This window comes from uncultured Tateyamaria sp. (assembly GCF_947496075.1).
Taxonomy (GTDB): Bacteria; Pseudomonadota; Alphaproteobacteria; order Rhodobacterales; family Rhodobacteraceae; genus Tateyamaria.
This window is the reverse complement of sequence record NZ_CANMBJ010000002.1, coordinates 789,474-901,532: the sequence shown is the minus strand read 5'-3', so window position 1 is coordinate 901,532 and position 112,059 is coordinate 789,474. Positions and strand designations below refer to the sequence as shown.

General features: G+C 59.6%; 115 protein-coding genes (2 of these 115 running past the window's edge). 34 read left to right on the top strand and 81 right to left on the bottom strand.

Going from position 1 to position 112,059, the window contains the following annotated elements; genetic code table 11:
• The 3 genes from Q1A51_RS08450 to Q1A51_RS08440 form a co-directional block, all read left to right on the top strand.
• Nucleotides 1-631 carry the 3' portion of a glycosyltransferase family 2 protein gene (locus Q1A51_RS08450; protein ID WP_299597415.1) on the top strand. The gene continues 323 nt to the left of window position 1, outside the view, so the window shows 631 of its 954 coding nt (coding positions 324-954); its start codon lies off the left edge, out of view; it ends in the stop codon at nt 629-631.
• A 3-nt stretch (nt 632-634) separates the two neighbouring features.
• Nucleotides 635-1,567, top strand: coding sequence for a glycosyltransferase family 2 protein (locus tag Q1A51_RS08445; RefSeq protein ID WP_299597418.1), 933 nt, complete (start codon nt 635-637; stop codon nt 1,565-1,567).
• Nucleotides 1,568-1,690: 123 nt separating this feature from the next.
• Entirely contained in the window at nt 1,691-3,133 is a 1,443-nt protein-coding gene (locus Q1A51_RS08440; protein ID WP_299597421.1) for a DEAD/DEAH box helicase, read from the top strand.
• A gap of 52 nt (nt 3,134-3,185) precedes the next feature.
• Here Q1A51_RS08440 and Q1A51_RS08435 read toward each other — a convergent pair whose 3' ends face one another.
• The 32 genes from Q1A51_RS08435 to Q1A51_RS08280 all read right to left on the bottom strand — a co-directional run bounded on the left by Q1A51_RS08435 (nt 3,186) and on the right by Q1A51_RS08280 (nt 28,439).
• A complete protein-coding gene (locus Q1A51_RS08435) occupies nt 3,186-4,856 on the bottom strand; it encodes a ribonuclease J (RefSeq protein WP_299597424.1) in 1,671 nt (556 codons plus the stop codon).
• A gap of 4 nt (nt 4,857-4,860) precedes the next feature.
• Nucleotides 4,861-5,634, bottom strand: a complete 774-nt coding sequence (locus Q1A51_RS08430) for a type III pantothenate kinase (protein WP_299597427.1) — start codon at nt 5,632-5,634, stop codon at nt 4,861-4,863.
• Nucleotides 5,635-5,647: 13 nt separating this feature from the next.
• Nucleotides 5,648-6,397 carry a biotin--[acetyl-CoA-carboxylase] ligase gene (locus Q1A51_RS08425; protein WP_299597430.1) on the bottom strand — a complete coding sequence of 250 codons (750 nt, stop codon included), beginning with the start codon at nt 6,395-6,397 and terminating at the stop codon, nt 5,648-5,650.
• A 54-nt stretch (nt 6,398-6,451) separates the two neighbouring features.
• Complete coding sequence (nuoN, locus tag Q1A51_RS08420) at nt 6,452-7,888, bottom strand: NADH-quinone oxidoreductase subunit NuoN (protein ID WP_299200600.1); 1,437 nt, start codon at nt 7,886-7,888, stop codon at nt 6,452-6,454.
• Between the two features lie 10 nt (nt 7,889-7,898).
• Complete coding sequence (locus tag Q1A51_RS08415) at nt 7,899-9,440, bottom strand: NADH-quinone oxidoreductase subunit M (RefSeq protein ID WP_299597433.1); 1,542 nt, start codon at nt 9,438-9,440, stop codon at nt 7,899-7,901.
• On the bottom strand, nt 9,440-11,563 hold the full coding sequence (gene nuoL / locus Q1A51_RS08410) for an NADH-quinone oxidoreductase subunit L (RefSeq protein ID WP_299597436.1): 2,124 nt from the start codon (nt 11,561-11,563) through the stop codon (nt 9,440-9,442). Before nuoL ends, Q1A51_RS08415 begins: the two co-directional genes overlap by 1 nt.
• A gap of 6 nt (nt 11,564-11,569) precedes the next feature.
• Nucleotides 11,570-11,875 carry an NADH-quinone oxidoreductase subunit NuoK gene (gene nuoK, locus Q1A51_RS08405; protein WP_039686350.1) on the bottom strand — a complete coding sequence of 102 codons (306 nt, stop codon included), beginning with the start codon at nt 11,873-11,875 and terminating at the stop codon, nt 11,570-11,572.
• Between the two features lie 45 nt (nt 11,876-11,920).
• Nucleotides 11,921-12,352 (bottom strand): hypothetical protein, encoded by a 432-nt coding sequence (locus tag Q1A51_RS08400; RefSeq protein WP_299671232.1) that lies wholly within the window; start codon nt 12,350-12,352, stop codon nt 11,921-11,923.
• 42 nt (nt 12,353-12,394) lie between these two features.
• Nucleotides 12,395-12,997 carry an NADH-quinone oxidoreductase subunit J gene (locus Q1A51_RS08395; RefSeq protein WP_189369898.1) on the bottom strand — a complete coding sequence of 201 codons (603 nt, stop codon included), beginning with the start codon at nt 12,995-12,997 and terminating at the stop codon, nt 12,395-12,397.
• Entirely contained in the window at nt 12,994-13,416 is a 423-nt protein-coding gene (locus Q1A51_RS08390; protein WP_299200610.1) for a carboxymuconolactone decarboxylase family protein, read from the bottom strand. Before Q1A51_RS08390 ends, Q1A51_RS08395 begins: the two co-directional genes overlap by 4 nt.
• Nucleotides 13,413-14,105, bottom strand: coding sequence for a DUF4259 domain-containing protein (locus Q1A51_RS08385; RefSeq protein WP_299597452.1), 693 nt, complete (start codon nt 14,103-14,105; stop codon nt 13,413-13,415). Before Q1A51_RS08385 ends, Q1A51_RS08390 begins: the two co-directional genes overlap by 4 nt.
• Complete coding sequence (gene nuoI / locus Q1A51_RS08380; protein ID WP_299200614.1) at nt 14,105-14,599, bottom strand: NADH-quinone oxidoreductase subunit NuoI; 495 nt, start codon at nt 14,597-14,599, stop codon at nt 14,105-14,107. Before nuoI ends, Q1A51_RS08385 begins: the two co-directional genes overlap by 1 nt.
• A gap of 2 nt (nt 14,600-14,601) precedes the next feature.
• Nucleotides 14,602-14,796 carry a hypothetical protein gene (locus Q1A51_RS08375; protein WP_299200616.1) on the bottom strand — a complete coding sequence of 65 codons (195 nt, stop codon included), beginning with the start codon at nt 14,794-14,796 and terminating at the stop codon, nt 14,602-14,604.
• Between the two features lies 1 nt (nt 14,797).
• Entirely contained in the window at nt 14,798-15,835 is a 1,038-nt protein-coding gene (gene nuoH / locus Q1A51_RS08370; protein ID WP_299200618.1) for an NADH-quinone oxidoreductase subunit NuoH, read from the bottom strand.
• Nucleotides 15,836-15,841: 6 nt separating this feature from the next.
• Nucleotides 15,842-16,186 carry a hypothetical protein gene (locus Q1A51_RS08365; RefSeq protein ID WP_299599642.1) on the bottom strand — a complete coding sequence of 115 codons (345 nt, stop codon included), beginning with the start codon at nt 16,184-16,186 and terminating at the stop codon, nt 15,842-15,844.
• A gap of 32 nt (nt 16,187-16,218) precedes the next feature.
• Entirely contained in the window at nt 16,219-18,237 is a 2,019-nt protein-coding gene (nuoG, locus tag Q1A51_RS08360) for an NADH-quinone oxidoreductase subunit NuoG (protein WP_299597457.1), read from the bottom strand.
• Between the two features lie 3 nt (nt 18,238-18,240).
• On the bottom strand, nt 18,241-18,642 hold the full coding sequence (locus Q1A51_RS08355) for a DUF5333 domain-containing protein (protein ID WP_299597460.1): 402 nt from the start codon (nt 18,640-18,642) through the stop codon (nt 18,241-18,243).
• A 120-nt stretch (nt 18,643-18,762) separates the two neighbouring features.
• Nucleotides 18,763-19,137, bottom strand: coding sequence for a hypothetical protein (locus tag Q1A51_RS08350; protein WP_299597462.1), 375 nt, complete (start codon nt 19,135-19,137; stop codon nt 18,763-18,765).
• 28 nt (nt 19,138-19,165) lie between these two features.
• Nucleotides 19,166-19,609, bottom strand: coding sequence for a DUF3291 domain-containing protein (locus Q1A51_RS08345; RefSeq protein ID WP_299597465.1), 444 nt, complete (start codon nt 19,607-19,609; stop codon nt 19,166-19,168).
• Nucleotides 19,610-19,618: 9 nt separating this feature from the next.
• Nucleotides 19,619-19,978, bottom strand: a complete 360-nt coding sequence (locus tag Q1A51_RS08340; RefSeq protein WP_299597468.1) for a hypothetical protein — start codon at nt 19,976-19,978, stop codon at nt 19,619-19,621.
• 35 nt (nt 19,979-20,013) lie between these two features.
• Entirely contained in the window at nt 20,014-21,294 is a 1,281-nt protein-coding gene (gene nuoF / locus Q1A51_RS08335) for an NADH-quinone oxidoreductase subunit NuoF (RefSeq protein ID WP_299597471.1), read from the bottom strand.
• A 40-nt stretch (nt 21,295-21,334) separates the two neighbouring features.
• Complete coding sequence (locus Q1A51_RS08330; protein ID WP_299200630.1) at nt 21,335-21,553, bottom strand: DUF5337 domain-containing protein; 219 nt, start codon at nt 21,551-21,553, stop codon at nt 21,335-21,337.
• A 3-nt stretch (nt 21,554-21,556) separates the two neighbouring features.
• Nucleotides 21,557-22,318: an endonuclease gene (locus Q1A51_RS08325; protein WP_299597474.1), complete on the bottom strand. Its 762-nt coding sequence runs from the start codon at nt 22,316-22,318 to the stop codon at nt 21,557-21,559.
• A gap of 26 nt (nt 22,319-22,344) precedes the next feature.
• Nucleotides 22,345-23,484, bottom strand: coding sequence for an NADH-quinone oxidoreductase subunit NuoE (gene nuoE, locus Q1A51_RS08320; RefSeq protein WP_299597477.1), 1,140 nt, complete (start codon nt 23,482-23,484; stop codon nt 22,345-22,347).
• 74 nt (nt 23,485-23,558) lie between these two features.
• Complete coding sequence (locus Q1A51_RS08315) at nt 23,559-24,773, bottom strand: NADH-quinone oxidoreductase subunit D (RefSeq protein WP_299599644.1); 1,215 nt, start codon at nt 24,771-24,773, stop codon at nt 23,559-23,561.
• Between the two features lie 184 nt (nt 24,774-24,957).
• Entirely contained in the window at nt 24,958-25,125 is a 168-nt protein-coding gene (locus tag Q1A51_RS08310; RefSeq protein WP_299549899.1) for a hypothetical protein, read from the bottom strand.
• A gap of 5 nt (nt 25,126-25,130) precedes the next feature.
• A complete protein-coding gene (locus Q1A51_RS08305; protein WP_299597480.1) occupies nt 25,131-25,739 on the bottom strand; it encodes an NADH-quinone oxidoreductase subunit C in 609 nt (202 codons plus the stop codon).
• Nucleotides 25,740-26,144 (bottom strand): hypothetical protein, encoded by a 405-nt coding sequence (locus tag Q1A51_RS08300; RefSeq protein ID WP_299200638.1) that lies wholly within the window; start codon nt 26,142-26,144, stop codon nt 25,740-25,742.
• Nucleotides 26,144-26,677 (bottom strand): NADH-quinone oxidoreductase subunit B family protein, encoded by a 534-nt coding sequence (locus Q1A51_RS08295; protein ID WP_299200639.1) that lies wholly within the window; start codon nt 26,675-26,677, stop codon nt 26,144-26,146. The genes Q1A51_RS08300 and Q1A51_RS08295 overlap by 1 nt, the downstream gene beginning before the upstream one ends.
• Nucleotides 26,674-27,039 (bottom strand): NADH-quinone oxidoreductase subunit A, encoded by a 366-nt coding sequence (locus Q1A51_RS08290; protein WP_299549776.1) that lies wholly within the window; start codon nt 27,037-27,039, stop codon nt 26,674-26,676. Before Q1A51_RS08290 ends, Q1A51_RS08295 begins: the two co-directional genes overlap by 4 nt.
• A gap of 150 nt (nt 27,040-27,189) precedes the next feature.
• Nucleotides 27,190-27,981 carry a GAF domain-containing protein gene (locus Q1A51_RS08285; RefSeq protein WP_299597485.1) on the bottom strand — a complete coding sequence of 264 codons (792 nt, stop codon included), beginning with the start codon at nt 27,979-27,981 and terminating at the stop codon, nt 27,190-27,192.
• A gap of 176 nt (nt 27,982-28,157) precedes the next feature.
• Nucleotides 28,158-28,439 (bottom strand): DUF1330 domain-containing protein, encoded by a 282-nt coding sequence (locus tag Q1A51_RS08280; protein WP_299597488.1) that lies wholly within the window; start codon nt 28,437-28,439, stop codon nt 28,158-28,160.
• Between the two features lie 93 nt (nt 28,440-28,532).
• On the opposite strand from Q1A51_RS08280, the gene Q1A51_RS08275 reads away from it, so the two are divergent.
• A complete protein-coding gene (locus tag Q1A51_RS08275) occupies nt 28,533-29,444 on the top strand; it encodes a LysR family transcriptional regulator (RefSeq protein ID WP_299597491.1) in 912 nt (303 codons plus the stop codon).
• On the opposite strand, the gene Q1A51_RS08270 is transcribed toward Q1A51_RS08275, so the two are convergent.
• Genes Q1A51_RS08270 through Q1A51_RS08245 form a run of 6 tightly spaced genes read right to left on the bottom strand, consistent with a single transcriptional unit; the run spans nt 29,441 to nt 35,597 of the window.
• Nucleotides 29,441-30,226: a crotonase/enoyl-CoA hydratase family protein gene (locus Q1A51_RS08270; RefSeq protein WP_299597494.1), complete on the bottom strand. Its 786-nt coding sequence runs from the start codon at nt 30,224-30,226 to the stop codon at nt 29,441-29,443. The two genes, Q1A51_RS08275 and Q1A51_RS08270, sit on opposite strands and share 4 nt — an antisense overlap.
• Nucleotides 30,227-30,242: 16 nt before the next feature.
• Nucleotides 30,243-31,097 carry a hydroxymethylglutaryl-CoA lyase gene (locus Q1A51_RS08265; protein WP_299597497.1) on the bottom strand — a complete coding sequence of 285 codons (855 nt, stop codon included), beginning with the start codon at nt 31,095-31,097 and terminating at the stop codon, nt 30,243-30,245.
• Nucleotides 31,098-31,763 (bottom strand): glutathione S-transferase family protein, encoded by a 666-nt coding sequence (locus tag Q1A51_RS08260; RefSeq protein WP_299597500.1) that lies wholly within the window; start codon nt 31,761-31,763, stop codon nt 31,098-31,100.
• Entirely contained in the window at nt 31,760-33,694 is a 1,935-nt protein-coding gene (locus Q1A51_RS08255) for an acetyl/propionyl/methylcrotonyl-CoA carboxylase subunit alpha (protein ID WP_299597503.1), read from the bottom strand. The genes Q1A51_RS08260 and Q1A51_RS08255 overlap by 4 nt, the downstream gene beginning before the upstream one ends.
• Complete coding sequence (locus Q1A51_RS08250) at nt 33,694-33,963, bottom strand: hypothetical protein (protein WP_299597506.1); 270 nt, start codon at nt 33,961-33,963, stop codon at nt 33,694-33,696. The genes Q1A51_RS08255 and Q1A51_RS08250 overlap by 1 nt, the downstream gene beginning before the upstream one ends.
• Before the next feature lie 29 nt (nt 33,964-33,992).
• Nucleotides 33,993-35,597 (bottom strand): carboxyl transferase domain-containing protein, encoded by a 1,605-nt coding sequence (locus tag Q1A51_RS08245; protein WP_299597509.1) that lies wholly within the window; start codon nt 35,595-35,597, stop codon nt 33,993-33,995.
• Between the two features lie 137 nt (nt 35,598-35,734).
• Between Q1A51_RS08245 and Q1A51_RS08240 the strand changes: the two genes are divergently transcribed.
• Nucleotides 35,735-36,340, top strand: a complete 606-nt coding sequence (locus tag Q1A51_RS08240) for an OmpW family outer membrane protein (RefSeq protein WP_299597512.1) — start codon at nt 35,735-35,737, stop codon at nt 36,338-36,340.
• Between the two features lie 14 nt (nt 36,341-36,354).
• On the opposite strand, the gene Q1A51_RS08235 is transcribed toward Q1A51_RS08240, so the two are convergent.
• The 6 genes from Q1A51_RS08235 to Q1A51_RS08210 all read right to left on the bottom strand — a co-directional run bounded on the left by Q1A51_RS08235 (nt 36,355) and on the right by Q1A51_RS08210 (nt 42,159).
• Nucleotides 36,355-37,821, bottom strand: a complete 1,467-nt coding sequence (locus Q1A51_RS08235; RefSeq protein ID WP_299597515.1) for an AMP-binding protein — start codon at nt 37,819-37,821, stop codon at nt 36,355-36,357.
• Nucleotides 37,818-38,093 carry a hypothetical protein gene (locus Q1A51_RS08230; protein ID WP_299597518.1) on the bottom strand — a complete coding sequence of 92 codons (276 nt, stop codon included), beginning with the start codon at nt 38,091-38,093 and terminating at the stop codon, nt 37,818-37,820. Before Q1A51_RS08230 ends, Q1A51_RS08235 begins: the two co-directional genes overlap by 4 nt.
• Nucleotides 38,093-39,256 carry an isovaleryl-CoA dehydrogenase gene (locus Q1A51_RS08225; protein ID WP_299597521.1) on the bottom strand — a complete coding sequence of 388 codons (1,164 nt, stop codon included), beginning with the start codon at nt 39,254-39,256 and terminating at the stop codon, nt 38,093-38,095. Before Q1A51_RS08225 ends, Q1A51_RS08230 begins: the two co-directional genes overlap by 1 nt.
• 79 nt (nt 39,257-39,335) lie before the next feature.
• Nucleotides 39,336-40,058, bottom strand: a complete 723-nt coding sequence (locus tag Q1A51_RS08220; protein WP_299597524.1) for an EF-hand domain-containing protein — start codon at nt 40,056-40,058, stop codon at nt 39,336-39,338.
• A 155-nt stretch (nt 40,059-40,213) separates the two neighbouring features.
• Nucleotides 40,214-41,413, bottom strand: coding sequence for a DegT/DnrJ/EryC1/StrS family aminotransferase (locus Q1A51_RS08215; RefSeq protein WP_299597527.1), 1,200 nt, complete (start codon nt 41,411-41,413; stop codon nt 40,214-40,216).
• Nucleotides 41,414-41,493: 80 nt separating this feature from the next.
• Complete coding sequence (locus Q1A51_RS08210; RefSeq protein WP_299597531.1) at nt 41,494-42,159, bottom strand: HAD-IA family hydrolase; 666 nt, start codon at nt 42,157-42,159, stop codon at nt 41,494-41,496.
• A gap of 127 nt (nt 42,160-42,286) precedes the next feature.
• Here Q1A51_RS08210 and glmU point away from each other — a divergent pair, with 127 nt between their 5' ends.
• From glmU to Q1A51_RS08195, 3 genes are read left to right on the top strand one after another with little or no spacing between them, the layout of a single operon-like run.
• Nucleotides 42,287-43,642, top strand: coding sequence for a bifunctional UDP-N-acetylglucosamine diphosphorylase/glucosamine-1-phosphate N-acetyltransferase GlmU (glmU, locus tag Q1A51_RS08205; RefSeq protein WP_299597534.1), 1,356 nt, complete (start codon nt 42,287-42,289; stop codon nt 43,640-43,642).
• Nucleotides 43,643-45,463: a glutamine--fructose-6-phosphate transaminase (isomerizing) gene (gene glmS / locus Q1A51_RS08200; RefSeq protein WP_299597537.1), complete on the top strand. Its 1,821-nt coding sequence runs from the start codon at nt 43,643-43,645 to the stop codon at nt 45,461-45,463.
• Entirely contained in the window at nt 45,460-46,134 is a 675-nt protein-coding gene (locus tag Q1A51_RS08195) for a DNA alkylation repair protein (protein ID WP_299597539.1), read from the top strand. The genes glmS and Q1A51_RS08195 overlap by 4 nt, the downstream gene beginning before the upstream one ends.
• A 10-nt stretch (nt 46,135-46,144) precedes the next feature.
• Here the strand turns inward: Q1A51_RS08195 and Q1A51_RS08190 are convergent, their stop codons facing one another.
• Nucleotides 46,145-46,594 (bottom strand): hypothetical protein, encoded by a 450-nt coding sequence (locus tag Q1A51_RS08190; RefSeq protein WP_299597541.1) that lies wholly within the window; start codon nt 46,592-46,594, stop codon nt 46,145-46,147.
• Nucleotides 46,595-46,670: 76 nt separating this feature from the next.
• Between Q1A51_RS08190 and moaA the strand changes: the two genes are divergently transcribed.
• The 3 genes from moaA to Q1A51_RS08175 are packed head-to-tail and all read left to right on the top strand — an operon-like array spanning nt 46,671 to nt 50,023.
• Nucleotides 46,671-47,678 (top strand): GTP 3',8-cyclase MoaA, encoded by a 1,008-nt coding sequence (gene moaA / locus Q1A51_RS08185; protein WP_299200677.1) that lies wholly within the window; start codon nt 46,671-46,673, stop codon nt 47,676-47,678.
• Nucleotides 47,679-47,685: 7 nt separating this feature from the next.
• The gene (locus tag Q1A51_RS08180) at nt 47,686-48,981 is read left to right on the top strand and encodes a 3-deoxy-D-manno-octulosonic acid transferase (protein WP_299597545.1); all 1,296 of its coding nucleotides are present in this window, start codon (nt 47,686-47,688) and stop codon (nt 48,979-48,981) included.
• Nucleotides 48,974-50,023 (top strand): glycosyltransferase family 4 protein, encoded by a 1,050-nt coding sequence (locus tag Q1A51_RS08175; protein ID WP_299597548.1) that lies wholly within the window; start codon nt 48,974-48,976, stop codon nt 50,021-50,023. Before Q1A51_RS08180 ends, Q1A51_RS08175 begins: the two co-directional genes overlap by 8 nt.
• A gap of 49 nt (nt 50,024-50,072) precedes the next feature.
• Here the strand turns inward: Q1A51_RS08175 and Q1A51_RS08170 are convergent, their stop codons facing one another.
• From Q1A51_RS08170 to argE, 4 genes are all read right to left on the bottom strand, one after another.
• Nucleotides 50,073-51,239, bottom strand: coding sequence for a M20 aminoacylase family protein (locus Q1A51_RS08170; RefSeq protein ID WP_299597551.1), 1,167 nt, complete (start codon nt 51,237-51,239; stop codon nt 50,073-50,075).
• A 15-nt stretch (nt 51,240-51,254) separates the two neighbouring features.
• The gene (locus Q1A51_RS08165; protein WP_299597554.1) at nt 51,255-52,421 is read right to left on the bottom strand and encodes a M20 aminoacylase family protein; all 1,167 of its coding nucleotides are present in this window, start codon (nt 52,419-52,421) and stop codon (nt 51,255-51,257) included.
• A gap of 12 nt (nt 52,422-52,433) precedes the next feature.
• Nucleotides 52,434-53,780, bottom strand: coding sequence for an FAD-dependent oxidoreductase (locus Q1A51_RS08160; protein ID WP_299597557.1), 1,347 nt, complete (start codon nt 53,778-53,780; stop codon nt 52,434-52,436).
• A 90-nt stretch (nt 53,781-53,870) separates the two neighbouring features.
• Nucleotides 53,871-55,031 carry an acetylornithine deacetylase gene (argE, locus tag Q1A51_RS08155; RefSeq protein ID WP_299597560.1) on the bottom strand — a complete coding sequence of 387 codons (1,161 nt, stop codon included), beginning with the start codon at nt 55,029-55,031 and terminating at the stop codon, nt 53,871-53,873.
• An 83-nt stretch (nt 55,032-55,114) separates the two neighbouring features.
• On the opposite strand from argE, the gene Q1A51_RS08150 reads away from it, so the two are divergent.
• Nucleotides 55,115-55,567, top strand: coding sequence for an HIT family protein (locus tag Q1A51_RS08150; RefSeq protein ID WP_299597563.1), 453 nt, complete (start codon nt 55,115-55,117; stop codon nt 55,565-55,567).
• Here the strand turns inward: Q1A51_RS08150 and Q1A51_RS08145 are convergent.
• Nucleotides 55,561-57,393, bottom strand: coding sequence for an ABC transporter ATP-binding protein (locus Q1A51_RS08145; protein ID WP_299597566.1), 1,833 nt, complete (start codon nt 57,391-57,393; stop codon nt 55,561-55,563). The two genes, Q1A51_RS08150 and Q1A51_RS08145, sit on opposite strands and share 7 nt — an antisense overlap.
• 293 nt (nt 57,394-57,686) lie before the next feature.
• Here Q1A51_RS08145 and Q1A51_RS08140 point away from each other — a divergent pair, with 293 nt between their 5' ends.
• From Q1A51_RS08140 to Q1A51_RS08130, 3 genes are all read left to right on the top strand, one after another.
• Nucleotides 57,687-59,390 carry a peptide ABC transporter substrate-binding protein gene (locus Q1A51_RS08140; RefSeq protein ID WP_299597569.1) on the top strand — a complete coding sequence of 568 codons (1,704 nt, stop codon included), beginning with the start codon at nt 57,687-57,689 and terminating at the stop codon, nt 59,388-59,390.
• Between the two features lie 82 nt (nt 59,391-59,472).
• The gene (locus Q1A51_RS08135; RefSeq protein WP_299200697.1) at nt 59,473-60,480 is read left to right on the top strand and encodes an ABC transporter permease; all 1,008 of its coding nucleotides are present in this window, start codon (nt 59,473-59,475) and stop codon (nt 60,478-60,480) included.
• Nucleotides 60,473-61,444: an ABC transporter permease gene (locus Q1A51_RS08130; RefSeq protein WP_299597573.1), complete on the top strand. Its 972-nt coding sequence runs from the start codon at nt 60,473-60,475 to the stop codon at nt 61,442-61,444. Before Q1A51_RS08135 ends, Q1A51_RS08130 begins: the two co-directional genes overlap by 8 nt.
• Nucleotides 61,445-61,589: 145 nt before the next feature.
• On the opposite strand, the gene Q1A51_RS08125 is transcribed toward Q1A51_RS08130, so the two are convergent.
• From Q1A51_RS08125 to Q1A51_RS08110, 4 genes are all read right to left on the bottom strand, one after another.
• Nucleotides 61,590-62,873 carry a DUF3422 family protein gene (locus tag Q1A51_RS08125; RefSeq protein WP_299200701.1) on the bottom strand — a complete coding sequence of 428 codons (1,284 nt, stop codon included), beginning with the start codon at nt 62,871-62,873 and terminating at the stop codon, nt 61,590-61,592.
• A 192-nt stretch (nt 62,874-63,065) separates the two neighbouring features.
• A complete protein-coding gene (locus tag Q1A51_RS08120) occupies nt 63,066-64,562 on the bottom strand; it encodes an NAD(P)(+) transhydrogenase (Re/Si-specific) subunit beta (RefSeq protein WP_299597578.1) in 1,497 nt (498 codons plus the stop codon).
• 15 nt (nt 64,563-64,577) lie between these two features.
• Nucleotides 64,578-66,152, bottom strand: a complete 1,575-nt coding sequence (locus Q1A51_RS08115) for a Re/Si-specific NAD(P)(+) transhydrogenase subunit alpha (protein WP_299597581.1) — start codon at nt 66,150-66,152, stop codon at nt 64,578-64,580.
• A 146-nt stretch (nt 66,153-66,298) separates the two neighbouring features.
• On the bottom strand, nt 66,299-66,748 hold the full coding sequence (locus Q1A51_RS08110; protein WP_299201122.1) for a methyltransferase: 450 nt from the start codon (nt 66,746-66,748) through the stop codon (nt 66,299-66,301).
• A gap of 171 nt (nt 66,749-66,919) precedes the next feature.
• On the opposite strand from Q1A51_RS08110, the gene Q1A51_RS08105 reads away from it, so the two are divergent.
• Nucleotides 66,920-67,687: an SDR family oxidoreductase gene (locus tag Q1A51_RS08105; RefSeq protein ID WP_299597583.1), complete on the top strand. Its 768-nt coding sequence runs from the start codon at nt 66,920-66,922 to the stop codon at nt 67,685-67,687.
• 96 nt (nt 67,688-67,783) lie between these two features.
• Here Q1A51_RS08105 and Q1A51_RS08100 read toward each other — a convergent pair whose 3' ends face one another.
• From Q1A51_RS08100 to Q1A51_RS08085, 4 genes are all read right to left on the bottom strand, one after another.
• Nucleotides 67,784-68,356 (bottom strand): transposase, encoded by a 573-nt coding sequence (locus Q1A51_RS08100; RefSeq protein ID WP_299597586.1) that lies wholly within the window; start codon nt 68,354-68,356, stop codon nt 67,784-67,786.
• A gap of 35 nt (nt 68,357-68,391) precedes the next feature.
• Nucleotides 68,392-69,171 carry a gamma-glutamyl-gamma-aminobutyrate hydrolase family protein gene (locus Q1A51_RS08095; protein WP_299200709.1) on the bottom strand — a complete coding sequence of 260 codons (780 nt, stop codon included), beginning with the start codon at nt 69,169-69,171 and terminating at the stop codon, nt 68,392-68,394.
• Nucleotides 69,172-69,282: 111 nt separating this feature from the next.
• The gene (locus Q1A51_RS08090) at nt 69,283-69,708 is read right to left on the bottom strand and encodes a heme-binding protein (RefSeq protein WP_299597589.1); all 426 of its coding nucleotides are present in this window, start codon (nt 69,706-69,708) and stop codon (nt 69,283-69,285) included.
• 105 nt (nt 69,709-69,813) lie between these two features.
• Nucleotides 69,814-71,955, bottom strand: coding sequence for a malate synthase G (locus Q1A51_RS08085; protein WP_299597594.1), 2,142 nt, complete (start codon nt 71,953-71,955; stop codon nt 69,814-69,816).
• 379 nt (nt 71,956-72,334) lie between these two features.
• Here Q1A51_RS08085 and Q1A51_RS08080 point away from each other — a divergent pair, with 379 nt between their 5' ends.
• On the top strand, nt 72,335-73,315 hold the full coding sequence (locus tag Q1A51_RS08080; RefSeq protein WP_299597598.1) for an NAD(P)-dependent oxidoreductase: 981 nt from the start codon (nt 72,335-72,337) through the stop codon (nt 73,313-73,315).
• On the top strand, nt 73,312-74,175 hold the full coding sequence (locus Q1A51_RS08075) for a sugar phosphate isomerase/epimerase family protein (protein WP_299597601.1): 864 nt from the start codon (nt 73,312-73,314) through the stop codon (nt 74,173-74,175). Before Q1A51_RS08080 ends, Q1A51_RS08075 begins: the two co-directional genes overlap by 4 nt.
• Before the next feature lie 347 nt (nt 74,176-74,522).
• Here Q1A51_RS08075 and Q1A51_RS08070 read toward each other — a convergent pair whose 3' ends face one another.
• Nucleotides 74,523-74,687, bottom strand: a complete 165-nt coding sequence (locus Q1A51_RS08070; RefSeq protein WP_299597604.1) for a DUF2256 domain-containing protein — start codon at nt 74,685-74,687, stop codon at nt 74,523-74,525.
• Nucleotides 74,687-76,213 carry an FAD-binding domain-containing protein gene (locus tag Q1A51_RS08065; protein WP_299597606.1) on the bottom strand — a complete coding sequence of 509 codons (1,527 nt, stop codon included), beginning with the start codon at nt 76,211-76,213 and terminating at the stop codon, nt 74,687-74,689. The genes Q1A51_RS08070 and Q1A51_RS08065 overlap by 1 nt, the downstream gene beginning before the upstream one ends.
• A 111-nt stretch (nt 76,214-76,324) precedes the next feature.
• Between Q1A51_RS08065 and pepN the strand changes: the two genes are divergently transcribed.
• The 5 genes from pepN to Q1A51_RS08040 all read left to right on the top strand — a co-directional run bounded on the left by pepN (nt 76,325) and on the right by Q1A51_RS08040 (nt 81,551).
• Nucleotides 76,325-78,868: an aminopeptidase N gene (gene pepN, locus Q1A51_RS08060; RefSeq protein WP_299597608.1), complete on the top strand. Its 2,544-nt coding sequence runs from the start codon at nt 76,325-76,327 to the stop codon at nt 78,866-78,868.
• 78 nt (nt 78,869-78,946) lie between these two features.
• A complete protein-coding gene (locus tag Q1A51_RS08055) occupies nt 78,947-79,462 on the top strand; it encodes a DUF1993 family protein (protein ID WP_299597610.1) in 516 nt (171 codons plus the stop codon).
• Between the two features lie 21 nt (nt 79,463-79,483).
• Nucleotides 79,484-80,227, top strand: coding sequence for an SDR family oxidoreductase (locus Q1A51_RS08050; protein WP_299200724.1), 744 nt, complete (start codon nt 79,484-79,486; stop codon nt 80,225-80,227).
• The gene (locus Q1A51_RS08045; protein WP_299200726.1) at nt 80,224-80,655 is read left to right on the top strand and encodes a hypothetical protein; all 432 of its coding nucleotides are present in this window, start codon (nt 80,224-80,226) and stop codon (nt 80,653-80,655) included. Before Q1A51_RS08050 ends, Q1A51_RS08045 begins: the two co-directional genes overlap by 4 nt.
• On the top strand, nt 80,652-81,551 hold the full coding sequence (locus Q1A51_RS08040) for an alpha/beta hydrolase (protein ID WP_299597615.1): 900 nt from the start codon (nt 80,652-80,654) through the stop codon (nt 81,549-81,551). The genes Q1A51_RS08045 and Q1A51_RS08040 overlap by 4 nt, the downstream gene beginning before the upstream one ends.
• A 91-nt stretch (nt 81,552-81,642) precedes the next feature.
• Here Q1A51_RS08040 and Q1A51_RS08035 read toward each other — a convergent pair whose 3' ends face one another.
• A complete protein-coding gene (locus tag Q1A51_RS08035; RefSeq protein WP_299597619.1) occupies nt 81,643-82,266 on the bottom strand; it encodes a transglycosylase SLT domain-containing protein in 624 nt (207 codons plus the stop codon).
• A gap of 279 nt (nt 82,267-82,545) precedes the next feature.
• Between Q1A51_RS08035 and Q1A51_RS08030 the strand changes: the two genes are divergently transcribed.
• On the top strand, nt 82,546-83,853 hold the full coding sequence (locus tag Q1A51_RS08030; RefSeq protein ID WP_299597622.1) for a hypothetical protein: 1,308 nt from the start codon (nt 82,546-82,548) through the stop codon (nt 83,851-83,853).
• Here Q1A51_RS08030 and Q1A51_RS08025 read toward each other — a convergent pair.
• Nucleotides 83,850-84,329: a hypothetical protein gene (locus Q1A51_RS08025; protein WP_299597625.1), complete on the bottom strand. Its 480-nt coding sequence runs from the start codon at nt 84,327-84,329 to the stop codon at nt 83,850-83,852. The two genes, Q1A51_RS08030 and Q1A51_RS08025, sit on opposite strands and share 4 nt — an antisense overlap.
• Nucleotides 84,330-84,448: 119 nt before the next feature.
• On the opposite strand from Q1A51_RS08025, the gene gatB reads away from it, so the two are divergent.
• The gene (gene gatB / locus Q1A51_RS08020; protein WP_299599647.1) at nt 84,449-85,963 is read left to right on the top strand and encodes an Asp-tRNA(Asn)/Glu-tRNA(Gln) amidotransferase subunit GatB; all 1,515 of its coding nucleotides are present in this window, start codon (nt 84,449-84,451) and stop codon (nt 85,961-85,963) included.
• Between the two features lie 37 nt (nt 85,964-86,000).
• Here the strand turns inward: gatB and Q1A51_RS08015 are convergent, their stop codons facing one another.
• Both Q1A51_RS08015 and Q1A51_RS08010 read right to left on the bottom strand, forming a co-directional pair.
• Nucleotides 86,001-87,599, bottom strand: a complete 1,599-nt coding sequence (locus Q1A51_RS08015; RefSeq protein WP_299597628.1) for a C1 family peptidase — start codon at nt 87,597-87,599, stop codon at nt 86,001-86,003.
• Between the two features lie 120 nt (nt 87,600-87,719).
• Entirely contained in the window at nt 87,720-88,907 is a 1,188-nt protein-coding gene (locus tag Q1A51_RS08010) for a class I SAM-dependent methyltransferase (protein ID WP_299597631.1), read from the bottom strand.
• A gap of 85 nt (nt 88,908-88,992) precedes the next feature.
• On the opposite strand from Q1A51_RS08010, the gene Q1A51_RS08005 reads away from it, so the two are divergent.
• Nucleotides 88,993-89,466, top strand: coding sequence for a thioesterase family protein (locus Q1A51_RS08005; protein WP_299597634.1), 474 nt, complete (start codon nt 88,993-88,995; stop codon nt 89,464-89,466).
• Nucleotides 89,467-89,514: 48 nt separating this feature from the next.
• Nucleotides 89,515-90,009 (top strand): DUF4177 domain-containing protein, encoded by a 495-nt coding sequence (locus Q1A51_RS08000; RefSeq protein WP_366869751.1) that lies wholly within the window; start codon nt 89,515-89,517, stop codon nt 90,007-90,009.
• Between the two features lie 6 nt (nt 90,010-90,015).
• On the opposite strand, the gene Q1A51_RS07995 is transcribed toward Q1A51_RS08000, so the two are convergent.
• The gene (locus Q1A51_RS07995) at nt 90,016-90,273 is read right to left on the bottom strand and encodes a BolA family protein (protein WP_299599649.1); all 258 of its coding nucleotides are present in this window, start codon (nt 90,271-90,273) and stop codon (nt 90,016-90,018) included.
• A gap of 88 nt (nt 90,274-90,361) precedes the next feature.
• Between Q1A51_RS07995 and Q1A51_RS07990 the strand changes: the two genes are divergently transcribed.
• A complete protein-coding gene (locus Q1A51_RS07990) occupies nt 90,362-90,988 on the top strand; it encodes a J domain-containing protein (RefSeq protein ID WP_299200746.1) in 627 nt (208 codons plus the stop codon).
• Here Q1A51_RS07990 and Q1A51_RS07985 read toward each other — a convergent pair.
• Entirely contained in the window at nt 90,981-91,454 is a 474-nt protein-coding gene (locus Q1A51_RS07985) for a hypothetical protein (protein ID WP_299597641.1), read from the bottom strand. The genes Q1A51_RS07990 and Q1A51_RS07985 overlap by 8 nt on opposite strands.
• Before the next feature lie 191 nt (nt 91,455-91,645).
• Between Q1A51_RS07985 and cobS the strand changes: the two genes are divergently transcribed.
• From cobS to Q1A51_RS07955, 6 genes are all read left to right on the top strand, one after another.
• Nucleotides 91,646-92,632 carry a cobaltochelatase subunit CobS gene (cobS, locus tag Q1A51_RS07980; protein ID WP_299200750.1) on the top strand — a complete coding sequence of 329 codons (987 nt, stop codon included), beginning with the start codon at nt 91,646-91,648 and terminating at the stop codon, nt 92,630-92,632.
• Nucleotides 92,633-92,636: 4 nt separating this feature from the next.
• Nucleotides 92,637-93,155, top strand: coding sequence for a hypothetical protein (locus tag Q1A51_RS07975; protein ID WP_299597644.1), 519 nt, complete (start codon nt 92,637-92,639; stop codon nt 93,153-93,155).
• 366 nt (nt 93,156-93,521) lie between these two features.
• Nucleotides 93,522-94,223 (top strand): aspartate/glutamate racemase family protein, encoded by a 702-nt coding sequence (locus tag Q1A51_RS07970; RefSeq protein ID WP_299597647.1) that lies wholly within the window; start codon nt 93,522-93,524, stop codon nt 94,221-94,223.
• Entirely contained in the window at nt 94,220-96,097 is a 1,878-nt protein-coding gene (gene cobT / locus Q1A51_RS07965; protein ID WP_299597650.1) for a cobaltochelatase subunit CobT, read from the top strand. Before Q1A51_RS07970 ends, cobT begins: the two co-directional genes overlap by 4 nt.
• Before the next feature lie 48 nt (nt 96,098-96,145).
• Nucleotides 96,146-97,936, top strand: a complete 1,791-nt coding sequence (locus Q1A51_RS07960; RefSeq protein ID WP_299597653.1) for an aminopeptidase P family protein — start codon at nt 96,146-96,148, stop codon at nt 97,934-97,936.
• A gap of 76 nt (nt 97,937-98,012) precedes the next feature.
• Nucleotides 98,013-98,357: a DUF427 domain-containing protein gene (locus Q1A51_RS07955; RefSeq protein WP_299200757.1), complete on the top strand. Its 345-nt coding sequence runs from the start codon at nt 98,013-98,015 to the stop codon at nt 98,355-98,357.
• Here the strand turns inward: Q1A51_RS07955 and Q1A51_RS07950 are convergent, their stop codons facing one another.
• From Q1A51_RS07950 to murC, 15 genes are all read right to left on the bottom strand, one after another.
• Nucleotides 98,358-100,046, bottom strand: a complete 1,689-nt coding sequence (locus tag Q1A51_RS07950) for a chloride channel protein (protein WP_299200759.1) — start codon at nt 100,044-100,046, stop codon at nt 98,358-98,360.
• Between the two features lie 96 nt (nt 100,047-100,142).
• The gene (recN, locus tag Q1A51_RS07945; protein ID WP_299597659.1) at nt 100,143-101,792 is read right to left on the bottom strand and encodes a DNA repair protein RecN; all 1,650 of its coding nucleotides are present in this window, start codon (nt 101,790-101,792) and stop codon (nt 100,143-100,145) included.
• A gap of 40 nt (nt 101,793-101,832) precedes the next feature.
• Nucleotides 101,833-102,702 carry an outer membrane protein assembly factor BamD gene (locus Q1A51_RS07940; protein WP_299597662.1) on the bottom strand — a complete coding sequence of 290 codons (870 nt, stop codon included), beginning with the start codon at nt 102,700-102,702 and terminating at the stop codon, nt 101,833-101,835.
• Between the two features lie 107 nt (nt 102,703-102,809).
• Nucleotides 102,810-103,733 carry a UDP-3-O-acyl-N-acetylglucosamine deacetylase gene (gene lpxC / locus Q1A51_RS07935; protein ID WP_299597665.1) on the bottom strand — a complete coding sequence of 308 codons (924 nt, stop codon included), beginning with the start codon at nt 103,731-103,733 and terminating at the stop codon, nt 102,810-102,812.
• Between the two features lie 198 nt (nt 103,734-103,931).
• Nucleotides 103,932-105,575: a cell division protein FtsZ gene (gene ftsZ, locus Q1A51_RS07930; protein ID WP_299597668.1), complete on the bottom strand. Its 1,644-nt coding sequence runs from the start codon at nt 105,573-105,575 to the stop codon at nt 103,932-103,934.
• Between the two features lie 351 nt (nt 105,576-105,926).
• Nucleotides 105,927-106,352: a hypothetical protein gene (locus Q1A51_RS07925; protein WP_299597671.1), complete on the bottom strand. Its 426-nt coding sequence runs from the start codon at nt 106,350-106,352 to the stop codon at nt 105,927-105,929.
• On the bottom strand, nt 106,331-107,665 hold the full coding sequence (ftsA, locus tag Q1A51_RS07920; RefSeq protein WP_299597674.1) for a cell division protein FtsA: 1,335 nt from the start codon (nt 107,663-107,665) through the stop codon (nt 106,331-106,333). The genes Q1A51_RS07925 and ftsA overlap by 22 nt, the downstream gene beginning before the upstream one ends.
• A gap of 5 nt (nt 107,666-107,670) precedes the next feature.
• Nucleotides 107,671-108,537 (bottom strand): cell division protein FtsQ/DivIB, encoded by an 867-nt coding sequence (locus Q1A51_RS07915; RefSeq protein ID WP_299597727.1) that lies wholly within the window; start codon nt 108,535-108,537, stop codon nt 107,671-107,673.
• Nucleotides 108,525-109,442 (bottom strand): D-alanine--D-alanine ligase, encoded by a 918-nt coding sequence (locus Q1A51_RS07910; protein ID WP_299201131.1) that lies wholly within the window; start codon nt 109,440-109,442, stop codon nt 108,525-108,527. Before Q1A51_RS07910 ends, Q1A51_RS07915 begins: the two co-directional genes overlap by 13 nt.
• An 80-nt stretch (nt 109,443-109,522) precedes the next feature.
• Complete coding sequence (murB, locus tag Q1A51_RS07905; protein ID WP_299597730.1) at nt 109,523-110,446, bottom strand: UDP-N-acetylmuramate dehydrogenase; 924 nt, start codon at nt 110,444-110,446, stop codon at nt 109,523-109,525.
• Between the two features lie 31 nt (nt 110,447-110,477).
• Nucleotides 110,478-110,747 (bottom strand): hypothetical protein, encoded by a 270-nt coding sequence (locus tag Q1A51_RS07900; RefSeq protein ID WP_299597733.1) that lies wholly within the window; start codon nt 110,745-110,747, stop codon nt 110,478-110,480.
• The gene (locus Q1A51_RS07895) at nt 110,744-110,992 is read right to left on the bottom strand and encodes a DUF2484 family protein (RefSeq protein ID WP_299200779.1); all 249 of its coding nucleotides are present in this window, start codon (nt 110,990-110,992) and stop codon (nt 110,744-110,746) included. The genes Q1A51_RS07900 and Q1A51_RS07895 overlap by 4 nt, the downstream gene beginning before the upstream one ends.
• Nucleotides 110,989-111,249 (bottom strand): DUF2484 family protein, encoded by a 261-nt coding sequence (locus Q1A51_RS07890; RefSeq protein WP_299597736.1) that lies wholly within the window; start codon nt 111,247-111,249, stop codon nt 110,989-110,991. The genes Q1A51_RS07895 and Q1A51_RS07890 overlap by 4 nt, the downstream gene beginning before the upstream one ends.
• Nucleotides 111,249-111,479, bottom strand: coding sequence for a hypothetical protein (locus Q1A51_RS07885; RefSeq protein WP_299597739.1), 231 nt, complete (start codon nt 111,477-111,479; stop codon nt 111,249-111,251). Before Q1A51_RS07885 ends, Q1A51_RS07890 begins: the two co-directional genes overlap by 1 nt.
• Nucleotides 111,476-112,059, bottom strand: partial view of a UDP-N-acetylmuramate--L-alanine ligase gene (gene murC, locus Q1A51_RS07880; protein WP_299597742.1) — the 3' portion only. The gene runs 823 nt beyond the window's last position; the window shows 584 of its 1,407 coding nt (coding positions 824-1,407); the start codon falls outside the window, past its right edge — the gene reads right to left on this strand; it ends in the stop codon at nt 111,476-111,478. The genes Q1A51_RS07885 and murC overlap by 4 nt, the downstream gene beginning before the upstream one ends.

Here is a 112,059-nt window from a genome sequence, read left to right as displayed (position 1 = left end):
GGATTGGCTGATACATATCGATGTGGACGAGTTTATTCTGAGCCCGCACCCCCTCGCCGAGCTGTTGGCCGCAGTTGAGCCCGATGCGTCGCATATCGAACTGCAACCTGTTGAAATGATGGAGGGTTCCTTAGACCCGCATCACTTCAAACGCCCGGCCTCAAAGACGATCCGACGTACCATCTACCCGGTGTTCGGAGAGCACATCCCCGGCGGGTTCATCGGCACACGTTCCCCAAAAATTGCGGCACGCACCGGGTTGCCAAATGTCCGCCTGGGCATCCACGCGCTGCACCATGCCGGTCAGCCGGTTCCGGGGGCCGCACTGCTTCCGGGTGTCGAACTCGGGCACGCCCACGCCCCCGATTTCAAGACGTTTGAACGGCATTTGGCCTACCGCTTGTCAAAGGGCAGCTACCATGACCGCAACGGTGAAACGAACCTGCGGGGTCACCTGTTCAGAGCTTTGATGGATGACCCGGAACCAGACGCATTGCGTGCATTCCATACAGAGCTTTGTGTGCCGACAAGTGAGCGGATTGCGCTTTTGAAGGAACATGGTTTGCTTCGCGTAGAAGCGCTGAACCTGGATGCCAAGGTCGAACGTTTCTTCGGAAATCTGGAGGATTGAGGGATGGTCAAGTGGGGTCTCTCAGCAACCATTCTTGCCCCGACCCAAGACATCCTGCGCTTTGCGGCCCATCACATCGAGCTGGGCGCGCATCGGCTCTACATCTATCTGGACGATGACAATCAGGACGCTTTCAACCATCTGAAAAAGCACCCGAAAGTGCGCGTTCAAACATGCGATGCCACCTACTGGAAGCAACAGGGTGGGCGTCCAGTCAAGCATCAGGTGCGCCAGACAAAGAATGCGACACATGCGTACAACCGGCGGCCCGAGGTGGATTGGTTGATCCACATGGATGCTGACGAATTTCTGGTGCCAGACCAGTCAGTTTCAGAGCGTCTGGTGGCTTTGGACACCAAACAACAACACGCCCGCGTCCGCCCGATGGAAGTGCTGGGCGGGTCTGACAACGCGTTCAAGGCATATCTGCCACCGGGTTCGAACAGGGCAAAGATCGTACGCGCGACCTACCCCACATTCGGCGCATATGTGAAAGGTGGCTTCCTCAGCCATGTTGCAGGCAAGCTTTTTGTCCGCACCGGCCTGCCGGACATCCAGGTCCGCATCCACAATGCCTTTCAAAGCGGCCAGATGTTAGCGAACGCTGTCGAACTGCCCGAGATAGAACTCGCGCATTGTCACGCCAAATCCTGGGAGGCTTGGCGGGCCACCTATGCATACCGGCTCGAAAAGGGGTCCTACCGCGCGGACCTCAAGCCTGCCATGACACCCGAGAAAGGTGGGATGACACTACATGAGATGTTCAAGCATCTGGAAGCGACTGAGGGCGAAGATGGGCTGCGTGCGTTTTATGACGAGGTGATCGGCGACAGCCCCGACATGCGTGCCCGATTGCAAGCGCACGGTCTCTTGCGCGAGGTCGATTTGAACCTCGACGCCCTGATGGCCAAGCATTTCCCCAACGGCGCGGTTTGACGCGAAGCAGCGCCTTTGCTATGGACGCGCAGCATGTTGGGGCACGGTGCTCCCTTTGGGCCACTCCGGCTAACATCATCATACGCCGCGGGCCAAGTCAGTGTCCGCAACCAACGGACATACATGACAAAATTTTCTGATCTGAACCTGAATCCCAAGGTGCTGAAAGCCATCGATGAAGCTGGCTATGAAACGCCAACCCCAATTCAGGCGGGTGCGATTCCCGCCGCCTTGGACGGGCGTGATGTTCTGGGGATCGCCCAGACCGGCACCGGCAAGACCGCGAGCTTCACACTACCCCTGATCACCGCGCTGGCCCGTGGCCGCGCCCGCGCCCGGATGCCGCGCAGCCTTGTGCTGTGTCCGACACGCGAACTGGCGGCACAGGTGGCCGAGAACTTCGACACCTATGCCAAGCATGTGAAGCTGACCAAGGCACTGCTGATCGGCGGCGTCAGCTTCAAGGAACAGGACCTGCTGATCGACAAGGGCGTCGACGTATTGATCGCCACCCCCGGTCGTCTGCTTGACCATTTCGAACGCGGTAAGCTGATCCTGAATGACGTGAAGGTCATGGTCGTGGACGAAGCGGACCGGATGCTGGACATGGGTTTCATCCCTGACATCGAACGCATCTTTGGCCTAACGCCTTTTACCCGCCAGACGCTGTTCTTCTCGGCCACCATGGCGCCCGAGATCGAGCGCATCACCAACACCTTCCTGTCAAACCCGGAACGTATCGAAGTGGCCCGTCAGGCCACGGCATCCGAGACGATCGAACAGGGCGTTGTCATGTTCAAAGGCTCGCGCAAAGACCGTGAGGCGTCCGAAAAGCGCAAGGTTCTGCGCGGCCTGATCGATGCCGAAGGCGAAAAGCTGACCAATGCGATCATCTTCTGCAACCGCAAGACGGATGTAGATATCGTCGCCAAGTCTTTGAAAAAATACAAATATGATGCTGCCCCGATCCACGGTGATCTGGATCAGTCACAACGGACCCGCACACTGGATGGCTTCCGCAACGGTGAACTGCGTATCCTTGTGGCGTCGGATGTGGCGGCGCGCGGCCTTGATGTGCCGTCGGTGAGCCACGTGTTCAACTTCGATGTCCCCGGCCACCCCGAGGACTATGTTCACCGCATCGGTCGGACCGGCCGCGCCGGGCGCGCGGGCAAGGCGATTACCATCTGCGTGCCCCGCGATGAAAAGCAGTTCGACGCGGTCGAGAAGCTGATCCAGAAGGAAATCCCGCGCCTCGACAACCCGGTGAAGCCGTCCAAACCTGTGGCGGCTGACAAACCCGAGGCTGAAGAGAAGCCGAAATCGACACGCAGCCGGTCGTCACGGTCAAAGTCGGAACCGAAAACCGAAACACCTGTCGAAGCGATAACCGAAGCCAAGGCAGAAACGCCGCGCGAGGACACCTCTTCGAAATCGCGCAGCCGCTCATCCTCCAGCCGCAGCCGGTCGTCCCGCGATGATCGTGGTGGCAACAAGGTTGTTGGATTGGGTGATCATACGCCCAGTTTCATTGGCCTGAGCTTTGAAGAGCGTATGGCGAGTTGACCATCGCATTCTTATGAAGAAAAAGGCGGGCCTTGGCCCGCCTTTTTTTTGTTCAGTGCATCCGACTGATCACAACCGTCACTTCAGGCTTCTTGCCGATCTCATCCTGCGCCGACTTGCGCACGATGCGCCGCAACGCTTCGGTCAAGCTATCATCGTCACGCAAGGTCTTGGCATCTGCCCGCCCAAGGAACTGGCTCAGGTCTTCTTCCAGCACCTCAACCAGCGCAGCATTGCTGCGCCCGGTCTCGGACAGGCCCATCAGTTCACACCATGGCTCACCCAGCGGTTCATCCTCTTCATCCAGGATCAGCGTGACCAGCACATGCCCGTTCAGCGCCATGCGGATACGGTCACGGACCACACCGTCCAACGCACCGATCTGCACGGACCCATCCAGATACGTCCGCCCGGTTTCGATATACTCCGCAACCTTCGGGGCATTGCCGCTCAGGTCAATCATCATGCCATTCACAGCAAGGACACCTGCGCGCCCCTTACCCTCGGTCAGCTTGACATGTTCCCGCAAATGCCGGTGTTCACCATGCATGGGAACAACGATCTGAGGGTTCACGATGTCCTGCAGGCGTTCAAGATCGGGCCGGTTGGCGTGCCCCGATACGTGGTAGAGCCCCGATGAATCATCGACAACATCAACACCCTTTTCGGAAAGCTGGTTGATGATGCGGATCACACCGCGCTCGTTGCCCGGAATGGTCTTGGATGAAAACAGGAACAGATCGCCCTCTTTCAGCTCCAACCCCATGTACTTGCCATTCGCCAGTTGGGCCGACGCCGCACGCCGTTCGCCTTGACTGCCGGTGACGAGCAGCATCAGGTTTTCACGCGGGATGTTCTTGGCATCCTCCGGGCTGACAACCGATGGAAACTCCGTCAGGACGCCAGTCTCAACGGCGGCCTCAATCATCCGGCGCATGGCGCGCCCCAGCAGGACAATGGACCGCCCTGCCCGCTCACCCGCCTCGGCCAGCGTTTTGACCCGCGCGACGTTCGATGCAAATGTTGTGGCAACCACGATCCCCGAGGTGTGGCCACGCACCAGCTTTTCGATCTCCGGCCCCACCGAAATCTCGGACCGGCCTGCATGCGGTGAAAAGATGTTGGTCGAGTCACAGATCAGCGCCTTGACCCCATCCTTGCTCACATCGGCCCAAAGGTCTGGATCAAAAGGCTCGCCGACAACAGGTGTCGGGTCCAGTTTGAAGTCGCCCGAATGGATCAAACGGCCCTCGGGGCTGTCGATGATCAGCGCAGCACTTTCCGGGATCGAATGGGACATCGGCAGAAAGCCCACCTGGAAAGGGCCCGCATGGACCTGATCCGGCCATCCAGCCACGACCCGAACGGCATCGTCGGGGTGCCCGTGCTCATCCATCTTGCGACGCGCGATATTGGCCGTGAAAGGCCGTGCATAGATCGGTGCGCCAAGCTGGCGATAGGTATGCGCGACGGCCCCGATGTGGTCTTCGTGGGCGTGGGTGACAAAGATACCGTCGATGCGATCCTTCCGCTCAGCCAACCAGGTGATGTCGGGCAGGATCAGGTCCACACCGGGCGTGCTGTCCATGTCTGGAAAGGTCACGCCCAGATCGACCACGATCAGCCGCTCGGCATCTTCGGGGCCATAGCCATAGACATAGGCATTCATGCCAATTTCACCCGCTCCCCCAAGGGGCAGGTAGATCAAACGTTCACTGCTCATAAGTTCAGTTGTTTTCCTTGTTGTAGCGATGGATGACCGTCAGGCCATGCATCGTCAAATCGTCTTGAAAGTCGTCAAACAGCGGCTCGGACTGCTGAAACAGGGGGGCCAGCCCTCCTGTCGAGATCACGCGCATCTCGCGGGCGCGCTCCGCTTTAATCCGGGCACATATCTCACGAACAAGGCCCACGTAACCCCAAAAGACGCCAGACTGCATACAGGCCACGGTGTTCGTGCCCACAACGGCCTGCGGCTTGGTAATATCGACATGTGGCAGTGCTGCCGCTGCACTATGTAGGGCCTCAAGGCTCAAGTTCACACCGGGTGCGATAACCCCACCGACATAGGCACCGTCGGAGGCCACGACGTCAAAGGTGGTCGCGGTCCCAAAATCCACAACGATCAGGTCGCCGCCACACCGGTCATAAGCCCCCGCCGTGTTGACCAGACGGTCTGGACCAATCTGTGTCCCTTCATCCACGCGCGGCGGTGCTGGCAGTAAACAGTCAGACTTGCCCACAACGTAAGGACGGCAGTTAAAATAGCGGTCACACAGGACGCGCAGGTTGAAGACAACGCGGGGAACCGTGGATGAAATGATGACATCCGTGATGTCCACGTCCAGCTTCTGGAACTCCATCAGGGTCGACAGCCAGACATAGTATTGATCCGCAGTGCGCTGCCATTCGGTCGAGGCGCGCCATGTGGCAAGGAACTCTCTTCCATCCCAGATCGAGAAGACTGTGTTCGTGTTGCCGCAATCGATGGTTAGAAGCATCGTATGCCCCTTTTCAGAAATAGACGTCGCCCGCCGGGATGGTGATCCGGCCCTTGGCCGTCTCTAGAACAAGTTGACCATCGCGGTCCACGTCCATGAAAGTACCGACATGTGTGTCGCGCGTCGTGCGGGCCGTGATAACCTCGCCCATTTTGGCCGCGTGCGCGCGCCAAGCGGTGCGGATCGGATCAAACCCATAAGTTCGGAATTGGTCTTCGTAACGCGCGTAGGCAGCCGCTAGCAAGTCCAGGAAGCTTTCCGGCGAGATATCCGCTCCGAGCGTCGGCTTGAGCGCCACGGGCGGCAGCGCCCCTTCTTCTACCTGAGATGCGTCAGGCGCTGCAGCAAGGTTTACGCCCACCCCAATTGCCAAATGAGTGACCCGCGCACCACTGCCAACGCTCTCCAGCAGGATACCGGCCACTTTGCCACCGCGCAGCAGCACATCATTGGGCCACTTCAGAGCGAACACATCCTCTCGACCCGTTGCGGCCACAAACGCATCGCGAAGGGCCAGAGACATGACAAAAGACCGCAAGGCAGCCTGCCCTGGCGCCTCGTCCAACGGCAACACCAACGTGCCAGCAAAGTTGCCGGCCGGCATCGCCCAAGTCCGACCGCGACGCCCACGCGCTGCGGTTTGCTCCAGCGCCAAAAGCCACTCCGGTCCCGCCAGATCGGATGCGATACGCGCCGCCTCGCTCAGGGTTGAATCCACCGACGGCAGTACGCGCCGCCCATATCCTGAGGGCCAAGCGGTCATGACTTCCCTGTTTCCAAAAAATCCTCCCCGAAGGGCCGGTGTGTCAAAGGCGCCCTAGTTCACCAAGGTCAGCGCAGCCGCGGCAGCAGCCCCTTCGACACCGAACATGTTGATGATCCCCAGCACCATGACGGCGGCCGAGCCCATCAGCATCGCCCACAGGATCGGGGATTTACCGCCGTTCAGACGCTCTTCATCCGTGTCGCCAAAGTACATGTAGAAGACAATGCGCAGGTAATAGTAGGCACCGATCACGGATGCGATCACACCCGCGATGGCCAACCATGCCAGTCCGCCCTCATAGGCCGCGCGCAGCACATAGAGTTTGCCAAAGAAGCCCAGCATCGGTGGAACGCCAGCAAGCGAAAACAGCAACACCAGCATTGCCAGCGCCTTGCCCGGTTCGCGCTTGGAATACATTTTGAGCGAGTCGATCTCGACCACCGGCTGCCCGTCCTTCTCCATCATAAGGATGAAGGCAAAGGTACCCACGTTCATGGTCACGTAGATCGCCATGTAGACCAACATCGCCTGTACACCCAGTACGGTGCCTGCCGCCAACCCCATGAGGGCATAGCCCATATGGGCAATGGACGAAAACGCCATCAGCCGCTTGATGTTGGTCTGGCCGATAGCAGCGAAGGCCCCAAGGAACATCGACAGCACAGACAACAGCGCCATCACCTGCTGCCAGTCGGCCACCGCGCCGCCAAAGGCGTCATGCATCACCCGGGCAAACAACGCCATGGCTGCCATCTTGGGGGCCGTTGCAAAGAACGCTGTAACCGGCGTGGGCGATCCCTCATAAACGTCCGGTGTCCACATATGGAAGGGCACAGCCGAAACTTTGAACGCAAAGCCAGCCATCAGGAAGACGAGACCGAAGAGCAGGCCAAGCGACACGCCCTCTTCCGCGACTTGCACAATGCCGGAGAACAGCGTGGTGCCCGCATAGCCATAAACCAGCGACGCACCATAGAGCAGCAAGCCGGAGGACAATGCGCCCAGCACAAAATACTTCAGACCCGCCTCGGTCGACTTCACAGAATCGCGGCGCAAGGACGCCACCACGTACAAAGCCAGCGACTGCAATTCGAGGCCCATATAGAGCGCCATCAGATCACCGGCGGAGACCATGGTCATCATGCCGACCACCGCCAGAACAACCAGCATCGGGTATTCAAAGCGCAGCAGCCCACGCTGCGACATGTAACCTTCGCTCATCAACAGGACTGCGGCGGCGGACACAAGGATCGTGACCTTGGCAAAGCGCGAAAACCCGTCATCAACGAACATGCCGCCAAAGGCGACATTCGTCCCCTCACCCGCAAACCCGATCCAAGCGGCAACGGCCAGGAACACGGCTGATGTCGCCCAAAGCAAAGGTGACGCGAGGCCGTCCTTGGACGTGTAAACCGCCCCGATGAGACCCAGCATGGCAAAGACGCTCAGCAGGATCTCGGGCAGGATGATGGTCAGATCAGCAGACATATCAGCGTCCTTAGTTTTCGGCGAACTGCGTCGCAGCTTCCGCCGCGGCCAGTGCCGTATCGTATTGGGTCACAAGGGCAGCCACCGACGGGCCAATAATGTCGAGGATCAGCGCCGGATACACACCCAGCAGGATCGTCATCACCACCAGCGGGGCAAAGATTGCCCGCTCTCGGCGGCTCATATCGGTGATCGACTTCAGGCTTTCCTTGATCAGGTCACCCATAACCACTCGGCGATAGAGCCATAGTGCATAGGCGGCAGAGAAGATCACACCGGTCGTCGCCACAGCCGCGACCCATGTGTTGACCTGGAACACCGCCATCAGCGTCAGGAATTCGCCGACAAACCCGGACGTGCCCGGCAGGCCTACATTGGCCATGGTGAACAACATGAAGATCAGCGCGTAGGCCGGCATCCGGTTCACCAGACCGCCATAGGCGTCAATGTCCCGCGTGTGCATCCGGTCATAGATCACGCCAACACACAGGAAGAGCGCGCCTGAGATGAACCCGTGGCTAAGCATCTGGAAGATCGCACCATCCAGCCCCTGTTGGTTGGCGGCAAAGATGCCCATCGTCACAAAACCCATGTGGGCCACCGACGAATAGGCAATCAGCTTCTTCATGTCCTCTTGCACAAGCGCCACAAGCGAGGTGTAGACAATCGCAATCGCCGACATCCATAGCACAAGCGGGGCCATCACATCGGATCCAACCGGGAACATGCCGATTGAGAAGCGGATAAAGCCGTAGCCACCAAGCTTCAGAAGGATGGCGGCCAGCACGACCGACCCGGCCGTTGGGGCCTGAACGTGCGCATCTGGCAACCACGTATGCACCGGCCACATCGGCATCTTCACTGCAAAACTGGCGAAGAAGGCGAGGAACAGCAGCGTCTGCATCCCGCCGACAATCTGAATGCCCAGCAAGCTGAACGTCTCTGTCCGGAACTGGTGGTTCAGCAGCGTCTCGATATCGGTGGTGCCGGCATCGGCATACATCCCGACCATCGCCACCAGCATCAGTACCGAGCCGAGGAAGGTGTAGAGGAAGAATTTGAACGACGCATAAATGCGGTTCGCCCCGCCCCAGATGCCGATGATCAGGAACATCGGGATCAGACCGGCCTCGAAGAACAGGTAGAACAGCACCAGGTCCAGCGCCATGAACACACCCAGCATGAGCGTTTCCAGAAGTAGGAAGGCAATCATGTATTCCTTGACCCGGTCCGTCACGGACCAAGACGCGGCAATGACCAACGGCATGATAAACGTCGTCAGCATCACGAACAGAACGCTGATGCCGTCGACCCCCATCTTGTAGGTCAGGCCCATGATCCACGTGCCCTCTTCCACGAACTGGAAGCCGGTGTCGTTAGGATCAAACTCGAACAGGATGAACAGCGACGCGATGAAGGTGATAACTGTCGTGGCCATGGCCACCCACTTGGCATTGCGCTGCGCAGCTTCATCCTCGCCCCGCAGAAACACCGCCAGGATCAACGCTGCCAGCGCGGGCATGAAAGTGGTGATGGAAAGGATATTGTCCATCAGTTCGCTCCTCCGCTGAGCGTCATCCAGGTGACAAGGACCGCGATCCCGATCACCATGGCGAAGGCATAGGTAAAGATGTAGCCGGACTGCGCGCGGCCCGCGAGGCGGGTAAAGAAGGGCACGATGCCCATCGACACGCCGTTGATGGTCCCGTCAATGACGTTGCCATCCCCCTTCTTCCAAAGCTTCTTGCCAATCCAAATGGCAGATTGAACGAAGACGACGTTATAGAGCTCGTCAAAGTACCACTTGTTCTTGAGGAACAGGTAGAGAGGGCGCTGGCTCTCGGCTAGGCGCTTCGGCAGCTCAGGGTTCTTGATGTAGAACCAGTATGCAAACAGGAAGCCGATCAGCATCGCAGCAAAGGGCGAAGTTTTCACCCAGTAGGGCACCTTGTGGGCGTCATCCAGAACGGTGTTGCCCTCGCCGATATAGATGGCGCCCTGCCCCGGCTCCCCGGCGAACATGTAGTGATGCTCGTCCGCCTTGCCATGATCATCCGCTTTGCCCTCGGCATGATCATCGCCATGATCGTCAGCCTTGGCATGGTCATCCCCATGGCTCTCTTCCGCATAAGGAATGCCATAGAACTTGGCGACCTGATCCGTGTGACCAAAGAAAGACCCGTACCAGACCATCCCGGCAAAGATCGCGCCGATGCTCAGAACGCCCAGTGGAACGATCATCGTCATTGGGCTTTCATGGGCGTGGTCATGGGTGTGCTTGTCGCCCCGCGCCTCGCCGTAGAAAGTCAGGAACATCAGACGCCACGAGTAGAAGCTGGTGAACAGCGCGGCAATCACAAGCGCCCAGAAGCTGAACCCGGTGCCAGCTGCATAGGCGCTTTCCACAATCGCGTCCTTGGACTGGAAGCCTGCAAAGCCAATCGGGATTTCTCCCAGCGTGAAGATCCAGACAGGGATGCCAACGCCGGTGATCGCCAATGTGCCGATCATCATCGCCCAGAACGTGTAGGGGATCTTCTTCCGCAGGTTGCCGTAGTTCATCATGTCCTGTTCGTGATGCATCGCATGGATGACCGAACCCGCGCCAAGGAACAGCATCGCCTTGAAGAAGGCGTGTGTCAGCAGGTGGAACATGGCTGCCGAATACATGCCGACACCTGCCGCAACGAACATGTAACCAAGCTGCGAGCAGGTTGAATAAGCGATCACACGCTTGATGTCGGTCTGCACCAGACCCACGGTCGCGGCAAAGAACGCGGTGGCCGCGCCGAGGAAGGTGACAAACGCCATCGCCTCGGGTGCGAACTCCATCAGCGGCGACATCCGGCACACAAGGAACACACCCGCCGTCACCATGGTCGCGGCGTGGATCAGCGCCGACACAGGCGTCGGCCCTTCCATTGCGTCAGGCAACCAGGTGTGCAGGAACAGTTGCGCCGATTTGCCCATGGCCCCGATGAACAACAGGAAGGCGATCAGGTTCGCCGCGTTCCACTCGCTCCATAGGAAGGTCAGCTGCGTTTGCGCCAGCTCGGGTGCAGCCGCAAAGATGTCGTCGAACTTGATTGAGTCGGTAAGGAAAAACAGCGCGAAAATACCCAAGGCAAAACCGAAGTCCCCCACGCGGTTGACCACAAACGCCTTGATAGCGGCCGCATTGGCCGACGGCTTGCGATAGTAGAACCCGATCAACAGGTACGAGGCGACACCCACGCCTTCCCAGCCAAAGAACATCTGAACAAGGTTGTCTGCTGTCACCAGCATCAACATCGCGAAGGTGAAGAACGATAGGTAAGCAAAAAAGCGCGGCTTGTAGCTTTCGCCCTCTTTCCACTGCGGGTCGTGGTCCATGTAGCCAAAGGAATACAGGTGAACGAGCGACGATACCGTGGTGATCACGATCAGCATGATGGCCGTCAGCCGGTCGAGACGAATGGACCAATCAGTGCTGAGGCTCCCGCTTTCGATGAAGCGCAGAATCTGGATCTGCTCGGTCGTGCCGTCAAAGGTCAGGAACACGATCCAGGACAGGATGGCCGACAGGAACAACAGGCCCGTCGCGATCCACATGGCTGCGGTTTCGCCAAAAATGCGCCAGCCGAACCCGCACAGCAGCGCGCCAACGAGGGGGGCAAAGAGGATGATGGTTTCCATTGTGACTTAGCCCTTCATCACGTTGACGTCTTCGACGGCGATGGTGCCGCGGTTGCGGAAAAAACAGACCAGGATGGCCAAACCGATGGCGGCCTCAGCCGCAGCGACGGTCAGCACGAACAGGGTGAACACCTGCCCCACGAGGTCATCCAAGAAAGACGAGAAGGCGACAAGATTGATGTTCACCGCCAGCAGCATCAACTCGATGCTCATCAGCAGGATGATCACGTTCTTGCGGTTCAGGAAAAGCCCGAAGATGCCAATGACGAACAGCGTCGCCGCGACGGTCAGGTAATGCTCAAGTCCTATCATGTCGTCCCTCCGGGGTGTGTCCCCGCTTGTCGTCTGTTGCGGGGCTCAGCCCAGCATGAATTCCGTCTTCTCGCCCCGAGCCTCGGGATAGAGTGCCGCGCAGGCACAAGGCTCTGCGTCCAGCGTGATGATGTCGATGTCTCTCGCAATGCCGTCCAGATCGGCGGCCATGCGGTCAAAACTGGCAAAAGCCCGTGCCCCACTTTCGTGGCGATAAATCACAGCCAGCGCCTTCTCGGTCCGGTCAAAGGGCAAACGATTGCCCATGTTCTCTTCTTGCGTACGGAAGCTCAGAGCTGTGCCGGGCGCGCAATCTACAACCGAAAACGACGTCGCCGTCCCTTCCTGGCTCCACCAGTCACGCCACATCACGCGACCCTCGCCCAGATCGACGTGGTCAGCCTGACCGCCATGCGAGATATGCGTGGTGCGGTCACAATCGGTCAGGGCCAAGGCAACGGCCTCACCACCAAGCATCGCGACAAATGCTGCAAGATATATGCACCGTTGAATCAAGGGTTACAGCCCCTGCCCCGGCTTGACATCCTTCAGCTCCATCGCTGTCGCAGGGTCGCGCATCATCTGGGCGATAACGTCCTGTCGCTTCACGTCTGAACGGTGGCGCAGGGTCAGCACGATTGCACCCACCATGGCGACCAGCAGTATCAGACCCGCAAGCTGGAAGAGCAGGAAATATTGGTCGTAAAGGATCATCCCAAGCGCCTCGGTGTTATGCCGATCCACCGGTGTTACCTGAGCACGCAGCCCTTCGGCGGCAGCATTCGACTCCCATGCGCCGAAAGCCATGACGAACTGCATCAGGATCACCACGGCGATCAGCAGCGCAAGCGGCATGTACTTCGCCATCTCCGCCTTCAGCTCGGCAAAGTCCACGTCCAGCATCATCACAACAAAAAGGAACAGCACCGCGACCGCGCCCACATAGACAATGATCAAAAGCATCGCGACGAACTCAGCGCCCAAGAGCACGAACAAGCCCGCCGCGCTTAGGAAGGACAGGATCAACCATAGGACCGAGTGGACGGGGTTGCGGCTGATCACGGTGAACAGGCCGCCCGCGATCACGCTGATCGCAAAGAGGTAGAAGGCAAATACAGTCATGTCTCGTCCTCGTCGTCACCCATGACCTCTTGGGCCAATGCCATCGCACGGGTCATGGCGGGCACACCGGCAAACATCGCCATCATGCCCAAAGTCTCGGAAATCTGTTGGTCGGTGGCACCCGCCTCGCGTGCGTGTCGCACGGTCTGGCGAATGGCCGTATCAGCCTGGGCACCTTGCATGGTCAGCCCGGCAAGGGTCAGCAGGAGCCGGGTTTTGGCATCCAGCCCATTCTCATTGAGTTTGTTGCCAAACCACGTCTCCATCAAATCCTTGGGCATGGTCGGCCACAGGGCCTCGAACATCTTGGGATCAAACCCTTTCGACGGATCGAACGCCGCCATTTGCGGAAACGCTTTGGTCATCTCCTGCATCTGGGCCAGCATCGCGGCAAAGGGGTTGTTCTTGTCATCTGTCATGAGCGTTGCCCCTCGAGACCTTCGATGCGGGCGGTCAGTGCATCCAGGCTATCCGCAATAAAATAGCGCGTGTTGTTGATGTCGCTGTGGATCAGATGCAGCTTGCGCACCAAATGGCGCAGAACCTCGACTTGAACGTTACCCGCCGCGCCATCGGCGAGACGCTCGATCTCAACCATCATGTCGGCATAGACTTGATCTACGTCACTGCGCAGCGCCTGTTCAGGGTCAGCCTCAGACACGTCGGGTGCGAAATCTGTCGCAAGGTCATGGACTTTCGCCGCGGCCTTCAAACGCGCGGCAAGATCAGCAACGCTTGCACGCCACGTGCTCGCATCTTCGGTCTCGTCCCACAGTTCAGCCAGTTCTGAGCCTGCGGTGGTCACCCGGTCCAAAGCCGCAAGAGCCATCCCGACTGCGTCATCGTAAAACTTGAACGAGGCTTCGAGATCAAACGGCGCTTCGGCCCCGTCCTTCGGCTGACCCAAACACGCCGCAATAACCTCGGCTCCGGCCACCGCTGTCGATGCCAGATCCGCATCAAGATCACCCGCCGATGCCTCAAACACTGCCTCAAAGCTTTCGCAAACAGCTTCGGCCTGCTCGAACGGCTGATCGAGGTCTTTCAACGTTTCCAGCAAGTCGGCTGCTGTATCGTTGTCAAAGCTATGTGGTCCCCAGGCTCCCATCAGCGATACGGTGCATCCAGTTCAAGATTGCGTGCGATCTCGGCTTCCCATCGCTCACCATTCTCCAACAGCTTTTCCTTGTCATAGAAAAGCTCTTCGCGGGTCTCGGTGGCGAATTCGAAGTTCGGACCTTCGACAATGGCATCGACCGGGCACGCTTCCTGACAGAAGCCGCAATAGATGCATTTGGTCATGTCGATGTCATACCGGGTGGTGCGGCGGCTGCCGTCCTCGCGCGGTTCAGCGTCGATGGTAATCGCCTGCGCCGGGCAAATCGCCTCGCACAGCTTGCACGCGATACAGCGTTCTTCCCCATTGGGATAGCGGCGCAGCGCGTGCTCGCCGCGGAAACGTGGGGACAAAGGCCCCTTTTCGTGCGGGTAGTTCAGAGTGGCCTTGGGCGCAAAGAAGTACTTGAGCCCCAGCTTCATACCTTGCCAGAAGTCTTGCAGCAGGAAGTATTTGGCGGCGCGGCCGTAGTCGATCTGCGTCATTGCTAGTCTCCCTGTGTTCCGTCGTTAAGATGCATATACGCCCAGGCCTTGAGGGCCGAGACGACTTCCCCGGGATCCGCGCGGTCAAGCGCCCCGTCTTCATCGGTCGTTCCAATGGCGAACTCGGAACTTAGGAACGACACAAGGTCATCCAGATGGTGTTCCGGCGCTTCATTGATGGCAGTGGCCAATCCCATATCAGCCCCCTACGGCCCAGCGGGCATAGATGCCCCAGAACCAGTCGAACTTGGCGGCAAAGGCCACGAACACGACCCAGACCAGGCTGAACGGCAGGAACACTTTCCAGCCCAAGCGCATCAGCTGGTCATAACGGTAGCGGGGCGTAATCGCCTTCACCATGGCGAAGAGGAAGAAGAAGAAAGCCATCTTCGCAACCATCCACAGCACGCCGTCCGGCAGGCCGGGGATGGGCGACAGCCAGCCGCCAAAGAACAGCAGCGACATCAGCGCGCACATCAGGAAGATGGCGATGTATTCGCCCGCCATGAACAGCAGGAACGGGGTCGAGGAGTATTCGACCTGATAGCCGGCGACCAATTCAGATTCCGCTTCCGGCAGATCGAACGGCGGACGGTTCGTTTCAGCCAAGGCGCTGATGAAGAACAGGAACACCATCGGCAGGTGCGGCAGCCAGTACCAACCGAAGAAGCCGTAGCCTGTATCTTGTGCGTTCACGATCGCGCCGAAGTTCAGCGACCCGGTCGACAGGATCACTCCGATGATGATCAAGCCAATGCTGACTTCGTAGGAAATCATCTGTGCTGCGGACCGCAGCGATCCAAGGAACGGATATTTCGAGTTCGACGCCCAGCCGCCAATAATCACGCCATAAACCTCAAGCGACGAGATGGCGAAAACGTAGAGGATGGCAACATTGATGTCGGACAGCACCCAACCATCGTTGAACGGGATCACCGCCCACGCCACCATCGCAAGTACGAAACTGGTCATCGGAGCTAGCATGAACAGGGTCTTGTCTGCGCCAGCAGGCACGACGACCTCTTTCACCACGTATTTCAGTGCGTCGGCCACGGTTTGCAGCAGGCCGTAGACACCCACCACGTTCGGCCCCCGGCGCATCTGCACGGCGGCCCAGATCTTGCGGTCACCATAGACCAGGAACAAGAGTGAGATCATGACGAACGCCACGACGGCCAGCACTTGGGCCAAAATCAGGACGGCGATGCCGCCAGGAGTGGTAAAGAAATCAGCCATCAGTCCTCACACCGTCGGTATTCCCCTCTCCGCACAGGCAGCGGCCACGACTTCGGCGTCGATGGTCTTGATCCCACGCGGGAGGGCTGGCGAAATCGTGTAAACAGCATCCGCTCTCCACACGCCAGCCTCTTCATTCACATTTGTGCGCAAATGACGCGCAAATCCCCAACCCCGGATCAACGTATATCCAGCGGCGACACATTCGGCGTAGTCCTCAACATCGGCTGCTGTCAGCGCGTTGGTCATCTCAACATCAAACTGCACAAGATCCTCGGCCAAGAGCTTCGTTTCGACCCCACGGTAGTCGGGGATGAACTGTTCAGCTGTCGGCACGGGTTCGCAGGCCATAAGCGGTGTCAGGGATATGAGCCAACTGGCCTTCATTCGGCGGCCATTGCCTCGGTCCGGCGCGCCTTGGCATTGGCGCTCAGTTCGGCCATCAACTGGCTGGCACGGGCAATCGGGTTGGTCAGGTAGAAATCGCTGACGGTCGAAGTCAGAACCCCACCTTCAATCTTGCCAGCTTCCAACGCGTCCCCAGTATTTTCCGCAACAACATCCACATCGCCGAGGTGCGGATGGTCGCCCACCAGTTTCTGACGTAAAGTAGCAAGGCTATCGTAGGGCAACGTTGCGCTCATCTCACCCGACAGCGCACGCAAGATGGCCCAGTTTTCCTTGGCTTCGCCCGGTGCGAAACCAGCGCGTTGCGCCAGCTGTGGTCGCCCTTCGGTGTTGACGAACAGCCCGCCTTCTTCGGTGTAGGCCGCCCCCGGCAGGATCACATCGGCACGATGCGCGCCGCGGTCGCCATGGCTGCCCTGGTAGATGACAAACGCCCCGTCACCGATTTCGATTTCATCGGCGCCAAGGTTGTAGATGACATCCGCTTTCTCAATGGCCGTCATTGCATCAGGATTTGTGGCGCCAATATCCATCGCACCGACGCGGCCCGCTGCCGTGTGCAGGATCATAAGGCCCGACTTGGTGCTTTCCGCCAGCGCCTGCGCCCCGGCAAGGATTGCCGCGCCATCACCCCGGGTCAGGGCACCCATGCCGACAACTATGATCGACGGCTTTTCCTGCACCTCTGAATGATCACGCTTGAGCAGATCATTGATGACGGTTGCATCTGTCCCGATGTGGTTCGCCTCATAGGTCAGGTCCGGCATCTCACCGATCACACCCACATTGGCGCCACGTGCCCAGGCCTTGCGGATACGCGCGTTCAACACGGGCGCCTCCAGACGCGGGTTGGTGCCGATCAGCATGATTGCTTCAGCTGTGTCGATGTCTTCAACAGCAGCCGTCCCGACATATGCGGCCCGGTTGCCCGAGGGCAGCTTCGCGCCATCAGTGCGGCATTCGACGAGACCGCCCTGCCCTTCGATCAGCTCCTTGAGCGCATAGGCGGCTTCAACCGAAGCCAGATCACCGACCAAACCGGCGAGCGAAGACGCGCCCTTGATCGCATCCGACGCTTTGCCCAATGCCTCACCCCAAGAAGCTGGACGCAGCTTGCCATTCTCGCGGATATACGGCCGATCAAGCCGCTGACGACGCAGGCCGTCCCACACGAAGCGGGTCTTGTCGGAAATCCATTCTTCGTTCGTGCCGTCGTGGTTGAGCGGCAGGAAACGCATGACCTCGCGGCCCTTGGTGTCCACGCGGATGGAGGACCCAAGCGCATCCATCACGTCGATGCTCTCGGTCTTGGTCAGTTCCCAAGGACGGGCGGTGAACGCATAGGGTTTCGACACCAGTGCACCCACGGGGCACAGATCAATGATGTTGCCCTGCAGGTTCGAATCCAATGTCTCGCCCAGATAGGACGTGATCTCGCTGTCTTCACCTCGGCCTGTTTGACCCATCTGCGTAATGCCCGCGACCTCGGTCGTGAACCGCACGCAGCGGGTGCAGGAGATACAGCGGGTCATGTGGGTTTCAACAAGCGGACCAAGATCCAGATCATCCACGGCACGCTTTGGCTCGCGGAAGCGGCTGAAATCGACACCGTAAGCCATTGCCTGATCCTGCAGATCACACTCACCGCCCTGGTCGCAGATCGGGCAATCCAGCGGGTGGTTGATCAGCAGGAATTCCATCACGCCCTCGCGGGCCTTCTTGACCATGGGCGAATTGGTTTTCACGACCGGCGGCTGCCCTTCGGGACCGGGGCGCAAGTCACGCACCTGCATCGCGCAGGACGCCGCGGGCTTGGGTGGACCGCCCACAACTTCCACAAGACACATCCGGCAATTGCCAGCGATCGACAGACGCTCGTGATAACAGAAGCGCGGAATTTCGATCCCCGCCTCTTCACAGGCCTGGATCAGGGTCATTGCCCCGTCCACCTCGATCTCGTTGCCGTCGATGATGATCTTGCGGAGGTCGCTCATGCGTCAGTTCATCCTCAGTAGGGCGCCGATCTGGCCGCCTTTTTTGATTTCTGCGCGGCCAAGCGCACAGTAGCTTGCCGGCTGGCTAGCGGTCACGCCGCCTTGTTTCAGATACGCCCTGCGCTTTGCCTTCAGCCGCTCCCGTTCAGCGTCAGAATTGCGGTAGGCATCAATCTCTTCATCCGAGTAGCCCAGGTTCCGGGCACGGGCCTTCAACCCGTTCGCAACGCTAAACGCCCTAAACATCCGGGCCGAAATACTCGGGCAGTTCTTGCGGATCTCGTCCGCGATCCCAATCGCCAGAATGGTACCGTCGATTTCAGGCACATCCCGAAGGTGTGGCTTCGCCGAGGCTATCCCGGCAGTCAGGCTAAGGATCAAGGCCATGGTCATCGCGCGCATCATTTTCTCTCCACGTGCTGCATCACTTTGACGCCATGTGGGAAAGCAGGTCTGTGCTATGCAATAACACGGGCCGACACAACCCGTCAGGACGCAAAATGTCGCCTTGAAAACGGGTTGTTATCACGCCGGCGTGCAGGTGCCTCGCAAGAGCAGCTTATCTCCGGAAATGCGCAGCCTGCCGTCCTCGGCATCCGGCCCTTCGATCCAAGCGATATCAGAAGAACCAAACTGATTGATGCAATAGCGCACGGCTTCATAGCGCCCCGCTTCACGGGCACCCTCAAGGGATGCAGAGACCGGGCTCACGCTTACTTCGAATTGTTCCCGCTGCTTGTCGACTTTGCCTGAACTTGCCCGGAAAAACACGCCATCAAAGGCGACACGCTCGGAACGCCGTTCCTGACAAGCAGACAGCAGCAAAGCCGCGATCAGCAGTGCACCGGTCAAAAGTGCTGGGCGCATATCTGGCAGTGCACGGGTTCTTGTCTTGGTCAATGCGGTCTCCTCCCCCGGGGTTCTGGCCTTACTGCGGCAGGTGATCCCAGCCAAAGGCGTCGTCAGTATTGCCATGGTTTTCAAGATGATGGAAGCGGTCGATTGCCTCGCTGATCGTAGGCTTGTGCCCCTCCGGCACCCACCACATGACAAAGCGCAACCCCTGATCCGGATCATACCATTCGCCCTTGCGGTCATAGAATTGCTTGTGAACCGTGTTGAATGTGAAGTTGTGCAGGCTTTCGACGTCTTTCCAGACCGATAGCGTGCTGGCCGTGCGTGGATTGCCACCCAGCGGGCCATTCGGGTCAAGCTGCGCCGCTTCCATCTCGTCGCCTTCCAGATGCCAGACATAGCCGGGGCTGCGACGCGCGATGTCATAGACACGGTCGAGGTTGTTTAGGAAGTCCGCCACGCGCGGATCTTCCCAGTCGTACTTTAGAGTGCCGATGTTGAATTCAGCGAGGTGCATCGTTTTTTTCTAACCACCGGATCGCGAAGCCACCAAGTAACCAATCAGCAAGGCAACAATCACCCACCAGTAGCTCCCCAAGAAACGGAACAATGACAGAATTGCTTGCGAAAGGCTTCTAGGAATATCCAAAAGCGTTCGGACAGACTTTTCGATGCTAGACAAAATATCGGGTACAAATGCACCCACGATAAGCCCTACGATCCCACCGAGTACGCAACCGATAATCATGAAGAACACCACAACTGGCGGAGTTGTTAAGTGCCCAACCGGCATCATTTCTGGCAAGAATGCGCCAAGCAGACCTCCAAAGACGATGCCAATCTTTAGACCTAAGTGTGAGATGTTATCTTGATCGTCGCTGGGCAAATTTACCTCACTCAGTTCTCATCGCACTGGTAACATCACTCCGCCGCGATCCGCTTGCCTGCGATCCGATCCTCAATCTCATCTCGGAAATTCCGGATCAGCCCCTGGATCGGCCAAGCCGCCGCGTCACCCAGCGCACAGATCGTGTGCCCTTCGACCTGCTTGGTCACGTCGAGCAGCATGTCGATCTCTTCGACCTCCGCCTCGCCGCGCACCAGACGGTCCATCACGCGCATCATCCAGCCCGTGCCTTCGCGGCATGGCGTGCACTGACCGCAGCTTTCGTGCTTGTAGAACTTGGACAGCCGCCAAATCGCCTTGATGATATCGGTCGACTGGTCCATCACGATCACCGCCGCCGTGCCCAAACCCGACTGCAGATCGTTCCGCAGATAGTCGAAGTCCATGATGGCGTCTTTCATCTTCTCTCCGCGCACGCAAGGAACAGACGACCCGCCGGGGATGACGGCCTTGAGGTTATCCCATCCGCCGCGAATGCCGCCACAATGCTTTTCGATCAACTCTTCAAAGCTGATGGACATCGCCTCTTCGACGACACAGGGGTTGTTCACATGGCCAGAGATCGCGAACAGCTTGGTCCCGGCGTTGTTCGGACGACCAAAGCCAGAGAACCACGACGCGCCACGGCGCAGGATCGTCGGAACAACCGCAATGGATTCCACGTTGTTCACGGTGGTCGGGCAACCATAAAGGCCCGCGCCCGCCGGGAATGGCGGCTTCATGCGGGGCATACCCTTCTTGCCTTCGAGCGATTCAAGCAGGGCGGTTTCCTCACCGCAGATATAGGCCCCTGCCCCATGGTGCAGGTAAATTTCGAAATCCCAGCCTGACCCTGCGGCGTTCTTGCCAACCAAGCCAGCGTCGTAGGCTTCATCAATGGCTGCCTGCAGCGCTTCCTTTTCCCGGATGTATTCGCCACGGATGTAGATGTAGCAAGCGTTAGCGTTCATAGCGAAGGACGCAATCAAACACCCTTCGACCAGCGTGTGCGGATCATGGCGCATGATCTCGCGGTCCTTGCACGTGCCCGGCTCTGATTCATCTGCGTTTACAACAAGATAGCTTGGACGCCCGTCACTTTCCTTGGGCATGAAGGACCATTTCAGGCCGGTGGGAAATCCAGCACCGCCACGACCGCGCAGGCCGCTGTCCTTCATCTCTTGCACGATCCAGTCGCGACCCTTCTGGATCAGCTTGTCCGTGCCATCCCAATGCCCACGCGCCTGCGCACCTTTCAGCGTGCGGTCGTGCATACCGTAGATATTGGTAAAGATACGATCCTTGTCAGCCAGCATGGGTGTTATCCTTTGCCTTGAAGCCCTGTGCGCGGGGCCATCAGTTGTCGCGGCTCTTTTGCCAAATCCTGATGGCAACCACCAGAGACCAAATGAACGCAGCCAGTGCAAAAAGCAAAATCAGAATTTCGTAACGCGCAGGTAAACCAAGGCCCTGCACAATCACCGGCGCGAACACAGACAACAAAGCGGCCCCTGCAATGACAAGGGCCGCGATACGACCCTGCCGGGCCAGTTTCGGATCAAGCTGATCAGACATGCGTTAGTAAACGTCGCCCTTGCCAACCTTCTTGGAGAACTCGGTTTCACCGCCCTCGGCAAGAATCTTGGCCTGCGCGACCCAGTCGTCGCGGCTAACACGGCCCTTGAAACCCTGCAGGTTCTGATCAACCCAGGCCACCTCGTCAGCACCCCAGCCCGCAACCTGATCGAAATGATAGAAGCCCATTGAATGCAAAAGCGCCTCAAGCTTTGGCCCGACGCCCTTGATCTCTTTCAAGTTGTCAGGACCGCCCTCGCGTGCGGCTGAAAGCGTCTCGGGCTTGGTGCCCTCGCCTGGCGCAGCGGCTGGCTCGGCGGCTTTTTTCTTGGCCGCGGGTTTCTTGGCAGCTTTCTTCGCCTTTGGCTTTTCGTCGGCCTTCGGCTCAGCCTCGTATTTCCATTCGCCCTTGCGTGCCGCTAGATCAGCTTCGCCCGGCAACGGTGTCGAAGGTTTGATCTCCGGTTCTGCGGTCGTAGCTGCGGAGGCTGCAGCGGCTGGAGCTGTCGATTTTGCAGCAGGGCGCGGAGCCTCTTCCGGTTTCGCCGCGTCAACTGATGCTTCGCCGACCGCCGGTAGCGGTTTGCAAATGATCCAGCTGAGAAGCGCACCGGCGACGACAAATACAACGACGCCCATAAACACGCCCTGCATAAACGTCCAACCGCCCAGCACCATCAGCAGCATCGCTGCCAAAACACCACCCAGCAGCGCGACCAGCCAGCAGCCCACTGCGCAACTGATCATTCCCTCGTTCTTGTTCATAACGATACCTCTCCTGTTTAAGGATGTTATTCTTTATAGATATCGTCTTTTTTCGCGCGTTGGGAAAATTCTGTCTCTTCTCCCCGCGCGAGGGCCTGCGCCTGCGTGACCCAATTGTCACGGCTCACCCGACCTTTGAAGCCCACGAGGTTCTGATCCGCCCAAGCGACTTCGTTATCACTCCAGGCTGCGATCTGGTCATAGTGGAACACGCCGATGCCGTTCAGAACACCCTCCAGCTTGGGTCCGACGCCTTTGATCAGCTTGAGATCGTCCGCCCCGCCATCGCGTGCTTCCGAAAGCAACGTGGGTTTTGTCCCCGCGGGGACAGCGGTACCCTTTTGTTTTTCCTTGGATTTATTCTTCGTTACCGGTGCGTCCGCTTTGGATTTCGCCTTGGCCTTCGCCACCTTCGCGGCAGGCTTTTCATTGGCGTTGCTGGCATCCGCCGATGCGTTCGCCTTCCCCCATGGTGCCAGCAATGGCACCTCGGCCCCGTCGATACGCTTGACCGTGTCGCCAATGTCCGTGGCGAGCTGAACAGAGGCGTTGTATTTCGTATGCCCACTGTCAAATTCCTTGAGGCTGGTCAGACCGCTCAAGGGTTCTGACGCGTAGCGCCCGTTCTGCGGCCCGGGCGTTGGCACTGTGCCAGCGGCCAGTTCGTCGATGATTTCTCCCATCCGCGCAGCGGTCAGATCTTCGTAATAATCCTTGCCGATCTGGGCCATGGGCGCGTTGGCGCAGGAGCCGAGGCATTCGACTTCCTCCCATGAAAACTTGCCATCGACGGACAACTGATGCGCTTTTGGGGCAATCTTGTCCTTGCAGACCGCGACGAGATCTTCAGCCCCGCAGATCATACAGGATGTCGTGCCGCAAACCTGAATATGGGCAACAGAACCAACGGGTTGTAGTTGGAACATGAAGTAGAAAGAGGCCACTTCCAGCGCGCGGATATAGGCGAGGTCCAGCATGTCCGCGACTGCTTCGATCGCCGGACGGGTCAGCCAGCCCTCTTGTTCCTGCGCACGCCACAGCAGCGGAATGATGGCGCTGGCCTGACGGCCCTCGGGGTACTTGGTGATCTGCGCTTCGGCCCATGCCTGGTTGTCCGGGGTGAACGCGAAGCTGTCTGGTTGTTCTGAGTGGAGACGGCGGAGCATTATGGTCTTCCCTTGGTCTGCGTGGAAACTGCGGGAGCTTCCGGCGGAAGTTTATTTGGCAAGATGAAGGTGGATCAGCGGTCAATTTCCCCGAACACCACGTCCATGGTGCCGATGATTGCGGCGACGTCGGCCAGTTGGTGCCCTTTGGAGATGTAGTCCATCGCTTGCAGGTGCAGGAAGCCCGGCGCGCGGATTTTGCAGCGGTAGGGTTTGTTGGATCCGTCGGCCACAAGGTACACGCCAAACTCGCCCTTGGGCGCTTCGACCGCGCAATACACTTCGCCCTCGGGCACGTGGAACCCTTCGGTGTAGAGTTTGAAGTGGTGGATCAGCGCTTCCATCGACGTTTTCATGTCGGTGCGTGACGGCGGAGTGATCTTGCCGCGCGCCAGAATGTCGCCGGGGCAATCCCGCAGCTTGCCGATGGCCTGCTTGATGATCGACACAGATTGGCGCATTTCCTCCATCCGGACGAGGTAGCGGTCATAGCAGTCACCGTTCTTGCCCACAGGGATCTGGAAGTCGAATTCGTCGTAGCATTCATAGGGCTGCGAGCGGCGCAGGTCCCAGGCGAGGCCACTGCCCCGCACCATGACGCCCGAGAAGCCGTATTTCAGGATGTCATCCTCGGTCACGATGCCGATATCGGCGTTACGCTGTTTGAAGATGCGGTTTTCGGTCAGGAGGCCATCGATATCCTCCATGAAACCGGACATGAACTTGTGGGCCCATTCCTCGATATCATCGAGCAGTTCGGGCGGGAGGTCCTGATGGACACCGCCGGGGCGGAAGTACGCCGCGTGCAGGCGTGCGCCGCAGGCCCGTTCGTAGAAGATCATCAACTGCTCACGCTCTTCAAAGCCCCAGAGCGGCGGCGTGAGCGCGCCCACGTCGAGCGCTTGCGTGGTGATGTTCAGCAGGTGGTTGAGGACGCGGCCGATCTCGCAGAAGAGCACGCGGATGAGGCTTGCGCGGCGGGGCACCTCGACGCCTGTCAGCTTTTCGATGGCCAGACACCAGGCGTGTTCCTGGTTCATGGGTGCCACGTAGTCGAGCCGGTCGAAATAGGGCAGGTTTTGCAGGTAGGTCCGGCTTTCCATCAGCTTTTCGGTGCCACGGTGCAGCAGGCCGATATGCGGGTCGCAGCGTTCCACAATCTCGCCATCCAGTTCGAGGACAAGCCGTAGAACCCCGTGCGCCGCAGGGTGTTGCGGGCCGAAGTTGATGTTGAAGTTGCGGATTTTCTGTTCGCCCGTAAGGGCGTCGTCGAATTTGGAGCCGTCCATCATCGCCCCTTTCCTTTACCGAGCGTGTGACCAAGAGGGTGACCACTGGCAAGTTGCGCATTGAAATCATTAGCTTTTCGGGGGATTCCGAGTCCCCTGCGGGCTACCTGTTTTTTAAAATGGGGAGCAGTAGCCAACACCAAGCCAGCTGCCGCAATCGCAGTGTTGATCACATCAAACCACATCACCGCTTCTCCAGCTCTTGCAGCTTCATCGCCATCACCCAGAGCAGTACGATGGTGCCCACAGGCAGGATGCAGAACAGTGCCCAGTACTGGTTGATCCCGAAATGGGGCAGCAGCTTGAACATCGGGATGATGCTTGCCGCAGCGATCAGAAGCCACCAGATCATGTCCACTACTTCGCCTCCGCTTCTTTCTCATCACCCGGAAGGATGTATTCGGCCCCTTCCCAAGGCGACATGAAGTCGAACTGGCGGTATTCTTGGACCAGCGACACGGGTTCGTAGACGACGCGTTTTTCCGCCTCGTCATAGCGGACTTCGGTATAGCCCGTCGTCGGGAAATCCTTGCGCAGCGGATAGCCGCGGAAGCCGTAGTCCGTCAGGATACGCCGCAGGTCCGGGTGGCCCGAGAACAGGATGCCGAACATGTCGAATACTTCGCGTTCGAACCAGTTGGCCGAGGGGTGGATGTCCACCAGTGACGGCACGATCTGGTCCTCGCGGATCGAAACGCGCAGGCGGATGCGGTGGTTCTGGTACATCGACAGGAAGTGGTAGACGACGTCGAACCGTTTGGCCCGGCCGGGGTAGTCGACGCCGGTGATATCTACGAGCGACGAAAACTTGCAGGTGCTGTCAGAGGTGATGAATTCGACAAAGCCAGTCAGGCTGGACGGGGCCACGTCGATGTTCAGCTCGCCATGGGTGACGTCCCACGCCAGCACGCAATCGGGGCGCTTGGCTTCGAGATAGGTGCCAAGTTCGGTCATTGCTTCGGACATTTAGTGCACCCTACTGCCAGTGTCTTCTGTATCGGCGAGTTTCCAAGTCACTCTGCTGCCTCCAAACTCTTTGGCGTAGTGATCCATTCCAAGAACCGCTTCTGCAATTTTGGTGGCCTCAAGTCGCCACACTGCTTCTACGATCAGTTCGATCGAGCTATTTTCGTGGTTGGTGAAAACCAAAGCATGGAGCTTGGCTGCACCTACAAAAGCATTTCCTGCGGAGAACGCGTCTTTGACTGCGGCCCGACACTTCAGCGCATCCTTTTGGTTGTCGAAATTTGAAGTAAATTCCAACAACTCATCGCAAGGGGTTGCACCGGATACCGTCAAAATCTCCGCAAGCCGTTTTGAAGCTGAAAGCTTGGCCACTTCCAAATCAGGCTTGCTGAACTCAATAGACATCACCGTACGATCGTCCCGGTGCGGCGGATTTTGCGTTGCAGCTGCAGGATGCCATAAAGCAGTGCCTCGGCTGTGGGTGGGCAGCCGGGGACATAGACGTCGACCGGCACGATGCGGTCGCAGCCGCGCACCACGGAATAGCTGTAGTGGTAGTAGCCACCGCCATTGGCGCAGGAGCCCATGGAGATCACATAGCGCGGCTCGGGCATCTGGTCGTAGACCTTGCGCAGGGCGGGTGCCATTTTGTTCGTCAGCGTACCTGCCACGATCATCAAGTCGGACTGGCGTGGCGACGCGCGGGGCGCGGTACCGAAGCGTTCGAGGTCGTAGCGCGGCATGGAGGTGTGCATCATCTCGACCGCGCAGCAGGCGAGGCCAAAAGTCATCCAGTGCAGCGAACCGGTGCGCGCCCAGTTGATGATGTCGTCGGTTGACGTGAGCAGGAAGCCTTTATCCTGAAGCTCGGCATTCAGGGCCTGCGCGGCATGGTCCTTGTCTCCACCTGCATAGGCGGGACCGGCGGTGTCTGTCATTGCCATTCCAGCGCCCCCTTCTTCCATTCATAGGCAAAGCCGATGGTCAGAACGCCCAGGAACACCATCATGGACCAGAAACCGACCATGCTCACATCCTTGAAGGCCACGGCCCAGGGGAAGAGGAAGGCGATTTCGAGGTCAAAGATGATGAAAAGGATCGACACGAGGTAGAACCGCACATCAAACTTCATACGCGCATCATCAAATGCGTTGAACCCGCATTCGTAAGCCGACACTTTTTCAGGGTCCGGGTTGCGTACAGCAAGGACCACAGCAGCTAGGATCAGGACAAGTCCGAGGCCAATGGCGACGGCCAGAAATACGAGAATGGGGAGATACTCCCGCAACATCTCTTCCACGTTGGGCTCCTTTTCTTGGCGCGAGCGTGAGTGCGCCAGGTCAAGTGGCATGATTGGCTGACAACGGGTTTACGCGCGCCACCCGGCAGCGTCAATAAAGGCAGGTGCACGAAGACGCGGAAATTACCGGGTGATTTCGACGCAGCGTCTTCAGATAAATGTGATCGACGCGTCGCTCCTGCTCCACTCGGCGAGCGTCAGTCCTTCCTTCGGCGCGTAGAGCTGAACGTGCAGTGCCTGGCTTGGACGACCTGGCGCGCTGACCGATACCGCGCCGGACCTTGCGCCATCACTGGCGAGCCGCTGCGCGACATGCGGCAGTGTCAGCAGTTCCTGATATGTAAGTTCCAAATCCGCCCGAAGTGCGGCATTGGCAAAGACCAGTTCGCCTGCATCATTGTGAACAGTGATGGCTTTGCCGCTTGTCTCGGCGAGTGTAGTCAGGATTGCATCATTCTCAGCAAGCGCATCACTCAGTGCCTTTTGCTCGTATCGCAGCATAAGGCGCTCAATTTTACTGCCGATCAGGTCAGCAATTGTCTCGAGATAAGCAAGCTCTTCATCACTCCAGATGCGCGGCGCACTTGAGAGCACGCACACGGCGCCGATTGGGTTGCCTTCGTTCAACCGAACAGGCACCCCCAGGTAAGCGCCTATGTTCAGGGTTGTCGTAACCGGCGCGTGGCGCCAGCAACTATGGCTTGGAACATCAACCACACGCAGCGGCGCCCGGATTTTCACCGTGTACGTGCAGATCGTGTCCTGCGCGGCAAACAGGCGATCTTCGAGCTGCGTTGACTTGGTCGAATGACCCAAAGCAAGGATCGCGTCGTCTTGCCGTACACTGATCATGCTTGTTTGGCAGTTCAGCTTCGTTTTTATGGCACGCGCAAGTTTATCAAACTCGTCCGTATGGCTGAAATCAAATGCAAAATCTGCCATCTTTCTAGATCCACTACGCAACCCGTCATGCGCAGTATAGCGCAGCGTACTCAATGAGAAATATCGAAATGTTGACGCTAGGTAAAACAAAAACGATCCGAAGGGCTGACCCGCCCATCGGACTTTGCGTTTGCGTCCAACGATTGCACAAACGATTGCTTTGAGTCACGCAGCAATCACATCAGTATTATATCCGAGCCACCGCTGGCGCGTCTCAATTCATGGATGCTCTGCAGCTCTGGGTCGGCTTTCCACGCTTCAGCGGCAGCGCGATCAGGAAACCGCAGGACCGCAAGCACGTCTGGCATCACTGGCGCGCCCTCAAGTGCAATCGGATCAGGAGAAGCCTGCACCACTTCCCCACCGTGGCGGGCAAGTGCATCAGCAGCCTGCTCACGATATTGAGCCAGGCTTTCCGAGTTTGTGATCCGCATCATCACGACGGCATGCGTGGTCATGTTTTCCATCCATTGCTTTTGGAGTTTCCACATATCTTGACCACGCCCGACCTGTGAGGAAAATGAGAGTATTTGCGCAAACCATGTGCAAAAATGATCAAGTGTGGCAGTGAGGACGAGGGCGATATGGATTGGAGTGATCTGAAATATGTTCTGGAGACTGTTCGGCACGGCGGTATAAGCGGCGCATCTCGGGCGCTTGGGGTCAATCACGCCACTGTCTCGCGCCGGATTTCGGCAGCAGAAGCGGCGCTTGGAACATCACTTTTTGACCGCCGCCCCTCTGGATATGTGCCCACACAAGCCGGCCGTGATGCAGCCCGCACCGCAGAAGCATTTGAAATCGAGCATGCCAGCCTGTCGCGTGCGATTGCCGCACGCGATGTTGCCTTAAGCGGTCCGTTGACCGTCACGGCCCCCCATTTGATGGTGCAGTCTGTGCTTGCGCCAATCCTTGGCGATTTTGCACAAGCGCACCCCGACATCGAGCTGACGATCATAGGCAGCATTGAAACGCTGAATCTTGCAGAACGCGAAGCTGACGTGGCCATTCGAATCTCGGACACTCCCGATCCGGATCTGGTCGGACGGCAAGTGGCGGTCCAGAAATCCGCTGTTTATGCGAGCAAAGCCTATATCGCAAAGCTGGAAAGCGACCCCAATCGCCGTTTGCACTGGCTGCGCTTTCTGCATTGGCAGCCAACGCCCAAGGAAGTGATGGCCACATATCCCAATACCAGAACCGCAATGGCCCTTGATGACATGGTGGCCATGCTGGGGGCGATACGGGCCGATCTTGGCGCCTCGCGTGTTCCTTGCATTATCGGCGACACGGATCCGGACCTTGCCCGCGTGCCCGGCCTCCCGCTTATGCCTTACCTGCCCATATGGGTGCTGACCCATGCAGATTTGCGTGCGGTACCACGCATCGCCACCTTTACCGAATTTGTCTCAACCGCGCTGCGCAGGAAACGTTCTGCCTTTGCCGGTACGGACGAAGACTAGGCCCGCACCCAGGTTGCTTTGCGCTTGGCAAAGAAAGCGTCAATGCCTTCTGCGGCCTCTTCCGTTTCCCAGCGTGCTTTCAGTGCTGCAATGGACGTGGCAATCGTCTGGTCATCAATCCGGGAACCAAACTCCCGCGCCAATGCCTTGGCGGCGGCGACGGCGCCGGGTGCACAGTTCAGATACGGGGTCACTTGGTCCTCGACGGCCTGCATCAGATCATCCGCCGGCACCGCTTTGGCCAAAAGGCCAAGCTCAACCGCTTCGGACGCATCAAACAGCCGCGAAGACATGAATACGCGCCGGGCACGCCCCTCGCCCATTCGCGCGACCACATAGGGACCAATTGTTGCTGGAATAATGCCAAGCCGAGTCTCGGTCAGTCCCAACTTAATGTGATCAGCCCCTATCGCCACATCGCAGACCGACGCCATGCCAACCCCGCCCCCAAAGGCGTTGCCGTGCAAGGCACCGATGAGGGGTTTCGGCATTGTGTTCAATGCGTGCAGCATATGAGCGAGCTTGCCAGCTTCATGCGCTCTTGTGTCCGCATCCGACTGCATCTGCTCACGCATCCAGCCCAGATCGCCACCCGCGCAGAAGGTTTTGCCGGCGGCGGCAAGCACGACAACACGAACAGCGTCGTCGCTGCCCAGCGCCTTGGCTGCCTTGTGCAGGTCCGCAATCATGGCCGCATTCATCGCATTGTGCTTGTCCGCGCGGTTCAGCAGAAGTGTTGCAACGCCGCGTGGATCGACAGTGATCGAAAGAGTGTCAGTCACGGTTCTTTTCCTTGCCTTATGCGGTATTGCGCATGCTGCGCGCCAACTCGGCAGCTTCTTCGATCAAGGTTTGATCAAGCCCGGTCTCGTATCCCAGACGTGTCAAATGCGCAGCCACCGCTTCAGTCGCAACATTGCCCGCCGCCCCTGGCGCATAGGGGCATCCGCCCAGACCACCAACGGCGGTGTCAAAGACCCGAACACCCAGCGCAAGAGATGCATCAATGTTGTCGAGCGCCTTTCCATTGGTGTCGTGGAAATGCCCGGCAAGACGGCCCACTGGCACCACGTCACGCACGGCAAGCAGCATGCGCGCGACCGCGTCTGGCGTGCCCTGCCCAATGGTGTCCCCCAGACTGATTTCATAGCAGCCCATGGCGAACAGGCGGTCCGCGACGCGCACTACTGCCTCGGGTTCGACCGTGCCGTCGTAGGGGCACTCCACCACGCAAGAAACATAGCCCCGCACGGGCAGATCGACGGCGCGCGCGGCATCGATGACGGGGGCAAACCGATCCAGTGACTCGTCAATACTGGCGTTTATGTTGGCGCGCGAAAACCCTTCGCTGGCCGAGCCGAACACCGCAATTTCATCCGCTCCAGCGGTTCGCGCGTCGTCAAAACCGCGCATGTTCGGGGTCAAGGCGGCATAGCGGATACCGGGTGCACGGGTAATACCCGCCAGAACCTGGGCGCTGCCCGCCATCTGCGGCACCCATTTGGGGCTGACAAAGCTCGCGCACTCGATCCGCCGAAAGCCTGCTGCGCTCAGTTTGTCGACAAGGGCGATCTTGTCTGCAACGGGGATCTCTCCAGCCTCGTTCTGCAGACCGTCGCGCGGTCCAACTTCGTAGATTTCAACCGCGTCCATTTATGCCTCCCAAGCAGGATAGAAGTCTTGATCATAGAGCCGGTCGGACACATCCGGCAAACTTGCCTGAAATGCCGGGCGTTCGGTGATCCGCTCAAACCAGCGCGCCAAGGCTGGATGATCATCAAAGGTACGGAAGTACCGCGCCATATAGACAGCCTGCCCAACGGAAACATCCGCAGCAGAGAACCCTGACGTAAGCAGATAATCGCGTTCAGCGGACGGGTCGGACAAGCGCGCCTCGATCGCGTCATAACACTTTCCCAGACGCGCCGCCTCAAGCTTCATCACGGTCGGGCTGCGCATGTTGTCATCATAGAGAACAACATGTTGCTGCGTCAGCGCAGCCGCGTGCTGGCTGACGGTTTCCGCGAAGTGCACCCAGACCAACCAATCCATGCGCTCCGGCGCACTGGGGCTGCGGCCAAGCCCATCGGGGCTGAAACGCTCGCACAGATACTGCGTGATAGCGCCGGTTTCGAACATGCGGTGACCGTCAATCTCAAGCGCGGGGACCCGACCAGCGGGGCTGAGGTTCAAGAACTCCGGGGCGCGCAACGATTTATCAAATGGGTGCACGTGGACCCGAAAGTCCACATCCAATTCGTGCAGCAACCATAGCGACCGCATGGACCGGGTTTGGGGGCAGTGATGCAGCGTGATCACGCCTGATCCTCCAACCGCACCAGCGCAGCGCCAGCGACCACCTGATCGCCTGCGGACGCCAACACCTCGGCCACCGTTCCATCGCGGGCCGCCAGTAGGACGTGCTCCATTTTCATCGCTTCGAGAATGGCGAGCCTATCGCCTTCGGCCACAACCGCCCCTGGCGCAGCGAACACCGCCTTGACCAGACCGGGCATCGGTGCCTCGACCACATTGCCGTCACCCGCCGCCGTGGCGTTCACATTCAAAGGGTCGACAATTTGGAACGCAATTCCATAGCCGTCAAAGACCGTGGCGATACCATCGGCAACGTGCACATCCGGAGCAAGTTGACCATCGACCGTCCATTGTCCCTGCTGTCGCTCGGCTAACACATCGGTTCCATCAAGATGCCAGCGCTGCGTGTCCTGATCCAGAACCTCGACACAGCACTCCAATACGTCGTCGCCATACATCAGCGGTACTGAGCGTCGCAGTGGCTGCCAGAGAGTGAACCCGGCGTTGGAGACAACGCCATCCAGACCGGACACAGCCATCGCAGCCGCAATGGCGTGCCTTGGCTGAACCTCTGATAGCGTGGTCAAGACATCAATGTTGCGCGCAATCAGGCCGGTATCTACCTCGCCAGCCGCAAAGCCCTCGTGCCCCGCCAGCGCGCCAAGGAAAGCAAGGTTGGTCACCGTCCCTGCAACCTGTGTCTTTGCCAATGCTTGCGACAAGCGTTTCAGGGCAATATCACGCGTCGGCGCGTGCACGATGACCTTGGCGATCATAGGATCGTAATGCGGGCTGATCTCATCCCCTGCGCGCACGCCGCTATCAGCCCGAGCCATATCCGGGAAACTCAGATGCGTCAGTGTCCCGGTTGCGGGCAGGAACCCGGCGGGAACATCCTCGGCATAAAGCCGCGCCTCGAACGCATGACCCGAAATCGACAGAACGTCCTGCGCGGCAGGCAAAGGCTCCCCCGCCGCGACGCGCAATTGCCATTCGACCAGATCGACGCCGGTGATCGCCTCTGTCACCGGGTGCTCCACTTGCAGGCGCGTGTTCATTTCCATGAAAAAGAAGCCGTCTGGGCGCAGCGGGCCGGAGCCATCAACGATGAACTCAACCGTCCCTGCCCCCTTGTAACCGATGGCTTCCGCTGCCCGCACGGCGGCAGCCCCCATCGTCGCCCGCATCTCGTCTGTCATGCCGGGCGCTGGCGCCTCCTCGATGACCTTCTGGTGACGGCGCTGCAGCGAACAGTCGCGTTCAAAGAGATGCAGAGCGTTCGTACCGTCGCCAAAGACCTGCACTTCGATATGCCGGGGGTGCGTTACGAACTTTTCGACCAGCACATCGGGATTGCCAAAGGCGGTCTGCGCCTCACTTCGGGCGCTGGCAAGCGCATCGGCAAAGTCCGCGGCACTTTCCACAAGGCGCATACCTTTGCCACCGCCGCCTGCAACGGCCTTAATCAGAACGGGATAACCCATCTTGCCCGCCTCGGCCGCCAAAAGGTCGTCGGACTGATCCGCGCCATGGTAGCCGGGCACAACAGGCACCCCGGCCTCGACCATCAGGGCCTTGGCCGCGTCTTTGAGCCCCATGGCCCGGATTGCTTGCGCTGATGGTCCGATAAAGACCAGACCCGCCGCCTCGACCGCTTCCACGAAATCCGGGTTTTCGGAGAGAAAGCCATAGCCGGGATGGATGGCTTGCGCACCAGTGTCTAACGCGGCCTGAACAATCACGTCGCCTTTCAGGTAGCTGTCAGCAGGAGCCGCGCCACCGATAGCCATAGCCATGTCTGCCATTTGCACATGTTTGGCTGACGCGTCGGCCTCAGAATACACCGCCACGCAACGCACACCCATGGCTTGGGCAGTTTCCATAACACGGCACGCAATTTCGCCCCGGTTTGCAATGAGGATTGTGTCGAACATCAATGAATTTCCTCTTCAACCCAATTCCCATGAATATCGCTTGCCAGTGGGGCTTCGGAGATCCATTTGACCAAGACGTGTCCATAAGGAGCGACAGGCTTTCCAGTCAAACACGAACGGGTCGACACTGCTTGACCATCGGTTGAATTGCGCCCGACTTCGACGACCCGGCATCGCTGGCCAACCACGCTCAAAGTTATACCCTTGCGCGGGTGACCAAGAACTTCTGTAAGTTGAAGAACATGCCCTTTGCCTTTCAATTCAAACATGCCGTCAACCTGCCCCCGGAACACCTGCATCACATCCGAAACACGCCGAAGCGTGTATCCTCAATCCGTGCATTCAGGGCTGCGGACAGGCTGAGGTGCAAAACGTCCCGCGCTTTGCGGGGATCAATCACACCGTCATCCCAAAGGCGCGCAGAGGCGTAGAGCGGGTGCGACTGTTCCTCGAACATATCTATGGTCGGCTGTTTGAACGCGGCCTCTTCCTCGGCGGACCATGTGCCCCCGCCCCGCTCGATCCCGTCCCGTTTCACAGTGGCCAGCACACCCGCGGCTTGTGCGCCGCCCATGACGGATATGCGCGAGTTCGGCCATGACCAAAGGAACCTTGGGGAATAGGCGCGCCCGGCCATGCCGTAATTGCCCGCGCCAAAGGATCCACCGACCAGCATCGTCACCTTCGGCACCGACGTGGTCGCCACAGCCGTCACCATCTTGGCCCCGTGGCGCGCGATCCCTTCATTTTCGTATTTTTGGCCAACCATAAAGCCAGTGATATTCTGCAGAAACACCAGGGGAATTTTGCGCTGCGAACACAGTTCGACAAAATGCGCGCCCTTCTGAGCCGCTTCGGAAAACAGCACACCGTTGTTGGCGATGATGCCGACGGGCACGCCCTTGATATGGGCAAAACCACAGACCAGCGTTTCGCCAAACCGCGCCTTGAACGGATCGAAGCGTGAACCGTCAACGACCCGCGCAATCACCTCGTGAATGTCATAAGGTGTGCGCAGGTCGGCAGGCACGACACCAAGGATTTCCTCGGGGTCATAAGCAGGTTCCTCAACACTTTGCAGCGTGACGGTGGTCGGCTTGCGCAGGTTGAGGTTGCCAACGCTTCTACGCGCCAAAGCCAGTGCGTGCGCATCATCCTCGGCCAAATAGTCGGCCACACCAGAGAGACGCGTGTGTACGTCGCCGCCACCAAGGTCTTCGGCGCTTACGACCTCGCCTGTGGCGGCCTTGACCAGTGGCGGCCCGGCCAGAAAGATCGTGCCCTGCTCCTTCACGATGATTGTCACGTCGGACATGGCAGGGACATAGGCGCCGCCCGCCGTACAAGACCCCATGACGACCGCAATCTGGGGAATGCCCTTTGCGCTCATCTGCGCCTGGTTGAAGAAGATGCGCCCGAAATGGTCACGATCCGGGAAAACCTCGTCCTGATTGGGGAGGTTCGCACCACCGCTGTCGACCAGATAGATGCAGGGCAGATGGTTCTGTTCCGCGATCTCCTGAGCCCTCAAATGCTTCTTGACGGTCATCGGGTAATAGGTGCCGCCCTTCACAGTGGCGTCGTTGCACACCACCATGACCTCGTGCCCCATGACGCGCCCCACACCTGCAATCACCCCCGCACAGGGCGCCGCGCCGTCATAGAGCCCATGCGCCGCCGTCGCCCCAACCTCAAGGAAAGGCGAACCGGGGTCCAACAGGTTTGCCACACGATCACGCGGCAACATCTTGCCGCGACTGATGTGCCGGTCGCGTGACCGTTCGCCGCCGCCTTGCACCGCCGCGTGCGCCGCCTCTTCAACAACGCGCAAAGCGTCCAGATGCGCCGCGCGGTTGGAACGAAAATCGTCGGACCCGGTCAGGACCGAAGAGGTCAGGCGCATGGCATAACTCCGTATGTAGAGAGATTGGCGGACGGAATGTCGCAACCGAATTGTGACTGCGATTGATCTGGATCATCGCGAGAAATTGCCGCTTGGGCAAAAGATACGCAGGAACTCAAAAACAGGTGAAAAAAGAGATGAAACACACCAGTAGATTCGTAATCGCCGCCTGCGCAGTGCTGGCTCTTGCCGGTGGCGCAGCCGCTCAATCGAAAGGGGACTGGACCCTTGGTGTCGGTCTGGGTGGGGTTTTCCCCGACTCTGACAATGGGACCGTTGCCTCTCAAACTGCAGATGTCGATGACGGCTATGCGCTGACCATTACCGGTGAATACTTCTTTGCCGACAACTGGGGCATAGAACTTTTGGCCGCAACCCAATTTAAACACGACGTATCCTTGTCCACCTCGGGCGATATCGGGTCGGTCAAACACCTGCCTCCGACCTTGTCGGTCAACTATCACTTCCCCACTGATTCCGCCTGGAAACCCTATCTGGGCATCGGTGTGAACTACACCACCTTCTCGGACGAATCCTCGCGTCTTGGCGACCTCGAGCTGGATGACAGCTGGGGTGTGGCTGTGCAGGCCGGTGTCGACTATGCGATCAGTGATCGTGACGCCTTCCGGGCCAACATCCGTTGGATCGACATCGACAGCGACGTGACCCTGAACGGTGCAAACGTCGGCACCGCCGAGATTGATCCAATCGTTCTGAACTTTGCCTACGTGCGGCGCTTCTAAGGCCAAGGCGCGCATCAGTCCTGCACCTCGCGGACCGCGCGCGCCTTGAGCTCTTTGCGAATAACCTTGCCTGTGACGGTCATGGGCAAGGCATCCAGAAATTCGATTTCCCTTGGATATGAATAGTTTGCGAGCCGGTCTTTGACGAAAGCTTGCAAAGACTTCGCATCCGGATGCCTACCCAGTTTAGGCACAACGTAGGCTTTGACGATCTCAGTCCTTAGTGCGTCGGGCTTTCCAACGACACCAACAGTGGCGACGTCCGGATGCGTCAGCAGGCAGTCTTCAATCTCGGCCGGTCCAATACGATAACCGCCCGACGTGATGACATCGTCATCGCGTCCAACAAACCGGATATCGGGCCCGTCTTGTTGACCACGATCCCCGGTCAGCATCCACTCTCCTCGAAACTTGTCTGCTGTGGCCCCCGGGCGCTGCCAATACTCAAGCATCATTGATGGTGCGCCACGCCTGACCGCTATGTCGCCCTCACCTTCCGTTATGCTGCCATCCTCATCGATGATCGCCACATCAAACCCGGGCACCGGGCGGCCCATGCACCCGGACTTGGTCTCGTACTGTGCGGCGCAGGACGTCACCACCATGTTGCATTCCGTCTGGCCGTAAAACTCGTTGATCGTAACACCCAGCGCGTCCCGACCCCAGGCGAGCATTTCCGCGCCCAATGGTTCGCCGCCGCTGGCAACCGACCGCAATCCGCTAATCCGAGCACCCTCAGCTTTCAACATGCGCAGAGCCGTTGGAGGGAAAAACACATTCCGTACAGATGCTTGCTCGATAGTTTTCAGGCAACCTTCCACGGTGAACTTTGGCATGCGTGCGGCGACAACGGGCACGCCCAAGGCAAGCCCCGGCATCAACACATCAAAGAGGCCACCAATCCAGGCCCAGTCCGCCGGTGTCCACAAACAATCGCCCGCCCGGCCCAGCTCATCATGGCTGAGCGAGACACCGGGCAAGTGGCCGTCCAGAACCCCGTGCCCATGCAGTGCGCCCTTCGGGCTGCCGGTGGTGCCGGATGTGTAGATGAGAACGGCCGGAGTTTTTGCCGTCGCAGATGCGAAAGGCACAGGATCACCCGGGATGCCTGCCTGATCGGCCTGCCAGCACGGGGCCAGCTCCCCAACCAGTGCGGCACCTTCCGGATCCGTCAAAACCAAAGGAATCGCCGCATCTTTGATACGAGACTGCAACGCATCATGCTTGAATAACTTGAACAAAGGCACTGAAATCGCGCCAATTTTCCAGATCGCCAGATGCGCCGCAGCGCACCAAGGCGACTGTGACAACAACACGCCCACGCGATCACCCGGTCTCACTTCGGCTTGCAAAGCGCGGGCCAATCCGTCCACCATCTCGGACAAATCGGCATAGGTCACGTCGACACGACCGGTTGGTGCGAGATCAATGATTGAGACCTGTTCGTCGGGATGTTTCAGGCATTGGGCCGCCATGTTCATGCACCGCCCTCCTGATCAATCAAAGAGACACGCCCCCACCTGTCCACAGCATAAAGTGATGCACCGCAACGAACCAAAAAGACAGCGCTGTCATCCCCGGGCCACCCAACGCATTGGCTGCGATCGCCGCCATGTGCTGCCACATGGGCATCGGCGACTGCCTCGATCACACCAGTCGCGTCCAGGTTCACCTGCCGCTGGCCCAGCCAGAAGCCACCGAGCGCGGCCAGAACAACCAAAGTGGCCGTTGTAATGACAACCTGGCGCGGCATCACATCATGGCCGAAACCAGCTCACGCCCCACCAGCATGCGCCTGATTTCCGATGTTCCCGCCCCGATTTCCATCAGCTTTGCGTCGCGGAAAATCCGCGCAACGGGTGCATCGTTCAGAAATCCTGCGCCACCCATGGCCTGAACGGCCTGATGCGCCTGCTTCATGGCTTCCTCGGACGCATAGAGACAGCATGCAGCCGCGTCCTGCCGCGTGACCTCGCCCCGATCACAGGCCTTGGCGACTTCGTAGACATAGGCGCGGGACGAGTTCATCGCGGCATACATGTCTGCGATCTTTCCCTGCATCAATTGGAAGTTTCCGATGGGCTGACCGAATTGCTTGCGTTCGGTGACATAGGGCATGACCTCATCCAGACATGCCGCCATGATGCCAAGGCCAATCCCCGACAGAACAACCCGTTCATAGTCCAGGCCCGACATCAGGACGGCCACGCCGTGACCCTCTTGGCCAAGGATGTTCTCGAACGGGACCTCGACATCTTCAAAGATCAACTCACCCGTGTTCGACCCCCGCATACCAAGCTTGTCAAAATGTGGGGATGTGGAGAACCCGACCATACTGCGTTCGATCAGGAATGCTGTCATGCCCCGGGCACCAGCGTTCGGATCAGTCTTGGCGTAGACAACCAGCGTATCGGCGTCCGGTCCGTTGGTGATCCAATACTTCGTACCGTTCAGGATAAAGCGATCATTGCGTTTCTCGGCATGCAGTTTCATCGACACAACGTCCGAGCCAGCGCCAGCTTCCGACATGGCAAGCGCGCCGACATTTTCCCCGCTGACCAATCCGGGCAAGTACTTTGCCTTCTGCTCGGGGGTGGCATTCAGTTTGATCTGGTTCACACAAAGGTTCGAATGCGCACCGTAGCTGAGAGAGACCGAAGCGCTGGCCCGTGCGATTTCCTCGACAGCGACCGTATGGGCGAGATAGCCCATGCCCGCCCCACCGTCTTCCTCTGACACGGTAATGCCAAGTAGACCAAGCTCACCCATCTCGGGCCAAAGTTCGGGCGGAAAGCTGTTGTCCGTGTCGATCTTGGCCGCCATCGGTTTCACGCGATCCTGTGCCCAACGGTGGATCATATCGCGCAGCGCGCCGATCTCGTCACCCAGATCGAAAGTCATTGATGCGTGGAACATGGGTCCTCCCCCGATATTCGCCCGTAAATTGAACGCACGTTCAATAATAGCGAGGAAGGATTTCAGTGTCGAGTCCCGGTCAGTGGTCCACGAATTCCCGCAGACTCACGTGGCCATCGCCATCGGCGTCCAGAAACTCGAGGATGTCAGGGGCTTTTGCCGCGCTCTGCATCCCGATTGCCGCACGGCATTTGGCACTCACTTTGGCTTCATCCAAACGATACGCCGCTTCAAGCTCGCTCAGGGTGACAAAGCCGCTGTTGTCCGTGTCTGCATCAACGAAGTCGTTTGCTCTCTGACGTTCAAAGGAGGCTATGTATTCCTTCAGCGTCACTTCCCCGTCACCATTTGCGTCATAAAATTCCATATGCCCATCGGCCAACTTCTCGGGTGTGGCGGTCCAGCGTTCTTCCCATTGCGTGCCTTTGCACGCACGTGGAATGTCTGCCTGTGCAATTTGATATGTCATGTCCGCCACAAGTTCTGCGCGGTCGACCACACCATCCCGATTGGTATCCAAGGAGCGAAAGTTGCCCTTGAAATCAGTTTTGGCTTCCGCTCCGGCAAGAGAGACAGCGATCAGGACAGAAGCAGTAAGGGCAGCCGGCGCACCGGCAAAGATGAATTTGCGCCACATGGGAACCTCATTGGATAAAAGATGAGGCACGGCATCTTCTGCAATCAGCCTGCGCAGCGCAGCACTCATAGATTCGCCTCGCGCAGCCGCGCGGGCTGCAAAGGCGGATTTTTCACTCAGGCTCACCCGAACTTCGAGGGTTTCAGATTTCTTTTCTCTGCGCATCGTTGATAACTTTTGGTCAATGTCGTGCTGCCGGTCATAGGCCGCACGGAATGCACCAAATGCTATCACCAACGTGCCGGGACGCACGCCAATTCGTGTCCGGACAAAGCATTTGAGCCCGCTAGAGCGGCGCCCATCCGCCTATTTACCCACGTTCAGGCCGTCATGCGATTGTTGATACGGGTGACTTCGTCCCGAATGATCCGGGCAATCAACGCGCAGTCTTCCAGACTGAACGTCAAGGGAACACGCATGTCCACGATGCCCGCCAGCACCCGGTCACTTGCCGCCATCGGTTTTGAAGGGGCGTAGCGCCAGCTGTCATAGCGACTGGTGAACGCAACCGGTTCTGCTGCGCCGAACCACTTCAATTCAACACCACGTGCACCGCATCGGCTAATGACTTCGCGCACCGCAGATGCAGCCCAATCCAGCAAAAGAAACTGAATGGACGACCCAACAATCGTTTCTGCCTTGGGACGATCAATTACGGTCAGGCCGGGCGTGTCACGCAAACCGTCCTCAATCGCATAGTAGCGGTCGTTCCAGCGCTGACACTGCGTTGCAATATCCGCAATCTGTGGGCGCAGGATTGCTGCGCGCAGGTTGTCCATACGCCCTGAGATGTTGGGTGTGTGGTATTTGATGTCGTCGAACGCCTCTTTCGGCGGGGCGGCAAGGTGACGCTCGAACAGCATGTAGCTGCCGGACAGCATTACGGCCTTGGCAGCAAGATGCGGGTCGTCGGTGACCAGAAATCCGCCCTCGCCCGAATTGACATGTTTGTATGTCTGGCACGAATAACATCCGATAGCCCCGTGTCGCCCCGAGGCCACACCGTTCCATGCGGCCCCCATGGTGTGGGCGCAATCCTCGACCACCGTCACGCCAGCGGCGTTGCACATGACCATCAAGCGGTCCATATCGCAGATATGCCCGCGCATGTGACTGAGCAGAAGCACCTTGGCCTGGTCCAACTTGCCTTCGAGATCGTCCAGATCGATGGTCAGGCTTTCAGTCACCCCAACAAACACAGGCACGGCACCAAGCGATGCAATCGCACCAGGCACCGGCGCGAGGGTAAAGGCATTTGACAGCACCTTCTCCCCTGCCTGCACCCCGACCGCACGCAGGGCCGTCGCCATGGCATACCCGCCCGATGCCACGGCAAGGCAGTATTGCGCGCCGACCTCGGCTGCAAACTCCTGTTCCAGCAGCGCCGTTTCCGACAACTCACCTTCGACCGTATTGTATCGGTGCAGGCGGCCATGCCGCATAACTGCAATCGCCGCCTCGATCCCTGCTTCGGGAATGGGCTCTTGCTGGGTGAAACTGCCGGTAAAATGCTCTGTCATGGTGGTGTTTGTGAGATGTGGCGCAGAACCCGTCAAGACATCTGCCACTTATTTCATGTTCCGAAAGCGAACCTGCGGGATTACGCCAGTGGACGCAGCGTGGTGACAACGCTGGGCAGTGCAGAATAGTCATCCAGCAATGCTTCGGGTTCCAAGGCCGCCATGTCGTCGCCAGACGGCCCAAAGGTCACCAGCACCGAAGGCACGCCGGCTGCGCGGGCAGTGTTGCGGTCGGTATCGCTGTCGCCGACCAGAATGCAGGTCTGCTGATCGACGCCCAAACGGCGTGTTGCCTCGAACAAAGGTTCTGGATCAGGCTTGCGCACCGGCAGTGTATCCGCCCCGACCAGGCTGCCGAAGGCGTCCCGTACACCAAGGTCCTGCATCAATTGTTCCGCCAACCTTTCGGGTTTGTTGGTGCAAATGCCGATGGCATAGCCCTGATCGGACAAGGCCGCGATAGCTTGCATAACGCCGGGGTACAGTGTTGTGCGACTGCTGATATCCGCCGCATAGGCTTCGAGAAGCAGCGGGTAGTATTTATCGACCATCGCATCATCCATCTGCTCCACGCGTGTCAGGCCAGTGCGCAGCATCATGCGGCCACCCCGCAGCGCCACACCCGCATCATCCGGCCCCAGAATATCACCCAAACCCATGTCGCGAAAACAGTGATTGGCTGCGGCCAACAGGTCCCCGCTGGTGTCTGCCAATGTGCCATCGAGATCGAAAATCACTGCCGCCATGTGTCGCCCCTTCTGGCGGATGACCGCCCGTTCCTGTTGCAAGCCGAAATCTTCTTTGATTGCCGCACGCTTGCGCCTTTGCGCCCAGCGGATAAACAGGGCCAAACAAAAATACAAAGAGAAAGCCATGAGCGTTGCACTAATCATCCTGGCCGCGGGCAAAGGCACACGGATGAAATCGGACCTGCCCAAGGTCCTTCATCCCATTGCTGGCGCCCCGATGCTACACCACACGCTCAGGGCCGGATCAGCCCTCGAACCCGCACACACAATCGTGGTCGCAGGACACGGCAGCGATCAGGTGCGCGCGTCAGCGATGGATTTTGACCCAAGCGTTCAGGTGGTGCTTCAGAAAGAACAGCTTGGCACCGGCCATGCTGTGGATCAGGCCCGCGCAGCGCTTGAAGGATTTGAGGGCGACGTGGTTGTCGTTTTTGGTGACACACCCTTTCTGCAACCCGACACCCTCACCCGTATGGTTGAGGCCCGGCGCACCCACGATGTCGTCGTACTGGGCTTTGACATCGCCGAGCTGCAGCCCCGCTACGGACGTCTGGTCATGGACGGGGACCGCCTGATCAAGATCGTCGAATACAAGGACGCCACCGAAGACGAACGGGCCATCCGCTTTACCAACAGCGGATTGATGGCCTGTGACGCAAAGGTGCTGTTCGAGCTTCTGTCTGAGGTCACAAACGACAACGCATCAGGCGAATACTACCTAACTGCCGTGCCAGAACTGGCCAATGCGCGCGGACTGAAGGTCACGGCGGTGAAGTGCGATGAGGCCGAAACCCTGGGTGTCGATAGCCGCTCTGACCTTGCGGAGGCCGACGCCATCTTTCAGACCCGCGCGCGCGCTCAATTGCTGGACAGCGGCGTGACAGTGATGGCCCCCGACACGGTTTATCTGTCCTTTGACACCGTCGTCGGGCGGGATGCTTTGATCGAGCCAAATGTGGTCTTCGGCCCTGACGTGACCGTTGAAAGCGGCGCAACCATCCGCGCCTTCTCGCATCTGGAGGGGTGCCACGTATCGCGCGGTGCAATCGTCGGCCCTTATGCCCGTCTGCGGCCCGGTGCCGAGCTGGCCGAGGATGTGCGCATCGGCAATTTCGTCGAGGTCAAGAACGCGACACTGGCCACCGGGGCCAAGGTCAATCACCTGTCTTATATCGGTGACGCGTCGGTGGGCGAGGCCAGCAATATCGGCGCGGGGACCATCACCTGCAACTACGACGGCGTCATGAAACACCGGACCGAAATCGGTGCGCGTGCCTTTATCGGGTCCAACACGATGCTTGTGGCGCCTGTGTCCGTCGGTGATGAGGCAATGACCGGCTCCGGCTCGGTCATCACATCCGATGTGGAGGATGGCGCTCTTGCCATCGCCCGCGCGCCGCAAGTCGAAAAACCGGGTATGGCCCGCAAACTCTTTGAAATGTTGCGCGCCAAGAAGGCCCGTCAGAGCAGAGGCAGTTAAATGTGTGGAATTGTAGGCGTTCTGGGCGATCATGAAGTGGCCCCCATTTTGGTCGAGGCGCTGAAGCGGCTCGAATACCGTGGCTATGACAGTGCCGGGATTGCGACGATCAATGGTGGTGTCCTGGACCGGCGCCGTGCCGTTGGCAAGCTCGTGAACCTGAGCGACAAGTTGGTGCATGAACCCCTGGCTGGGAAAGCGGGGATAGGTCACACCCGCTGGGCCACACATGGCGGCCCAAGCGAGGGCAACGCGCACCCGCATCGCGCCGGTCCGGTTGCCGTCGTGCACAACGGTATCATCGAAAACTTCCGCGAATTGCGTGCTGAACTGGCCGACGCCGGGATCAGCTTCGAGACCGAGACAGACACCGAAACCGTCGCCCTGATGACGCATCACCACATGCAGCAAGGTGCCGAGCCAGTTGAGGCCGCGTTCAAAACACTGGACCGGCTTGAGGGCGCATTCGCCCTCGCCTTTCTTTTTGATGGTCACGACGATCTGATTATCGCCGCACGCAAGGGCTCCCCCCTTGCCATTGGTCATGGTGAGGGTGAGATGTTTGTCGGGTCAGATGCCATCGCGTTGGCCCCCCTGACCGATCGCATCACCTACCTGGAGGAAGGCGACCGCGCGGTTGTTACCCGCCAGGGGGTCGAGATCCGGGATGCCAACGGCACTTTGGCCAACCGGGCGGTACGTCAAATCCAGATCGATGCGGCCCGCGTGGACAAAGCCGGTCACAAGCACTTCATGGCCAAGGAAATCGCGGAACAGCCCAATGTTCTGAACAATACGCTTGCCAATTATCTGGGCAGCGATGGCGAAATCACCCTGCCCGACCCCGGCATCGACTTCAAAAACATTGAGCGGCTGACCATGGTTGCTTGCGGCACTGCATACTACGCCTGCCTGACCGCAAAGTACTGGTTCGAACAGATCGCTCGCCTGCCGGTCGAGGTCGATGTCGCGTCCGAATTCCGCTACCGTGAGCCACCCATCCCCGGCAAGACGCTGGCCCTGTTTGTCAGCCAGTCGGGCGAAACGGCGGACACCCTTGCCGCCCTGCGCTATTGCGACGGCAAGGCGGACAAGATCGTATCCGTGATCAACGTCCCCGAAAGCTCGATTGCCCGCGAAAGCGACCTCGCCCTGCCGATCCATGCAGGGGTCGAAGTTGGCGTGGCGTCGACCAAGGCGTTCACCTGCCAGTTGACGGTTCTATTGATGTTGGCCCTGCGCGCGGCGCGAGATCGCGGAGAAATCGATGCTGCAACCTTCGCCGATCATGTATCGGCACTGCGCAGCCTGCCATCGCTGATGACACATGGCATCGACCGAAGCGCCGTGATGAAGCGCACGGCACGCAAGCTGGCCGAGGCGCGGGATATCCTGTTCCTCGGGCGTGGCGTCATGTACCCACTCGCTTTGGAAGGCGCGCTTAAACTAAAAGAAATCAGCTATATACATGCTGAAGCTTATGCATCAGGCGAACTAAAGCACGGCCCTATTGCGTTGGTCGACAAACATGTTCCGGTGGTTGTCATGGCGCCCAAGGACGGGCTGTTCGACAAGACGGTGTCAAACATGCAGGAAGTCATGGCTCGTAAGGGCAAAGTGGTTCTGGTCTCGAACGCGGCCGGTATTGCCGAAGCCGGGGATGGCGTTTGGTCAGAGATCGCCATGCCCGACTGTCCGGATATCGTCGCACCCATCCTCTATGCCCTGCCCGCGCAGTTGCTGGCCTATCACACTGCTGTCGCCAAAGGCACCGATGTGGATCAGCCCCGCAACCTCGCCAAATCCGTGACCGTGGAATGACCCCCGAAGAGGCACTGGATCAGATAAATGCGCATGCCGATGTCGAACGTGCAGCGGGCGCCAAAGCCTATCACAAGTCTGACCGGCTGCATTTAGGCGTGCCGAACCCGGTTCTGAACGACCTGTCCAAGCAATGGCGGCAAGCGCTGGACGTGCCGGCGCGCATCACCCTGGCTGACGGGCTTTGGCAAACAGACGTTTACGAAGCGCGCGTTGCTGCCGCCAAGCTGCTGACACAAGCGCGGATCCGGCCCGACGAGGATGCCTGGGCTCTGATTGCGTCATGGGTTCCCGACTTCGACAGCTGGGCCATCGCCGATCACGCCTGCATGGCGGGTCAAAAACGGCTTGTCGCTGACCCAACACGAGCGGATCAAGTCGAAGCCTGGACAGGCTCGGATCACATGTGGACGCGTCGGGCGGCTCTGGTCATTACCCTCCCGTGGACCAAGCAGAACAATCCCAAGCCGCAGGACATTGAAATACGTGACCGCGTACTGGGCTGGGCCGCAACCTATGTGCCGGATCAGACGTGGTTCATCCAGAAAGCGATTGCATGGTGGGTGCGTGAGCTTTCAAAACACGACGTCCCGCGCGCCACAGAATTCTTGGCAACATACGGTGATGCGATGAAACCCTTTGCGCGGCGTGAGGCGGGAAAGTACCTCTGAAAGCCTAGCGCTACGCGCCAAAAACATCCACTTCCGGCAGTCCGGTCAAAGGCGCACCCAGCGCTTGCATCGCTTGAAGGGACAAGCGACTTCCGGCCGTGCTGGGTCCATCAATGGGTATCAATGTGACGTCCACGGTCGTGTTGGTTTCTGCATAATACACACGTCCAGACTGTTCGACGGACACCAGCGGCGTCTTCAACCACAGCCCCGGTTCAGCGGCGTTCCCAAGCGATGCAACGGTGCGCCCAAGTGTTCCAATCGACACCTCGGCCGCGTCATCAGGCGCTTCAGAAGACTGTTCGTCAACCGCTGTCTCCGCATCAGGTGCCAGCCCTTCGGCCTGTTCATCGCCCGGTTGCTCCACCGTTGGTGCAGGCCTGGCACCGCCCGCCCATTGGGGCAGCGCATCGCATCCCGCCACACTCAGAACGCAGACACTCAACATAAACCAGCGCATTCGCATACCTCGACTTTGGTCCATTGTCGCGCAATGCCCCTTGCAGGTAGGCCGCGCGATGCATACCAATTAACCTATGACAGCCCCTTTGATCGACCCCTTCCAGCGCGCCATCACCTATCTGCGCGTATCCGTTACCGACCGGTGCGATTTTCGCTGCGTATATTGCATGTCGGAAAACATGACCTTTCTGCCCAAGAAAGAGTTGCTTACACTGGAAGAACTGGACCGCATGTGTTCGACCTTTGTCGACCTCGGCGTGCAAAAACTGCGCATTACAGGCGGCGAACCGCTGGTGCGGCGGGACATCATGACGTTCTTCAACGGCATGGGTCGGCATCTCGATGCGGGATCGCTCAAGGAACTGACGCTCACGACAAATGGCAGTCAGCTGGAGCGTTTCGCCAAGGATCTCTATGCTGCGGGTGTCCGTCGGGTGAACGTATCGCTGGATACTCTGGACGAGGGTAAATTCGCCGACATCACACGCTGGGGCCGCCTGCCCCAGGTGCTGCGCGGCATTGATGCAGCTCAGGCAGCCGGCCTGCGGATCAAGATCAACGCCGTCGCACTCAAGGGCTTCAACGAAGACGAGTTGCCGACCATCACCCAATGGTGCGCTGAACGCGACATGGACCTCACCTGGATTGAGGTCATGCCCATGGGCGACATCGGCAACGAGGACCGGTTGGGCCAATACTGGTCACTGAAGGATGTGCGCGCGCGCTACGCTGAACACTACACCGTCACCGATCTCGCCGAACGCACAGGCGGCCCCGCCCGCTATGTCCGACTGGAAGAAACGGGCCAAAAGATCGGCTTCATCACCCCGCTGAGCCACAATTTCTGCGAAAGCTGCAACCGCGTGCGGATCACGTGCACGGGCGAGATATACATGTGCCTTGGTCAGGAAGATATGGCCGACCTGCGCGCGCCCTTGCGTGATTTTCCAGAGGACGACGGCCCGCTCAAGGAGGCCATTCGGGCGGCCATTGCCCTCAAGCCCAAGGGACATGATTTCGACTATTCTCGTCAAAGGCTGGATGGGCAGATGCCCCGGCACATGAGCCATACGGGCGGCTAGGACGCCCATGCACCCCACGGCCCTGTTCCGGCTTTACCGCGCCCTCAGCGCGGTGGCCCTGCCCTTTGCCGCGCGCTCTGCTGTAAACAAATTGCGGCGGGCTGGGGTTACCGTGGATCGCGCGCATGAACGGCTGGGACACTCCAGTGCTGAACGTCCGCTTGGACCATTGATCTGGTTTCATGGCGCTTCGGTGGGCGAAGCAAAATCGGTGCTGCCGCTGATCAAGCGCATCCGCGATGTGGCTCCGGATGTGCAAGTGCTGCTGACGTCGGGCACCGCCACTTCAGCCGAAGCTGTTGCTCGTCATCTGCCCACAGGCGTCCTGCACCAGTTCAGTCCCCTGGACGGCATGGGTCCCCTCACCCGCTTTCTGAACCGTTGGCGCCCCGACTTGTGTGTACTGGTCGAATCCGAGTTATGGCCCAACCTGTTGGATATCTGCGCGCAACGGGATTTGCCCGTTGCACTGCTCAATGCCCGCTTGTCAGATCGCAGCGCGGATGGGTGGAAAAAATTTCCAACCACCGCGTCCTATGTTCTGCGCGGGATTACCTGGGCGCATTGCCAGGACAGGCGGAGCCGTGACCACTTGCGGGATATGGGGCTCATTGAGGCTGAACAGGGCACCAACCTCAAATCCATCCTCGGAGCGCCCCGCGTCAAACCGGAAGAGTTGGATGCGGCACACGGCGCGCTGGGAGGACGACCTGTCTGGGTCGCAGCCTCAACCCATCCCGGCGAAGAAGAACAGGTGCTGGCTGCCCACAACGTGCTACTGAAGTCGCACCCGAACCTGTACCTGATCCTTGTGCCACGCCATCCAGAACGGGCCACCGATATCCTGCCCTTGATCGGTGAGTCCAACCTAAGCGTCGCACAGCGCAGCATGGGGCAGAGTTTGGACGCACCTGCGCAAGTCTATCTCGCCGACACGATGGGCGAGACAGACCTTTGGTACGCGCTCAGTCCAATCGTGTTTCTCGGCGGCTCTTTCTCGGATGTCGGAGGCCACACGCCGTTCGAACCGGCGGCCGCACACACAGCCATCGTGCACGGACCGAACTACGCAAACTTCGCGGAGGCCTACGCCGCTTTCCAGATGAAGGACGCGAGCGTGCAAGTGACAGACAGCGCCACACTCGCCGCAGAGATCGACACACTCCTCACCCACCCAAGCCGCGCCGCGCAACTGGCCGCCAACGCCCGCCCACTTGCCCCTACGGGCACCGAAGCGCTGGATGCGATTGCGCACCGCCTCTTCTCTCTGATGGATGGTCAGGCTATGGACCCTCATGCCTGACCTTGCTGACATCGACGTTATTGCGCCAAACTTCAAACGACGGCTTTCGGGTGTAACAGCCACCGTTGCGCGGCTGGTGCCGCTGCAAGCGCAGTCCATCGCCATTACCGCCTGCGCCCCCGAAATGCCGGACGACGTACCAAATGTCCCATGGTCCCGCCTTCTGAACATGCCGCGCAGCGGTCCGTCCGGCGCACGGGTCTGGCATGCACGGCGCAATGTCGAAATGATCGCTGGCCTGGCCCTGCGCGGGCTGCTGGGAAAGCGGCTCAAGCTGCTGTTTACCTCAGCCAGCCAACGCCACCATACGGGGCTGACCAAGGCGCTGATCGCACGCATGGACGCGATCATTGCCACGTCTGCTAAGACGGCCAGCTATCTTGAGCGCGGTGCCACGGTTATCCACCATGGTATCGACACCAACACCTTTGTGCCGCATCCGGACAAGGCAGCACTCAGGTCAGAACTCGGGTTGCCACATGGTCCACTCATGGGCTGTTTCGGGCGCATTCGGGCGCAGAAGGGCACGGATGTCTTCGTTGATGCAATGATCCGGGTGTTGAACGATCATCAACGGGCTGCCGCCATTGTCATGGGCCGGGCCGTCGACAAGGATCAAAGCTTTCTCGACGACCTCAAAGCGCGTGTGCAGGCAGCCGACCTCGCTGATCGGCTGCTCTTTCTGCCGGAGGTTCCCGTCTGGGAAACCACCCGCTTCTACCAGGCCCTCGACATCTATATCGCACCCCAACGGTGGGAAGGCTTCGGCCTCACACCACTTGAGGCCATGGCCTGCGGTGCGCCCGCCATTGCAACCCGCGTCGGCGCGTTCGAAGAGTTGATCGTTGACGGACAAACAGGCACGCTCATCGACGCTGGAGATGTGGACCAGATGGTGGATGCATCGACCGCGCTGCTGACCAATCCAGACAAACTAACCGAATGGTCGAACAATGCCCGCAAGCACATGGTCGACCACTTCCAGCTTCAGCAGGAAGCGGACGCAATCATCGCGATCTACAGAGATCTTCTAAGCACCTGAAGGGACGGTGGGTGGGGCGATCTGCCAAAGGCAGGAGCGTCACACGCCGTCACGACGCAATTGGTAACCGCTGCTCCACAATCTCCGCCCACCATGAACACCCGGCAGGGATCGCCTCATCATTGAAGTTGTATTCCGGGTGATGAACCATCGCCGTGTCGCCATTGCCAACAAGGATGTAAGCCCCGGGCCGCTCTTCCAGCATAAATGCGAAATCCTCGCCCCCCATGACCAAAGGCGCCTCCTCGCAGTGCCCTGACACCGACCGCGCCACGTCAGCAGCAAATTCCGTCTGCTCGTCATGGTTCACCATCACCGGGTAGTTCCGGTTGTAATTCACCCGCGCCACGCCGCCAAAGGTGCTGGCAACACCCTCACAGATTTCCACCACCCGCTTTTCGGCCAGATCGCGCGCCTCGGCACTCATGGTGCGTACCGTGCCCATGATCTGCACCGTTTGCGGGATCACGTTAAACGCCTTAGACGATGTCTCGAACGACGTGATGGACACCACGATCCGGTCGATCGGGTCCGCATTGCGGCTCACGATCGATTGCAGCATCGTCACGGCATGAGACGCCATCAGGGTCGTATCGATTGTCTCGTGCGGCTTGGCAGCATGTCCGCCAAGACCTTCGAACTCGATTTCAAGCAGATCGGTTGCCGCAAAAAACGGCCCCGGACGGATAGAAAACTCGCCCACAGGCCGACCCGGCCAGTTGTGCATGCCATAGACTTCGTGAATGCCCCACCGATCCATCATGCCGTCGTTGCACATCTCGCGACCGCCGCCGCCACCCTCTTCCGCAGGCTGGAAGATCACGACAACCGATCCGTCGAAGTTCCGCGTTTCCGAAAGATACTGCGCGGCCCCAAGCAGCATCGCCGTGTGCCCATCATGGCCGCAGGCATGCATTGCCCCGTCGGTTTTCGACGCATATTCTACGCCTGTCGCCTCATGGATCGGCAGCGCATCCATATCTGCGCGCAGACCAATGACCTTGCCCGATCCATCAGCCTTCCCTTTGATCACGCCCACGACGCCGGTGCGTCCGATCCCTTCAACCACTTCATCACAGCCAAAAGCGCGCAGCTTTTCGGCCACCAGCGCGCTGGTGCGATGGGTATCGAACAGAATTTCGGGATGCTGATGGATGTCACGTCGCCACGCAGTGATGTCGGCGTGCATTTCGGCAAAGCGGTTCTTTATGGGCATTCATGCGTCCTTTGTTTACTGCGCAGGCATACGTTGTTCGACCAGTTCCACGAACCAGCTGGCGCCTGCGGGAATAGCTTCGTCATCGAATTGATATTCGGGGTGATGCACCATCGGCCCATCTCCATTCCCCAGCATGATATAGGCACCGGGACAGGCATTTAACATGAACGAGAAATCCTCGGCTGCCATGATGGGCGGGATATCGGTAATTACGTCCCCGGCCACGGCGCGGGCAGCCGCCGCCGCATATTCTGTATGTTCATCATGGTTAATGGTCACAGGATACCCAACGGTGTAGTCCACCTTGGCTTCACATTGGTAGGCTTGAGCTGTGGCGGTTACGATCTCGGTCACCCGCTCTTCCACGAAATCCCTCACCTCTGAGTCCAGTGCGCGAACCGTACCGGTCATCCGTGTGACCTGTGGGATGATGTTGTGCGTGTCGATGTCGGAATGCAGCGCGCACACCGACACAACGGCCGAGGCGAGCGGGTCCACGTTCCGGCTCGCAATACTTTGCAAGCCAAGGATGATATGGGCCGCCGCCACGTTGGGGTCGATGGACTGGTGTGGCGCGGCGGCGTGGCCGCCTTTGCCCGTTACCGTGACCTCGAATTCATCGGCGGAGGCCAGCAAAGCCCCGGGCCGAATGGCAAAGCTGCCCGTGGGCAGACCCGGCATGTTGTGCAGACCATACACTTCCTGAATGCCCCAGCGATCAATCAGCCCGTCATTGACCATCTCGCGCCCCCCGCCGCCACCTTCCTCGGCAGGTTGGAAGGCGAGCACAACCGTGCCGTCAAAGTTCCGCGTCTCAGCCAGATATTGCGCTGCCCCGAGCAGGATCGACGTGTGCCCGTCATGGCCGCAAGCATGCATCTTGCCCGGGTGCTTCGACGCGTAGTCAAGCCCGGTTGCTTCTTCGATCGGAAGTGCATCCATATCGGCGCGCAGACCAACGACGCGACCCTTCGTGTCCGTACGGCCCTTGATGACTGCAACCACGCCGGTCTTGCCGATGCCCGTTGTGATGTCGTCAACACCGAAGTCTCGCAGCCGTTCCACAACGAAAGCCGCCGTTTCATGCACGTCGAAATCCAGTTCCGGATGCGCGTGCAGGTGGCGACGCCAGCCCGTGATCTCAGCGTGGGTCTCAGCAAGGCGATTCTTGATGGGCATAGTGTGATCCTGTCAGACAGATGGGCCGAGGCGCATCTTGCTGCCATCGGAAAAACGGCTCAGGCGGAACCGTGTCAGATCATGACCCGGATCGTCGCCCATGACCAGAGCGGCCAACACCTTTCCCATACCCGGTCCAATACCGAAACCATGACCACTCATCCCTGTGCCAATTGTCAGCCCGGGCAATGCAGCCACCCGATCCACGACCGGAACTACGTCGGGCATGGTGTCAATCATGCCCGACCATGCGGTCTTGATCCGCACGGGGCCAATATCGGGGAACAGCGCGTGAAACCTGCTGGTCAATTGCGCAACCTTGCGGCGATTGGGTGCCGGGTTGAGAATGCGCATCGTTTCGAACGGGCTTGGACCATCGGCATCCCAACGGCGCGGCGTTGACCACGCATCGGGATACCCACGCGGTGCGGCTGGCAGGAACCGCGTGCCGAACGGATCGGCGCGCAATTGTGCCAGGTATTTCGGCAGGGCCCGAAACGCATCCGGCCCAACGAACAATTCGTGAAACCCACCTGCAGCAAGGGAATAGCCCCCATCCTTGCGCGGTCGGAATGCAATCCCGTCATCAGCAGCACCGCCGGGAAATACCATCGGCAGTGGATCAGTGGCGGCAACAGTCGCACGCACCGACAGCTGCGGTAACGCAATACCGTGACGGCGAAGCAGCAATGCGGACCAGGCGCCCCCCGCAAGGACCACTTCATGCGCTGCGATCCGACACTGTTCGGTGACAACCCCCGCAACGCGACCCGCCTGTATATCGAGTGCCCGAACCGCGCAGTTCTCAACAATGGTTGCACCTGCACGCGCGGCAACGCCCGCCAGCGCTGGCACGGCCACCCAAGGTTCGGCCCGCATGTCAGATGCGGTATAGAGCGCGCCAGCATAGCCCCGCGACATCCCTGGGATAAGGTCGGCCACTTCGCCTGCGCGCAGCAGGCGGCTATCCACATCATGCGCTGCGGCGTGGTGTATCCAATCGGAATAGCGCGCCATTTCGGCATCCGTTTTCGCCAGGTAAGTCACCCCACCTTGCGTCAGACCGATATCGACATTGGTTCGCTGGGCCAGATCGCGCCACAGGCGGTTGGCCTCGACCATGATGGGCAATTCGTCCGGATCGCGCCCCTGCTGACGAATCCACCCCCAATTGCGGCTGGACTGTTCCCCGGCAATGCGGCCCTTTTCCAAAAGAACGACTCGTTGTCCGGATTCAGCCAGATACAAGGCAGTGCAGACGCCGATGACACCGCCGCCAATCACCACCACATCTGTCTCTTCCGGCGGTGGGCCGGGCCAGGTCACGGGGGTTGCATCGTCGATAGGGAAACCGGTCATGCCAAACCGATAGGTGTTGCACCAGGTTTCATTCGCCAAAGACAACACTGCACAGGCTCCGGACCGTTTCGCGCCTTGTGTCCCCGTGCCCTAAGCAAGGCGCGCCACCAGATCACGCATGAATGCGTGCCCGGCTTCGAACTGGGCGATAGTGATAAACTCGTTGGGCTGGTGCGCCTGCGCAATGTCGCCCGGTCCACAGACCACCGCAGAGTAACCGGCTGCCTGGAACTGCCCAGCCTCGGTTCCGTAGCTGACCACATGGGTGCCATTGTCGCCTGTAATGGCGCGTGCAAGTCCCTCGGCTTCACCGTCCTCTTCCGGTTTCAATGGCGGCACATCAAACCGGGTTTCGATCTCGACCCGGGTCTCGGGATGTATGGCTTTCATCCCTTTTTCAATCTCTGCAACATGGGCCAGATAACCCTCTTTCAGGGCAACCAAGTCATCCCCCGGGACTGCGCGAAAATCCATCGCGAAGTGACAGTCCTTGGCCGTGATATTGTGCGCCGTTCCGCCGTGTACCTGCCCGACATGCCACGTTGTAAAGGGCGGGTCGAACATAGCCGCCAGCGTCGAAGGTTCAGCCGCCATGTTCTCGGCATTCCGCTGGTTGGCAAAGTCGATGATCTTTGCACCCTCAAGGATCGCGCTTACCCCTTGGGGAAGCAGGGACGAATGCACTTCGAAGCCCACCACATGCGTGTCAAACCCCTGCCCGCCCTTGTGGCCTGTCACGGCTTTCATCATCGAAGGTTCGCCGACGATGACCGGACCACCCTTGGGCACAACACCTTGCATGGCCTTGATCATCGGTGGTGCACCCAAACACCCGATCTCCTCATCGAAGCTTAGCGCCAGCTGCAAAGGTGTTTTTACACGCGCATAATGCGCCTCCACCAGCGCCCAAAGGGCAAGCGCATCGAACCCTTTCATGTCGCATGTGCCTCGTCCGAAATACTTTCCGTCCTTTTCGGTCACCACAAACGGATCAGTGTCCCAGGGCTGCCCATCCACAGGCACGACATCCGTGTGGCCGGACAGAACAACAGCCCCTTCAACCTCGGGACCGACATGGGCGTAAAGGGCCGCCTTGGGCTCCTCCGGGTGATAATACCGATGCGCCGAAATGCCGTGGTCGTTCAGATACCCCTCGACCCAATCCACCAAGGGCAAGTTGGTGTCGCGGCTCACTGTCGGAAAACTGATGAGCTTGGTCATCAGCTCAAGCGGCGTCATTCTGCGTGTCATTTGGATCCCGTTTGATGCGCGTTCAGCCTAGGCGTAGTGCTGACCTATCGCCAGTGCAAGAACTCCGGACTTGAGCCAAGGAATTGGCCGATCACAACAGCACCACCTGCATATTTTGCGCCATCATAGCAGGTCATGCGCCCGCAAGCGTCGTGCACCGCGATGATCAATGCATGGCCTTCATGAACCTTCGCCCACTACATCCGGGCGAGTTCATGGTGATCCCGCTGCAGCACATCGATCATTTCACCGACCTGTCCGACGATCTGGCGGCGCACATCATGGTGACAGGCCAACGGTTGGGACGGCGGATGATGCAGGTCTTCGCGCCCAAACGGGTTGGATACGTGGTGCATGGGTTCGGGGTTGCACATGCACATCTCAACGTTGTGCCCCTACAGGAAAGCAGTGACATCGTCTCGGCAAAGCACATCGTCCAAACAGACGCGGGACTGCGCATTGCCCACGATGCCGTGCCATTACGGTCACGTTCCGATTTGGATGCCGATGCGGCGCAGTTCCTCCGCGATCAGTAACCGCTGTCTGTCGTCAGGACGAAATGGCCCGGCTCAACCTCGCTATACTCGGATGGCGCAGGATCATAATCGACCGGATGAATGGGTGATGGGATCGGCTTGAAATTCAGGTCTTTCTCGGCCTTGCGCTGGCGCGGATCAGCAATCGGCACGGCCTTCATCAAGGCTTGAGTATAGGCGTGCTGCGGGTTTTCAAAGACACGGGCGCGCGGTCCCATTTCGACGATGCGGCCCAGATACATGACGCCCACATGGTGGCTGACCCGTTCAACCACCGCCATGTCATGGCTGATGAATAGAAAGGAAAGTCCCAACTCTGCCTGCAACTCCATCATCAGGTTCAAAACCTGCGCCTGAACGGACACGTCTAACGCTGAAACGGCCTCATCCGCGATGATCAGCTTGGGGTTCAACGCCAGCGCACGGGCGATGGCGACACGTTGCCGCTGACCTCCAGAGAGTTCGTGCGGATACCGGCGCATGAAGCTGCGTGGCAGTTCCACCCGGTCAAAGAGCATTTCAACACGCTTGGTGCCTTCGTCGCCCTTGAACATGCCGAAATTGTGCATCGGTTCGGCCACCTGGTCGGCCAATTGCATTTGCGGATTCAGGGACGCAAACGGATCCTGAAAGATCATCTGCATGTCACGCCGCGCTTCGCGCAAATCGCGATCATTCAGCGCCATGATATCGGTGCCATCCAGTACGATATGCCCCGATTGCGGCTCGACCAAACGCAGGATCGACCGACCCGCTGACGATTTGCCACAGCCCGATTCCCCAACCAAGCTCAGGGTTTGGCCCTTGTTGATGGTAAAGGACACATCCTCGACAGCGTGCACGTTCGCCACTGTGCGCCGGAAAAACCCACCCTTGACCGGAAAACGCGTGGTCAGGTTACGCACTTCCAGCAGCTTTTCATCGGTGCCGGGGATCGGGGCGATTTCACCCTGCGACCGGCCCAAAAGCTTCATCGGCTCGGGATAGGTCTTGCCTCGCATCTCGCCCAACTTGGGCACGGCGGCCAGCAATGCCTTGGTGTAAGGGTGCTGCGGGTTCTCAAAAATCTCGGCGACCGGGCCTTCCTCGACCTTGTTGCCGCGGAACATGACAACGACACGATCCGCCATCTGCGCGACGACGGCCATGTCGTGGGTGATAAACATCACCGCCGTGCCGGTTTCGCGCTTCAACCGGTCCATGAGGGCCAGAATTTCCGCCTGGATCGTAACATCCAATGCAGTCGTCGGCTCGTCCGCGATCAGCAAACGCGGCTCACACGCCAGCGCCATAGCAATCACGACACGCTGCCGCATCCCGCCCGACATTTCGTGCGGGTATTGCTTCATCCGGCGGGCAGGTTCCGGAATGCGCACCTGCTGCAAGAGCGACAGGGCACGTTCTTCAGCCTGCGCCTTGTTCAAGCCTTTGTGCAGGCGCAAACCTTCGGTCAGCTGACGCCCCACGGTGAACACGGGGTTCAGCGCCGTCATCGGCTCCTGAAAGATCATACCAATCTCGTTGCCGCGAATGGTGCGCATCAGGTTTTGATCCGTGTTGGCCAGATCGACGGCATCCGCTGCCTTGCGATCAAACAGTAGCCGACCGCCTGCAATCTCGCCCCCACCGAACTCCACAAGCCGCATCAGTGACAGCGACGACACCGACTTGCCGGACCCGGATTCGCCAACGACACAAACTGTTTCACCGGCGTGGACCTCGAACGATACATCCTCGACACCGAGGACAGGGCCGTCCTTGGTTTGAAACTGCACGCGCAGATTCTGAATGTTGGCAATCGGCGACGTATCTGTGTGGTCGAGCATTCGTATCCCCGCAATCGAGCCTTTTCGGCTCAGGTTTTCCAAAGAGTGGGCGAAGGTACGGGCACTGTCAAACATAGACCTACGAAATTCATCGTTGACCGCACGCAACGCTTGCAATTTCCCCAAAAGCTGTTTCGATATTGCCTGTCGCTTGGGGGCCAAGAGTAAAAACTACGGGGAAACCGTAGGTTATCGCGTACACGTATCCTCCCCTCAAGCTGGATTTGCGCCATACTGGGTTTGGCGTGCATTTGACGAGCAGGCCAAACCTGCCGTCCAACAAGGAGTATGATATGACCCTCAAAACCCTTCTCATGGGTGCTGTGGCATCGGTGGCACTTGCCCCGGCAGCCTTTGCCGAGCGTGGCTCGGATGGCGAACTCAAGATCATCTACTGGCAGGCGCCATCGATCCTGAACCCGTATCTTTCGGGCGGCACCAAGGATATCGAATCCGCCTCCATGATCATCGAACCCCTCGCCCGTTACGACGAAACCGGCGCCCTGACACCCTGGCTGGCTGCGGAAATCCCGACTGTCGGCAACGGCGGCGTGAGCGAAGACCTCACCACCATCACCTGGAAGATCAAGGAAGGCATCACCTGGTCTGACGGCACCCCGTTCACCTCGGCTGACGTGAAATTCACCGCCGAGTACTGCATGCACCCCGAAGGCGGCTGCGCGCAGCTGGCATTCTTCGATGGCGTGGAGAATGTCGAAGCACTGGACGATCTGACCGTGAAGGTCACGTTCAACCAACCAAAACCCAACCCGTATGGCCCATTCGTGGGTGGCCAATCACCGATCATCCAGGCAGCGCAATTCGCCGAATGCCTGGGCGCCAAGGCCCCCGAATGCACCGAGGCAAACTTCAATCCCATCGGCACAGGTGGTTTCAAGGTTGAAGACTTCCGTCCCAACGACGTGATCACCATGGTCGCGAACGAAAACTACCGCGACCCAGCGAAACCCGCTTTCGCACGCGTGACGTTCAAAGGTGGCGGTGACGCAACCGCTGCTGGCCGGGCCGTACTGGAAACGGGCGAGTTCGACTACGCCTGGAACCTGCAACTTGCCCCTGACGTCATTGCCAAGATGGAAGAAGGCGGCAAGGGCAAGGCCATCGCCGGATTTGGCCCGCTTGTTGAGCGGCTCGAAATGAACCTGACGAACCCGTCCCCATCGCTGCCGGCAGAGACGCGGTCGACCGTGGCTGAACCGCACCCGTTCCTGAGCGATATGGCTGTACGTCAGGCCCTGTCCATGGCCATCGACCGTCCGCTTCTGGTTGAGGTGGGTTATGGCAAAGCAGGCAAGGTGACCTGTGACCTCGTTCCCGCACCGGACATGTTTGCCTCCGGCGACATGCATTGTGCAACACAGGACATTGATGGCGCCAAGGCGCTTCTGGACGAAGCAGGCTGGGTAGACAGCAATGGCAACGGCATCCGCGACAAGGACGGCGTCGAATTGTCGATCCTGTACCAAACGTCGACAAACGCCGTGCGTCAGGACTTCCAGGCGCTGATCAAGGCATGGTGGGAAGAGATTGGCGTGGAAACGGAACTGCGCAACCTTGACGCCTCCGTGTTCTTCGGCGGTGACCCGGGTTCGCCCGACACGTTCCAGAAGTTCTATGCCGATGTTGAAATGTACGCCAACACGTTCAACGGCACCGACCCCCAGCAATACCTGGCGGCCTACCGGTGTGGCAACGAACCACGTCCTGCAAGCCAATGGCAGGGTGAGAACATCAACCGTTTCTGCGATCCCGAATATGACGCACTGATCGATGAACTGGCCCGCACGGGTGACATCGAAAAACGCGCCGAAATCGCGATCAAGATGAACAACATGATTACCAAAGACACCTTCACCATTGTGCCACTTGTGCACCGTGGCCGCGTGTCCGCCCACTCGAATACACTGGGCGGCGTAAAGCTGAACGTCTGGGACAGCGAGATCTGGAACACTGCGGACTGGTACCGCGTCAAGTGATCAGATTTTCGGGGTGGGCGATATCGCCCGCCCCGCTCTCTGACCAATAACAAAAAGACCTCCGCAAAAGGATTGGCCTCATATGCTGACCTTCACAATCCGCCGGTTGATCCTGTCGATCCCGACGCTTTTGTTCATCAGCCTTGTTATTTTCCTGCTGTTGCAGCTCGCCCCGGGCGACCCGATGGCGCAGGTCCCGCTGACCGTTCCCCCCGAAGTCAAAGAAAAGATGCGCGAAGCGCTTGGCCTCGGTCAGCCCATCCATATCCAATACTGGAAATGGATCGTTCAGTTTTTCTGGATCGAACCGCAGGTGCTTTTTGACCACTGGTTCGGCACCTCTTTCGCCGAAGGCAAGCAACGCGTGATCTCTTGGCAGACCCGCAGCCCGGTCATGGACATCGTGGTGCAGCGTATCCCGCAAACGCTCTGGGTGGTTGGCCTGTCCTATATCGTCGGTATCCTGATTGCCCTGCCCATCGGCATCTACTCCGCCTACAAGCAATACTCCGTTTTCGATCAGTCCGGCACGTTCATCACGATGATCGGCTTTTCGATCCCACCCTTCTTTACCGGCCCCCTGCTGATCGTGGTCTTTTCGGTACAACTGGGCTGGCTGCCCTCGATCTATGACACGACGCACGTGGTCACCGACTGGGCCAGTTTCAAAGTACAGTTCATGCAAATGGTCATGCCCGTGATGGTGCTGGCGCTCCAGACCACGGCCCAGATCAGTCGCTACATGCGGTCTTCCATGCTCGACAATCTCGGGCAGGACTACGTGCGCACGGCGCGGGCCAAGGGCCTGCGCGAAGGTGTTGTCGTCATGCAGCACGTTTTGCGGAACTCGATGATCCCTGTCATCACCGTGATCGCACTTGGCGTTCCTTCGATCTTCGGTGGCGCCATCATCACCGAGAACGTGTTCAAGGTGAACGGGATCGGGCAACTGCTGCTGACAGCACTTTTTGCCAACGACATCCCGATGGTGATGACCCTGACCTTTATCTTCGCGATCCTGATCGTGCTCTTCAACCTGATTGCCGACGTGCTCTACGGCGTGCTCGACCCGAGGATCCGCTATGACTGATCAAGCAGCAGACCCCTATGCCGCGCTCCAGGACAAGGAGCCGCCAAAAGCGCCCCGCAGCCAGTGGAAGGATGTGTGGGACCAGTTCAAACGGCACAAGGGCGCGCTCTTTGGCGGTGGCTTCCTCGTGTTCATCACCCTGGCGGTGATCCTCGGGCCATACATCTGGCAGGTCGATCCGCAAAAGCTGGATATCCGGAACAAGGATATGCGGCCCATCTACGTGGCCCTCTGGAATGGCGACGCCAAGGTCGGGTGGTTCCGGCCTCTCGGGACCGACAATCTGGGCCGTGATATCCTGGCCAACTTGATCGCCGGCGGGCGCGCCTCCATGGCCGTCGGCTGGGCCGCGATGGTCCTTGCGCTGCTGATCGGCACCTCAATTGGCGTGATCGCCGGGTATTTCAAGAAGGCTGACTTCTGGCTGATGCGCTTCACAGACCTCGTCCTGTCCCTGCCCATCCTGCCGCTGCTGCTGGTGGCCGTAACCCTGTTCCGCGAACCGCTCAGGGCCAATTTCGGCCCCGAAGGCGGCATGTTCATCCTGATCGTAGGCGTCGTGGGCCTGACCAGTTGGATGCAAACAGCGCGCATCGTGCGCGGCGACATTCTGGCGCTCAAGGAGCGCGAGTTCATCCTCGCCGCCCGCTCCATAGGCACCACCTCGGGCAAGATCATCCGGCGGCATCTGCTGCCCAACGTGGTCTCCCCGATTATGGTCTCTGCCACTCTGGGCCTCGCAACGGCGATCATCACCGAAAGCGCGCTCAGCTTCCTTGGCGTCGGCTTCCCGTCCGACTTCCCGACATGGGGCAAACTGCTGGCCGACGCCGTGCAACGGATGGAGCAGTACCCCGAACGCGTTGTGCTGCCGGGTATCCTGATCTCGCTAACGGTCCTGGGTGTAAACTATCTCGGCGACGGCCTGCGCGACGCTCTCGATCCACGCATTCGCGGCCGCTGATTTCTTCTGACTACAAATACCACAGGGGGGGCGGCAAAGCCGCGGGGGCAGCGCCCCCTCCTCGGTTTCAGCCAATGTAGCACATAGGCAAAGGGACGGCGGGCGGGGCGCATTTGCCAAAGGCAAACAGCGTCCGACCCCGTCCCTAGCGCTCCACCTTGCTCTTCAAGCGCTTGATCGCCGTCCAGACAAGGAACACCACAGGCACCGTGATCAAAGCGGTCATCAGATTCTTTGACACACCTGTCGTCGCTTCCAGCGAGTAGAACAGGTACGACAGCAACGACACCGAGTAGTAACTGATGGCCACGGCCGAAAACCCTTCGACGGTACGCTGCAAGCGCATCTGCAGGTCCGACCGCCGGTCCATGCTTTCAAGAAGTGCCTGGTTCTGGGCAGACCGCTCCACGTCCACCTGTGTCCGTAATAGGTCTGCGGCGCGCACACTGCGGTCCGACATGGCGGCCAACCGCCGCTCGGTGGACTGCACCGTTCGCATCGCGGGCTGATACCTGCGCATCATGAACTCGGCAAAGGTTTGGCGTCCCTGGTAGCGATCCTCGCGCAAGGCTTCGATCCGCTCGTTCACAATAGCCTCATAGGCCCGGGTAGCCCCGATACGAAACGAAGATTGCGCCGACAGGCTTTCCAGCTCTGCGGAAATGGACAACAGCGCCCGCAGGGTCTCTTCGGCTTCCGCATGTTCGCCCGACATGCTCTCGACCAATTCGATCAACCGGGTGTCGAGTGCGGTCAACTGCGCACCGGTCGTGCGGGCGCGGGCAAAGCCCAGCATCGACATGGATTTGTATGTCTCGATCTCGCACAGGCGTTGTACGATCCGCCCGACGCGCCGCTGGCCCGTCTGTTCAGAAATGAAGGCGGCGAAGCGCATATTGCCATTCTGATCGATCCGAAAATCCCCAGCAATGACAGCGGCATCATCCAAGACAGAGCTGACGGCCAAGCTTTCCGGCACAAACCAGTCCAGCAAACGGTTTTTAATCTCTGCCTCTTCCGGTCGTGGTTCAACCCGAATGAGGACCGATGTAAAACGCTGACCTGGCGCGGCTTCCAGCCATTCTTGCGGAAACGGTTCGAACGCACGGGCGTCAAAGGGGCGATCTTCGACCCCATCCGAAAAGATGGTGTAGGTCACAAACTCGGTATGCTGTTCCCATTTCAGCCAATGCCGCCCGATCTGCCCATAGTAGTGCGTGGCCCCCGGCTGCGGATGCGGTGCCCCGTGGCGATCCAGCAAAGCCTGCAAATGCGCAACATCCTTGGCGCGGTCGCGGTTGACCGCCATCTCCGGCTGCTTGAACGCGACATAAGCCGCAGCACACGGCGCGCGCATGGACGGAAACGGGCGGGCATGTAGCTCATTCGCCAGTTGATAGCGCAGGGGATGATCTTCGATAGGGGCCATGCTCGCTCCGATGATTAGTATTGCCCAAATAATATCAAATCAGCCAAAGTCAACCAAGATTATCATATCTTATCAATGGCTTATCGGGGTGCAATGGTATACCGAAGTCATTCAACCCCCTTCGGTGCACCCGGAATCAAAAAAGGCGGGCCAATCGACCCGCCTTCCTGACTCAATGCGAATGGAGGTCCGTCAATCGATCATCGGCAACAGCTTGTCGATGGACTGCTTGGCATCACCGTAGAACATGCGCGTATTCTCCTTGAAGAACAGCGGGTTCTCGATGCCGGAATACCCGGTGCCCTGCCCACGCTTGGACACGAACACCTGCTTGGCCTTCCAGCATTCAAGCACTGGCATACCTGCGATGGGGCTGTTGGGATCGTCCTGTGCGGCCGGGTTCACGATGTCGTTCGAGCCGATAACGATGGCCACATCCGTGTCCGGGAAGTCGTCATTGATCTCGTCCATCTCCAGCACGATGTCGTAAGGCACCTTCGCCTCGGCCAGCAGCACGTTCATGTGACCCGGCAAACGACCCGCAACGGGGTGGATCGCAAAGCGAACCTCCTTGCCCGCAGCGCGCAGCTTGCGCGTCAACTCGGCCACACCTTGCTGGGCTTGCGCCACGGCCATGCCGTAGCCCGGGATGATAATGACGCTATCGGCCTCGTTCAGGGCCGTGGCGACGCCATCTGCTTCAATAGCGATCTGCTCACCTTCAACGGCCATCTGCTCCCCTGCCGGGCCACCAAAGCCGCCCAGAATGACAGAGACAAAGGACCGGTTCATCGCCTTACACATGATGTAGGACAGGATGGCACCGGACGAGCCCACAAGCGCACCCACAACGATCAAGAGGTCATTGCCAAGGCTGAAACCGATGGCCGCTGCCGCCCAGCCGGAATAGCTGTTCAGCATCGACACCACGACCGGCATATCCGCCCCGCCAATGCCCATGATCAGGTGCCAACCAATGAACAGCGCCAGCAGCGTCAGCAGAACCAGCGGCAGCAATCCACCCGTGGCGAAGTAGATGATGGCAAGGATCAGCGACGCACCGGCAGCAGCGGCGTTCAGCATGTGCCCGCCCGGCAGCTTGGTCGCCGCAGAGTCGACCCTGCCCGACAGCTTGCCCCAGGCCACGTAGGACCCGGTAAATGTGACCGCACCGATCCAGACACCCAGCACCAGCTCGATTTTCAGGATCGTAATCTCAACGGTTGTCTTCTTGGCGATGAGCTGACCAAAGGCCGAAAGCGGCTCAAGCACAGCCTTTTCGACCGACTGAATCCACGTGCCATTTGCCAACGCGCCGCCCAGTTGTGCCCCGTTCTCGGCCAGATGGTTATCCACGTAGCCGATCATGATATGCGCGTTGAAGCCAATGAAGACGGCGGCCAGCCCCACAAGGGCGTGCATACCAGCCACAAGCTCGGGCATCTGCGTCATCTCGACCTTGGTGGCGAGTTGATAGCCGACGACAGCACCACCGGCGATCAGAACCAGCGACAACAGCCACAGACCCGATCCCGGACCGATCAACGTCGCCACTACAGCGATGAACATGCCCACGATGCCATACCAGACGGCCCGCTTGGCGCTTTCCTGACCGGACAGACCGCCCAGGGACAGAATGAAAAGAACAGCCGCAACAGCGTACGCGGCGGTAGTAAATCCGAGTTCCATAGTTCCCGCCCCTACTTACGATTTCTGGAACATGGCGAGCATGCGCCGTGTCACGAGGAAGCCACCGAAGATGTTGATGGCTGCCATGAATATCCCGAATATCGCCAGGAACGTGATGACCCCTGAACTTGATCCGATCTGTATGAGTGCGCCAAGGATCACGATGGACGAAATGGCGTTTGTCACCGCCATAAGCGGTGTGTGCAGACTGTGCGCCACGCCCCAGATCACCTGGAAGCCGATAAAGACGCTCAGTACGAAGACGATAAAGTGCTGCATGAAGCTGGCCGGGGTATAAAGCCCTGCGAGCAGCACCAACCCGCCACCAATGGCCAGCAAGGTGACCTGGTTCTTCGTCTGGGCCTTGAACGCCAGAACTTCTGCAGCGCGTTTTTCTTCAGGCGTCAGTTCCTTTGCCGCTTCCTTTTTCGGGGCTGCGGCAATCGCGGCCACCTTGGGCGGTGGCGGTGGGAACGTGACTTCGTTTGCGTGGGCGATCGTCGCGCCACGGATCACGTCATCTTCCATGTCATGGTTGATGACACCGTCTTTTTCCGGCGTCAGGTCCGTCATCAGATGACGGATGTTCGTGGCATAAAGGCTCGATGACTGCGTCGCCATGCGGCTGGGGAAGTCGGTGTAGCCGATGATGGTCACGCCATTGTCGGTCACGATCTTCTCATCCGCGACGGTCAGCTTGCAGTTCCCGCCCTTTTCCGCCGCGAGGTCCACAATGACCGAACCGGGTTTCATGGCTTTCACCATGTCCTCGGTCCACAGCTCCGGCGCTTCGCGGTTCGGAATCAGGGCCGTGGTGATGACAATGTCCATCTCCGGTGCCAATTCCCGAAACTTAGCCAGCTGCGCTTCGCGGAATTCAGGCGAAGAAACAGAGGCGTAGCCGCCGGACGACGATCCGTCCTGCTGCTCTTCCTCGAAATCGAGATAAACGAACTCGGCCCCCATCGATTCAACCTGCTCAGCCACTTCGGGCCGCACGTCAAAGGCGTATGTGATGGCGCCAAGGCTGGTCGACGTCCCAATGGCGGCCAGACCGGCCACACCGGCACCGACCACCAGAACCTTGGCCGGTGGGACCTTACCGGCGGCAGTGATCTGTCCGGTAAAGAAGCGGCCAAAGTTGTTGCCCGCCTCGATGACGGCACGGTAGCCCGCAATGTTCGCCATGGATGACAGCGCGTCCATCTTCTGGGCGCGGCTGATGCGGGGGATCATCTCCATCGCCACAACAGTGGCACCCTTCTTGGCGGCAGAGGCCATCTTGGCCTCGTCGGCCACGGGGCTGAAGAACGAAATCAGGGTTTGATCTTCGCGCAGGCGCTTCATCTCGGTCGCGTCAGGCGCGCGTACCTTGGCAACCACATCTGCGGCTTTCCAAAGGGCGGCTGCGGTCTTGACCACCTCGACACCGGCCGCCTTGTAATCGGCATCGGAAAACCCGGCCTCGGCCCCCGCCCCCGTCTCGACAACGCAGTCGTGACCCAGCTTTTGCAGGGCTGCGGCACTCTCCGGCGTCATGGCGACGCGGCGCTCTCCCTCAAATATCTCTTTTGGTGTTCCGATCTTCATTCGAAGAACCCCCATCCGTTCGTGGCAGTCAATTTCGCGCTTAACCCAAAGGCGATGTGGCGCAGCGCCGTAAGCTGTCCACTACCCAACCCATCCCCGAGATACAAGAAGCGCCCCTGCGTCATAAAAGTAAGATTCGAAAAATTTCAGACCCACCTGCGCACTTTTTGTTCGTAGCGCGCAAACTCCGCTCTGAAAATGCGGCGCATCCGGTCCTCTTCCGGGATGATGAACTGGTGCTCAATCCACCAGACAAAGGCCGGAACCAACACCAGGGATGGAACCGCGTCAAAGCGAAGGATCAAACCCGCAAGAAGGAGTGTGTCGCCCAGATAGATCGGATTTCGGGTGCGGGCAAAAACGCCATCGGTGATCAAGCGCTGCGGCTCCTGGTGCGGGATCACCGTTGTCTTGTGCCGCCAGAACGCGCGCAACGCCGCTGCCATCAAAAGCAAACCCGCACCAATCATCAGACCTGCCATCATGTGCGTCACCGGGTGATCCACACTCATCCCAAGCGGCAGATAGCGTCCTTGGCACCACGCCAGAAACACGCAGAACACAAGCCAGACCGGAGGGATATGCAATAGGCTGATCATTGGGCACACAAGAGAAGTGGATGTACCTGAAGAGAAAATGCGCGCCACTGTCAACGCCTTGCAAAGAAACCGCGACCAATGGCGCATTCAACCGGTGGATTGTGATTGATCCTTCAGCGCAAACGGCCCAATCTCGGTCCACTCCTTGGCACAAAAAGGAACACCATCATGACATCCGATACGTCCCTGACCGGAAAGCACGCTCTTGTCACCGGCGGTGGCACCGGCATTGGCCTTGCCATTGCGCACGCCCTTGCCCAGCGCGGCGCGCAGGTGACCATCACGGGCCGACGGCAAGAGGTCCTGGATGCGGTCGCGGGCGACGGACTGTGGGGTGCCGCCATGGATGTGCGGGACGAAGCATCGGTCGATACGGTGGTGAACGCGGCCGTGGCAGCACGCGGTCCTATCCAGATCTGCGTCCCCAATGCGGGCATCGCCGAAGGGCGGGCGTTGCACAAAACCAAGCTGGATTTCTGGCGGAACATGATGTCCACGAACCTCGACGGCGCGTTCCTGACCATCCGTGCATGTCTGCCTGGCATGCGCGAGACCGACTGGGGCCGCGTGATTGCCGTCTCGTCCATCGCAGGGCTGCGTGGTTTGCCAGGCGGTGCGGCCTATTCGGCCTCCAAGCACGGGCTGATTGGCCTGATCCGCAGCCTCAGTGAGGACTACATGGGCCAACCCTACACCTTCAACGCGCTCTGCCCCGGATATGTCGACACGCCGATTGTCGACCGCAACCAGGTCGCCATAGCCGAACGCACCGGAATGAGCACAGAAGACGCGCGGCAGGTGATGATCGATTCCAACCGTCACAAACGGCTGATCGACGCCGACGAAGTGGCTGCTGCCGCGCTTTGGCTCGTCGGTCCGGGATCGCAAAGCATCAACGGCCAATGCATCCAGATCTCTGGCGGGCAGACAGCGTAAGGCGGATCCTGATCCGCCAATGGCGGAGGACACCTCCGCCTTACACATCAATTCATCGCGCAGTTCGGATGTCCGTCAGCGGGGCAAAGCCCCGCCTTACATGGCCGCGGTTCCCGCATCGTAAGGCGCACGTGCCGTGCGCCCCGCCGCTGGCAAAGGGCGGTATGCCCGACCAACAGGGCCGCCAGCAATATATCGTCCCTGCGCAATGGCCCGGTGAATTGACGAATGCGGCCAGTCTTCCGGGCGGTTCACCAAACCAGCCTGTACAGGGGCCGAAAAAATCATATACCGATGGGCCGCCAAATCATCCCCATCCCGTATGACATGTTCCCAGAAGCGGCGCTGCCACAGCCCTTTCTCGCCCGCACGCAAACGCAGCGCAGCAACATCCTGCGGCGCATCTACGGACCGGGAAAACAGGCTTTTCAGCATCCGCCAGCGGGTGGAAAAATCGGCATCTCCTTCGGGCAACTGCCACAGGGTATGTATGACATCCCCCAAGACAACGATCTCTTCTATGGAAAACGGATACCTCTCCCGCGTCTTGCGCATGGCGGCACGCAGCGGATCTATCTCGCGCAAGAACAGATCAGTGCCGCGGCGCGCGGCGCGGGCAGTAAAGAAATAAGTGGAACCGGGGCAATCAGAGCGGACATAACGTGGCATACCGCCACCCTGCCCACCTCTTGGTTAACGGGCGTTTAAGCCGAGCGCAAAACCGGGCGCGCGCGCCCGCCGTCCGCCCAATCGCGGCACGCCTCGCCAAAGGCCTCGAACAACGGGCGCGAAACGGGATCGCACTTGGCATTCCACTCCGGGTGCCACTGTACCGAAAGGGTAAAACCGGGCGCACCGTCGATATAGATGGCTTCAGCCGTACCATCAGGTGCATGCCCATCCACCACAATACGCGGGCCAGCAGTCTTGATGCCCTGCCCGTGCAGTGTGTTCGTGGGCACGGACTGGCGCCCCATCAGACGATGAAACACGCCGCCCTCGGAAAAGGTCACATCGTGGCGCAAGGCAAACTTTTCTTCCAGAGTCCCATCAGGGGGCATGCGATGGTTGTCGCGGCCCGGCAGATCACGGATCTCTGGATAGAGTGAGCCACCCATGGCCACATTCACTTCCTGAAAACCCCGGCAAATGCCAAGAAAGGGCTGGCCGCGCTCTACACAGGCACGGATCAGGGGCAAGGTCACGCCGTCCCGGTTCCGGTCAAACGCCCCATGGGCCTCGGTTGGCTCTTCGCCATACTCTTCAGGGTGCACATTGGCGCGCCCGCCGGTGAACACAAAACCCGCACAATGCTCCAGCAGATCGGAAATCCGCACCTTCGCAGGCTCCGCCGGGATCAGCATGGGCAAGCCTTCGGCCACATCTGCGACAGCCGACACGTTGATCAGGCCAGCCGCCTGCACCTCGTATTCGTCATTGATCACGTGGTGGTTCGAAATGATGCCGATGATGGGCCGGGCCATGGGGTCCTCTGCACTGGTTGCGTTTGACCTGATATACGCAGACGCCCGCCTCCTGAACAGAGAGACGGGCGCGCAACGACCTGTGCAAAAAGCCGCAGATGCGGCCGATGCCTAAATTTCAGCCACCAAGGCCGCAGCTTCGATGCCCGCAACGGCAGCAACGGCATCGTTGTCCGATGTGTCGCCAGTTACACCAACAGCGCCGATAACGGCCCCTTTCCTGTCACGCACCAGCACACCGCCCGGTACAGGCACAACCTGCCCGCCATAAACACCGTTCACCGCCGCCATAAAGTAAGCCTGCTGTTCAGCCCGCGCCATCTGCGCAGTACCCGCCATGCCCAGCATGACAGCGCCATAGGCCTTGCCTTGCGCAATCGCGAACCGACCGGGCGCCGCGCCATCCTCACGCTCAAAGGCCTGCACGTGCCCACCTGCATCCAGAACCACGACGGAAAGAGGCTTCAACTCCATCTCCCGCCCCTTTTCCAACGCTTTGCGAATAATAGTCCGCGCCTTGCGCAACGAAATCGACATGTCTTGTCTCCTGATCGGGGCCATCGCCCCAGTTTCTTCTGACTGAAAATACGACGGGGAGCCCGAGGGGCAGCGCCCCTCGGTCCCACCAGTTCAAAACGCGGTTCAGGCCGCCTTGAACTCCAAACGGCGCGCATGCAGCACCGGCTCGGTGTAACCGGATGGCTGCACCCGGCCCTTCAGAACCAGATCGCACGCCGCCTGAAAGGCCACGCCGTCAAAACCCGGGGCCATTGGCAGATACGCGGGGTCATCCACATTCTGACGGTCTACAACCTCGGCCATCTTCTTGAGGGACGCCATCACCTGATCCTCACTCACCACGCCGTGATGCAGCCAGTTCGCCATGGCCTGCGCGCTGATCCGACATGTCGCGCGGTCCTCCATCAGCCCCACATCATTGATGTCCGGCACCTTGGAACAGCCAACGCCGTGATCCACCCAGCGCACAACATATCCAAGGATGCCCTGCGCATTGTTCTCCATCTCGCGGGCAATTTCTTCGGAGGAGAAATTGCGACCCACGGCGACAGGGATGGTCAGCAAATCCTCCAGCGTGCCGCGCGCACCACCCGCTTTCAACGTGTCCTGGCGGGCCATCACGTCCACCTTGTGATAATGCGTGGCATGCAGTGTCGCGGCCGTTGGTGATGGCACCCAGGCACAGGTCGCGCCCGACTGGGGATGCCCGATCTTCTGCTCCAGCATCTCCGCCATACGGTCCGGCATGGCCCACATGCCTTTGCCGATCTGCGCCTTGCCCTTCAAACCACAGGCGAGACCGATATCGACATTGCGATCCTCATAGGACGCAATCCACGCCGCGCCCTTCATCTCGCCCTTCGGGATCATCGGCCCCGCTTCCATCGAGGTATGGATCTCATCACCGGTACGATCGAGGAAACCAGTATTGATAAAGGCCACGCGCGCCTTCGCCGCCCGGATACACTCCTTGAGATTGGCCGACGTGCGACGCTCCTCGTCCATGATGCCCAGCTTGACGGTGTTCGCAGGCAGGCCCAGCACCTTCTCGACGCGGGTGAAAATCTCGTCGGCAAACGCCACTTCGACCGGCCCGTGCATCTTGGGCTTCACCACGTAGACCGACCCGCACACCGAATTGCGCAGCCCTTCTGTCTTCTTCAGGTCGTGCATGGCGATCAGGGAGGTGATCATGGCGTCCATCAGCCCCTCACCCACCTCATTGCCGTCGCGGTCGTGAATGGCCGGATTGGTCATCAGGTGCCCCACATTGCGCACCAGCATCAGGCTGCGACCCTTCATGCTCAGGTCAGACCCATCAGACGCAGTATAGGTCCGGTCGCTCGCCATCCGGCGGGTGATGACCTTGCCACCCTTCTCGAAGCTTTCTTCCAGATCGCCTTTCATCAGGCCCAGCCAGTTGCCATAGGCCAGAACCTTGTCCTCGGCATCAACGGCGGCCACGCTGTCCTCGCAATCCATGATGGTGGACAGCGCGGACTCAAGGTTGACCGCAGAAATGCCCGCAGGATCAGAGGCGCCGATCACATCATTGCGGTCCACCACGATCTCGATCGCCAGATGGTTGTTGTGGAACAAATAGGTCTGCGCCTCCTCGTCTCCGCCACGGCCCAGAAACTGTGCCGGGTCGGACAAGGAAAAGGCCCCAAGATCCAACGCCCCGCCAGACACGCCCAAAGACTTGACCTCAGCCCATGAGCCTTCGCTCAACGGCACAGCCTCGTCCAGAAACGCCTTGGCCCACGCAATCACACGGGCACCACGGGCGGGATCGTAGCCCTTGCCCGTCGGCAGGTCGCCCAGCGCATCCGTGCCATAGAGCGCGTCATACAGGTTCCCCCACCGCGCATTTGCGGCATTCAAGGCAAAACGGGCATTCATGATCGGCACCACCAGCTGCGCGCCCGGTGTCGATGCAATCTCGGGGTCGACATTCTGGGTCTCAATCTCGAAATCAGGCCCCTCCGGAACAAGATACCCGATCTCTTCCAGAAACGCGCGATAGGCCGCCGGATCATGGTCCGCACTGCGATGCGCTACATGCCAATCATCGATTTTGGCCTGCATGCTTTCCCGTTCGGCCAACAGGTCCCGGTTCTTTGGACCCAGATCGTGCACCAGTGCCGAAAACCCGGCCCAGAAATCGGCCGACGCAACGCCAGTGCCCGGCAGGGCATGGGTTTCAATGAAATGCGCAAGGCTGTCCGCCACTTTCAAATCACTGCGGTCCACATAAGCTGTCATAGGATGCCCTCCTGGCCTTGGATTACGACTCATCGCAAGGCTTAGAGAAAAAGTTTCCTATCGTAAACATCATTGGTCAAAAAAATTTACCAATGCCATTTTCCAGTCGAAAAGTGCAGCTTCATAAGACCTCAAACACAGACGCACCACGCGTGAAAAAACCTCATAGGCGCGTCCGTTAGCTCCGGAAACGCGGTTCATCCTCGGGTCACGACCCCGCTTTCGATCGGCGCCGAAAGACACAGCACGCATCTGCACCCAATTTTTCTTGCAGAAATCCAGGAATCCGGCTTCCCTTGTCTCACCTAACTGGGCAGCGGGGTGTCTTCCGGACTCGCCCAACGCCGTGCTCCGGCGTGTGAAATCCCCGCGAAATTGGATGCCCCTTGGCATCTTTTCGAAATGTCAGCCAGCACCCGAATGCGGCTGCCTAAAACAGCGGGAGGTTTTTATGAAAACCGTAGGCGTAGTGGGACTTGGCGACATGGGCAGCGGCCTAGCCAAGAACCTCATTGGAAATGGGTTTCAAACCTGGGGCCTCGATCTGAGCAAAGATCGCATGGCCCAGTTTGAAGAGATGGGAGGAACCCCGGCACACAGCCCGGCCGAGATCGGGGCACAGTCGGACTGTGTCTTCGTGATGGTGATGAATGGCGATCAGGCAAAATCGGTCATTCTGGGCTCCGACGGACTTGTCGCTAACATGTCCCCGGACGGCACAATCATCCTCACGGCCACGATAAAACCGGCAGAGGCACAGTCGATCGGTCGCGCGATGGAAGGCTCAGGCGTACATCTGATTGACAGCCCCGTGTCCGGCGGCTTCGCAGGCGCGCAGAACGGAACGCTCACCATGATGGCCGCAGCCGATGCTGCGGTGCTTGACGCCAATGCCTCGGTCATGAATGCGGTCTCGGCGACCATCCATCACGTCGGCACCAAGGCAGGCGATGGGCAAACCATGAAGGCCTGCCTGCAAACACTGATCGGCTCGATCTTTTCCGCCACGTTCGAGGCCAGCGCCCTTGCCGCAAAAGCGGGCGTACCCGGCGGTGCCCTGTTGCGCGTCTTCTCGACCTCCGGCGCAGGCTGCGGCGTGGCAAACACGGCATTGGAGCACATCATCGACAGGCAATTCGAAGGCACGGGCAGCCATATCTCGACCATGCACAAGGACCTCACCATATCGCTCGAACTGGCATCCAATCTTGGCGTGCCCATGCACACCGCTTCGGCCGCGATGCAGATTTTCCAGGCGGGTAAATCGAAATACCCGGACGGTGACAACTGGGTGTGCACCCGCGTCATCGAAGACATCGTCGGCGCCCAGCTGCACCGCAATCCGGAGGGTTCGACATGAAACTGGGCGTCATTTGCGACGGCATCAGCCGTGATCTTGGCCACGCCATCGACGTGATGGATGAATTTGACCTCGAATATGCCGAGCTGCAATTCGTTGGCGACACCGAGGTGGGCGATCACTCAAAAGCGGAAATCGCCAAGATAGACAGCCTTCTGCGTGACCGGGGCAAGCCCGTGTCCTGTCTCTCCCGTCACATATTTGCGGGACTGACGGCGGCCAACCGACCGGGCGATGCGCTGCACACCCAACACATGGATGCACTCAAACGGGTCATCGACATGGCACATGTCGTCGGCGCGCCGTTGGTTCGCATCATGACCCAACGCAAGGAACAGATCCTTTGGGGCAGTCATGGCGCCGAAAAATGGAATGTCGCCCACGGTGTCTGGGACACGATGCCGCCGCTGATCGCGCCAGCCGTTGAACTGGCAAAATCCGAAGGCGTGGTTCTGGCGGTTGAGACGGGCAACGGCACGCTTGTGAATTCCTGTTACACGGCGCGGAAACTCATTGACGATCTGGATGCCAAGGAAACGCTGAAAGTGCTTTGGGACCCGGGCAACAATTGTTGGTGCCATGAACGCGCCTACCCCGATGGCTATGAAGAAATGCGCGGAGGCTATCTGGGCCATGTTCACATCAAGGATGTCGTGGTCGACACGCCGCGCGCCACGCTTGAAGTGCGCCGCATGGGTGACGGCCAGCTTACGGACCAGTTTGAGCCGATGGCCAGCGCCCTGCAGGACGATGGCTATGACGGCGTGATTTCCTTTGAAAGCGTGTACCATCCCGGCAATGGTAACTTCGAAGACGGGTTTCGACTCTGTGTCGACAGGTTCAAAGCGATTTTTGCCTAGACCGCGTTGCGGAAAGCAGCTGCGTTTGTCGGACATGTATTACGGCGTAGGACCAAGACCGCAGTGATCGGCCCGACCCTGTAATGCAGTCTTTGCTCGAACCGTACGTCGCTCGCATCAACGCCGGGCGACGTCTTAGAAGGCCATCATCGCTGATGGATTTGAAGCCGCCGTTGCGACCAAACAAAGTGCCGCCCCGTTTCGGGGTGCAGTGTGCGTTCCCGGTGGTTAAAATCCACAAAACACACCGCGCGATGGGTCAACCCGTTGATCCATCGGCACTTTCACAAAACCATGAAAATTCAATGAGCTGACCGAAACGCGTGTCCCCGCGGGGACAAATCGCCTCAAGGCCGCCGCAACGGCTTTGTCCGCGCCTCGCGACGGCACCGATCCGAGCAGTATTTCACCTTGTCCCAGACCTTTTCCCACTTCTTTCGCCACGTGAAGGGACGGTCGCAAACTGGGCATGTTTTTTCGGGCAGATCAGCCTTCTTGCGCATCCGACCCATCAGAAATCAAACCCCATCTGTCGACTGTCCTTGGCTGGTGACACCGATGCCTTGCGCCGCCTTGGGGCGCGGTCATCAACAAAATGTCCCTGCGGGTCCTTCCGACTGGCGTGCTTGTGCACAACGCGCTGCGCCTCTTCCCGAAACGCCCCACCACGACGCACGGCCCAGACCTTGTCCCGCGCTTCGCGGGCCGCCTCCGACACATCCACAATAGGCGCTGGATAGGCATTGCCTAGCAGCGTCCCCGCCCCCTCCCACGTCCATGGCTCCTGCAAGAACGCATCCGGCACGGGTGCCAGTTCAGGACACCATTTTCGTGTGAACACGCCGGTCGGGTCCTGATCCTTCCCCTGCTTGACCGGGTTATATATGCGGACGGTATTCATGCCCGTGGTCCCCGATTGCATCTGGCTTTGCGGCCAATGAATGCCCGGCTCAAAATCGGTGAACTGGCGCGCCAGATGCAGCCCGGTCACCCGCCAATCGAGCCACAGGTGATAGGACGCAACAGCCATCAACATCGACCGCATCCGAAAGTTCATCCACCCCGTCGCCGCCAGATACCGCATGCAAGCATCGACAAAGGGGATCCCGGTCTCGCCCTTTTCCCACGCGGCCAGCCGTTCGGCATCCGGCACCTTGGGGCGCATATCCTCGTAGGCCGAATGCAGGCAGCGGTGTTCCAGCGCCGGTTCGTCCTCGAGCTTCTGCATGAAGTGATCGCGCCAGGCGAGCCTTGCCTGAAAGGACTTCAGCGACCCGCCCCACCCTTCCCGCGTGCCCTTCACCTCGCGCTGTCGCGCTGCAGCGGCCTGAGACGCCTCGCGCCCCGACAAACAACCGAACGCCAAGTAAGGGGACAGCCGGGAACAGGACCACTCACCGGTCACCGGTGACGACATGTCCTTGCGATAATGCTGCCCCCGCTCCGTCAGGAATGAACCCAACAGGGACAACGCCATCTGACGCCCACCAAGCTGCCGTTCCGGACAATGATCACCTGCCACCAAGGGCGGCACATCATCCGACGGCACCACAGGTCCCGTCATCCCCGCGGGGACATCCACTTGCGGCTGTCGCAGAAAAGCGTTGCGCTGCTTGGCCCACCCGTCGCGACCATTCAGGCGGCGGACCACGCCGGATTGCGCCAACTCTTCCCATGCCACAGTGTTGTCGCGACACCAGGCAGCCACCTCGCGATCCCGCGCAAAGGTCCAAGCACTGCCCGTTTCCTCGTGGCTGACCAGCGCATCAAATCCGACACACGCATGAAGATCAGCCAGCACATCCACGACACGCCCGACCCGCACCACCAAAGGCGCACCAAGCCGCGCCAGATCGATTGCCAGGTCGTCAACGCTCTCACGCACAAACGCGAATTGACGGCCCGACACGTCCGGCTGCGCCCAGTAGTCCGGCTCAAACACATAAAGAGGGATCACACCCCCCTGCGCCGCTGCCCGTGCAAGCGCGGGGTGATCTGTCACCCGCAAATCTCGTTTGAACCAAACCACCGTCCTCATGCGCCAAAAGCTAGCAGTGAACACATCCTTGCCAACCCACCCGCGACACTCTTGCCGCTGCCGCGCCATCGGCCTACCGTCCGCGCAACCCTGGACCACAAAGGCGACCCCATGCGCGACGCATCCCCACAGACGATCTACCTCAAGGACTACACCCCCTTCGGCTACGTTGTGGATGAGGTGCATCTGACCTTCGATCTGGCGCCCTCAGCCACGCGGGTCACATCGCGCATCAAGTTCTCGCCAAACCCCGACGCCACCGACAAGACGTTTTTCCTGCATGGCAAAAACCTGTCGCTGATCGCGGCAAAGATCGACGGAGAGGCGGTCAAACCGAAGCTCACAGACGAAGGGCTGACCTGCGACGTGCCCAACGTGCCCTTTACATGGGAGGCGGAGGTGCAGATCGATCCTGCGTCCAACACGGCGCTTGAAGGGCTGTACCTGTCGAACGGGATGTATTGCACGCAATGCGAGGCCGAAGGGTTCCGCAAGATCACCTATTACCCCGACCGGCCCGACGTGATGTCGACCTTCTCGGTTCGGGTCAACGGACCGCACCCTGTGCTGCTGTCAAACGGCAATCCGGTGGCGTCTGGTGACGGTTGGGCCGAATGGCACGATCCATGGCCCAAGCCCGCGTACCTCTTTGCACTGGTGGCCGGAGAGCTGGTCGCCCATCGCGACAGCTTCACCACCATGGAGGGGCGCAAGGTGGACCTGGCCCTTTACGTCCGGCCCGGGGATGAGGGCAAATGTGCTTTTGGCATGCAGGCACTGAAGGATTCGATGAAATGGGACGAGGATGTCTATGGCCGTGCCTATGACCTTGATGTCTTCAACATCGTGGCGGTGGACGATTTCAACATGGGCGCGATGGAGAACAAGGGGCTGAACATATTCAACGCCTCGGCCGTTCTGGCCTCACCCGAAACATCGACCGACACCAATTTCGAACGGATCGAGGCGATCATCGCCCATGAATACTTCCACAACTGGACCGGCAACCGCATCACCTGCCGGGATTGGTTCCAGCTGTGTCTGAAAGAAGGACTCACCGTTTTCCGCGACAGCCAGTTCACCGCCGACATGCGGTCGGAACCGGTAAAACGCATCAGCGATGTAATCGATTTGCGCGCGCGCCAGTTCCCCGAGGATCAGGGGCCACTCGCCCACCCGGTGCGCCCCGAAAGCTTTCAGGAAATCAATAACTTCTATACCGCCACAGTCTATGAGAAAGGGGCGGAGGTGATCCGCATGCTCAAGACGCTGGTGGGCGATGAGGGATATAGCAAAGCGCTCGACCTCTACTTTGACCGTCACGACGGCGACGCGGCCACGATCGAAGACTGGCTCAAGGTTTTCGAGGATGCCACGGGCCGTGACCTGACGCAGTTCAAACGTTGGTATTCACAAGCCGGCACGCCACGGGTCGCCGTCACGGACAGCTTTGACAATGGCACATATACGCTGACATTCGAGCAACTCACTCCACCCTCTGCCGCAACTCCGGAACCGCAGGCGCAGGTGATCCCGATTGCTGTCGGCCTGTTAGGTCCAAACGGGGACGAGGTTTTGCCAACCCAGGTGCTGGAACTGACCAAAGACAGCCAAAGCTTCAGCTTTCCGGGGTTGGGTGCCAAACCAGTGCCATCGATCTTGCGCGGATTTTCGGCGCCCATCGTATTGGAGCATACCCCCGACCACGCATTCCTGCTGGCCCATGACACCGACCCGTTCAACCGCTGGGAAGCCGCGCGCAACCTTGGCAAAGCATCCCTGATCAGTGCGGTGACAAAAGGCAGCGCGCCCGACGCCAAATGGCTCGACGGGGTGGCGGGCCTGCTGATCGACGACACGCTCGACCCCGCCTACCGCGCCTATTGCCTGGCCCTGCCCGGTCAGTCGCAATTGGCCGCCGACCTGCATGCCAACGGCACAACGCCGGACCCGGACGCGATCTGGGATGCGTGCGAAAGCCACCGACAGGCGCTGGCACAACGCGCGTCGAACGCCCTTCCCGACCTGTACACACGCCATCAGGTGCACGGCCCATATGCCCCGGACGCAGAGCAATCGGGGCAGCGCGCATTGGGGAACGCGGCGCTGTCTCTGCTCACACGGCTTGATGGCGGGGACATGGCACAGGCACAGTTCGACGGCGCCACCAACATGACCCAGCAATTGGCGGCCCTTGCCTACCTGATCCGCGCGGGCCGCGGCGATGCGGCCCTGGCCCAGTTCGAGGCGCAGTGGAAGCATGACCGCCTGGTGATGGACAAATGGTTCGGATTGCAGGTGATGGAGGCCAAGCCGGATGATGCTGCCGACACGGCCAAAGCACTGACCAAGCACGCAGATTTCAATTGGAAGAACCCCAACCGGTTCCGCGCAACCTTGGGCACTTTTGCGGCGCATCACGCCGGTTTCCATGCCAAGGACGGATCGGGCTACACCCTGCTGGCGGACTGGCTGATCAAGCTTGATCCGGTGAACCCACAAACCACCGCGCGCATGTGTTCCGCCTTCCAGACATGGCGCCGCTACGACGCGATCCGCCAGTCGATGATCGGCAAGGAGTTGGAGCGCATCGCCTCGACCCCGAACCTGAGCCGCGACACAACCGAGATGATTACACGTATTCGCGAGGGCTGATCCGCCTTCATCTTGCCAAGTAAACTTCGGGGGTCCGGGGGCAGAGCCCCCGGTCCTTACACTATAACCGAGCCGACAATGGACATATACGACGTAACGATCCCCCCTTTGAAGCGGCTCACCGATGCGGTGCAGCGCCTGCTGTCCTGCCTTGACGATCCGGTGCAGCTTGAGGCACGGCTGGCCCCCGACAGCTTTTCCGCGTCCGAGCATTTCTGCGTGGCCTTGGGCTATGTCGCGCGCACGGTGATGCCCCTGATGGGCGATGAGGTGCCCGAGATGCCGATGGACACCGATCCGGGCGCAATCCTCGCGCTGGCCCACGACATGCGTTTCCTTCTGGATCAGCTGGACAGAAGCGCGTTCGACGGCACCGAGGAGCGTGAGATTTCTCATATTGCCGGAGAGGCAACCCTGACCCAATCGGGCCGCGATTATGCTTTGCTCTATGCCCTGCCCAACGCCCAGTTTCATCTGACCCTTGCCTATGCCACCGTACGGATGGCCGGTGCAAAGGTTGGGAAGGGTGATCTGGATGGGTTCCACATCTACGGTCCCGGCACCAGTTTCGTGTCCGACACACCCCTGAACTGATTGAATTCGAAAGGTTATTCCATGTCCAAACGCCCTGTCTGCCTGATCACTGGCGCGTCCGCCGGTATTGGTGCCGCATGTGTCCGGCTTGGTGCTGCAGACTATGATTTCGTTCTGGCCTACCGGTCCGATCTGGGTGGCGCGAATGCTGCAAAGGCTGCCGTTGAAGCGGCTGGCGGCACGGCCATCACCGTGCAGGGCGACGTGGCAGAGCCCGAGGACATCGCCCGCATCTACCAGGCCGCCGACGATGCCTTTGGCCGTGTCGACGTGCTGATCAACAACGCAGGCATCGTAGATCAGTCCGCCACGTTGACCGATATCGACCATGCCCGCCTGACACGTATGATGAATGTCAACGTGATCGGCGCGATGCTGGTCGCAAAGGAGGCTGTGATACGTATGCAGGCGCAGGGCAGCGGCGGCGCGATCATTAACGTTTCCTCTGCCGCAGCCCGGTTGGGCTCGGGCAATCAATACATCGACTATGCCGCCTCCAAGGCCGCCATCGACACCTTTACCAAGGGGTTATCAGACGAAGTGGCGCCAGATGGCATTCGCGTCATGTCCGTGCGTCCCGGATTGATCGACACAGAGATCCACGCCAAGGGCGGCCAGCCTGGGCGCGCACAGAAACTGGCCCACATGGTGCCCATGCGCCGCGAAGGATCGGCCGAAGAAGTGGCCAAGGCGATCCTATGGCTCGCCTCGGACGGGGCAAGTTATGTCACCGGCTCGACCCTTGATGTGACCGGCGGGCGATGACGCCATACCGGTACGAAACAACCGGGCGCAACCGGCGGACGCTGGTTGCGCTGGTGGTCGTATGGTCCTTGATCCTTGCGGCCATCGCATTGCTTGACGCGTCGCTGATCCTAATGGCGCTGATCGCGCTGTGCACGGCGCCCGCGCTTTATGATCTGGTCTCCGGGCGCAGCGCAGGCATCGCTTTGGCGTCAGATGGGCTGAGCTGGTTTGCGGGACGCCGCACCGGAGAGATTGCATGGGACAAGATCGACCATATCCGCCTCGACACCCGCCTCGATTTCTCGGTGCGGACCAGTGCAGTGCTGACCTCGGGACGCAAGGTGCGCGTCCCACTGGAAGCGACCCCGCCTGCAGACACATTCGAAACCGTGCTAACAGACCGGGGGATCACCGTGAAACGGCACCATTTCTCGCTGCTGGGATGAGGTGGTTCTGCGCCCTCGCCGCAAGCCTCTGGCTGTCCGCCTGCGCGGTACAGGAAGCCAGCCCTCCCACTGACCCATTGCTCTATGATGCAAGGGCGCTGGCACAGGCAGATAGCGTCGTGATTGGTATCCCCGGCGCAATGACGTCGATCCGCGTGTTGCGCCCCATCGATGAATTGGAAACCAGGGACCGGGCCGTCGCCTATTTCCGCCTGCCAGGGTTTGACGGCCGTCCTGCAGAGGAAAGTATCGTGCTAGACCGCGCCGCGGCACGGATTGCGCGCCTTGTCCGAACCTATGATCTGAAACGCATCGACCTGATCGGCCATTCCACAGGTGCGGTGATCGCGCTGGAAGCGGCCAAGGACATTCGCGCAGCCTCTCCGGATGTCGAAGTGCATGTCATCGGCATCTCGACTGCCCTGCCCGCACCCCAACCCGTGCTGGCAGGGCTGCGCGGCGCGGCTGGAACTGCCGCAGCAGCGGCCCGCGCCCGCAGCCTGAACCCGCGCAAGGTGTGGCTCGAATACTATCGCCGCCTCGCCTATGGTCCCGATGTCGATACGCGCCCGGAAACGGTTGAGGCTGCGGACGCATTGGTTGCCGCCAATGACGAGCGAATCGAGTTGCCTGAAAACGGGCTTTATCGCCGTCACACCCGTGACTTGCGGCGCTGGACGAACCCCGATCCCGAAGCATTGGCAGGGGCGGATATCTCTTTTTACCACGGGGCCGTCGACCCGGTCTTTCCACCGCGCCCGACGCAACGCTTCGTCGACACGCTGCCCGATGCGCGCGCCACCTTCATCAATGGGCACGGCCACCTGATCCTGCTCACCTACCCACAAGTCTGGGATCACATCGCATCAACACTGACCCAGGCTTCTTCTGACTGAAAATACCACGGAGCGCGAGGCAGAGCCTCGCACCAAAACAGCCGCCGGAGGGGGCTGCAAAACATCGTGTGCGCCCGACAGGGCGCGCCGCTTAGTCGGTCACCACCGTCAGAGCAGGTCTGGACACCGGACGGACCGTATCCAAGGGCGCGCAATAGCTTTGACGCTTGAGCCAACCGGCCATGTCGGCACGTTTGGACGAAGATCTCATCGGCCCCCAATCGGCGGCCACGCCCTTGCCGCCACGCCCATAGATCACCCCGTCCCGCGGGACGGTCGTGGCCATGATCCGCACGGCGCAACTGAGGTTCGCAGCCCCGTTTTTTAGCGCCTCACCCGTCCCTACATTGCAGCCATAGCCGCGTGCTGTTGCAGGCAATATCTGCAAAAGCCCGTACCATTTCCCGCCGCCTCCGACGGCACGCGGTTTGTAGGTGCTTTCATACTTGGCCAAGGCCGACATGAAACCAAGCCAGAACGCACGGCGGTCATCATCATTGGCAACGGGATAGCGCGGACACCAATCCTTGATGTCTGAAGGCACTAGGTCCACCAGCGGTTTGCCATGCCCCTTGAGCGCGGACAGCGCGGCGCGGTTCCAAAGAACATAACCCGGCTGATGCGTCCATCGGGTCCGTGGTACGTCGCCCGTTCGCGCGGGCGGGCGCAGCCCGCCATAGGGATCGCTGTTTTGCCCCTCTAAAAGATTCGGCATCAACAGGGCGGTGGCGAGGACAAGCAGTATGCGCAGACCGGACATGACGGCAAATATGCGCGTTTCCTGCCGACTCTGTCCACCCGGCGCACAGGCTGAAATCCGCGGTCTGTGGCCGCGTTGGCAACAATCTGCACGCATGCGGTGCATTGATAAAACCAGCGCGCGAGTTTGCCAAAAATGGCTGCATACAAGGCCCGAACTTGTCCCGGCCTCGCCCCTTTTGTGACCCATTTTTCGGGCAAGTTTGATGCTGTAACGAGTAGCGGACAGGTAACTATGGCTTTTGCAGAACGCCTCAGGGCGCCATGGGCGCATATTCGCAACATGTTTGCGACGCCACATTTCACCATGGCCTCGGATGGCGTTCTGCAGATGGGACGCGAGGCGCCCGATGTATCCGACCCGCTTTCACCCTGCCAAGCCGAAACACCCGCTGGAAAACTGTCGATCCCCTGCCCCAATCCGACGGCCGAAGAACGCGCTCGCGACACCCATCAGGCGCGCGGGTTGAAATTGGCTCGCCTTGACGAATGGTCCCGGCTGACAGCCGAAATCACCCGAACCGACAAAGCCAGGCAAAAGACACTGGGCGGCACGCCTGTTGCAGATCTATTGGCCTTTGGTGCGCGCGCGGACGTGGTGAGCGCGGCCGAACATGCCCTGATTTCCGGTCGCCCCGATCCGGGTGCGCCCCTTTTGGCTGGCATCGAGGCGCTGGAGAGGGTTCTGGCAGAGCACTCTGCAAACCCAGTCATCGCAACCATCGTGGCGCAAACACACATGGATCTGGGGTGGGCCTGGCGCGGTACGGGCTGGGACGTTGAAGTGCCTGAACGCAATCGCGAGGCGTTTGCCGCCCATTTTGACAGGGCAGCCGACATCCTGATGGATTTCGACGCGAGAGAACATGCTTCGCCCCTGCTTGCTGCGGCGCATTGTGCCTTGATCACCGGACAGGGCGGCGCGACGTCAAGGGTCGTGTCCAACTACGAGACCTGGATTGATCTGGATCCAAAGAACCCGCGCGCCTTTCGGGCGATGGGCACCCATTTGCTGCCACGCTGGAGAGGTTCATACGCGCGTCTGGACGTCGAAGCCCGCCGCGCCGCCGGTCACAGTTTTGATTTGTGGGGGTCCGGCGCCTACGCTTGGGTGATGTTCGATGCAATCGCCCAAGACAGCGAAGCCTGTGCACGGCTTGATCTGGATTTCTTTCTGGATGGTCTGAATGACATTCTGAAACACAGCCCTGATCAGCATACGGTCAACCTGATTGCGGCCTATTGCGCCAATACGATGGGTGCAGCACCCACGGGGGATGACGAAACGGATTATATCCGCATTCAGATAGCCGCGGCCGCCGACGAGGTTGTGCGCGAGCATCTGACCGAAGTGCACCCGATGGTCTGGGCCCACGCCGCCCGCGGGTTTGACAACGGGTTGCGCGTGCGCTGTGCAGACCGGTTTGCCGCGTCAGGCCACGCCGATGCCTTGCGCTATCTGACCCAGTTGTTTCGCCGCGAATTGGTATCGGGCAAAAACGTGGTTTTCACTGACCACGGCCCCGAGCTTCAGTCCTTCTAAACCCGGCGTGCCGCGCCTGACAGAAGTGCGCGAGAGTAGACTTTGTGCGCGCCGATCAGGCTGTGAAACACCGGGCCAAGGGTCAGTTTGCCAGACTTGGTGCGCTGCGGGACCACGATGGATCCGAACCGCAGGTGATCCTCTGTCACCATCAGCCAGGACATCGTGCGCCCTGCCCGGTCCGCCATCAGAATCTCGGCCGGAGTGCGGCCTTCGACCTGCCACACCGCGAACCGGTCTGTCGTTCCCTTGGCAAGCGCCTCTGCCTCGGCATCTGTTGACGCCTGCTGCGCTAGCAAACGCAGAACCACCCGTTCTGCCTTGAACAAGGGTTGGGTGTAGAAGGCGTATACAAACGTCTCCAGTGACACCGGCGCTGAAACCGGTGTCTCAAAGCAATCGGTATAGTGCGCCTCTTTTTCAGCGTAGGGCGCGATCAACGTGCCCTGCGGCACCGGGATTTCATCGATCTTCATGGCGCCAGCTTGCATGATACGCCCCTTCTGCAAAGACGCCGCATCGTCGCGCCCTCTTGCGAGCGCTGCAGCAGCGCATTACACCGCGCGATAGCCCCTTGATGCAGATCGGTGAGACCATGCTTGACCTGACCTATGACCTTCCCAAACCCAAAGTGATTTCCGGTGCCAAGCACGATTGGGAACTGGTGATCGGGATGGAGGTGCATGCACAGGTGTCATCCAACGCCAAGCTGTTTTCAGGTGCCTCGACCAAGTTCGGCGCCGAACCCAACTCAAACGTTGCCTTCGTGGACGCGGCCATGCCCGGCATGTTGCCCGTCATCAACGAATATTGCGTGGAACAGGCGGTGCGCACCGGGTTGGGTCTCAAGGCCGAGATCAACCTGAACTCTGCTTTTGACCGGAAGAACTATTTTTACCCGGACCTGCCGCAGGGCTACCAGATTTCGCAGCTTTATCATCCCATCGTGGGCGAGGGTGAGGTGCTGGTCGAACTGGGTGACGGCACCGCGCGCATGGTGCGGATCGAACGTATCCACATGGAACAGGACGCAGGCAAGTCGATCCACGACATGGATCCGAACATGTCCTTCGTGGACCTGAACCGTACGGGCGTTTGCCTGATGGAAATCGTCAGCCGCCCCGACATTCGTGGCCCGGAAGAGGCTGCCGCCTACATCGTGAAGCTGCGTCAAATCATGCGTTACTTGGGCACATGTGATGGCAACATGCAGAACGGCAACCTGCGCGCGGATGTGAACGTTTCGATCTGTCGGCCCGGTCAGTACGAGAAATATCAGGAAACGCAGGATTTTTCGCATCTGGGCACGCGCTGCGAGATCAAGAACATGAACTCGATGCGCTTTATTCAGCAGGCGATCGAGGTCGAGGCGCGGCGTCAGATTGCGATTGTCGAGGCCGGTGGCTCCGTTGATCAGGAAACACGCCTTTATGACCCGGACAAGGGCGAAACACGGTCGATGCGGTCGAAGGAAGAGGCGCATGACTACCGCTATTTCCCCGATCCCGATCTGCTGCCGCTTGAGATCGAGCAGGCATGGGTGGATGACATTGCGGCGTCGCTGCCCGAGCTGCCGGATGCCAAGAAGACCCGGTTCATCGGGGATTTTGGACTGACCGACTATGACGCGTCCGTCTTGACCGCAGATGTGGATACGGCGGCCTACTTCGAGGCAGTGGCCGAGGGTCGCGATGGCAAGCAAGCCGCGAACTGGACGATCAACGAGTTGTTCGGCCGCCTGAAGCGAGACGATGACAAGGGCATCACCGACAGCCCTGTGTCCCCGGCCCAGTTGGGTGGCATCATCGACCTGATCGGCAAGGGCGACATCTCGGGCAAGATCGGCAAGGATCTCTTTGAGATTATCTATACCGAGGGCGGTGACCCGGCTGAGGTCGTCGAGGCCCGCGGCATGAAACAGGTGACAGACACAGGTGCCATCGAAGCCGCCGTGGACGAGGTGATTGCCGCCAACCCCGCGCAGGTCGAAAAGGCCAAGGCGAACCCAAAACTGGCGGGCTGGTTCGTGGGTCAGGTGATGAAGGCCACGGGCGGCAAGGCCAACCCCAAGGCGGTGAACGAAATCGTCGCCAAGAAGCTTCAGGGGTAATGCACGCGGGCGGTCACTGGCTCGCCCGCGCCCATACTTAGCGTTTTATAAAAACGGCTGGCACCAGCGTGGCCGCAGGACCGTAGGCGATACGCCCGACTGCACGATTGGCATCCCAGCTCATGGCGTGGAACATGCCAATCTCGCGCTGTCCGCGCGCGAAGACAAATGATCGCTGGTTCCGGACACGCGGCATCGTCGTATCGTAGAGCACACCGCCCTCAAGAATGCGCGGCTGCCCTTGTGCCGGGTCATATCGCAACTCAACCGTGCTGACCGGGCCGTCGGCCCCGGTGTGGACGTCCCATGTGCCCTGCGCGCGTTGCCAGTCGATGCCGGACACGCGTGCCGGAGCCTGTGGTGCATCCACATCGTCACGCCACATGTACCCGCCATAGACTTTCCCGTCCGTGTCACGATGCTGACCACTGGCAAAGCTCGCATCCTCGGTCAGGGTGTAGTCGAACGTTCGGCCCGTGAGCGTATCATAGCGCGCATTCGGATTGTTCTTGTCGATGTAGAAGCGGATACGATTACCGGAAATCGCGCCGTTCACCCGGTATGCCGTGCCGGTGGCGTCAAAGTATGTCCCGATGCGCCGATCCTGCAGGTCGTCACGGGATTTGGTGATGCTGGTCATCACACCCGGAACCTTGTTGATGTCAATCACGCCGCGATGCCCATCAAAGATGATGTTCCAACGGCCAACAAAAGCCGCCTCGCGCCACGGTTTCGGTTCGACGACCCCGGTGATGTAACCAGCATTGACCAGATTGCCCCGCATGAACGCGTAGGTGAGATAGGTAAACCCGTCGGACCGGGTGGCACCGTTCGATACCCCCCAACTGTTCTTGGCGATGAAGTAGTGGTTGGCAGGGTTCGGGTCTGTCTTGTCATAGCCGACAAGCAACATGGCATGACCGGCAGGAGGACATCCGCCTGGGCAATCATCTACCAGGATCGTATCGCGCGACCCTGCCGTCCGGATCACACCGTTGCCGTTGGTGAACCCGCCTGTCACCTCTCGGTTTTGGGCAAGCCGCCCCTCGATCTGGCGGATGGCAGCATTGACGCCGTTTGTAAAACTGATGTCAGTGTACCCCGTTCCAGCATAGTAACGCGGCGCTTCCAGCGCTTCGCGCGGCCAGATACCGCTGGTCAGGTTGAAATTGTTCATCGTGCGCTGGCTTTGCCAAAACGGTGCATTCCAGCGGTTGGCGACCCGGGGGTCGTCATTTACCGTATAGCGGTCGCGATAGGGCCAATCGCGTTCTGTTGGCACCTTGATACCACTCGACAACAGTTTGAGCGTTTCGGTGGCAGTGCCCCCGCCCGCATAGGCCAATTGGTTCTCGGTTTGGGCGGCGGTCCCTGCCGCGACATTGGTCCACCGCGTCAGCCACATCGTCTTGATCGCGCTCCGCGCAAAGCTTTCGGACAGATCAACGCGGATACCGCGCCGTAGATACGCGGCCTCGATTGCGGCGATGGCCGCAAAATGGGTACATGTATTCTGGTTTCCTTGATTCCGAATGCCTGTCTGCTGTGATCGCAAGTCGACACTGTTTTGGGCAGATACGGCCGTCCCCAATCCCAGAAGCACAACCACAAAACCAAACACAATTCTCAATCGCATCTATTCAAACCTTTCAAAGATAACAAAAAATACGATCGAGATTTAACGCCTGCGTACCATTCGACAATCCCCCCAAACGGAGGGTTCCACCATTGCGTGTTGTTGGCTAGCGTGCCCGATTCAGCCTTGTCCGACCAACAGGTGGGAATAGTGCATCAGCCCCGACGGGCAGAGCGCCGCCTCGACCGCCGCCCAGTGGCGCAGGTCCATTTCCGACGGCGCGATATCTGCCACAGGCCGATGCCCATCCACCCGCGCAACCAGCGGCGCGGCCTGTGCCGGGATGCCGAAATGAAATGATGTCCCCGCAGTGTCGATGGTCAGCCCCTGCCCCTTTGCCAGATGGCTGGCCAGTGCGGCGGCATCCATGTCGCGCAAGAGCGGCACCGCGTCAGGCCGACCCAATGGTGGCGCGATCACCTGTCCCTTGGGACGGGCATAGGCGATGTGGGTCTTGAACGTGCCGCGCAGGTCCTCGGCCAATTGCATGTCTGCGACCGGGTCAAGACCGCTTGGATCATCCAGCAACGGTGCGGGGTCATAGAGCATCGCTTCGGGCGCGCCCGCATAGTCCAACCCGGCGGCGTTCAACGCCTCGATCAGCGCCGTGATCGTGAAGGGTCGATCCTGACTGTGCAGCAGCAGGTCATAGAATCCCGCGTCTCCATTCTTGTGATCCACAAGGCGTTGATTGCGCTTGAACGGGTGCGCCTCCGGCAGACGGTCAAAGACGCGCTTGGCGGCCTTCAGTTGTTTCTCGGGCGGCAGGTTGTGGAGCAGTGTGTTAAAGGCGTCTTGCAGCGGGTAAACGCCAGACCGCCCGTGAGGGGCATAGACCATGAGGCCAATGCCGCCATCCGGTTTAAGCGCACCCGCAAGCGCATCGAACCCCGCCTGCGGATCCGACAGGTGATGCAACACACCGCAGCAATCGATGTAATCGAAGGGACCATAGTCGCCTGCATCAAGCAGTGACCCAGTCACAAAAGTGATACCGCTAAGTTTACGCACCTCTGCCCGCTTCTCAGCAATCCGACGCGAGGCCTGTGACAGATCTAGATAGGTGATGTCATAGGACCGGCCTGCATCCGTCAGCTTCTGCGCCAGCTGGATCAGGGCATCGCCTGTCCCGCCGCCGGCGACCAGCGCCTTGAGGCGCTGCGACCAGTCCCGTGCCCCGCCCCAGAGCCAGTGGTCCATTTCAACCGGCAACGACGGCGACCCGGTGATCAGCCGTTTGCGTTCGTCCGTGGGTTTACGCTCGGGGTAGGGAAACGCCTCGTACTGGGCGCGCACGGTGTCGGTCATGGCATATCCATTCAAACAATGGTTTTCAGCTTTACCACCCCTGCCCGCGCATGCAATCCGGTGGGACGCGCCAGCAGGAGGTCACATGCAAGCCCCGTTTCAATCGACCGTGATGACGGTCAAACCCGAGTGGATCGACTTCAATGGCCACCTGAACATGGCCTATTACGGCGTGCTGTTCGACATGGGCGCGGACCAGATGTTCGAACATTTTGGGTTCGGCCCGGATTATCAGTCACGCACCGGCAACACGACCTATGCGGCCGAGTTCCATGTCCGCTACATCCGCGAATTGCATGTGAATGATCCTGTGATTGTCAGCTACCACCTTGTGGATTTTGATGCAAAGCGGCTGCATTCCTTTCAGGAGCTGCGCCATGCTGACGGCTGGCTGGCGGCGACGGGCGAAACGATGACGTTGCATGTGGACCAATCAGGCCCCCGCGTGGCACCGATGCCCGATGACGTGCTGGCGCGGGTGAAGGACGTTGCACAAGCGCATGCGACCTTGGGCAAGCCAGAAGGCGTGCACGCCAGCATCGGTATTCGCCGTACGTAAGGGACGGGCTTTCCACTTTTGACCCTGCCGGATATATCCGCGCGAAACATGACGAGGGGAAAGATCATGTCAGGTTGGGAATACAAGGTCGTACCCGCCCCCACCAAGGGTGTGAAGGGTAAGGGCGTCAAAGGTCCGGAAGCGCGGTTTGCACATGCGCTTGAGGCAATGATGAACGATATGGGCCGTGAAGGTTGGGAGTTTCAGCGCGCTGAAACGCTGCCTTCGATCGAACGGTCCGGTCTGACAGGCAGCACGACCGAATGGCGCAACCTTCTGGTGTTCCGTCGGACGGTCAGCGACCCGATTGACGAGTTTGAACCCGAGCTGCTTCCACCGCCAACCGAAGCCTTGGAAACGGAAGCGAGTACGACCGATGTCGAAGCAGAGGACGAGCATGTAGATGCGACATTTGCGCCCGGTGAAGGCGCCACGCAGATGGCATCTGACAATGGCGTCGAAGAAACCAGTCCGGTATCCGGCATGACCGCGTCGCTCAAGAACCTGGCAAACCAGCGTGGCAGTGCAGACGCAAAAGATTAAAGCTTTTTAAACATCCAGATCCAGCGCAAGCGCATGAATGCGCCCGATCAGCTCGGGTCCAAGCGCTGTATGCACGGCACGATGACGAGAAACACGGTTTTTCCCTTCAAAAACAGAACTTCGCAGCATGACATTAAAGTGGCTCTGCCCCGCAGCTGGCGCCCCGGAATGGCCCGCATGACTGGCGCTGTCATCGACCACGACAACCTCGCGCGGACTGAACGCGGCGCGCAGCTTGTCTTCAATTTCTTGCCGAACGGTCATTTCACCTGACATTTTTTTCATTCACCCCCTTCAATCTCTGTCCGCAGACTCTAAACTTGTGGGCCTGAGTCGGAAAGGACCCCTTCCCATGCCCAAACACGATCCATTTGGTTTTGATATGTCCGTGTCTTCTGCAAAGAAGAAGAACCCGCGCGGACGCAGGGGTATGTCAGGCGCGTCCGAAACGTCCACTCGGGTGTGTGATCACGAGGGTTGCGAAGAAGCGGGCAAGTTCCGGGCACCCAAAGCGCCTGACGTGCTGGACGACTTTTTCTGGTTCTGTCAGCAGCACGTGCGCGAGTATAACACCAAGTGGAATTTCTTTGACGGCACAACCGAGGCCGAGATCAACGCCCAGCAGTCCAAGGACAAGGTGTGGGAACGTCAGACCAAACCGATGGGCGACCCCGAAGCGCGCGCATGGGCACGCTTGGGCATCGAGGACCCGCACCAGGTGCTCGGCAAGAACGCGACGCAGAACCCCGGTCGCGGTGGCTCTGCTGCAGCCCGCCGTCTGCCGCCCACGGAAAAACGGGCGATCGAGATCCTGGACGCCACGGCCGATGCGACCAAGGCCGAAGTGCGCAAGGCCTACAAGGCGCTCATCAAGGTGCTGCACCCCGACATGAATGGCGGGGACCGCAGCCAGGAGGAGCAGCTGCAAGAGGTTGTGTGGGCTTGGGATCAGATCAAAGACAGCCGAAATTTCAAATAGATACCTGCCTTTCCACACGCAAGACGACATGAACAAGAGCCGCCGACAACACCCAGACGGCGACGACCACCCAATTGGTGCTGATGCCATCGCCGACGGCCAAAAGGCCCAAGGGAACTGCATCTGTCATGGCAGTGACGAAACCACCGGCCACGCCGTAACGCATATCGGCTCCTGATAGGCCGAACGGCACCGCAGCGATGGCCGCCCCTAGTGCGGTGGCGACCGGCCAGGCCAAGATGCAGATCACCACGCCTATCAACCCACTGCGGCCCAATGCGCTGGCCAGGATGGCGCCTGCGCAAGCCGCACCAAAAACAGCTGTCAAAGTCAGAAGCCATGTTGGTGGCAGAAAGCGCGCCAAATCGCCGCCCCACAGGCTCATGGCTTGCGCTGTTGCACCACCACCTATGCCGGTCAGGATGGCGCTGTGCAGTCGAATGGAGGGTTGGATGAAGCATGTCACGATGAGATTTCCTTTGTTGACGATCCCAATGTGACCAAGGGTTGTGCAGAGACTGATCTGCTGCTTGTGCAGGTCTTGCGCAATTTCCAGGGCTACCCGCCCCCCTTCCCCTTGCCCTTTCCGGCTATATGTTGCACCACGATCAGCGCGCCCATCCGGGGCGCGTTTTCTATGCTGAAGGACAATTTGAGATGGCGGACGGTGGAATGGACATCAATGCAAAACCAACCGAGGAAATCTCGGTCCGCGAAGTGTTTGGCATTGATACGGACATGGTGGTCAAAGGTTTTGCAGACCGGACAGAGCGCGTGCCCGAGTTGGACAGCACCTACAAGTTTGATCCCGACACCACGCTGGCGATCCTTGCAGGCTTTTCCCACAACCGTCGTGTGATGATCCAAGGTTATCACGGGACGGGCAAGTCGACACACATCGAACAGGTGGCGTCGCGTCTGAACTGGCCTGCGGTCCGTGTGAACCTCGACAGCCATATCTCCCGCATCGACCTGATCGGCAAGGACGCCATCAAGTTGAAAGACGGCAAGCAAGTCACTGATTTCCAAGAAGGTATCTTGCCTTGGGCCTTGCGTAACCCCACCGCCATCGTGTTCGACGAATACGACGCGGGCCGCGCCGACGTGATGTTCGTGATCCAACGTGTGCTGGAGGTTGACGGCAAGCTGACGCTTCTGGACCAGAACCAGGTGATCAACCCCCACCCCTATTTCCGCATCTTTGCGACGGCCAACACGGTCGGTCTGGGCGACACAACCGGCCTCTATCACGGCACGCAGCAGATCAACCAAGGCCAGATGGACCGCTGGTCGCTGGTGGCAACGCTGAATTACCTGTCGATCGATGCCGAGACGGCGATCGTCCTGGCCAAAAACCCGCACTACAACACCGCCGAAGGTCGCAAGACCGTCAAGCAGATGGTGACTGTGGCTGACTTGACCCGCACCGCATTTATGAACGGTGACTTGTCGACCGTGATGTCGCCTCGGACGGTGATCTCCTGGGCACAGAACGCCGAGATTTTCCGCAATGTTGGCTACGCCTTCCGACTGTCTTTCCTGAACAAGTGTGATGAGTTGGAGCGGCAGACAGTGGCGGAGTTCTACCAGCGTCTGTTCGACGAGGAATTGCCGGAAAGTGCGGCAAGCGTGAGCTTGGGGTAGACGCATGTATGCATTACCCAAAGTTGCAGCTATTTTGGTTTCGGCGCTGTGCATATCGGCCTGTGAACCGGCTCCACCGACGTCTAAACCGCCTGCAAAGCAGCTCTCGCAGACGCTGAGTCAGGACATTCGGGCTGGCCGGATCAATGAGTATGAACAGTATTCCCGCTGCGCCGGCTTACAAAGCTTGTTCGCTAAACTCGGTTCGTCAAACATGAAAAACATGTCTGCCGAGCAGCGAAACATGTTCGCAGCATTGGCGATCAGCTCTGCACTTTTTAACGGGCTGGCCACCGCCGAACTCGTCAAGACTGATCCAAGAAAACCAAACGTCGCTTCCGCCGCCAAGAAGCAATCGCAAAGAAATGTCGAAGCATATGCGGCGACATACGGATTGGTGTTTTTTTCGGCCCAGGTCCAGTCATCAAGAGGGCAGGCCGTCATCCCTAAACTCATTGAAAGCGACCTGCTCACTTGCAGCCGCTTGATTAGAGACAAGGCACAAATAACTCGTGCGTCTTGATTGCAAAGGTCGCATTACTGGAACGCACGAAGCCATCCTGTTAGTGACTGATAGCCGTCAATGATCCTGGTTGGCACACTAAAGTAAGCAGCCTGATCCGCAAAACCGCCAAGTAAGGCCACTCATGGCACAGCAAAAAAACAACCCCGCCGATCCGTTCAAGAAGACCCTCGCCGAAACCACTGACAAGGTTCTGGCGATCTTGTACAGAAACACCGCGGACTTGCTTGGAAAGGCTGCTCTCGGACTACGCTCAGAATACGACGCTGGAGTCTTTTCTTTGCTCCCTGTTCCATCGGAACCAATAACGGAGCCAGAGACTCTCATGGACTGTGACTCAGCATTGTCGGTGCAAGGATTGTAAAGATGCATATCGGCCTGATCGGCGGCATTGGTCCCGCGGCAACCGTTGTATATTACCAACGCCTGACCGACGCGATGCGGGCGCTGAATGCACCTTTGGACCTGACGATTGTAAATACTGAGGCGTCTACGCTGCTGGCCAACAATTTGGCAGGGAATACGGAGGCGCAGGCAGAGATTTACGCCGTGCTCATTGAACGGTTGAAGGCGGCGGGTGCGGACTGTGCTGCTATCACCTCGCTCGGCGGACACTTTTGCTTTGAGGAAACTGTTGCACTGTCTGCGTTGCCACTGGTCAGCGCGGTCAGCCCGCTTGACGCCTTTTTCGTTGCACAAGGCTTTGAAACCGTCGGTTTGCTTGGAACGGGTGTCGTGATGCGGACGCAACTGTATGGTCAACTTGCGCAGACCAAGGCGGTTGCACCTCAAGATATCGACGGTGTCGGATCGGCCTATACCGACATGGCCCTTGCTGGCCGCTGTACAGACACTCAGCGCGCTTTCTTCATTGAAGAGGGCCGCAAGCTGGTTGACGCAGGCGCACAGGCCGTCGTTCTGGCGGGGACCGATCTGAATCTGGCCTTTGACGGGCGCGACGTGGGCTATGAAGTCATCGATGCGCTTGATATCCATGTGGATGTGCTGGTTGCCCTCGCAACCGGGCGCGCCACCCTATCTGTCCATTCCGTAGGCGGTTCTGCATGAGCACCCAAAACGACAACCCCGCCGATCCGTTCAAGAAGGCCCTCGCCGAAGCCACCAAGGTCATGGCGAACGATCCCGAGTTGAACGTCTCTTACTCCGTCGATCCGGCGGGTGTGTCCGGCGATTCCATGCGGTTGCCACAGGTTTCCCGTCGCATGACCCGCGAAGAGGTGCTTTTGGCCCGCGGGACGGCTGACGCTTTGGCCTTGCACCGCCGCTATCACAACGGGCAGACCCATGCGCGCTACTCTCCCCAGGGCGAGATGGCGCGGGATCTTTATGAAGCCATGGAAACGGCGCGCTGTGAGGCGATGGGTGCGCGGGATATGCCGGGCACGGCTGGTAATATTGATGCCAAGATTGCCAACGAGGCTCTGCGCAAGGGCTATGATCAGTGCAAACAGGCGTCTGACGTGCCGTTGGCCGCAGCTGCCGGGTATCTGGTGCGCCATCTGGCGACCGGTCGCCCTCTGCCCGCAGGGGCCGAGAACGCCATGGAGCTGTGGCGCGGGTTTATCGAGGATCAGGCGGGTGGGACGCTTGAAAACCTTGGTGACATTCTGGACGACCAGGCCGCCTTTGCTCGTTTTGCGCGGCAGGTGATCACGGACCTCGGTTATGGTGACCAGTTGGGTGACGATCCTGATCAGCTGGACGAGGATCAGGAAGACCAGGCCGAGGAAGGCCAGGAAGAAGAGCAGGAACCCGACAGCACTGGTCAGGACGATCAGGACGAAGAGAACGCCGAAGGCACACCTGAAAGCTCGCAGGACGAGACGCAAGATGCCTCAGAGGCCCAGGTGTCCATGGATGACATGGCCGATCAGGAGATGGGCGAAGAGGCGGAGATGCCCGAAGGCGAGGCGCCGCTGGAGCCCCCTGCCCCGCAGCCGGTGTCCGAGGCTGATCCGGACTACAAAGTCTACCTCGACACCCATGACGAAGAGATCGGCGCCGAGGACCTGGCCGAGCCGGTCGAGTTGGAACGCCTGCGGGCCTATCTGGATCAGCAATTGGAGCCATTAAAGGGTGCTGTTTCACGATTGGCCAACAAATTGCAGCGCCGTTTGCAAGCGCAACAGAACCGTAGCTGGGAGTTCGACCGCGAGGAAGGAATTCTGGACGCCGGGCGTCTGGCGCGCGTGGTAGCGAACCCGACGACGCCGCTGTCCTTCAAGGTCGAAAAGGATACTGAATTCCGCGATACGGTCGTCACGCTGCTGCTCGACAATTCTGGGTCCATGCGTGGGCGTCCGATTTCAATTGCGGCTATCTGTGCCGACGTTCTGGCCCGCACGCTTGAGCGGTGCAATGTGAAGGTTGAGATCCTCGGCTTCACCACCCGCGCCTGGAAAGGCGGCCTTGCCCGCGAGGCATGGCTGAACGATGGACGCCCCAGCCAGCCCGGGCGTCTGAACGACCTGCGCCACATCATCTACAAGTCGGCCGATGCGCCCTGGCGCCGGACACGGCCCAATCTGGGGCTGATGATGAAAGAAGGCCTGCTGAAGGAAAACATCGACGGTGAGGCGCTGGAATGGGCGCACCGCCGGATGGCGGGGCGTCCCGAAGCGCGCAAGATCCTCATGGTGATTTCGGATGGCGCGCCCGTCGATGACAGCACCCTGTCCGTGAACCCTGCCAATTACCTCGAGAAACATCTGCGAGATGTGATTGCTATGGTCGAACGGAAGAAGGCCGTTGAATTGTTGGCCATCGGGATCGGGCATGACGTGACCCGCTATTATGACCGCGCGGTGACCATTACCGATGTCGAACAATTGGCCGGTGCAATGACTGAACAATTGGCTGCGCTGTTTGACAGTGATCCACGTGCGCGGGCGCGTGTCATGGGGATGCGGAAGGCCAGTTGAGATCGACCCTTCGGGGAGGATTTTTTGAAACAGGGAAGAGGCCGAGCGATGTTCCAGAGCTTTGAAGTCACTGCACGTCCGGAACAAGGGCCGCCTCGGCTGGCTGCACTGCGCGCTGAACTGGGCAAGGATGGTCTGGACGGATTTCTGATCCCCCGCGCTGACGCGCACCAAGGCGAGTATGTCTCTGCCCGCGATGAACGGTTGGCATGGTTGACCGGGTTCACAGGCTCTGCCGGGTTTTGTGCCGCCTTGCGTGACGTGGCAGGCGTATTCATTGACGGGCGGTATCGCACCCAGGTGAAGGCACAGGTGGCTTCGGACTACACCCCTGTTCCATGGCCGGAGGTGTCCCTGGCAAGTTGGCTGAAGGACCAGTTGCCCGAGGGCGGCAAGGTCGGTTTTGACCCCTGGTTGCACACGCCGGGACAGATCGCGCAGGCAGAGGACGAGCTGAAAGGAACTGACATTGAACTTGTGCAGTGCGAGAACCTTGTGGACCGCATCTGGGATGATCAACCCGCACCGGCAACAGAACCCGCCAAGGTGCATCCGCTGGACTTTGCGGGCGAGTCCCAAAAGGACAAGCGCACACGGCTGGCCCGGACGCTTTCGGACGCAGGTGCAAAGTCGGCCGTCATCACCCTGCCCGACAGCCTGTGCTGGCTGTTGAACATCCGTGGTTCTGACATTCCCCGCAATCCAATTGCGCAGGGCTTCGCCATCCTGCACGCCTCAGGGGCGGTCGATCTGTTCATGGATGCGATCAAGCTTGTCGAGGTGCGCGATCATCTTGGGGATGACGTGACCTGCCATGCGCCAGACAGCTTTCTGAGTGCGCTCGCCGATTTGGAGGGGCCCGTGCGCCTTGAAAAATCGTCGGTCCCCGTGATCATTGCGGATGCCATCGCGGATCGCGTGCAATGGGGGGACGACCCCTGTGCCCTTCCCAAGGCCTGCAAGAATGCCGCGGAGATTGCGGGCACTGCCGAAGCGCATTTGCGCGATGGTGCTGCAGTGGTCGAGTTGCTGGCGTGGCTGGACCGACAGGCCCCCGGCAGCTTGCGCGAAACGCAGGTCGTCACGCAGTTGGAACAGTATCGCCGGCGCGACAACGCCCTGCAGGACATCAGTTTCGAGACAATCGCGGGGACCGGGCCGAATGGTGCCATCATGCACTACCGCGTGACGGAAGAGACAGACAGCACGCTGGAGGATGGTCATCTGATCGTTCTGGACAGCGGCGGCCAGTATCTGGACGGCACCACGGACATTACGCGGACAATTGCCATTGGCGCCCCCCCCGACGAGGCGCGCACCGCATTTACCCGCGTGTTGCTTGGGATGATCGGCATGTCGCGCCTGATCTGGCCGGTTGGGCTGGCCGGACGGGATATCGAGGCGATTGGCAGGGCCCCGTTGTGGTATGCGCACCAGGATTTTGATCATGGGCTTGGTCATGGTGTCGGTACGTATCTTTCGGTGCATGAGGGACCGCAGCGCCTCAGCCGCCTCAGCACCGTGCCTTTTAAGCCCGGCATGATCCTGTCGAACGAGCCAGGATATTACCGGGAAGGTGGGTTCGGTATTCGGATCGAGAACCTGATCGTGGTCGAAAAGGCGGAGTGTCCACCCGGCGGCGATGCCCATCGAGAGATGCTCAGCTGGCGGACACTGACCTTCGCGCCCATTGACCGCCGCCTGATCGTGCCGGACATGCTGGACGCAACGTCACGTACGTGGCTGAACGCCTACCACGCTGAAACTCTTGAGAAAATTGGCCCGCGCGTATCGGATGATGCGCGAGAATGGCTCACGCAGGCTTGCGCGCCCCTGTAAGTCTGGCCGCGGTTTCATTGATCTGTTACACCTGCCCTTCATCACAGCAAGAACACTGACGACAGGAGGCGCAGGCATGGCTGATCACATCAAGATCCGCAAGGCACCCGGCACATGGACAGTACGTGCAGGAGGGGCCGTTCTGGGTGAAAGCAGCAATGCGCTTGAGCTGAGTGAAGGTGACTATCCCGCCGTCATCTATTTCCCGCGTGGTGACATTGCGATGGCGTTCCTTGATCGCACAGACAAGACCACCCATTGCCCGCACAAGGGCGACGCCAACTATTTTTCCGTCGTCACAAAATCTCAGACGCTGGCGAACGCTGTCTGGACCTATGAGGACCCCAAAGGCGACGTCGCGCGGATCAAGGACCACCTTGCCTTCTATGGCGGCAACGGCGTCACGGTCGAGGAAATCTGACTAGCTATGCTCTTCTGCCGCGGTGGCAGCGAGTGCGCGATTGTAAGCCTTGAGCGCATCGACGTGGAACAACGCGCCCTGTAATTCCGGGGCCGCGTTTTCGCCGGTCAGCGTGACCACCGGAATGAAGGGTACCATTGTGCTGTCAAAAATCGGCAACGCGGCTTCCAGCGTCGCGCTTTCATCGACATAAATACCGTCTGAGATCATTTCCCAGCAGCGTGCTTCGTCAGCCATGCGGGCATCGCCCGGTTTGCGCATGACGGACCCGACCCGGAACATTGCCAAAAGGTAGGCCTGCGGGCCGGCGGCAAGGTGCACACCGCGCCGTTCCAATTGGGTCAGGAAGAAAGATCGATCCACCAGCCGCGACGACAGCGCTGTCGACATGGATACAGCCACCATCACGGCCAGCCCCGTTTGCCAGTCGCCTGTCAATTCGAACACGATCAGCGTTGTGGAAATCGGCGCGCCCAAAACGGCGGCAGCCACAGCCCCCATGCCCGCCAATGCATAGAGCGTTACGGACCCTGACACATCCGGGAAAATCCCCGTTGCCACGAGGCCAAAGCCGAGCCCGGTCAACGCCCCAATCATCAGCGATGGGGAAAACACACCGCCCCCCATACGCCCCGCCATGGTGATGGCGACCGCTGCGGTTTTCATCACGATGAACACCATCACCTCGTTCAGGGCAAGTTGCCCGGTCAGAGCCATCGATGTGGTTTCATACCCCACCCCGATGATGTGCGGATAAAAGATCGCCATTCCCCCCAAGAGTGCGCCAGCCACCGCAGGCCGCAACCAGCGGGGCATCCTGGTCCGACGCTGAAATTGCGATGCGAAATCGTCCGTCCAGAAGATGGAGCGCATCAGAACCACCGACACCAAGCCGCACAAAAGACCAAGAATAAGGAATGCAGGCAGCTCTTGGTAAAACACAAGTTCGTTTGCTTCGGGCAGCCTGAACTCTGTCACATCGCCAAACTCAAGCCGGTTGATGACGGTTCCGGCGACCGACGCGATGACGATGGGCGCAAAGGCGTGCACCGCGAAATGACGCAACACTACCTCGAGGGCAAAGAGCGCCCCGGCGATAGGCGCATTGAAGCTGGCAGAAACGGCGGCGGCCACAGCGCAACCAAGCAAGTCGCGCCCCGTGACGCCATCCGCCTTGATCCAGCGACACACCTTGGTCGAGATCACAGCGGCGATGTGCACCACTGGACCCTCTCGTCCTGTCGAACCACCTGTAGAGAGTGTGATGAAGCTGGCGAAAGCGGAGGCCACCCCTGCCCGCGTGCTGACACGCCCATCGCGCAGGGCAGCCCCTTCGATCACGTCCGCAACGCTGCGGGCAACGGCATCCTTGGTGAAATTGTGCAGGATCAAACCGGTGATCAATCCACCGACAATCGGAATGACCAGAATCCAGTACCACGGCAGGGACGACGCGAATGTGTGCAGGTATTGCACATCCTCGGTCCCGTACAGAAATGCCTGCAGCGCCTCGATCCCCTTGCGGAAAAACAGGGCCGCAAATCCGGCAGCAATCCCGATGGCAAGCGCGATGAACCAGAACTGGATTTGACTGGGACCGCGGCGGCGCAACACATGCCAACCATCCTTGCAGGCGGTGACTGCAAGGTCGAGTTGCTGGGACAGAACAGATCGGTCGGGGGCGGACATGAGGCCGGGCTACATAGATACGTGGCTGCTCAACGGTTACGCCCTTTGCTGCGCCTGCGAAAGCCCTCGCACCATCACAGTGCGGCGACTGTGACCTTAACCGCTCAGCAGCGCGCGTGCTGCGCCACGGGCTTCATCCGTAATCGTGTCGCCCGCAAGCATGCGCGCAATCTCATCCACACGCTCAGGCGCCGCAAGCGGCACAACTTGCGAGGTGGTCATGCCGCGCGACACCTGCTTTTCCACGCGCCAGTGGTGCGCGCCCAAAGCCGCCACCTGCGGTGAGTGGGTCACCACCAGCACCTGCCCCGTTTGGGCAATCTGGCTCAGCCTGCGGCCCACGGCATCTGCCGTCGCGCCGCCAACCCCGCGGTCAATCTCGTCAAAAATCATGGTGAGGCCAGATTGTTCGCGCGTCAGGCACACCTTGAGGGCCAGCAGAAAACGGCTGAGTTCACCACCCGATGCAATCTTGTTCAGGGGGCCAGACGGTGCACCAGGGTTCGTGGCAACTGTAAACGCCACGGCATCGCGGCCATCGGGCCCAGGTTCATCCGCGGTGATCTGGGTTTCAAAAACCGCCCGCTCCATCTTGAGCGGGGCCAGCTCCGCCATCACGGCCTTGTCCAGCGCCTTGGCCGACTTCCGACGCGCTGCACCAAGTTTTTCTGCTGCTGTGTCATAGGCCGCTTCGGCCTCTGCCAAAGCCGATTGCAGGCGGCCCAGATCGGCATCCCCTGCGTCCAGCGCAGACAGTTTTGCGCGCAACCCATCCGCAAATGTGGCCAGGTCATCCGGGGACACATCGTGCTTGCGCGCCAACCCGCGAATGGCGAACAACCGTTCTTCGGTATCCTCCAGCTCGGTCGGGTCAAAAGTCAGATGATCCAGTGCGGATACGATACCGTCCGTTGCCTCGTCCAACTCGACCATCGCACGCGCCAATGCGGCAAGGGGCGCATCAAGTTGGCCCTCGGCCTTTTCAGCAACACCATCAAGCCAGCGGATGGCATCACTCATGGCCCCTTCGGCCCCGTCATGGCCCAGTATCTGGTGCGCGCGCTGCACATCTTCGCGAATGCGCTCGGCCCCTTGCATCAACCGGCGGCGGGTGTCGAGCTCGGCCTCTTCCCCGGGTTGTGGATCAAGAGCATCCAGCTCAGCAACTGCGTGCCGCAGGAAATCCTCTTCATCACGGATGGCCGCCATCGCCGCTTCGGCTGCGGCCATGGCCTTACGTGCTTGGCCCATTGCCCGCCACGCCTTGCGCGTCTTGCTGCGTGCAGCATCAAGCCCCGCAAATTCATCCAGGATGACACGGTGGCCGCGCGGGTTCAGCAATCCACGGTCATCATGCTGGCCGTGCAATTCGATCAAAGTGTCAGAGAGCGCACGCAGCACTTCACCCGAACAACGCCGGTCGTTCACCCAAGCCGTTTTGCGCCCATCCACAGTATTTATACGCCGCAGAATCAACTCGTCTTCGGCTGGCAATCCCGCCTCATCCAACACGGCCCGCGCGGGATGATCATCGGGCAGGTCAAACCATGCTGTCACCTCGCCCTGGGCAGCCCCCTGGCGCACCAGATCAGCACGGCCCCGCCACCCCAAAACGAAACCAAGACTGTCCAGCAAGATGGATTTGCCCGCGCCGGTTTCTCCGGTCAACACGTTGAGGCCGGGCTGGAACTGCAATTCCAGCCGGTCGATAATCAGCATGTCGGAAATATCCAGCCCGCGCAGCATTAACAGACCCTCATGAAGGTCGACAGGCCCCGCCCTAAGATCAGAGCCACCGTCCCCGGATCATCTGTCGATAGATCTGCGACAGCCAATTGTTTCCGCGCGCGTTCGGTTCAAGACCTTGACCCGTCAGCAGGTTGAAGCTGTCCTGATACCATTCCGTGGCTTGGAAGTTGTATCCAAGGATGGCGCCAGCGGTCTGTGCCTCATCCGTGAGGCCGAGCGACAGATAGGCTTCGACCAGACGGTGCAACGCTTCGGGCGTATGGCTCGTGGTTTGGAAATCCTCGACCACAACACGGAAGCGATTGATGGCAGCCGAGAAGTTGTCGCGGCGCAGGTAATAGCGACCGATCTCCATCTCTTTCCCGGCCAAGTGGTCGAATGCGAGATCAAATTTCAGGATCGAAGATCTGGCATATTCACTGTCCGGGTAGCGTTCGATGACCTCACGCAGCGATTGCAGCGCCTGGAATGTCAGGCCCTGGTCCCGGCCAACTTCGTCGATCTGGTCATAGTAGCTGAGCGCAAGCAGGTACTGGGCATAGGCCGCATCATCATCATCCGGGTAGAAATCGATGAAACGTTGCGCGGCGGACCTGCTGTTCGGATAATCCTTGTCCCGGTGATGGGCAAAGGCCTGCATGATCAGCGCCCGTCGCGCCCAGTCAGAGTATGGGTAAAGCCGTTCAATTTCCGAGAAGTAGAAGGCTGCTTCCGGCAGCTCTCCCTGCTCCAGTTCGAACTCGCCCCGCTCGAATATCTGCTGTGCGGTGAAGTTTTCGAGCGGTACTTCCTGACGGTTGAAAAAGCCGCCTGTGGTTGGTCGCCCGCTGCTGTTGCCGCAAGCCGCAACAAGAGCGGTTATCGTGACGACAGCCGCGAGACGCGTCATGGATTTTACGCGGGTCATTCCTTGCCACCCCCAAGATGCTCAGCACCGCCCATTTCAGGCTGTTTGCCCGTCTCTAGCACAAAGTTTCGGGAGGATGAAATGACGATTTGTCCGGATGGCGCGGATCAGGCGACTTCAGGGATTTCATCCCATACCAAGCCCGATCCGGGCAGGCGCGCCGTCATCTCAGCGTCGCAGGTCACCATGCGCACAGCGTCAGGTGTTGCGAACAGTTCACGCAGCAACTGATTGGTCAGCGTATGGCCTGCACGCATGCCCGTATAGTGGCCAATAATCGGCGCTCCGGCCAACGCCAGATCACCAAGTGCATCCAGCATCTTGTGACGTACGGGCTCGTCCGAATGGCGCAAGCCGCCCGGGCTCGATACCCGGTCCCCGTCAAAGACAACCGCATTGACACCGGGCGTACCGCCCAGGGCCAAGCCGTTGGCCTGCATCTGCTTTACGTCATCCTTGCGGCAGAAGGTGCGGCTGTCACTCAGTTCGCGTGCAAAGCTGCCATTGGACATGTTCAGAGACTTCGACTGGCGCCCGATGGCTGCATCCGCGAAATCAATATGGAAGTCGATCCGCACAACATCCGAAGGCGCAATGGTGGCTGTCGCATCCCCTTGGGTGACAGTGACCGGCTTCAGCACTTCGAACGCGCGCACACGAGCCGGCAGACGACGCAGGCCGCGCCGCATGATGCCACGTACAAACGGCAGAGCCGATCCATCGACGATTGGCACTTCCGGTCCGTCAATTTCGATCAGGGCGTTGTGGACACCGCAGCCTGCAATGGCGGCCATGATATGTTCCACGGTCCCAACAGACACACCCGCCTCGTTCACGAGTGTCGTGCACAAAGGGGATTGGCGAACCACGTCGTAGCGCGCCGGGATCAGCGCATCGCGATCCGAGATGTCAGTACGTCGGAACCAGATGCCATGTTCCGCCATGGCCGGACGCACAGTCAAACGCGCAGGTTTCCCGGAATGCAATCCGCATCCGGTAAAAACAACTGGTCCTTTGACGGTCGTTTGCACGGGGCCCACCCATTACAGTTTCATGACATCGCCAGAGCTAAGGTGGCACGGGCAAACACTCAACTCACTCTTTGCAACGGTATGAAACATGGATGTAACGACTGCGCAGCAATGCGCGCATGCGTCAGTAAGTATTTGGAAAATATAAATTAAAAGGGCTGCCTCAAGGCAGCCCTCATGCCGGTTTGTGACCGGTTTTTAGTTTGCTTGGCGCCGCAGGAAGGCCGGAATTTCAATCCGTTCCTGATCTGGGTCAACTGCTTCGGCGGGCCGTGGCGCCGGTGCGGGTGCCGGAGCTGCGCCATGTCCCTGAACCGGAGGCTGCTGACGCGCAGGGCGTTCAGGCGCTGTCGGCGCGCCTTCGGCGGTGCCGGTCATGCGATTGATCAACGAGTTGATACCAAAGCGCGGCTTCTCTGCGCCCGACGCGGCAGGTTGTGCAGGCTGCGGTGCAGGTGCCGCGGCAGGTGCTGCCTTTTGCGTGGCGGCGCGCAACCGAGCCAGCGCCTCGGGCGATGGGGTGCCGGGTGCCGGGGCGCGAGGCGCGACGAATTCTTCTGCAGGAGTGATTTCCGGATCCGGCTTCGGTTCGAACGCCGCCACCTGCGGCTGGTAGGCTGGCGGAGGCAGATCATCCCCTGCCGCGGCAGGCGTTTCATCCGCAAAGATGTCCTCGGCCATGTCCTGTGCCGCCACCTGTTGAACGTCCATCTCCTGGAACAGCGATGGCTCTTCTGCTGCTGCGGCAACCGGCGCTGGCGCGGGTTCTGGAATATGCTCTGCTGCCGGAGCAGGCGCAGGCTCTTCCGACATGACCGGTTGGCTGAGCGGTGCCGCCATCGAGCGGCGCGGCACAGGGATTTCGCTGTTTACGTCGGATGCGTCAATGCCTGTCGCAACCACGCTTACGCGCATGTTGCCTTCCATCGCTGTGTCGAGGGTCGAACCCACGATGATGTTCGCATCTGGATCGACCTCTTCGCGGATGCGGTTGGCCGCTTCGTCCAGTTCGAACAGGGTCAGGTCGTGTGCGCCGGTGATGTTGATCAGAACACCCTTCGCGCCACGGAGCGAGATTTCGTCCAGCAGCGGGTTCGCAATGGCCTTTTCGGCGGCCTGGATCGCGCGATCTTCACCGTCTGCCTCGCCCGTGCCCATCATGGCTTTGCCCATCTCGTCCATCACGGCGCGCACGTCTGCAAAGTCGAGGTTGATCAGGCCCGGACGCACCATCAGGTCAGTCACACCCTTAACACCTTGATAAAGCACGTCATCAGCCATGCTGAATGCTTCGGTAAAGGTCGTTTTCTCGTTCGCCAGACGGAACAGGTTCTGGTTGGGGATGATGATCAGCGTGTCGACCATCTTTTGCAGCGATTCAACGCCGTCCTCGGCCTGACGCATCCGCTTGGCGCCCTCGAATTGGAAGGGCTTGGTCACAACACCAACGGTCAGAACACCCAGCTCGCGGGCCGCTTGCGCGATGATCGGCGCAGCACCGGTACCGGTGCCGCCGCCCATACCGGCAGTGATAAAGCACATGTGGGCACCCGCAAGGTGGTCCACGATCTGCTCAATCGATTCTTCGGCTGCTGCGGCCCCCACGGATGCGCGCGCCCCTGCGCCAAGACCCTCGGTCACCTTGATCCCCAACTGGACCCGGTTGGTCGCGGCGGACTGTTGCAGCGCCTGCGCATCGGTGTTGGCAACGACGAATTCGACGCCATCCAGTTGTTTTTCAATCATGTTATTGACGGCGTTGCCACCAGCACCGCCAACACCAAACACGGTGATGCGGGGTTTCAGCTCGTCATGTCCGGGCATGGAGAGGTTGAGGGTCATAGATCAGTTCCGCCTGTCTGGTTTGCCGCATTCGCGGGTGTTTTTGTGCCTAAATCCCCGCAATCTTAGCGATTCAACGCCCCAACGTCACCCACAAATCGCAGTTTCACCGCAAAATATGGCCATATTCGAATGATGATCCGCAAAATTTCGCCGAAACATGCACATCTTGGGTCTCAAAGCGGCAATGACACAAGCAACACAACAGTGCGCGCCGCGAAGGCGTGCAAAGAACGGGTTTGGGTGCAAACTGCTCGGTCTGCCATGTGTTGCGGCCTGCCATGTGCCGCGCGCCTCTTTCGGGCGTTGGACGCAGGGTGGTCCATAACGCCCTGACAATCAAGCGATTCCCTAGCTCAGCGGCACCTCCGGACACCCCAGATCCTGATCGTTGAGCCGCGCCAATTGGCTTTGCCCAAAGCCACGCCCCAGACCAAAGACCATAAGAGTCCCCTCCGTGTCGTAAGGCACCCAGCACACCGGCTCGGTCTGATCTAGATCACGGTAAAGGAAGCAGACCTGCCCGTCGGGCGTCGTGATTTCACCGTATACGCATCTGTTTTCGCGACCGCGCCAAACGGAAAGCCTTGGGGATAGGAACTGCTCGACGCCAACCAGATTGCCTCGGCTGCGATCATAGAACGAAACTGTTTTACCCGTGACCCTTGCCAGAAACTCTTCGGGGGCGATCCGCTGTTGGGCCGTGCCCGGTTGCCCAAACAGCACCGCCAGCACAATCGCGAATAGGCGGTCGCCTACCAATTGTCGCGGAACCATTTGACCGCGCGCCGCAGACTGCGCGCAGGATAGCGATCCGCGGGGATATCGAAATCCCACCATTCGTCCTGCGGATGGGCCGCAAACAGGGCCAGACCGACAGCCGACGCAAAGCCGGGCCCGGTCGCCGCCTGCGGCAAACCGTGAACACGCAGAGGCCGGCCCAGACGCACCTGCTGGCCCAGGATTTTAGAGGCGAGACCGTCAAGGCCGGGGATCTGGCTGCCGCCACCGGTCAAAACAATCTGTTGGCTGGGAAGGTGATCGAAGCCCGCAGCATCCAGACGGGCGCGTACCTCTTCCAATATTTCTTCCACACGGGGGCGCATGATTCCAATCAATTCAGCCCGAGACGCCGTGCGGCGGTCATGTTCGTAGTCGCCTGTATCACCACCGATTTCGATCATTTCGCGGTCATCCATACCGGTGGCATGCACGCCGCCATAGAACGTCTTGATCCGTTCGGCATTGGCCATAGGCACTTGCAAACCCATGGAAATGTCGCTGGTCACATGGTCCCCGCCCATGCGCACCGCATCACCGTAGATCATATGTTTCTTGATAAAGATCGACACGCCAGTCGACCCACCACCCAGATCGATACAGGCGGAGCCAAGTTCTTGCTCATCCTCCACGAGTGCGGCGATCCCGGACGCGTAGGACGATGAGGCAATACCCGCCAGTTCCAGATCACAGCGCTTGATGCAATGCGCCAAGTGCTGCACGGCAGAAGCATCGACAGTCAGCATATGCAGATCAACAGCCAATTCATTGCCCAACTGGCCGCGCGGATCAGACAGGCCCGAGCGGTGATCAAGCGCGAAGTTCACAGGCTGCGCATGCAGCACCTCGCGTCCTTCCCCATAGTCCGGCACATCGCAGCGCGACAGCACGCGCGCCACATCCTGTTCAGAGACGATGCCCCCCTCAAGATCAAGCCGCGCATCAAGGCCATAGCTACGTGGCTCAGCCCCCGCAAAACATGCGATCACGTGATCCACGCGGATACCGGCCATCTTTTGTGCGGCCTGCAACGCGGTGCGAATGGCACGTTCGGTTTCCTGCATGGCACATATCTCGCCAAAACGAACCCCACGCGACCGGGTTGTCGCGGCCCCGATGACCCGAAAGCCGGATTGCCCGGCCAGCGAGCCGATCTCACCCTCTTCGCCCAGTTGGTTCGTGCCGTCAAAACGCAGAACCAGACAGGCAATTTTCGAACTGCCGACATCAAGGATTGCCACGACACCCCGCTGCATCGCGATCTTGCGCATGTTACGCATGCTGCGCTGGCTGGCATAAAGGTCGGTCATCACTACTACTCGGTCCCCGGGGTCAACTGTCTGATACGCCGCCATTCGGCGGTGGAATTGTCTGTCATGCGCACGGTCGGGCGATCCTCCAAACGCAGGTCGATGCGGGCGATGTCGCGCTTCAACACCTCGTCCACACCATCAAGGGCAATCACCCGCTCCAGCGCCTGCACCGCACCGTCTGCGGGCAGCATGATGCGTTGGTTGCGGTCCAAAACGACGTCCCAACGCCGGTCACCCAGGCGGACAAGCCCGCGCATCCGATCACCAAGCGGTGCGCCCGCTGCGATCAGCTTCATGGCCTCATCCACGTGGCTCGCGGCCCCCTCCCCCGCGATCACGGGCAGATCGGGACGCAGCCCACGCCGTGCAATCGGTCGAACCAGTGCTCCGGCGTCATCAATCAGGGTCAAACCCTCGGGCTTGCGCCAGATGGCAATGGGAACCCGGGGCGTGATGTCCACCTGCAAGACGCCGCCCGGGCGGATCCGCACAGAGGCTTCCTTGACCGGGGGCATCTCGCGCACCGTCGCGCGGATGGTTGCCGGATCAAGGTCAAAGGAGGAAATCGGGAAATCGAGCGGAACAGCCGTGCGGATGGCTTCGGACAATTCAGTGTCCGCGCCATCAATGGCCATGAGGTTCACCATGAATTCCGGGCGTTGTTCGATGCTCGCACGGGCCTCGGCAACCGTGGCATGAATGGCGGCCTGGGTGTCAGGATTTGACAGCCACCATGTCGCGGCACCAAATGACAGGACAAACGGCACGCCCGCGCGCAGCATCAGCCGGATACCGGGCGTCAGCATCAACCGCTGCATCCGCCATGACCAGCGCGAAGGTGCAGGATCGGCACGCTTTACCTGTTGCATGACGCATCCTCCACCATCCAGGCGCAGAACTCGCCAAAGGACATGCCCGCCGCCTGCGCCTGCTCGGGCGTCAGCGATGTTGGGGTCATGCCGGGCTGCGTGTTGATTTCAAGCAGGATCAAACCTGCGGCGCCCTTGCTTTCATCCCAACGGAAATCGGTGCGCGTGACACCTCGGCACCCAAGCGCCTGGTGCGCCCGCAACGCATAATCCTGACACATGTCGGCAATTTCAGAAGGCACATCCGCCGGGATCACATGGCGCGATCCACCGGGTTTGTACTTGGCGTCGTAGTCATACCAACCGTCAGTGATAATGTCGGTCACACCCAACGCGCGATCCCCCATCACGGTGGTGGTCAGCTCGCGCCCATGCGCGAAGGCTTCAACCATGACCTCTTCGGGCATGTCGTCACTCAGGCGCGGCGGGCTGTTGGCCCCCTCGTTGACGAGGTAAACACCAACGCTCGACCCTTCATTGTTGGGCTTCACGACATAGGGCACCGGCAGAACGTGATCGGCCATCACGTCTTCTTTCGAACGGATCACGCTATCGACAACTGGCAAGCCAACGGTCCGAAAGACGTCCTTGGTACGTTGTTTGTCCATGGCAAGGGCCGAGGCAAGCACCCCGGAGTGCGAATACGGGATACCCAACCATTCAAGAATACCTTGGACACAGCCATCTTCGCCCCAACGGCCATGCAGGCAGTTCAGGACGGCATCAGGCGATATTGATTGCAAAACGGAAACAAGATCGGGGCCGGCATCGACCTCAACCACATCATATCCCATGTCCCTCAGCGCGGCTGCGCAGGCCTGTCCCGTTGACAACGACACCTCGCGCTCAGCCGAGGGGCCACCCTTTAACACCGCCACTTTGGAACGTCTGCTCGACTGCCCCAACATGTGCCTCTAAGTCCCGGGGTCCTTTTGCGAACCCTCGATTTATACGCCGATTTTCGGCCTGCCTTGCGCGTGGAACCCTATGCCGGATCACCAATACGCATGATTTCCCATTCTAGCGTGATGCCACTGGAATCGTAAACCTTTTTTCGCACTTCTTCGCCCAATCCTTCGAGATCAGCGGCGGTCGCCTGCCCAGTGTTGATCATGAAGTTGGAATGCTTCTCGCTCATCTGCGCCCCACCGCGCCGCGCGCCACGCAGGCCCGCGTCATCAATGACCTTCCAAGCCTTCAGATCGTGCACATCGTCGTCCTTCCCGGTGGACGAGAACCCTGCCGGGTTACGGAACGTGGACCCTGCGCTACGGTCCTTGGTGGGCTGGGTCGCATCGCGTTTGGCCAATTGGTCCGTCATGCGCGCATGCAACTCTTGCGGGTCGCCCTTGGGCCCGCGCAGCGTCACATGGGTCAGGACCGCGCCCTCGGGCAGGTCGGTTTGGCGGTATTGGAAGTTAAGGTCGCTGGCGTCCAAGGTAGTGATCGTGCCATCCCTCAGCACGATGTGCGCCTTCACAAAAACATCTGCCGTGTAGCTGCCATAGCAGCCCGCATTCATGCGCACGGCACCACCGATGGCACCCGGAATGGTGCGCAAAAACGTCAGATCAATGCCTGCATCCGCTGCTTTGCGGGCGACATGTGCATCAAGTGCCGCCGCCCCTGCCGTGACCGTATCACCCTCCACTTCGATGCCGTTAAAGCCGCGTCCCAGACGGATCACCACGGCCCGCAGGCCGCCATCGCGCACGATCAGGTTGCTGCCAACCCCCATGGGAAAGACCGGTGCAGAGGGATCAAGGGCAGAGAGAAACGCGCTCAGATCCTCGATGTCAGCAGGTTGGAAAAACCAATCCGCCGGGCCGCCAACACGCAACCAGGTCAGGCCGGACAAGTCCTTGTTCGGGGTCAGTGTGCCGCGTACGGCTGGCAGGTCATAACTCATGCCGCTGCAATGCCGCCATGGGTGGAAGAGGTCAAGTCGCCTTGGCGTGACGGCGGATCAAGCCGCAAAACACAGCGCCGCCCAGCAACCCGGAGGCCATGGGCAATGCCACCAAAAAGGTAGCAACCACGACAGCAAAACCATCACCCGGAAGCGTGGTGGGCGCCAGACTGACCCACAAGACCGCCGAGGCCAGCAGAATGAATACGCCCGCCAAACTGCGCAACATGAAACGCGAGGCCATCGACCATCCAGCTACAATACCCAAACCAAGCGCCGTAAGCGCAATTGCATACATCATCGGATCACCCTCCCTTTGATCCAGCGGCTCAGGTAGATGACCGGCCACCGCAGAATGCTCATCCCCGCGACCATGACGACAAGACCCAGCCAGGGGCCGTGCTGCCACGTGACGTAACCGATAATCGGAATACCAATGGCAATCAGCGCATACGCATTGGTCCAATGGTTGTCCCGGCTTGGCATCATGGCAAGCACGTTTGCCGCGACGCCCCAAAGGCACGCAAGGATCAGAGAAAGGCTCATGAACGGAGCTCCGGCGGAAGTTGAGGATTTTGGCCACGGGCCTTGGCCAGGAAATAGCGCAGCGGGTTGCGAAACATCGACACAAACGCGGCAAGAGCGAGGGCACCCGCCCACCAGGCAACGCTGATGCCAACCCACAGGATCAACGCAGGCGCTACGATCAAGAGAGTGACACCAGGAATGTATTGATGGCGCATGGGCAGCATCGCGACAATTGTCGCGGCAAAAACCCAACCGATACACGCCCAGATCAACATCAGCTGTCCCCTCCAAAGCGTGTGCCGAGCGTCCAGCCCAACATCAACGCCAGCGCTGCCGGACCAGCAAAGAACAACGGTGACCCCGGAGCACCTGCAAACAGGTTGTACAAGCTGAGGATCACGCACAGCACAATCAGTGCACCCAAAACCATGGGCAGGTTGCGCATGCGCAGCAGGATACCGACAGGCATCATCAACAAGCCAAAGATAATCGCGAGGGTACTCACGCCGCCCCCTTGTGCAACCGCGCAGGCAAACCATTGGCCCATGCGCTGATCGACCCGGCCCCAAGGCACACGACCATATCACCGGGGCGCGCCTGTTCGCGCACCAACCGTTCCAGGTCGTTTTCATCGACCACAGCACGAGCATGGCGGTGGCCATGACGGATCAGGCCCGCAACCAGATCATCGCGGCTGGCCCCTTCGATCGGATCCTCGCCCGCGGCAAAGATGTCCGCGATCCCCACGACATCGGCATCATTGAAACAGGAACAGAAATCATCGAAATGATGATGCAGCCGCGTGTAGCGGTGCGGCTGGTGAACCGCGATCACGCGGCCGGTTGTCGCTTGGCGCGCAGCTTTCAACACGGCAGCAATCTCCGTTGGATGATGGCCGTAGTCGTCGATGATCGTAATGCCTTCAACCTCGCCCACGCGGGTAAACCGACGGTTAACGCCGCCGAAATTGGCAAGAGCCGTGCGGATCTCATTCGCCTTCATGCCCAGATGGCGGGCCACGGCCACAGCGCTCAAAGCGTTCGACACGTTATGATCGCCGGGCATCGGCAGGCTGCAACCTTCGA

What these genes read in the sequence shown, in the direction of transcription:
- Q1A51_RS08250 (WP_299597506.1), bottom strand. Translation starts at nt 33,963, where the DNA reads ATGTTTGAATTGAAAGGCAAAGGGCATGTTCTTCAACTTACAGAAGTT.
- Q1A51_RS08275 (WP_299597491.1), top strand. Translation starts at nt 28,533, where the DNA reads ATGATCAAGTGTGGCAGTGAGGACGAGGGCGATATGGATTGGAGTGAT.
- Q1A51_RS07925 (WP_299597671.1), bottom strand. Translation starts at nt 106,352, where the DNA reads ATGGTTCCGCGACAATTGGTAGGCGACCGCCTATTCGCGATTGTGCTG.
- Q1A51_RS08010 (WP_299597631.1), bottom strand. Translation starts at nt 88,907, where the DNA reads ATGACCGACACCGTGCGCGCCCAGTACGAGGCGTTTCCCTACCCCGAG.
- Q1A51_RS08265 (WP_299597497.1), bottom strand. Translation starts at nt 31,097, where the DNA reads ATGGACGCGGTTGAAATCTACGAAGTTGGACCGCGCGACGGTCTGCAG.
- Q1A51_RS08295 (WP_299200639.1), bottom strand. Translation starts at nt 26,677, where the DNA reads ATGACAGACACCGCCGGTCCCGCCTATGCAGGTGGAGACAAGGACCAT.
- gatB (WP_299599647.1), top strand. Translation starts at nt 84,449, where the DNA reads ATGCTTGACCTGACCTATGACCTTCCCAAACCCAAAGTGATTTCCGGT.
- glmU (WP_299597534.1), top strand. Translation starts at nt 42,287, where the DNA reads ATGAGCGTTGCACTAATCATCCTGGCCGCGGGCAAAGGCACACGGATG.
- Q1A51_RS08080 (WP_299597598.1), top strand. Translation starts at nt 72,335, where the DNA reads ATGCCCCTTGGCATCTTTTCGAAATGTCAGCCAGCACCCGAATGCGGC.
- Q1A51_RS08325 (WP_299597474.1), bottom strand. Translation starts at nt 22,318, where the DNA reads ATGAACAAGAACGAGGGAATGATCAGTTGCGCAGTGGGCTGCTGGCTG.
- Q1A51_RS08100 (WP_299597586.1), bottom strand. Translation starts at nt 68,356, where the DNA reads ATGCCACGTTATGTCCGCTCTGATTGCCCCGGTTCCACTTATTTCTTT.
- Q1A51_RS08095 (WP_299200709.1), bottom strand. Translation starts at nt 69,171, where the DNA reads ATGGCCCGGCCCATCATCGGCATCATTTCGAACCACCACGTGATCAAT.
- recN (WP_299597659.1), bottom strand. Translation starts at nt 101,792, where the DNA reads ATGCTGCGCGGGCTGGATATTTCCGACATGCTGATTATCGACCGGCTG.
- Q1A51_RS08215 (WP_299597527.1), bottom strand. Translation starts at nt 41,413, where the DNA reads ATGACAGAGCATTTTACCGGCAGTTTCACCCAGCAAGAGCCCATTCCC.
- Q1A51_RS07890 (WP_299597736.1), bottom strand. Translation starts at nt 111,249, where the DNA reads ATGTTGATCTGGGCGTGTATCGGTTGGGTTTTTGCCGCGACAATTGTC.
- Q1A51_RS08030 (WP_299597622.1), top strand. Translation starts at nt 82,546, where the DNA reads ATGGCTTTTGCAGAACGCCTCAGGGCGCCATGGGCGCATATTCGCAAC.
- Q1A51_RS08240 (WP_299597512.1), top strand. Translation starts at nt 35,735, where the DNA reads ATGAAACACACCAGTAGATTCGTAATCGCCGCCTGCGCAGTGCTGGCT.
- Q1A51_RS08120 (WP_299597578.1), bottom strand. Translation starts at nt 64,562, where the DNA reads ATGGAACTCGGATTTACTACCGCCGCGTACGCTGTTGCGGCTGTTCTT.
- Q1A51_RS08050 (WP_299200724.1), top strand. Translation starts at nt 79,484, where the DNA reads ATGTCCAAACGCCCTGTCTGCCTGATCACTGGCGCGTCCGCCGGTATT.
- nuoN (WP_299200600.1), bottom strand. Translation starts at nt 7,888, where the DNA reads ATGTCTGCTGATCTGACCATCATCCTGCCCGAGATCCTGCTGAGCGTC.
- Q1A51_RS07900 (WP_299597733.1), bottom strand. Translation starts at nt 110,747, where the DNA reads ATGATGTATGCAATTGCGCTTACGGCGCTTGGTTTGGGTATTGTAGCT.
- Q1A51_RS08230 (WP_299597518.1), bottom strand. Translation starts at nt 38,093, where the DNA reads ATGCCGCGCCAGGTTGTCATTACAACGGCCACTTTGGTTGTTCTGGCC.
- Q1A51_RS07955 (WP_299200757.1), top strand. Translation starts at nt 98,013, where the DNA reads ATGGCTGATCACATCAAGATCCGCAAGGCACCCGGCACATGGACAGTA.
- Q1A51_RS08075 (WP_299597601.1), top strand. Translation starts at nt 73,312, where the DNA reads ATGAAACTGGGCGTCATTTGCGACGGCATCAGCCGTGATCTTGGCCAC.
- Q1A51_RS08390 (WP_299200610.1), bottom strand. Translation starts at nt 13,416, where the DNA reads ATGACAGATGACAAGAACAACCCCTTTGCCGCGATGCTGGCCCAGATG.
- Q1A51_RS07915 (WP_299597727.1), bottom strand. Translation starts at nt 108,537, where the DNA reads ATGCAACAGGTAAAGCGTGCCGATCCTGCACCTTCGCGCTGGTCATGG.
- Q1A51_RS08395 (WP_189369898.1), bottom strand. Translation starts at nt 12,997, where the DNA reads ATGACTGTATTTGCCTTCTACCTCTTTGCGATCAGCGTGATCGCGGGC.
- Q1A51_RS08090 (WP_299597589.1), bottom strand. Translation starts at nt 69,708, where the DNA reads ATGTCGATTTCGTTGCGCAAGGCGCGGACTATTATTCGCAAAGCGTTG.
- Q1A51_RS08180 (WP_299597545.1), top strand. Translation starts at nt 47,686, where the DNA reads ATGCACCCCACGGCCCTGTTCCGGCTTTACCGCGCCCTCAGCGCGGTG.
- Q1A51_RS08330 (WP_299200630.1), bottom strand. Translation starts at nt 21,553, where the DNA reads ATGTCTGATCAGCTTGATCCGAAACTGGCCCGGCAGGGTCGTATCGCG.
- glmS (WP_299597537.1), top strand. Translation starts at nt 43,643, where the DNA reads ATGTGTGGAATTGTAGGCGTTCTGGGCGATCATGAAGTGGCCCCCATT.
- Q1A51_RS08440 (WP_299597421.1), top strand. Translation starts at nt 1,691, where the DNA reads ATGACAAAATTTTCTGATCTGAACCTGAATCCCAAGGTGCTGAAAGCC.
- nuoI (WP_299200614.1), bottom strand. Translation starts at nt 14,599, where the DNA reads ATGACGCAGATCGACTACGGCCGCGCCGCCAAATACTTCCTGCTGCAA.
- Q1A51_RS08430 (WP_299597427.1), bottom strand. Translation starts at nt 5,634, where the DNA reads ATGCTTCTAACCATCGATTGCGGCAACACGAACACAGTCTTCTCGATC.
- Q1A51_RS08415 (WP_299597433.1), bottom strand. Translation starts at nt 9,440, where the DNA reads ATGGACAATATCCTTTCCATCACCACTTTCATGCCCGCGCTGGCAGCG.
- Q1A51_RS08280 (WP_299597488.1), bottom strand. Translation starts at nt 28,439, where the DNA reads ATGACCACGCATGCCGTCGTGATGATGCGGATCACAAACTCGGAAAGC.
- Q1A51_RS08365 (WP_299599642.1), bottom strand. Translation starts at nt 16,186, where the DNA reads ATGGCCTGCGAACCCGTGCCGACAGCTGAACAGTTCATCCCCGACTAC.
- Q1A51_RS07940 (WP_299597662.1), bottom strand. Translation starts at nt 102,702, where the DNA reads ATGACCCGCGTAAAATCCATGACGCGTCTCGCGGCTGTCGTCACGATA.
- Q1A51_RS08210 (WP_299597531.1), bottom strand. Translation starts at nt 42,159, where the DNA reads ATGGCGGCAGTGATTTTCGATCTCGATGGCACATTGGCAGACACCAGC.
- Q1A51_RS08170 (WP_299597551.1), bottom strand. Translation starts at nt 51,239, where the DNA reads ATGCCCATAAAGAACCGCTTTGCCGAAATGCACGCCGACATCACTGCG.
- Q1A51_RS08435 (WP_299597424.1), bottom strand. Translation starts at nt 4,856, where the DNA reads ATGAGCAGTGAACGTTTGATCTACCTGCCCCTTGGGGGAGCGGGTGAA.
- Q1A51_RS08305 (WP_299597480.1), bottom strand. Translation starts at nt 25,739, where the DNA reads ATGTCCGAAGCAATGACCGAACTTGGCACCTATCTCGAAGCCAAGCGC.
- Q1A51_RS08045 (WP_299200726.1), top strand. Translation starts at nt 80,224, where the DNA reads ATGACGCCATACCGGTACGAAACAACCGGGCGCAACCGGCGGACGCTG.
- Q1A51_RS07960 (WP_299597653.1), top strand. Translation starts at nt 96,146, where the DNA reads ATGTTCCAGAGCTTTGAAGTCACTGCACGTCCGGAACAAGGGCCGCCT.
- nuoL (WP_299597436.1), bottom strand. Translation starts at nt 11,563, where the DNA reads ATGGAAACCATCATCCTCTTTGCCCCCCTCGTTGGCGCGCTGCTGTGC.
- Q1A51_RS08310 (WP_299549899.1), bottom strand. Translation starts at nt 25,125, where the DNA reads ATGATCTGGTGGCTTCTGATCGCTGCGGCAAGCATCATCCCGATGTTC.
- Q1A51_RS08235 (WP_299597515.1), bottom strand. Translation starts at nt 37,821, where the DNA reads ATGAACATGGCGGCCCAATGCCTGAAACATCCCGACGAACAGGTCTCA.
- Q1A51_RS08135 (WP_299200697.1), top strand. Translation starts at nt 59,473, where the DNA reads ATGCTGACCTTCACAATCCGCCGGTTGATCCTGTCGATCCCGACGCTT.
- Q1A51_RS08300 (WP_299200638.1), bottom strand. Translation starts at nt 26,144, where the DNA reads ATGTCTATTGAGTTCAGCAAGCCTGATTTGGAAGTGGCCAAGCTTTCA.
- Q1A51_RS07895 (WP_299200779.1), bottom strand. Translation starts at nt 110,992, where the DNA reads ATGAGCCTTTCTCTGATCCTTGCGTGCCTTTGGGGCGTCGCGGCAAAC.
- Q1A51_RS08055 (WP_299597610.1), top strand. Translation starts at nt 78,947, where the DNA reads ATGGACATATACGACGTAACGATCCCCCCTTTGAAGCGGCTCACCGAT.
- Q1A51_RS08345 (WP_299597465.1), bottom strand. Translation starts at nt 19,609, where the DNA reads ATGCACCTCGCTGAATTCAACATCGGCACTCTAAAGTACGACTGGGAA.
- Q1A51_RS08285 (WP_299597485.1), bottom strand. Translation starts at nt 27,981, where the DNA reads ATGGCAGATTTTGCATTTGATTTCAGCCATACGGACGAGTTTGATAAA.
- Q1A51_RS08085 (WP_299597594.1), bottom strand. Translation starts at nt 71,955, where the DNA reads ATGACAGCTTATGTGGACCGCAGTGATTTGAAAGTGGCGGACAGCCTT.
- nuoE (WP_299597477.1), bottom strand. Translation starts at nt 23,484, where the DNA reads ATGCTCCGCCGTCTCCACTCAGAACAACCAGACAGCTTCGCGTTCACC.
- Q1A51_RS08145 (WP_299597566.1), bottom strand. Translation starts at nt 57,393, where the DNA reads ATGCTCGACCACACAGATACGTCGCCGATTGCCAACATTCAGAATCTG.
- Q1A51_RS08400 (WP_299671232.1), bottom strand. Translation starts at nt 12,352, where the DNA reads ATGCTTGGTGGTGAGGCCGTTGCCTTGGCCCTGACCGATTGTGACCGC.
- pepN (WP_299597608.1), top strand. Translation starts at nt 76,325, where the DNA reads ATGCGCGACGCATCCCCACAGACGATCTACCTCAAGGACTACACCCCC.
- Q1A51_RS08005 (WP_299597634.1), top strand. Translation starts at nt 88,993, where the DNA reads ATGCAAGCCCCGTTTCAATCGACCGTGATGACGGTCAAACCCGAGTGG.
- nuoK (WP_039686350.1), bottom strand. Translation starts at nt 11,875, where the DNA reads ATGATAGGACTTGAGCATTACCTGACCGTCGCGGCGACGCTGTTCGTC.
- nuoG (WP_299597457.1), bottom strand. Translation starts at nt 18,237, where the DNA reads ATGAGCGACCTCCGCAAGATCATCATCGACGGCAACGAGATCGAGGTG.
- Q1A51_RS08175 (WP_299597548.1), top strand. Translation starts at nt 48,974, where the DNA reads ATGCCTGACCTTGCTGACATCGACGTTATTGCGCCAAACTTCAAACGA.
- moaA (WP_299200677.1), top strand. Translation starts at nt 46,671, where the DNA reads ATGACAGCCCCTTTGATCGACCCCTTCCAGCGCGCCATCACCTATCTG.
- Q1A51_RS08070 (WP_299597604.1), bottom strand. Translation starts at nt 74,687, where the DNA reads ATGGGTCGGATGCGCAAGAAGGCTGATCTGCCCGAAAAAACATGCCCA.
- Q1A51_RS08130 (WP_299597573.1), top strand. Translation starts at nt 60,473, where the DNA reads ATGACTGATCAAGCAGCAGACCCCTATGCCGCGCTCCAGGACAAGGAG.
- Q1A51_RS08225 (WP_299597521.1), bottom strand. Translation starts at nt 39,256, where the DNA reads ATGTTCCACGCATCAATGACTTTCGATCTGGGTGACGAGATCGGCGCG.
- argE (WP_299597560.1), bottom strand. Translation starts at nt 55,031, where the DNA reads ATGACACGCAGAATGACGCCGCTTGAGCTGATGACCAAGCTCATCAGT.
- nuoF (WP_299597471.1), bottom strand. Translation starts at nt 21,294, where the DNA reads ATGCTGGCTGACAAGGATCGTATCTTTACCAATATCTACGGTATGCAC.
- Q1A51_RS08245 (WP_299597509.1), bottom strand. Translation starts at nt 35,597, where the DNA reads ATGCGCCTGACCTCTTCGGTCCTGACCGGGTCCGACGATTTTCGTTCC.
- Q1A51_RS08040 (WP_299597615.1), top strand. Translation starts at nt 80,652, where the DNA reads ATGAGGTGGTTCTGCGCCCTCGCCGCAAGCCTCTGGCTGTCCGCCTGC.
- Q1A51_RS08445 (WP_299597418.1), top strand. Translation starts at nt 635, where the DNA reads ATGGTCAAGTGGGGTCTCTCAGCAACCATTCTTGCCCCGACCCAAGAC.
- ftsZ (WP_299597668.1), bottom strand. Translation starts at nt 105,575, where the DNA reads ATGACCCTCAACCTCTCCATGCCCGGACATGACGAGCTGAAACCCCGC.
- cobS (WP_299200750.1), top strand. Translation starts at nt 91,646, where the DNA reads ATGGCGGACGGTGGAATGGACATCAATGCAAAACCAACCGAGGAAATC.
- cobT (WP_299597650.1), top strand. Translation starts at nt 94,220, where the DNA reads ATGAGCACCCAAAACGACAACCCCGCCGATCCGTTCAAGAAGGCCCTC.
- Q1A51_RS07990 (WP_299200746.1), top strand. Translation starts at nt 90,362, where the DNA reads ATGCCCAAACACGATCCATTTGGTTTTGATATGTCCGTGTCTTCTGCA.
- Q1A51_RS08165 (WP_299597554.1), bottom strand. Translation starts at nt 52,421, where the DNA reads ATGCCCATCAAGAATCGCCTTGCTGAGACCCACGCTGAGATCACGGGC.
- Q1A51_RS08195 (WP_299597539.1), top strand. Translation starts at nt 45,460, where the DNA reads ATGACCCCCGAAGAGGCACTGGATCAGATAAATGCGCATGCCGATGTC.
- Q1A51_RS08125 (WP_299200701.1), bottom strand. Translation starts at nt 62,873, where the DNA reads ATGGCCCCTATCGAAGATCATCCCCTGCGCTATCAACTGGCGAATGAG.
- ftsA (WP_299597674.1), bottom strand. Translation starts at nt 107,665, where the DNA reads ATGACCGACCTTTATGCCAGCCAGCGCAGCATGCGTAACATGCGCAAG.
- Q1A51_RS08000 (WP_366869751.1), top strand. Translation starts at nt 89,515, where the DNA reads ATGACGAGGGGAAAGATCATGTCAGGTTGGGAATACAAGGTCGTACCC.
- Q1A51_RS07970 (WP_299597647.1), top strand. Translation starts at nt 93,522, where the DNA reads ATGCATATCGGCCTGATCGGCGGCATTGGTCCCGCGGCAACCGTTGTA.
- Q1A51_RS08025 (WP_299597625.1), bottom strand. Translation starts at nt 84,329, where the DNA reads ATGAAGATCGATGAAATCCCGGTGCCGCAGGGCACGTTGATCGCGCCC.
- Q1A51_RS08425 (WP_299597430.1), bottom strand. Translation starts at nt 6,397, where the DNA reads ATGACCGCTTGGCCCTCAGGATATGGGCGGCGCGTACTGCCGTCGGTG.
- Q1A51_RS07975 (WP_299597644.1), top strand. Translation starts at nt 92,637, where the DNA reads ATGTATGCATTACCCAAAGTTGCAGCTATTTTGGTTTCGGCGCTGTGC.
- murB (WP_299597730.1), bottom strand. Translation starts at nt 110,446, where the DNA reads ATGAGTTATGACCTGCCAGCCGTACGCGGCACACTGACCCCGAACAAG.
- Q1A51_RS08115 (WP_299597581.1), bottom strand. Translation starts at nt 66,152, where the DNA reads ATGAAGATCGGAACACCAAAAGAGATATTTGAGGGAGAGCGCCGCGTC.
- Q1A51_RS08385 (WP_299597452.1), bottom strand. Translation starts at nt 14,105, where the DNA reads ATGGGAGCCTGGGGACCACATAGCTTTGACAACGATACAGCAGCCGAC.
- Q1A51_RS08140 (WP_299597569.1), top strand. Translation starts at nt 57,687, where the DNA reads ATGACCCTCAAAACCCTTCTCATGGGTGCTGTGGCATCGGTGGCACTT.
- Q1A51_RS08355 (WP_299597460.1), bottom strand. Translation starts at nt 18,642, where the DNA reads ATGATGCGCGCGATGACCATGGCCTTGATCCTTAGCCTGACTGCCGGG.
- Q1A51_RS08065 (WP_299597606.1), bottom strand. Translation starts at nt 76,213, where the DNA reads ATGAGGACGGTGGTTTGGTTCAAACGAGATTTGCGGGTGACAGATCAC.
- Q1A51_RS07995 (WP_299599649.1), bottom strand. Translation starts at nt 90,273, where the DNA reads ATGACCGTTCGGCAAGAAATTGAAGACAAGCTGCGCGCCGCGTTCAGT.
- Q1A51_RS08105 (WP_299597583.1), top strand. Translation starts at nt 66,920, where the DNA reads ATGACATCCGATACGTCCCTGACCGGAAAGCACGCTCTTGTCACCGGC.
- Q1A51_RS08315 (WP_299599644.1), bottom strand. Translation starts at nt 24,773, where the DNA reads ATGGACGGCTCCAAATTCGACGACGCCCTTACGGGCGAACAGAAAATC.
- Q1A51_RS08190 (WP_299597541.1), bottom strand. Translation starts at nt 46,594, where the DNA reads ATGCGCTGGTTTATGTTGAGTGTCTGCGTTCTGAGTGTGGCGGGATGC.
- Q1A51_RS08255 (WP_299597503.1), bottom strand. Translation starts at nt 33,694, where the DNA reads ATGTTCGACACAATCCTCATTGCAAACCGGGGCGAAATTGCGTGCCGT.
- Q1A51_RS08035 (WP_299597619.1), bottom strand. Translation starts at nt 82,266, where the DNA reads ATGCCGAATCTTTTAGAGGGGCAAAACAGCGATCCCTATGGCGGGCTG.
- Q1A51_RS08015 (WP_299597628.1), bottom strand. Translation starts at nt 87,599, where the DNA reads ATGCGATTGAGAATTGTGTTTGGTTTTGTGGTTGTGCTTCTGGGATTG.
- Q1A51_RS08160 (WP_299597557.1), bottom strand. Translation starts at nt 53,780, where the DNA reads ATGACCGGTTTCCCTATCGACGATGCAACCCCCGTGACCTGGCCCGGC.
- Q1A51_RS07950 (WP_299200759.1), bottom strand. Translation starts at nt 100,046, where the DNA reads ATGTCCGCCCCCGACCGATCTGTTCTGTCCCAGCAACTCGACCTTGCA.
- nuoH (WP_299200618.1), bottom strand. Translation starts at nt 15,835, where the DNA reads ATGGCTGATTTCTTTACCACTCCTGGCGGCATCGCCGTCCTGATTTTG.
- Q1A51_RS08220 (WP_299597524.1), bottom strand. Translation starts at nt 40,058, where the DNA reads ATGCGCAGAGAAAAGAAATCTGAAACCCTCGAAGTTCGGGTGAGCCTG.
- Q1A51_RS08375 (WP_299200616.1), bottom strand. Translation starts at nt 14,796, where the DNA reads ATGGGATTGGCCACTGCCATCAATGAAGCGCCGGAACACCATCTGGAT.